Source organism: Bacillus sp. 22475 (genome assembly GCF_052044835.1).
GTDB classification, from domain to species: domain Bacteria; phylum Bacillota; class Bacilli; order Bacillales; family Bacillaceae_G; genus Bacillus_A; species Bacillus_A cereus.
Genome location: NZ_JBQENW010000011.1, coordinates 1 through 115,343, shown reverse-complemented (window position 1 = coordinate 115,343; position 115,343 = coordinate 1). Strand labels below are relative to the sequence as shown.

The following is a 115,343-nucleotide window of genomic DNA, read 5'->3' as shown; positions in this document are numbered from 1 at the left end:
TAAGGTGTATTTTTGCGACAATATTTTTAAGTGTATGCTGGTTGCTTACAGGGCAATATAAACAAGATAAATGGGAACGAAAAGAAGTTATTCAAGTTTTAATATGTGGCTTTTTCTTAGTATTTAATTGGGTTTTCTTATTTAAAGCCTTTGAAAATATGTCAGTTACAATTGCTATCTCAGTTTATCATCTTGCACCAGTAATTGTACTGTTAATTGGAAGTATCGTCTTTAAAGAAAAATTAACATTAATATCTATCATTTCAATAGTTGTGTGTTTTGTGGGAGCTTTATTAATTGCTGGTATCGATGGAAGCTTCTCTTTCGGTTCATTAATGTCTTCAGGTATGATATGGGGATTTCTTGCAGCTCTCTTTTATGCATTTACAACTTTATTTGGTAAAGGGATTAACAAAATGAGTGCGTATGCAATGACATTTTTACAAACATTCTTGGGGATATTTCTTTTAATACCATTTATAGATTTAGATGCTTTTAGTGGCCTCACTCAAAGTAATTGGACATATATTATAGCTACTGGTTTTATTCACACAGGGATAGTATATTATCTGTTTTTTGATAGTTTACGCCATTTATCCACAAAAACAATCTCAATATTAGTTTTTTTAGATCCGGCAGTGGCAATATTATTAGATACTGTACTTACTGGATTCCGTCCAACTTTAATGCAAATAACAGGAATTCTTTTTATTTTTATTGGCATGACTTTAACATTAAAAAAATCTAAAGATAAAAAACTGAGCCAAAAAGAAAAGCGAATTGAAAGCGATGCTAGTATATCTCAACAATGATGAAATATATTGTGTATAAAACGATAAACCTTGCATGAATCATGTAAGGTTTATTTTAGTTCAATATAATTCATATTTATAATATATAATTTTCAAAACTGGGTATGTTTTTCTTTAATATGCTTTTGATTCAACTATTTTTATTTGACTATAAATTTACAAAAATGTATATAAAACCTTATTTTTTGATAATATATAAGTAATAAATTCATAGAATTGGAGTGATGAGATGCAGCCGTTAGAAAGGGAGATTCATTCTAATATGCTGAAAGTGTGGAGGATGCACGCTTTAATTGGGGCGGCAGTTATACTAACAGTCGTAATTGCATATTTCTTTTTCATGATTAACTTTAATTGGTGGGGGTGGTTGTTTGGACTATTAGTAACAGGAGCCATTACATTTATTCCACTTGATTATTTTGTGTTTCCAAATTTACGTCAGCGCTATTATAGTTACAGATTAAATGAAGAAGAGATTGAGATTCAAAAGGGAATGTTCGTTGTAGAACGCGTACTTATTCCGATGATCCGTGTGCAGCACGTAACGATTGAGCAAGGGCCGATTATGAGAAAGTATAATTTAGCAGAATTACACATTTCAACAGCCGCAACTTCTCATAGTATCCCAGGTTTAACGAAAGAAGAAGCAGAACAGCTGAAAAGACAAATTGGAGAACTTGCGAAAGTGAGTGATGAGGATGTATAGGAGGCAACATCCGATCACGATATTGTTAGGTATTAGGGTTGCGAGTTTGTTGCCACTTATTATTCTTGTTTTATTTAAACCTGATGAACAAGTGGAACCTTGGTATTTATTTTATCTTTTCCTTCTGGTTGTTTTATTCATCATGGCTATTTTTTCAGCAATTAAATGGTATTTTAAAGTGTACTGGATTGAGAATAATATTTTACATATAAAGCACGGTGTTTTTGTAAAGAAGGAAAGCTATTTAAATAAAGAGCGTGTACAAAATATTAGTACATCTTCTAACGTCATTTATCAAATGCTCGGACTTATGAAGCTAAATATAGAAGTAGCAGGCGGTGGTAGTGAGCCAGAAGTGATGTTGGCTGGTATTAAAGAAGACGAGGCAAAACATTTAATCTCTTTATTACATAAGAAAGAAACTACTGTAAAAGAAGAAGAAGAAGTAGAAGAGGAAGAAAGCAAGACGGTTTATCAGTTAACAACGAAAGAGGTTTTAGCCGCAGCGATTACATCTGGTCGGTTCGGACTAGTGTTCTCTGGACTAGTACTTCTTTACACAAAGTTTGATTTTGTTCTTCCTGAAGGATTCACAAGTAAAGTAGAAGCGTATGTGATGGGAAACGGTGTTTATAAACTAATTGTAATTGCATTAATTTTAATGGTAATTTCATGGATTATTTCCACGGCTGGATATATGTTGAAATATGCAAACTTTAAAATTGAGCGAAAAGGGGAAGAGATTCGTATCGTTCAAGGATTATTTGAAAAGAAAGAGTTTGTCTTAAAATTGCACCGCATTCAAGCGATTACTGTAAAAGAAGGTATGCTTCGCCAGCCGTTTGGTTATTGTGCTGTTGAAGTGGAAGCAATTCAAAGTATTGGAGCAGCAAGTAACGAAGTAATGTTGCATCCATTTATGAAGAAAAAAGATGTACAGCACCTGCTCACATATTTAGAGTTACCTTATGAAATCGAAGCGGAGATCGTTCACTTACCAAAAACAGCGTTGCATCGTTATTTCATTATGGGCTGGTCAATAAGTATCATACTCACAGTTCTAATTGCCAGCGTGAGTATATATTTTAAACAACATATTGCGTTGTTTGTTATTTTACCGTTATTTATCGTGTTTTCGTTACTTGCGTATGCTAGATATAAAAGTGGCGGTTATGAATTAAGAGAAAATCAACTAACGGTTGTATATCGTAATTTTTCGAAATATACAGGAATAATGCGAAGAAGACATGTTCAAGCAGTAGGTTATAATCAATCGTATTTTCAAAGAAAAGATGAATTATGTACAACTCTTGTAGCGGTAGCTGGGCGCGGTTATGAAGTGAAGCATATGAGAAAAAAAGATTCGCTTCGTATATATAATTGGTACAAAGAAAAAGGAAACACCGTTGCGTAATGGTGTTTCCTTTTTTGTTTCGTGGTCGTTGAACCGAAAATTTAAACTAATACATCAAAAGTAGTCACAAAAGAAGGACGAGAGAAAATACTCTTTTGCTGTTCTGCATGTGGATGCGCTTGAGCTTGTCCCTCTGCTTGTGCAGGGCGTTTCTTATGAGCGTTTTCGAATGAACGTGATTCTGTCCAGTCTTTAAAGTTTTGCTCTGTTTCCCACATTGTTAAGATGACATATGTATCGTTACTTAATGGGCGTAGAACACGAATCGCTTGGAATCCTGGTTCGTTTTCGATAAGGCCAGCGCGGTTTTTAAAGCGGTTTTCGAATACTGGGCGACCTTCGTCTGTGACAGAAATGTTGTTACAAACGATATAGCCAGGTTGTCCTTTAAATTCACCGACAGCATCTAGTACGTCATACTGAAGTGAGTCTTCTACAGATTCTTCTGTATTTTCTTTATAAAACATATTTTTTTCATCATTTTTTGCAGTGAAATGTGCTTGTTCTAGAGGTGTTTCGTATGAAATAATAGCCTTCACTTTAATGCCCCCTTAATAGTTTGTTTCTATTATATCAACTCTCTTAAAAAACTTCGAAGATTATATACATAAAGATACTTCTTTTTCAAATAATAAATGTACCATCATTTGGAAAGAAGGACGATGTATGAAGAAAGTAAAGTGGACTTTATTAGGCGGCGTCGCAACGTTTGTAGTAGCAATTGTACTCTATAAACTTATCGTGTTAGCTGGTGGCTATATGATGGATGAAAAGCAGCTCGTTTTCCACTCTTCATCACGTATTGTTGACCAGAAAGGAAAAGAAATTACGAAATTATACGTAGAAAATAGGGAACTCGTACCAGTCGAGCAAATTCCGAAGTATGTGCAGCAAGCGTTTGTTGCGGTGGAAGATTCTCGTTTTTATGAGCATCAAGGAATTGATTATCCGTCTATATTCCGGGCTCTTTATAAAGATACGTTAGCTGGAGAAAAGGTAGAGGGCGGTAGTACCATTACGCAGCAACTCGCTAAAAATGTCTTTTTAACTCGTGAAAAAACATTTACGCGCAAATTGAAGGAAGTCGCAATTTCTCTTCAATTAGAGCAAAAATATACGAAACAACAAATTCTTGAAATGTATATGAATCATATTTATTTTGGTCATGGGGCTTACGGTATTCAAGCGGCAGCAAAGTTGTATTTTAATAAAAATGTTGAGGATTTAACGGTAGAGGAAGGGGCAATGCTTGCAGGCCTTCCGAAGTCACCAAACGGATATTCACCGTACTACTCTGCAGAGAAGAGTAAGGAACGCCGCGATCTCGTGTTGTCACTTATGCATAAACAAGGCTATTTGACTGCCGAAGAAAGCGTTCGCTATCAAGGAAAGACAATTGCTCTTTATAAAAACTTAGATGAGAATGAACTCGCATATATGCCGTATATTGATATGGTCATAGATGAAGCCGCTCGTTTATACGGGTTGTCTCATCAAGAAGTACTTCGCGGAGGATATACGTTTGTCGTACCAATGGATGAAAAAATTCAAAAGGTAGCGTATAACCAGTTTCAAGATGCAAGGAATTTTCCTGGGAAAGAAGAGGGGGCTCAAGGTGCATTTTTATTAATGGATAATCGTACGGGAGGGATTAAAGCGGCGATTGGGGGAAGAAAGTACGTCCCGAGAGGATTTAATCGTGTTTTTGCCAAAAGGCAGCCCGGATCTGTTTTAAAACCACTTATCGTTTATGCACCAGCACTAGAAACGAAAAAGTATAATCCGTATTCTTTATTAACAAATGAAAGAAATTCTTTTGAAGGGTATGAACCTCGAAATTATAATCATGAGTATTCAAAAGAAATGACGATGTATGATGCGATTTTAGAGTCGGCAAACGTACCAGCAGTTTCTTTATTAAATGAGTTAGGGGTAGAAGAAGGAAAGCAGTATTTAGAAAAAGGAAATGTCCATATTGCAGATGCTGGTTTAAGTACAGCGCTTGGCGGATTGAAAAATGGCGTTTCAACATTTGATCTTGTAAAAATGTATCGTTCATTTTTAGCAAATGGAAATATTATCGAGCCACACGTTATTAATAAAGTATTAAATAGACACGGTGCAGTCATTGGGGAATCTCCAAAAGTAGAGACGAAAATCTTCTCGAAGCAGACAGCATGGTATATGACGAAAATGTTAGAAGGAGTTGTGAAGGAAGGAACAGCGAGAGTTGGTGTATATAACGGTGCGTTAGCTGGGAAAACAGGTACAACTTCATTGCCAAATGACGATAAGGGAGCAAGAGATATGTGGTTCGTCGGCTATACACCGAACTTAGTAGGCGCTGTTTGGATTGGTTATGACCGCACGGATAAGGAGCATCAGTTGCAAGGAGAAAGTGCATCTGCGACAAAATTATTTAAGAAAATTTTAACGAAGGCTAATGTAGAGCATAAAGAGAAGTTTATGAAGCCTGAAGGTGTGGAAACAATCGGTGCTCCGATTCGGCTGCGAAGAATTGAAGATGTAAAAATGAAACTATCATTTAGTCCTTTCGGTTTATTTAAAGCAAAATTAAGCTGGACGCCACTTCCAGATAACAGAATTATGTACCGAATCTATAGAGTGGAGAATGGAATTCATACGCATGTTAGCACTGTAAATGGTGCTGGGGAATATGAGGAAAAGTTCGTTAACATATTTTCAAAACCGAGCTTTTACGTTGTACCATATAATACACAAACGAATCGCGAAGGAGAAAAGTCAAAAGTAGCTAAACCATAGTTTTTCTCTGTGTTATAATAAGAATGTTGTGAAAATGGTAAGCGTTTTTAAGAATGTTTGTGTCAATTTAATGAACAACGTACATAATATTATGCATTTTGTTTTTACAAGCTGTATAGTAAAAAAAGATAAATATCGAACGTATTCGAAGCATTGGTAAGGAAGGGAGCAAGGGTCTTGGTAAGAACTATAAATGAGACATTTTTAAAAGCATGTAGGGGGGAACGTACCGATTATGTACCAGCATGGTATATGCGTCAAGCAGGTCGTTCACAGCCGGAATATAGAAAGATTAAAGAAAAGTATTCTTTATTTGAAATTACACACAATCCAGAGTTATGTGCTTACGTTACAAAATTGCCGGTTGATCAGTATAACGTAGACGCAGCAATTCTTTATAAAGATATTATGTCACCACTACCTGCAATTGGTGTGGATGTAGAAATTAAATCAGGTATTGGCCCAGTTATCGATAACCCAATCCGTTCTTTACAAGACGTAGAAAAACTAGGGGAAATCAATCCAGAAGATGACGTACCGTACATACTAGATACAATTCGTTTATTAACGACAGAAATGTTAGACGTACCGTTAATCGGTTTTTCAGGAGCTCCATTTACATTAGCGAGCTATATGATTGAAGGCGGTCCATCTCGTAACTACCATAATACGAAAGCGTTCATGTATGCAGAGCCGAAAGCTTGGTTTGCTTTAATGGATAAACTAGCAGATATGGTTATTACATATTTAAAAGCGCAAATTAACGCAGGAGCAAAAGCAGTTCAAATTTTCGATTCTTGGGTTGGAACAGTAAATGTAGCAGATTATCGCGTATTTATTAAACCAGCAATGGAGCGTATTTTTGCAGAAGTTCGTAAGATGGGTGTACCGATGATTATGCACGGCGTAGGAGCTGCACACTTAGTGAATGAGTGGCACGACTTACCGCTTGATGTAGTCGGATTAGACTGGCGCTTACCGATTGAAGAAGCACGTGCACGTGGCGTTCATAAGGCGGTACAAGGTAATATGGACCCTTCATTCTTACTTGCACCATGGTCTGTTATTGAAGAACATGTAAAAGGTATTTTAGATCAAGGGATGAAACAGCCGGGTTATATCTTTAACCTAGGTCACGGTGTATTCCCAGAAGTAAATCCGGATACATTAAAACGTTTAACTACATTTATTCATGAATACTCTAAAGGGCAGTTAGCGAAGTAAAGGAGAATTGCTGTATGAAAAAGAAAATTGGTTTGCTTGTAATGGCATACGGAACGCCATATAAAGAAGAAGATATTGAACGTTACTATACACATATTCGTAGAGGAAGAAAGCCAAGTCCTGAAATGCTGGAAGATTTAACAGAGCGTTACCGTGCAATTGGTGGTATTTCTCCTTTAGCTACTATTACATTAGAGCAAGCTAAGAAGTTAGAGAAGCGTTTAAATGAAGTACAAGATGAAGTAGAGTACCATATGTATCTTGGCTTAAAACATATTGAACCGTTTATTGAAGATGCGGTGAAAGATATGCATAACGACGGAATACAAGATGCAATCGCACTTGTTCTTGCACCTCACTATTCTACGTTTAGCGTGAAATCATACGTTGGACGAGCACAAGAAGAAGCTGAGAAACTTGGAAACTTAACAATTCATGGCATTGATAGCTGGTATAAAGAGCCGAAATTCATCCAGTACTGGGTCGATGCAGTGAAGGGTATATATAACGGTATGTCAGATGCAGAGCGTGAAAAAGCAGTATTAATCGTATCTGCACATAGCTTACCAGAGAAAATTATTGCAATGGGCGATCCATATCCAGATCAATTAAATGAAACAGCGGACTATATCGCGCGCGGAGCTGAAGTAGCAAACTATGCAGTAGGCTGGCAAAGTGCAGGAAACACACCAGATCCTTGGATTGGTCCAGATGTACAAGATTTAACGAGAGAACTAAATGAAAAGCACGGTTATACTTCATTCGTATATGCACCAGTTGGATTTGTTGCGGAACATTTAGAAGTTTTATATGACAACGACTTTGAGTGTAAAGTTGTAACGGATGAAATTGGTGCGAAATATTATCGTCCAGAAATGCCAAATGCATCGGACGCATTTATTGATTGTTTAACAGATGTTGTATTAAAGAAAAAAGAATCTGTACTGTAAGAAGAAAGGGGGAGCCTGCTTGAGGAAAAAAGTTGTGATCGTCGGCGGAGGCATCACTGGATTAACAGCAGTGTATAACTTACAAAAAAATATTCATGAAAAAAACTTGCCGATTGATACATTACTTATAGAAGCATCGGGTAAACTTGGCGGAAAAATTCAAACCGTTCGAAAAGATGGATTTACAATTGAGCGCGGACCGGATTCTTTCTTAGCACGAAAAGAAAGTGCAGCTAGATTAGTGAAAGAATTAGGTCTCGGCGATGAACTTGTAAATAATCAAGCCGGTCAATCATTTATCCTTGTAAACAATCGGTTACATAAAATGCCGAATGGATCAATGATGGGAATTCCAACGCAAATTACGCCGTTTCTATTTTCCGGGCTGTTCTCCCCAATTGGTAAACTAAGAGCTGGCTTTGATCTATTAATGCCGAGGTCAAAGCCAGTATCTGACCAATCACTCGGACAATTTTTCAGACATCGTCTTGGAAACGAAGTGGTTGAAAACTTAATAGAACCGTTACTATCGGGTATTTATGCAGGGGATATTGATGAAATGAGCTTAATGTCAACATTCCCGCAAATGTATCAAATTGAGCAGAAACATCGCAGTATTTCACTCGGTATGCGTACGCTCGCTCCGAAAGAAGAGAAAGCTGAACCGAAAAAGGGAATGTTCCAAACAGTGAAAACAGGTTTAGAATCTATCGTAAAATCTCTCGAAGCAAAGATGCATGAAGGTACGATAATAAAGGGAACTCGCATTGAAAAAATTGCAAAACAGGGTGATGGTTATACGATTACTCTTAGTAACGGAAAAGAAATAGAAGCGGACGCCATCGTAGTGGCAACTTCGCATAAAGTATTGCCGTCCATGTTTGCTCAGTACAAGCAGTTTCGTTTCTTCCGTAATATTCCATCCACATCCGTTGCCAATGTCGCACTTGCTTTCCAAAAGTCCGCAATCCAGCGCGATATTAATGGTACAGGATTTGTCGTATCACGAAATAGCGATTACACGATTACAGCATGTACGTGGACGCATAAAAAATGGCCACATACAACGCCAGAAGGAAAAACACTCCTTCGCTGTTACGTTGGACGTGCTGGTGATGAAGCGGTTGTAGAACAAACTGAAGAAGAGCTCGTTCAGCTCGTACTAGAAGATTTAAGAAAGACGATGGATATTACAGAGGATCCAGAGTTTACAATCGTAAGCCGCTGGAAAGAAGCGATGCCTCAATATACAGTAGGCCATAACGAGCGAATGAAAAAGCTCACAACATTTATGGAGAAAGAGTTGCCTGGTATATACTTGGCAGGTAGCTCCTATGCTGGTGCTGGACTTCCAGATTGTATTAATCAAGGTGAGGAAGCTGCAAAGCGTGTATTATCTCATTTGGAGAAAGTAATAGATGCTGAATTAATCGCACAATAAATTATAAGAAACGCCTTCAATCATATTGAAGGCGTTTCGTTTATTATATAAAATACTTATTCGCCAATAAACATATATAAGTTATTTGGCTTTATAACAGCATCTCCTGCATAAATAACCCACTCTGTTAAGTTATCAAAATCTAAATGATAACTATTTCCTTCACTCATATCTTCTATAAAATATGGTTCATTAATGAGTATTCCTTGAATGAAATCTTCCGTAATGTTTTGCATTTCAAACCACATATGTTCACTTTTTCCTTCTTCGTAGGAGACACCAAACTTAGCAAGGAAACGAAAATCTTCATTTGATTGTTCAATGTGAAAAATGTTGCTGAAATACCCGAAAGTATTTTTCGCATTGTAAGCCATACGATCGGTTTCACTATTTGTTTTATAGAACATGAGCCCTGTAGCTTCTTCGTGTTCTTTGAAAAAACTTTCAATATATTCTTCTGAAGTATTAAATTTGAATAAGAGAACGGACGGAGATTGATGGTATTCATCTCGGGCATCCATTCCGCCTAAGAATGTATTTTGTGCATCTATTGGTTGTAGTTTCACTTCTTCATCCTCGATTGAAGATAATTGGTCCATACTCGTTTTATGCCCTATATAAGATAATCCTTTTTCCCACGGAACAGCGACTGTATGTATAGAACCTTGCTGACTATGCGCGATAACGATAGGCTCATTCATAGGGACTTGTCCATTCTCAACGGAATTATTAGCAAATGTTTGAAAGAGATCGCCAATGCCGTAGTAGGAAGAAATGCGATTTGGAATAATTAACTCTATTTCAGTTAAGCCTGCTCTTAAAAGACCATGTGTATGAAACCAATATTGCGTAGGCTCACCGTCTTTATCGTCTTCATAAACAGAATGAATAACGTACAAGTCAGGAATGTCAGGTAATAATTCATTTTCAACGTGATATTCAATATAGCTTCTAGATATCACTTTCATTGCTGCACTTGAATCGATTACAAATAACAAATCTGGGGCGAGATTCCATAAAAACTGTAACTGCTGGAAAAAGCAGTCCAGTACATCGCCTACAAATAGCGTACGAGTGAAAATTTCAGTGCCGAAAGCCGCATCTTCAAAATTACGATCTACAATTGTAGAATCTTGTCTATTGTACATTTTATATTCTTCTGGGTCGTTCGCCTCATCAATATGCAGTTCATACGGTATGACTGTTTCGCCCATATGTAATTCAACAATAAGGCTTGTCTCATCACTATAAACAATTTTTAACTCATCAACTTTAGTAGCCATAGTTTCTAGTCGTTGTTTTAACTGCTCAATTGTAATTCTAGTTGGTATAACAGCAATCATATCTGAAAAATGACGTTCTAATGTTCCATTCATAGCTGCGCGGTATGTTTCTGTTTGCACTTCCATTCAATCACTCCTATTCAAATGAATCCATTTTACATCCCAATCAAATGTCAATATTTTCTGTTTTCTTTCTCTAACATTATAGAGTGCATTTGTAGAAGGTGTAAAATTATTATTTTGTATTATAGTTTGAAAGCTTGTAAATTAAATAAATCTTTTGTAAAATTTGTCGAAAAATAGTTCTATATAACGAATCATTTGTTATGATAGAAATGCTGAGAAAATATGAAATAGAGAGAGGAAAATGGCTGTGAAGAAATTGTTAAGTGTCTTTTTATCATTCTTGCTATTGCTTTCATTTACTGGAACTTTAGCGCAAGCAGAAGAAACTGCTTCTATGTCAGTAGAAAAAGCAATTCAAGTATTTAAGCAGCAAGGGAAAACGAAGGGGATTGTGGAAGGATATATTGTTGGATATACGCAAAGTTCTTCTAAATATACGAAGGATCCAGCTAAGTTTGATGATACAAACATAGCAATTGCAGATTCGCCAAACGAAACGAATCCAGACAAAATCATGCCCGTTCAGTTGCCAAAAGGTGATGTGAGAACGGCAGTGAATGTAAAAGATCACCCTGAAAATATCGGGAAGAAAGTTAGTTTGACTGGGACTCTTGAATTATATTTTAGTAACCCAGGTCTAAAATCAGTAACAGCTTATAAGTTTCAAGGTGAAGGACAAAACCGTGTTAGCGATGTAGTAGCTTCACCGAACGGCGGAGAAGTTGCTAAAGGAACAGCGGTAACATTAACGACGAATACAGAAGGGGCAACAATCTACTATACGTTAGATGGCTCTAATCCTACTAATAAAAGTGTTCGTTATAATGGACAAATTGTAATGAATGAAAATAGTGTAGTGAAAGCAATCGCGGAAAAAGAAGGGCTTAATTCTTCAGAAATTTCGACATTTTCATTTATTATCGTAAATAATGAACAGGTTCGTATTCATGACATTCAAGGAAAATCACATATTTCTCCTTACAACGGGAAGAAAGTAAACAATGTGGAAGGCGTTGTCACAGCGCTTGATAAAAACGGCTTTTATATAGAAGATAATCAGCCGGATAATGATCCAGCTACTTCAGAAGGTATTTACGTATATAAAAAAGATGCGAATGTAGCAGTAGGAGATCTTATTCAAGTTGATGGAGTAGTAGAAGAATATGTTGGACCAGGATATGCAGAGCGATTTGAAACAGACTTAACGACGACAGAAATTAAGGCGAGTCGCGTTGCTGTAATCGCAAAAAATCAAACTTTACCAGCACCGATTGTACTTGGAGAAAACGGTGTGAAAATCCCGGACCAGATTATTGATAATGATGCATTTGGTTTATTTGATCCAAATGAAGATGCAATCGACTTCTATGAAAGTATAGAAGGTATGCGTGTTACGATGCCAACACCAAAAATTATTACACCTCAGAAAAACGGGAATTTATATGTAACAGTAAAAAATGGTGGAGATAAAATAGTAACACAATATGGGACACCTCTATTAGATGAAAATCAATTAAACCCAGAGCGTCTTTCTGTAAAAGTACCTCGCGATTATGTAGCAAAAGTAGGAGATACTTTCACTGGAGATATAACAGGGGTAGTAGGATATGATTACGGTTCTTTCCGTATTTCGCCAATAACAGAACTGCCAGCTGTAGTGGATGGTGGATTTAAGCAAGTAGGCGCAAATATTCAGCCACGTCTTGATAAGTTAACGGTTGCTACATATAACATTGAAAACTTCTCAGCGAATAAAAAAGAAACAACAGATGAAAAGGTAAAAGCGTTAGCGTATTCTATTAAATACAACTTAAAAATGCCAGATATTATCGGTGTAGAGGAAATGCAAGATAATAACGGATCAATTAATGACGGTACAACAGATGCGTCATTAAGCGCAAAACGTATCATTGATGCAGTCCTAGAAATTCGTGGACCGAAGTACGAGTATGTAGAAATCGCTCCAAACAATAATCAAGACGGAGGAGCACCAGGAGCGAATATTCGCGTCGGCTTCTTCTATAATCCATCACGCGTGAAATTAGCGACGGTACCAAAGTTACTTGATAAAAATGTTGTTCGTATTGGAGACGAAAATCCATTATTTGAAAGTACCCGTAAACCGTTAGCGGCAGAATTTACGTTCCAAGGACAAAACATTGTTGTCGTTGCAAATCACTTAAACTCAAAACTAGGAGATGCAACGCCATTTGGAAAAGTGCAGCCGCTCGTATTAAAAAGTGAAGACAAACGAATTCAGTTAGCACAAGAAGTAAATCATTTCGTGCAAGGAATTCAGAAAAAGAATACGAATGCACCAGTTGTCGTGTTAGGTGATATGAACGATTTCGAGTTCTCTAAACCACTAAAAGCACTAGAGGGAACAATCTTAAAAGATATGTTAAACACAGTGCCGAAAGAGAATCGTTACACTTACATTCATGAAGGAAATGCACAAGTGTTAGATCATATTTTAGTAACAAACAACATCGCACCGCACACAATTGTAGATCCAGTGCACTTAAACTCAAACATAATGAAAGAGCACGGACGTGTAAGCGACCATGACCCAGTACTTGCTCAAATTGATTTGAAGAAAGCTTCTTAAAGAAAGGAACGCTTAGGTGACTAAGCGTTCTTTTTTTTCATTGTTATAGAATAGTATAAAGAGATGATTCTTTTTTTTGTAATCTAATGATAAAATTAATTGAATATTTAGTTTTTTTAAAGGAGGACAACAATGCAGTTACGAATAAATGGAAAGTTAATGAATCAGCTTGCAATTTTTTTTAGTACGATCGTCATGCTTCAGTTTGTAGCTGATATAACAGGACTTACAAGCAATCTAGATATTACGTATAACTTAATTAATACAGCAGCTTCTTATATAACATTTAGTTTGGCGGTTATTTTCACTTTAATAGGTGCAAGAAGAGAATTAAGTAAATATGCAATTGTTTCATTATGTTTAGTAGTAGCGATTAAAGCGATTTATTTTGTAGCGGTTGTTATTTTATGGGGATTGGCTGGTACACCGTAAAAGAGAGGATAATCATATGAATATTGAAAATATACGATTGATAAATGCAAACGGTACTAATCTTTATGTAAAAATGTTAGGAGAAGGTGAACCCATTATATTTCTTCATGGAGGCCCTGGAAGTGAACATCGATTTTTTCTTCCCTATATGGCGCCACTAGCAGAAAAATTCCAACTAGTTTTTTATGATCAAACAGGTTGTGGAGAATCGGAAGAAGCAAAGAATAATCAATATTCTATGAGGGGTGAGGTTGAAAACTTAGAAGCACTGCGTGTGCAATTAGGGTTTGAAAAAATAAATGTATTAGGTGAATCATGGGGATCAATGCTTGCATTATTGTATGCAACTACATATCCCGAACGAGTGAATAAGTTACTTTTAACAGCTGCGATAGGAGTTAATGTAAAAGGGTTAGAAAGATTTGGTGAAGAACTGCAGAAGAGGTTAACAGAAGAAGATAAAGTAATTATTTCTGAAGTAAGCGAGAAGATTAAAATAGGAGAGGCTTCTATATACGAGATGTTACAAGTGTTAGATCCATATTATGTGTTTGCTATGGAAACTTTAACTTATAAACAGAAAACAACTTTTAGTAATGAAGTTAACACAATACTGGGTGCAGATATGGTGAAAAATTATGATGTGACTAAACAAATAGAAAAGCTCTCGGAAATTCCAATATTAATTGCGCAAGGAAGTCATGATATTTTAACCCTTGCCACTATAAAAGAACATTTTATAGAATACATACCTCATATAGAATTTTTAGAGATTGAAAATTGTGGACATTGGACAGTAGTGGAGCAGCCAAAACAAATGTGCAATATCGCGTATAGTTTTTTTGAGAACTAACAATAAGAGCGTAATTCCCAATCTAACTTAGGGAATTACGCTCTTATTCGTTCAATGATTTAGTCTGAAATTACTTGAAACGCCTTTCTACACCGCTCTCTTTTTTGCAACCTTCTTCTATATTTTTTTCTATCACGTTTTACTCCTTGTATATACATGATTAAGCTAACGAGGAGGAAGAAAGTGCATTGCATCGTTAAAATATACGGAGACATGCCATGCAACGGTTGTTTTGGGTCATATAAATGAAAAGGCGCTCCGCCTATTGTAGGGAATATTGTATTTAGCAGGACGTATGGAATGGAGGCAACTGCAAATGGGAAGAGAATCGCCATATAGTCCTTTTGTGACCACGCAGATGCAGCAAGTCCTAAAAGGGCCATTAAACCTGCAAATAAAAAATTAATTCCGATATATACAGTAATGTAAGTGAGGGGAGATTCGTAATATAAGTTTGCAAACATCCCATTATCATTTATAATGCCTGAACCAGCCGTCGGTTCTCCATCTGGAATGGTTAATTTGCAAAATAATAACGATAAGATGAATGGAAATGTATAAAGAAGTCCACCGCAAAAGAATGTAACGATATATTTCGTTACTGAATAAGGGAACAAAGAAATCCCTTTACTTACAAACGGTTTAAAACCATCTGATTTATCCGAATTGTAACTTGTGCTAAAGGGGAAACTAGCAATAACGGGCATTAATAATAAATAAACATCCATTTCATTGTCGCGAAATCCAATCCATTTAAAAGCTGTTGTTACAAACGCATCCGTTCCATCCCCAATGTAACGAATTACATAATAATAATGGTAAATAAAAATAAGAGCTAGTCCACTAAACATAATAATTAAAGAAATACGACTACAAAAAGCTTGCTTTATATTTAAACGAAGTGCACGCATCATGACTGAAAAAGCCTCCACTGTTTTGATAAACTTGTCTATTTTCTATATTACTATTAATTGTAAAGATTTTCTTGTTTTTTTATTTGATTATTTGAAAAAGAGGAATTTTGTTGTTGTGAAGTAAGGTTTAGCTGAAATTAATTTTTCTAAAATATGGTTGACAATTAAGTATTACATTTGTAATCTTAATTGTAGATTACAAATGTAATACTTAGGAGTGAAACATACGATGACAAATCAATTACCTAAAATATCTGAAGCGGAATTAGAAATTATGAAAGTACTTTGGTCGAATTCTCCACAAACAGCGAATGAAATTATAGAAGAACTGGAAGATGCAATGGACTGGAAACCGAAAACAATCCGCACATTAATTAATCGATTAGTACAAAAGGAAGCCGTTTCTTACCATCAAGATAAAGGGCGAATGTATGCTTATTATCCGTTAGTATCACAAGATAATTATTTGCAAGTGGAAACGAAATCTTTACTAAAGCGTTTTTGCGGTGCAGCGTTTAAGCCGTTACTTGTTAATTTTTTAAAAGAGGAAAAATTGTCTTCAGAAGATATTAATGAATTAAAACGCATTTTAGATGAGAAGACAGAGGAGAATAAGAGGAAGGATCGATAAAAATGATAGACACGCTTATAAATGTATATCTTCCTCATTTTTTTGATTGGCTTATAGAAACGTCACTTATGGCCAGCATATTAGTTGGATTTATTTTATGTATAAAAGTTCTATTTAGAAATAAATTAACACCCCGGTGGCAATATATGTTGTGGATCGTATTAATGATAAGACTCCTTTTACCATGGTCGCCAGATAGCTCTTATAGCATTTACTCATTACTTTCTTATAGTTCTAGCGTATCGGAAGTTATTCCAAAAAATATGCCGTCTACTGAGAATATAGTGAACATAGAAAGAGACCGAAAAGTGGAATTGGAATCAAATTCTAAAATGGTGACAAAAACTAGCGAACCGGAAGTAAAAATCAGTTCGGAAAAACAGACTACATTGTCTTTATACAAAATTGCTTTGTATGTTTGGCTAGCTGGGGTAATCGTATTAGCAGTCATAACGTTTCTTACAAATAGACGGTTATATTCGTACATAAAGAAACAACCGGATATTACGGATGAACAGGCCATTACAGTGTTTAATCGCTGTAAGCAATCTATGAAAATAAAGAAGGCAGTTTTGTTACGTCTGGCGGGAAAGATTGCGAGCCCAACTGTGTTTAGTTTCTTTCGTCCGAAAGTATTACTATCAAAAAAACATATGAAAGTATTAAATAAACAACAATTACAATATGTCTTTTACCATGAGTTAGCTCATATTAAGAGAAACGATGTAGCTGTAAATTGGATTATGTACAGTTTAATCCTATTAAATTGGTTCAATCCGATTCTTTGGTATGCCTATTTTTGTATGCGAGAAGATCAAGAATTAGCCTGTGATGCATATGCACTTACTTTTATAGATAAAGAGGAGCAAATTGCATACGGTCATACAATTATTACCCTTCTAGAACACTATTCCTATCAAGTACCAAGCCTAGCAAATTTAAGTAGAAATAAACGAACACTAAAAAGGAGAATCGTTATGATTAAAAAGTTTCAAAAGAAATCGTATCGCCTTTCTTTACTTGGAGTTATTGTTATAGTTGCTATAGCATCCCTTTCTTTATTCAACGCACGTGCAACGGAAGGAAAAGAAAAGCAAGAGGATAAAGTAGAGCAGTCAAAGGATGCTTATCAAAATGCTGTAGATATGCTGTTTGGTACAGAAGAAAATGCGAAAAAAGAATATCATTATTCAGCAAGAATATATGAACAAAAGACAGATTATTTATATTTAGCTGAAAAATCTTTAACAAAAGATGAGTTCCAGCAGTACATAAAATTATCTAAAGAAATTATTAATATACAGAAAAAAGGTGCTCCGAGAGATCCTGACTACGAGTCAGTATTCTTTAGAGAAGAGCGTTTGACAAAAGCCGATCGTGACAAATTATATGCGCTTTATGATCAAGCAAAACCATTTGATGACAAAGTGCATGAATCTTTAAATTATACGGTTAAGGAAGCGCAGGAACATGTTGATTTTCAAATTAAGAAGCCGACGTACACAATTGAAGGATACAATCTGAAGAATGAAAATGTAAGTTATTTTATTAAGAGAAGACCTGAATTAATTATTAATTTAGAATATACAAACGGAAAAGGAAACTATACAACTTATCAATCACAAGTATTTGGAGAAAGTAAAGATCCGTTCCATGCTTTATTTGTTGTAGAAGAAAATATTGAACAGTACGAATTAGAAGGTAATCAAATATTCTATGCGACTGATAACTCGGATAGGAATTTACAAGGTATGAAGATGATTGTTCCTGCAAAAGGGAAAGATAGTGCATATCAAATTGTCATTATTAATCATAGTTTAGAGCGTCCAGGAGAAGCAGTATTTGATAAAAATGTCAATAAAGAAGAGTTAGAGAAGGTTATGCTTTCTATGTTGAAATAATAAAAAGGTGTTCTTAAGATGTATATCTCAAGAACACCTTTTCCTTTTCTCTTTTCTTCTGATAAACTATGGACAGTATGATATACACTGACTGGAATTTTTTTATACTGGAAATAATAAAAAGAGAACTTGTATAGAATGTAAGCGTGTGGTAATATCAAAGATGTACTGATTGACTATATTATCCAATTGGTCATTTTTGGAGGTGATGATGTGGCAATAGATCGAAAACGTTCTATTATTGAGGCTGCAACAAAGTCTTTTTCAGCGTTCGGTTATAAAGCAACAACGATGGATCAGGTAGCGAAGTTAGCGAATGTAGGAAAAGGAACGATTTATACTTTTTTCAAAAATAAAGAAGAGCTATTTGGTGAAATTATTTCTAATTTAATTACAGAAATGAAGCAAGTTGCAGAAAGTGCAATTCGTTCAGATGTTTCATTTTTTGAAAATGTACATAGAGCATTATATAGCATCTTGGAATTTAGAAAAGAACATCAGCTCATGATTAAATTAATTCAAGAAGAGCGCGATATGGGAACGAAAGAAGTACAAGAAGTTATGCAACAAGTTGATGTGGAAATCGTTTCTGTTATTCAATCGTATTTAAAGATTGCGATTGAAAAAGGTGAAATTAGCAAATGTGATCCAGAAATTACAGCATTTATTATGCTTCGTCTATATGTATCGCTTATTTTTGATTGGGAAAAAAATCATGAACCGCTAGAAAAAGAAAAAATTGCAGAGTTATTTGAACTTTATTTACTAAAAGGATTGTCAAACTAAGATAATCCTTTTAATTTTATAAAAAAAATGACCGAATGAACAATGTGGTCATATATTTAAGTTAAGGGGGGATATAGAAAAATTATAATCATAATGAGAAAAATTTGCATAGTAATAAATTCGGGGATAAGGCATATGTATGAACAAGTATAGCCTTTTTGTTTGGGTAAAAATGACTATATGAACATTTTGGTCATTTTATAAAAGGGGGAGGAATTATGAAAGGGAATCAGTTACTTCGGAAAGAGTTCACGGAAATTATAAAAAGTAAAAAAATATTAATTCCAATTATTGCGGTCTTATTCGTACCGATTTTATATGCAGGGATGTTTTTGTGGGCCTTTTGGGATCCGTATAAACAGTTAGATGACTTACCAGTTGCAGTAGTCAATTTAGATAAAGGCGCAGTATTTGATGGGAAACCAATTGAGGTCGGAAAAGGGCTCGTTGATAATTTAAAAGATAATAAAAGTTTTAAATGGGAGTTCGTAAGTGAAAAAGAAGCAAAGAAAGGAATGGAAGGTAGAAAGTATTACATGTTAGTGCGCATTCCAGATGACTTCTCAAGTAACGCTACAACGTTACTAAAAGACAATCCAAAGCCATTAAACTTAGAGTACATTCCAAACGAAAGTTTAAACTTCTTATCTTCACAAATTGGAGGAACAGCCATTGAAAAAATTAAAGGTGAAGTAGCAAGTACGTTAACGAAAACATATGCAGAGAAAATGTTTGATTCCATTCAAGACGTCTCAAAAGGATTAGCAGATGGGGCGGAAGGAGCAAATAAACTACACGACGGATCAAGTGAGCTGCATGATGGTTCAAGTAAAGTGACGGATGGCCTTCATACACTTCAAGGGAAATCTGGGGAGATGAAGGATGGAGTTCAGAAATTAGCAGATGGATCTAATAAATTAGTAGATGGATCAGGCAAAGTAACAAATGGTTTAAATACGTTAAATAGCAAAACAGGTGAAATGCAGACGGGTATAGGGAAATTGCAAGATGGATCTCAGAAAGTAACAGCGGGTTTGAATACGTTAGTAAATAAATCAGGTGAATTAAAAACAGGAACGAATGAATTAGCAGCTGGTATGGAACAGCTTGTTGGAGGACAAAGTCAATTAGAGGGGGTTTCTCAAAAAATTGAAAAGGGTTTGCAAGAATTAGATAGTAAAGTGAAAAGTTCCGCTGCAGGTTTAGAAGAAATGCAGGCGAAAGTTCCTACAATATTAAATAAAGTAAATGAGAAAATAGACGGAGCTGAAAAAAACGTAAATCAGTTAAATGGATTTACTCAATCAACAGCAGGAGATGCTAAAACTGCAGCGCAAGATGTAGCTAATTTACAAAAGCAAATTGAGAGTTTACCAAAAGAATATCAAGAGCAGTTACAACCGTATATAACAAATGCGGCAAAAAGTACAGCGACAGTTCAACAAAAAGTTGCTGTAGTATCGGGTGGAACAAAGCAACTAAACGAAGAAGTAAATCAACTAAAAGGTGAAATAAATCAAAAGGCAAGTGAAATGCAAAATAAACTACCGAATTCAGGTGGGATTAATACTTTAACGGATGGTATTACGAAATTAATGAATGCGCAAAACCAATTTGTAAGTAAGTTTCACGGATTTGGTGAAGGATTAAATAATGCCAAAGTAGGTGCAAATAAATTAAATAAGGGGTCAGATCAATTAATTGATGGAGTAACTCAATTAGCGGACGGCTCAAGCAAAGTAACAGGTGGTTTAGGTACATTATCCGCAGGAGCAAATCAAATGTCAGGAGGAATAACGCAATTAGTAGACGGTTCAAGCCAAGTAACAACTGGCTTAGGTACTCTAAATGGTGGTCTAAACCAAATGTCAACTGGCTCAACCCAGCTAATCGACGGCGTAAATAAACTAGCAGACGGATCAGGAAAAGTAACTGATGGACTAGTGAAAGTAAACGATGGTTCAGGTGAACTTGCTGAGAAACTTGGTGAAGGGGCAGAGAAAACTGGGGAAGTAAAAGGGACAGATAAAACGTATGATATGTTTGCAAGTCCTGTAAAAGTGAAGACAGAGAAAATGGCGGAAGTTCCTAACTACGGAACTGGATTTACGCCGTATTTCTTATCACTCGGTTTATTCGTTGGGGCATTACTATTATCAATTGTATATCCATTACGTGATACAGTTGGCGTTCCGAAATCAGGATTTAGTTGGTTTATTAGTAAGTTCGGCGTGTTACTATCAGTCGGTATTATTCAAGCGATAGTAGCAGATGTCATATTACTATTCGGATTAGGTGTAGAAGTACAAAGCATTCCATACTTCATACTCTTTAGCATCATTACAAGTTTAGCATTTATCGCATTAATTCAATGTTTAGTAACAGCATTCGGTGATGCAGGGCGTTTCATCGCCATTATCACATTAATTATTCAGCTTACAACAAGTGCCGGAACATTCCCACTAGAATTGATTCCGAAGTTTTTACAACCATTTCATGCTTGGTTACCGATGACATACTCTGTATCAGGATTAAAAGCAGTCGTATCAAGTGGAGACTTTGACTTCATGTGGCAAAACATAGGAATGCTCATGATCTTTATCGTTGTATTATCACTTGGAACAATCGCCTCCTTAACTTTGATGCACAAACGACAATTTAAAAATGTTGCTGAAAATCAATCGGTTGAAGCGTAAAAAAAGCACCTTTTTGGTGCTTTTTTATTTTAATAGAGGGCATCTTTTTCTTAGTTCATCTATAAATCTTTCTAAAAGCTATAGAAACGAAAGAAAAGGAATTACAACAATTTACAGAGAAACATAGGGTAGAGGAGCTGATATGATGAGAGGAAATCTTACTTATTATTTTATCGTAAATCCGCTAATAATCTTTCTAGTTTACGCCCTTTCACCTATCTTGTTTCATAAAGAAAAATATACAAGTATGAAAGATGCAATAGGGATACTTGTATTTTACTATGTGTTAATTAGTGGATCTTACTTTATTGATATTTTAAGTGAAAGAATAAAGAAAAACGGTAAAGAAAAACAATAAAGTTGTATTACATAAAAGCTGATGGAGGATAACAAAATGACCGAAAGCGAAATGAAATTTAGGGATACGACCATTCGTAACTTTTTTGATAAAGAGAATCGTTTAAAATCGATTCCAGGTCAAAAGAAGAAAAAACTAGTATTGTTAGAGCATTTAGTTAGCAAGTTAAATGCTGAAAATCAATATACAGAAAAAGAAATTAATACATTCATAAAGCAATATCATGATGATTTTTGTACGATTAGACGCGAATTTATTGTGCATGGATTTATGGACAGAGATGATAATATGTACCGTATAAACGTGAGAGAAGTGTGGACGAAGTGGGAGGAGCTAAAATAATGAATCAGTGAGGGGGGGATCCCCACTGATTATAAGTCTGTGCTAGTCTTGCTGTTTCTTTGTAGTAAGTCTATGAACGCTTCAACATTCGAACTTGTAATGTATCCAAGCGTTATATATTCATCTTCATAGTAAAATATTATTTTTTTGTCAAAGATTCTTCTCTTCGTTTCTATGGATAAAATTTTTTCATAATCAAATTCGGCAATGAATGTGTTTTTATATTGGTTAAAAAAGAGAAGTCTTTGATTAGTAGCAAGTAACATGCCAGGATACGGGACTTTATGCGTAATCATATAGCCAGTAAGTGAACATTTTAAAGTAGATAAAATCTTTTCTTCTTTATGTAATAGTTGTTTTGCAGCTGTTAAGATTGGATTCATTTTATACATTCCTTTTATTCATATGTAAGAATATTGTATCAAAATTGAAAAGGTTCTTAATATGTAATATTGCATATTGAGAGGTTTGGTTTGATGGCTCCAGTATTATTTTTTAGGGAAAGATACGAGGTGATTCAGTGATACGATTAGCAAAAGAAACTGATGCGGAAGCAATTATGAATATTAGAAAAGAAATTATATTATCGGAAACTACTACAAAATTTTTTATAGTATCTCCAAAGAAATTACCAAATGATATTAATGCAGAAAGAGAAAAGATACGAAAAAGTAATGAGAAAGGTAATCTTTACATCGTGTATGAAATAGATAGTAAGGTAGTCGGCTTTTTACTCTTTAATCGATATGAACTAGAAAGGTTACGACATGCAGGCACAATGGGAATGGGGATTAAAGAGGCGTATTGTAATCAAGGCATCGGTACGAAGTTAATTGAATTTCTTATTAGTTGGGCTAAAGAGCAGAAAGATTTAGAGAAAATTTGCTTAGGCGTAGTTTCTGTTAATGATAGGGCGATTAAGGTGTACAAACGTATGGGATTTGTAGAAGAAGGAAGACAAAGAAAGCAAATTAAATATGAAGATGGGTCATATGGAGATGATGTATTGATGGGGTTTTATATTGAATAAAAAAAGAGGAGTATTCTATTGATATAAAGTGGGAATTTATGAGTAATTGTATAGGCGGTGCATATTTTAATGAAGAGACTGCCAATATGGGCAGTCTCTTTTTAGTGGAAATGTTAACACTTAGCAAATCTTAAGTTCCAGGCGATCTTTCTGACGAAGATGATGAGCAAAATGCATAGAAATAAGCTGGAACCATTCTGCAGCATTTAAGTAACCGAACCCGGGATGTTCGGTTTTACAATCACTTGAACTAGAAGTAAGTGTTGGCTCTGTACTTTTTACAATTGTCATTAATTCTAGAAATTGTTTCTGTACTTCTTCTTTGGTGGCCGGGTTTTCAGGCGTATATCCCGGATGACCTGGTACTTTGATTTGTATGTCGGGGAAAGCTCCCATTGTATATACCTTTTCACCCATATCCGTTTTTATGTTAGTTACAGAAGGTACTTCAGTTTTACATCTCGCAATTGCATCTAACTGCATATATGTAGAGGCAATTAAATGGTTATACATTTGACCAAGAGACCATTCTTCGCTAGACGGTTGCGTTCTAAATTGTTCTATAGAGTACTTTTCTAATTCCTCTATGTAATACGTTGCTAATTCCTCGAATTTCTTCATATTACTAACTCCTTTTTATGAAAATGTATTTGTTAATACCTACTATAAAGGAGGGATACTGACAACATTATGTCAGTAGTGAAATTAAAGTTTTAACATTTTTTTTGCTTCTTCACGAATTTTCTCAGAAAGGGCTTTTGGCTCAAGTACTTGCACTTGGCTTCCAAAGCTTAATACCCATTGAAATACTTCGTCTATGTTTCTTGATTTCAAATAGACATGAAAACCATTATCTTGATGCTCGTATGAATCTATAAAAAAGTATCGTGATTCAATAACTTTATGTGCAATATGAGATGGAAACAATAAATGAATCATAACAGTACGATTGCTTTCGGGTTTGTAGTTTTGTAAAGAAAAGTCTTTCGGTTTTGTGAAGAATTCTTGCTCTTGCTGTAATGTATCCATACGATCTAAACGAAAATTACGTATTTGTTTTCGAAGTAAACAATGAGCAACGATGTACCAAATCCCTGAAATGTTGACTAAACCGTAAGGATGAACAGTCCGTTTTATTTTTGTAGTTTCTCTCGGTTTACGATAAGAAAAAGAGATAGCTTGTTCTTTTTGAATAGATTCTTGCAACAGGAGAAGTTGGTTTTCTAGTTTTTCTTGTTCAGGTTGTTTGTGTGAAAATTTGGGAGAAAGGAAACGGAAGGTTCCTCTTAGTTCCCGGGCTTTCTGTTTTTGATCAGCAGGTAGGACAATTTCAAGTTTCTCTTTTGCCGATTGCGCATGTACAGAAAAAGAAGAAGTGAAAGTTTTCTCTATATAATCACCGCCTAGTAAAAGAGTAACAGCTTCTTCAGGTGTAAGTTGAATGGGAGGCAAAAAATAACCATCCATTAATGAATAACCGTGGCCGGGCATTGCGAAAAGTGGGACGCCAGATTCACTAAGTGCATCCATATCTCGATAAATGGTTCTTATACTTGTCTCAAATTTTTCAGCTAAGCTTTGTGCTGTAACAGTTTGTCTTCTTTGTAATTCAATTAATATAGCCAATAAACGATCTGTCCGATTCATGAAATATCTCCTTCAATTTTTATAAATATGCTTTCTATAAACTTCTAAAAGTATTATATATTCCCTTCCCATTAAACAGACTTTTACCTATGTATAATATCAATATAGTAAAATCATAAGAACCTGTATTGCAGTTTCCAATAATATACTATATAATCAATTTAAGAAAACGTTTTCATGCAAAGGGGGAGAATTTCGTGTCGACTATAGAGGACGTGGCGAAATTAGCGGGGTTATCAAGGACAACGGTTTCTAGGGTGATTAATAATCATCCATATGTTTCAGATGAGAAGAAAAAAAGGGTTCAATTAGCAATGAAGCATTTAGGCTTTGTTCCTAATTCTGCGGCGAGAAGGCTTCGTAAACAAAAAACGGAAACAATTGCGGTGCTAGTTCCAAGGATTACAAATCCTTTTTTCAGTAGATTTATTGAAGCAATCGAGATTGCTGCTTCTGAACATAAATATAAACTGATTATTTGTCAAACAAGATATTTACCTGAAAAAGAGATGGAGTATTTACAATTATTATCTACGAAACAAGTAGATGGGATTATTCTATGTTCACTAGAAAATCCGTGGGAAGATGTAGAGCCATACTTACAGCACGGTCCAATCGTGTTATGTAATGAATATATTGAGGAAGCAAATATTCCAACAGTGAAGTTTGATCATGCGCAAGGAGCATACATAGCTGCGAAGCATGTGTTAGATCAAGGGTATCGTAATCTTATTTTTTGCCGTGGTAACGAAACCAAATTAGTTAGTCAGCAGCGAAAAATGGGCTTTTTACGTGCAATAACTGAGAAGAGCCGCCAAGTAGAAGCGATTGATTTTCTTGAAAACGCTTTCTCTTGGGGGGATGGAAAACGAATATTCCATGAAGTATTAAAGGACAAAAAAAATCCTACCGCGATTTTGGCAGGAGGCGATGAGGTAGCAGCTGGAATTATCTCAGAGGCGAAGCACCATAACTTGAGCATTCCAGATGATCTCGCTGTTATCGGTTTTGATAATCAAATATTATCGCAGATTACAGAACCAGGTATTACGACAATTGAACAGCCAATTGATGAAATGGCCCGAAAAGTTGTCGACCTGATGATGGATAAAATCCATACGAAAAATTATCGAAAAAAAGAATTGTATGAGTTTGAACTGGAGCTCTTGGTGAAAGGTTCAACGATGAAGGATAAGATGTTATTAGCCTAGTAGACTATGTCTGCTAGGTTTTTTTACGTTCAAAAACTACTATTCTTCGTGAACGCAATCATCACATTTGTTATGGTATGCTTCGTGTTGCTCATCAATTTCTTTCCCGCAGTGCGCACAAGTTTTCGTCGGTAAATTTCTGAAAAACTCCATTGGTTGATCGATCATGTCAATCCCTCCATTTCCATTTCTTACTATCATTGTATTAGTACAAAAAATAAAAGTCAATAACTGTTTTATAACAAAATTGAAAATTAATGAAAAAGTTTAGGAAATGGATTATAGTTAACAATGTAGGATGTAAGTAAAAAACTTTCTCAAGTACGGAGAAAAACTGCATTCCTACTCGGTTTTAGAAAGGATGGATACATATGAAAATGACTGTTGTCGGCTTTTGGGGCGGCTTTCCAGAAGCGGGAGAAGCAACGTCGGGGTATTTGTTTGAACACGATGGTTTTCGTTTACTTGTAGACTGTGGTAGTGGTGTACTAGCACAGCTTCAAAAATATATAACACCATCTGATATAGATGCAGTTGTACTGTCACACTATCATCACGATCATGTTGCGGACATTGGGGTATTGCAATATGCGAGATTAATTACGAGTGCGACAACAAGGCAACTACCGGAATTACCAATATACGGTCATACGTTTGACGAGAATGGATTTCATTCTTTAACACATGAACCACATACGAAAGGAATCGCGTACAATCCAGAAGAAACACTTCAAGTTGGACCGTTCTCGATTTCGTTCTTAAAAACTGTTCATCCTGTTACATGCTTTGCGATGCGTATTACAGCTGGAGATGATGCTGTAGTATACAGCGCTGATTCAAGTTATATTCCTGAATTCATTCCATTCACAAAAGATGCTAATCTTTTCATTTGTGAGTGTAATATGTATGCACATCAAGAGGCTGCAAAAGCAGGGCATATGAATAGTACAGAAGTAGCAAGTATTGCGAAAGATGCAAATGTAAAAGAACTTTTATTAACGCACTTACCGCATACAGGCAACCCATCTGATTTAGTAACAGAAGCAAAACAAATTTTCAGTGGCCATATTACGTTAGCGCATAGTGGTTACGTATGGAACTCATGAGGTGATACGATGTTATTTATTGATAATAAAGGAATTACAGATCCTAGAATAAACTTAGCAATTGAAGAATATTGTGTGAAGAATTTAGATATTAACGAAACATATTTACTGTTTTACATTAATGAGCCTTCGATAATCATTGGTAAAAACCAAAACACAGTAGAAGAAATTAATGCAGATTACGTAAAAGAAAAAGGTATTCATGTCGTTCGTCGTCTATCAGGCGGAGGCGCAGTATATCATGATTTAGGAAACTTAAACTTCAGTTTTATTACAAAAGATGATGGAGACAGTTTCAGCAACTTCAAAAAATTTACTGAGCCTGTAACGAAAGCGCTTGGTAAATTAGGTGTAAATGCAGAACTAAGTGGTCGTAACGACATTTTAGCTGAAGGCAGAAAAATTTCAGGTAACGCGCAGTTCTCAACGAAAGGTCGTATGTTCAGCCACGGTACGTTACTATTTGACTCTGAAATCGATCACGTCGTATCAGCGTTAAAAGTAAAAATGGATAAGATCCAATCAAAAGGAATTAAATCAATTCGTAGCCGCGTTGCGAACATTACAGAGTTCCTAAACGAAGAAATGACGACAGAAGAGTTTAGACAACTTCTTCTAGAAACAATTTTCGAAGGGGAAACAGACATTCCAACGTACGAATTAACAGAAGAGGATTGGAAAGAAATTCATAAACTTTCTGAAGAACGTTACCAAAATTGGGACTGGAACTACGGAAAATCTCCGAAGTTCAACTTACAACACTCACACCGTTTCCCAGTTGGACAAGTTGACGTTCGTCTTGAAGTGAAAAAAGGAACAGTAACAGAATGTAAAATTTACGGCGACTTCTTCGGTTCACTAGATGTTCATGATATCGAAGAGCGTCTAACAGGCGTTCAGTTCGATAAAGATGCATTCACTGCAGCTTTAGAAGGCGTAGATATCGCACGCTACTTCGGTAACATTACAACTGAAGATTTCTTACATTTATTCTTCTAAAAATGAGGGAGGCTGCCATAACGGGCAGCCTCTTTCTTTTTGCGTAGATTGTCAGGTTTTGTCGGTAAGTCGATATAACTAAAAAATCGCTGATATAAATTGAGTTGCGCTGATATAATTGGAAAATCGCCGATATAAACCGAGTTGCGCTGATATAATTGGAAAATCGCCGATATAAATCGAGCTGCGCTGATATAACTGAAAAATCGCTCATATAATTTCATTTACCATAAAACATAAAATCACAGGACATTTGCCCCTCATAAAGGAATATATATACAAAAGGAGGCGGATCGAAATGAAAAGGGTAATGTACGTTGTATTATTACTCAGCTTCGTCATCGGAATGACAGCGTGTAGCAGTGGATCGCCCTCAAGTCGTACAATTTTGTCTATCGGAAAACCAGCGGAGGATAATGTTATATATTTTACGCATACAGATAACAAACGAAAGATACATGATATACAAGACATGTTTCAAAATAAGAAGTGGAAAAGAAATGAAACATTCAGCACTGTTAATAAAACACCAGATGTCGTCTTATCAATAGATGAAGACAACAAAGGGTTACCGACGTTATATGTTACCGTGTATTTTCATGAAAATGGAGCGGACGTTTTGAATTTGTATGGGGAGTATACGAGCTTAAATAAAGAGGAACTTGAAAAGCTTAGAAAAAAGATGAGTGCATATTATCCTAAAATGATTTTTGGTCTAGTTTCATAAATTACTTGTAAACAAAATCCCCTTATTTTTCCAAAGTAAACTAAGAGAAGGTGATCTGTCTATATGCAGTTAATAGAATATCACTTGCCACTTTAATTTTCTTTTAATATAATTAATTTAGAATTTTTAAATATTCTAAATTTTATAAAGGTGGGGTTTTTGTGAATCTCGTTCAATCTTTGGCTGAAACGGCAAAAAAGAAGGGGGAAAAACCGGCTTATATATTTATGGATCAGTCGGTCTCATATGACCAATTAAACAAAATGGTCACAAGGTTTTCTAGCAATTTAGCAGAAATGGGCATTGGAAAAGGGGACAATGTCGCATTAGTTGTTGGGAACTCACCACATTTTTTGGTCGGTTTATACGGAACAATGAAAGCCGGAGCAACTGTTATTCCAGTTAATCCAATTTATACAGCAGACGAAATGCATTATATTTTACAAAATGGAGATGTAAAAACAATCATCGTACTCGACGTCCTTCTACCTGTTATACAATCTCTTACAACAAGACTTCCTTCATTAGAAAACATCATCATATGCGAAACCTCATCAGATTTTAACCATACAGAAACCGAAAAAATGAAAACGTTTACTAGTTTTGTGGGGACTGGAGATACAACTTACGAAGGTCCTGAACTTGATGAAGAAGATGTAGCGGTTATTCTATACACATCGGGCACAACTGGAAAACCGAAAGGCGCTATGTTAACACATAAAAATTTATATAGTAATGCGAACGATGTGGCGTCGTATTTACAATATACGGCTGATGACCGCGTCGTTGCGGCACTGCCTATGTTCCATGTATTCTGTTTAACAGTTGCGGTAAATGCACCGATTGTGAACGGGGCAACGATTTTAATGTTACCGAAATTTAGTCCGAAAGAAGTATTCCGTATTTGTCGTACGTACGAACCAACGATCTTTGCTGGCGTACCGACGATGTACAATTATTTATATTTATTTGAAGAAGCAAGCGCAGAAGATGTGAAGACGCTTCGTCTTTGTATTTCCGGTGGCGCATCGATGCCTGTTGCTCTTCTACAAAACTTTGAAAAACGTTTTAACGTTATTGTTTCAGAAGGATACGGTTTATCAGAAGCATCACCAGTTACTTGTTTCAATCCGCTAGATCGTCCTCGTAAACCAGGATCGATTGGCACAAATATTTGGCATGTAGAAAATAAAATTGTAAATGAACTTGGAGAAGAAGTACCTGTCGGCGCAGTCGGTGAATTAATCGTTCGCGGACCTAACGTTATGAAAGGATACTATAATGCACCAGAAGATACAGCTGCGACATTGAAAGACGGCTGGCTATATACAGGTGACTTGGCGAAAATGGATGAAGAAGGTTACTTCTATATCGTTGATCGCAAAAAAGATATCGTCTTAGTTGGCGGTTATAACGTATACCCTCGTGAAGTAGAAGAAGTATTATATACGCACGAATCAGTAGCGGAAGTTGTCGTAATCGGTGTTCCAGATGAAAACTTAGGAGAAGCTGTGCGAGCGTACGTCGTTTTGAAGCAAGCAAACGTAACAGAAGAAGAGCTAATGCATTACTGCACGTTACATTTAGCGAAATATAAAGTGCCGAAAAGTATTGAGTTTTTAATAGAATTACCGAAGAATACGACTGGTAAGTTGTTAAGAAGAGCATTGAGAGAGAAAGCGATGCAAGTGTAATGGAGAAAGATATCCCCTTTGGGATATCTTTTGTTTTTTAGAATTGACTAAGCTATAAAACCATATATTTAAACCGTAATATAACTAATACGGGGGGGGATATATGTATGGAACAAAAGGAATTGCGCTTACGGAACGTACAATATTTGATTTGTGACATTATGGATGCAATGAATGTGGAGAGAGAAAAGAAGAATCTAGAAACATTGCAGAAAGTAATTGACCACCTTTCAGGGGCGATCGGGGATTTGGTAGATCCAGCCAGTACGTATTCAATCGATTATGTAGAGAGAAAAGTTCATACAGCACATTATTTATTGTTTAAAAATGATCGGAAAGCGTATGTATGTAGAAAATAAAAAAGAGATGTTTTATTATTTTCTTACATATTGATAATGATTATCATGTAGAGGGAGTTTGTATGAAAATCCGAAGAAATAAAAATAAATTCCAAGTTGACACATGTGAATTACAGAATTAAAATGAAAAGAAATCGAATAGAATACATTAGAAGCTAATCAGATAAACTGAAGGCGCACAATGTTCACGTTTGTGAATATATTGTGTGCCTTTTTCTATTGTATAAACTAAGGGGGCTTAACGATGAAAAAGTGGGGTAAGACAGCGTTTATGAAAAGTACAGGTGTTTTATTATCAGCAGTTGTACTTTTATCAGGGTGTGGTTCGGCAACATCCACTAGTAATTCTGAAGGAAGTGGAGATAAAAAAACAGTTGAGCTTTTAAATGTTTCCTATGATCCAACGAGGGAGTTATATCAAGATTTCAATAAAGATTTTGCGAAGTATTGGAAAGAGAAGCATGGGCAAACAGTAAATGTAAAACAATCACACGGGGGATCTGGAAGCCAGGCGCGTTCTGTAATTGATGGCTTAGAAGCAGACGTTGTTACACTAGCGCTTGCTTATGACATTGATGCGATTAGCAAGAAGAAACAACTAGCAGAAGACTGGCAGAAGCGGCTTGCGGATAATTCCACTCCATACACATCAACAATTGTATTTCTTGTTCGAAAAGGAAACCCGAAAGGAATTAAAGACTGGGATGATTTAACGAAAAAAGGTGTGTCTGTCATTACACCAAACCCAAAAACATCAGGCGGAGCACGTTGGAACTATTTAGCGGCGTGGGGATACGCACTGAAAAAATATAATAATAGTGAAGATAAGGCGAAAGAGTTTGTTAGCCAAATTTATAAAAACGTAGAAGTATTAGATTCAGGAGCGCGCGGAGCAACGACAACATTTGTTGAAAAAGGAATTGGTGACGTATTAATCGCATGGGAAAATGAAGCGTTATTATCTCAAAAAGAGCTTGGAAAAGATAAATTTGAAATTGTAACCCCTTCTATTAGTGTACTTGCAGAACCACCAGTAGCGGTTGTAGATAAAGTCGTTGATAAAAAAGGAACGAAAAAAGTAGCAGAAGGGTATCTTGAATATTTGTACTCAGAAAAAGGACAGGAAATTGCGGCGAAAAACTTTTATCGTCCGCGTAATGAAAAAGTAGCAGAAAAATATGCATCCCAATTTCCGAAAGTTCAATTATTTACAGTGGATGAACTATTTGGTGGCTGGAAAAAAGCACAGGAGAAACACTTTAATGACGGCGGCGTATTCGATAAAATTTATCAAAAATAATGAGCGCTGCTAAAGGGGGATGAGGTGAAAGAGGATGAGAAAGAAACGTGTTTTACCAGGGTTTGGATTATCGCTTGGATTTACAATGCTGTACATGAGTTTATTCGTACTTATACCACTTTCTATCGTATTTATTCAAACTTCACAGTTAGGTTGGAAGAAGTTTGCTGGGGTTATAACGAACGAGCGTGTGTTGCATTCCTATCAAGTTAGTTTTACAACTTCATTGGTAGCGGCTATTGTAAATGCCATTTTCGGTTTATTAATAGCTTGGGTGCTCGTACGCTACAAATTTCCAGGGAAACGACTATTAGACGGACTCATTGATTTGCCGTTTGCACTTCCGACAGCTGTAGCTGGTATTACACTTACAACGCTTTATGCGGAAAATGGATGGATTGGGAAAATATTAAGCGTATTTCATATAAAAGTAGCATTCACATCACTCGGAATTATCGTTGCGCTTACTTTTATCGGTTTACCATTTGTCGTTCGAATGGTGCAACCAGTGCTGCAAAATATTGATAAAGAAGTAGAAGAGGCGGCTTCGAGTTTAGGTGCATCCCGCTTGCAAATATTTGTGAAAATCATTTTACCAGAGATCTTTCCCGCTCTTCTTGCCGGTTTTTCACTTGCATTTGCAAGAGCATTAGGAGAATACGGATCTGTCGTTTTCATCGCAGGTAATATGCCGATGAAAACAGAAATTGCACCACTGATGATTATGACGAAACTAGAACAATATGATTATGCGGGGGCAACAGCTGTAGCGACCGTGATGCTTATTATTTCTCTCCTTTTCCTTCTTCTTATTAATATGATTCAAAGCTGGAGTAGAAGGCATGAACTAAAAAGTGAATAGGAGGAGAGAAAATGGAACCAACATTATTAGAAAAGAAAATAGTAAAAAGCGTATCAGCTAAAAAAGAATCTAAGCTTGTACCAGGCATATTAATTACGATTACAGTTTTATTTTTATCTCTCTTTCTATTACTGCCACTCATAACTATTTTTCTAAAAGCCTTTGAAAGAGGGATGGATGTATACATTGCCGCTATTACAGATCAAGAAGCATTTTCAGCAATTAGATTAACGCTTCTCGTTGCGTTAATCGTTGTGCCGCTTAATACGATATTTGGGGTAGCGGCCGCATGGCTTATTACAAAGTTTCAGTTTAAAGGAAAACAAGTATTACTCTCTCTTATTGAACTGCCGTTTGCTGTGTCACCAGTTATCGCAGGATTAGTATTCGTTTTACTTTTCACACCGAGGGGTGCTCTTGGCGAATGGTTACTTGAACATGGAGTGAAAATCATTTTCTCTGTACCAGGCATTATTATCGCAACAATCTTTGTAACCTTCCCGTTCGTTGCACGTGAATTAATTCCGGTTATGCAGGCGCAAGGGAAAAGTGAAGAAGAGGCAGCTTTATCACTTGGCGCAAGTGGCTGGAAAATGTTTTGGCGCGTTACGCTTCCAAATATAAAATGGGGTCTTTTATACGGCATGATTCTATGTAATGCCCGTGCTATCGGTGAGTTTGGAGCCGTTTCTGTCGTATCAGGTCACGTGCGTGGCATTACGAACACGATGCCGCTCCATATTGAAATTTTGTACAATGAATATCAATTTTCAGCAGCATTTGCAGTAGCGACGTTAATGTCATTAATTGCAGTGTTTACACTCGTTATAAAAAACTGGATTGAATGGCGAATGGAAAAACGACAATAAGGGGGATTACGGTGAGTATTCAAATTCAAGGTGTATCAAAGCAATATGGTACATTTCAAGCACTAACAGACATTCATTTGGATATTCCAAAAGGTGAACTTGTTGCCTTATTAGGCCCGTCAGGTTCTGGGAAAACGACGTTATTACGCATTATTGCAGGATTAGAAGAAGCGGATGGAGGCTCTGTTTCATTTGATGGAGAAGATTTAACAGACATTCACGTGAAAAACAGGCAAGTCGGTTTCGTCTTTCAGCACTATGCGCTCTTTAAGCATATGAATGTATTTGAGAATGTCGCTTTCGGTTTAAAAGTAAGAAAGAAAAGCTTAAGACCGTCAGCAGAAGCGATAGAAGAAAAGGTAACAGAATTATTAAAGCTCGTAAAAATGGATGGCTTTGCTAAACGTTATCCAGCGCAATTATCTGGTGGACAACGTCAACGTATTGCACTAGCCCGGGCACTTGCAGTCGAACCGAAAATTTTATTACTTGATGAACCGTTCGGTGCACTCGATGCAAAGGTGAGAAAAGAATTACGAAGATGGCTCCGAAAATTACATGACGAATTTCAAATTACGAGCGTATTCGTAACGCATGATCAAGAAGAAGCGTTAGACGTTGCAGACCGCATCGTTGTAATGAATGAAGGCTGTATTGAACAAATGGGAACACCGGAAGAAGTATATGAAAACCCAGCAAGTCCGTTTGTATATGACTTTTTAGGAAATGTAAATTTATTTCACGGCCGCGTTCATAAAGGAAAGCTAAATGTAGGATCGGTCGAACTAGAAGCACCAGAGCATAAGCACGTTTCCAACGTAGACGGAATAGCCTACGTAAGGCCGCATGACTTATCAATCTCTCGTACGAAACAAAGCATAGATGCAATCCCGGCAAAAGTATCTTATTCTCACGCAGTCGGACCTGTCGTATATGTAGAATTAAAACGAGACGAAACAGATGAATATTTAGAAGCAGAAATTACGAAAGAACAGTTCAAGCAGCTGAACATTCAATCGGGTGATTTCGTATACGTACAGCCGAAAGAAGTGAAAGTGTTTATTCCGGAGGATTTTGTAATTTAAGAGTGTTTACTCTTAAATTACAAAATCTATTAATAAGAAAAGGTCTCCTAAAAGATATTTTAGGAGACCTTTTCTTTGTTTATCGTAATAACTTTTTCTCATATGAAATGTAGTCGGAAGTTTGTATATATAATAGCGGAGCGTGTTCAAACAACTATTTGATACGAGTAGTAATGAAGATATTCTTCCTACTTTCTTACATAAAATTTTTAATTTTGGATATTTATATCATATGTTTCTGCAACAAACACAAAGTCTACATGCTCTTTATCAATAAAAATACTTGTTTTAGATGGAAGACCTGTTATGGTAGAAACAATATCAACCTCAACAAGGTCAAATCCTACACGATAAGCATCTGCAATTTCAATTCCACCAGTTAGAAAATGCAATCCATCCCCAAATGACTTAAATACAAATACATTTTCTTTCAAACTTTTATTATCCATTTCAATCCATTCTTCGTTAATATAAATCTTAAATGTCGTGCACTTTGGAACACACTCGATGTGATGTATCCCTTTATAACTATTAAGCGAAAACATATAGGTATGAGTTTCTTTAAAGTTAATATCTATCCCGTATTTAAAAGCAAAGGTTTTATATACCATTTCATAAAACAATGGCATTACAATATCATCCCATGCGTCATAGGCAAAAGCATGAATTGGTATTAGATGAGGATATAAACTTACAATCGCTTTTTGAAAATTAAGTAAGATGGTTGTATCTGTAATTTCTTTTAAAGAATCATCTATTTCATGGTCATAATCTTTCGAAATTCTGTTATCAATCATATGACAAACTCCTTACATAGTCTTCTATATACTACGTTTTCCGCATCATCAGTTTGTGCCTTCTTCAACTAAATTGCAAGTTTAACCGATGATTCCAAAAAAGCCCTGGTCTTATTTTATCAATCGTTAAATGGGGTGGGGATACTACAAGCATTAATGAGATAAGAAATCGTTTTTTCTTTTTTATGATAGATGTATTTATTTTTAAACTGTATTTACTTTACTCTTTGTTTTATTTAGATTTGGATATGTAACATTATTGTGTTGAAAAATATTTCAGCGAGGTGAGTTTATGAAAGAAAAGAAATGGTATAGGCAATTAGTCGTGATGGTGTAGGAGTATCATCTAAGGTGATTTTAAATGCTGTTAAAACTGGCGAAAAAGTTATACAAAGTGGCGGTAGAACTAAATCTACTAGTAAACAGGCTGTAGTAGTTTTAAATAAAAAAGGTAAAGTAATTACAACTTTTGCTAAAGGTTCAAAATACATAAGGAAAGGAAAAAATAAGGTTGTTTAAATTAAATAAAGAGATGCAGATTTTATTGAAACAGACATTAGAATCACAAAATAAACATTTACTATGGTTAAATGTTTATGAAGACCTAAGTATGATAGAAACTGAAAAAATAAATAAATTGAGAGATATTATAGCAGATGAATTAATGGAGAAAGGTTTTGATGAACGAGACAATATAAACCATTTGGGAAGAGCATTAGAAGAGCTAATTGATATCTTAGGAAATTTAATACCTTAGAAAATGTTAAGCTGTATGGCATTGTTTTTAGCAGATGGAAAGTTCCGTTAGTTACAGAATGAAAGATTATATAACTTTTAACAATGCGCTTAATACGAGTGTAGCTATGATTAGAGAGTTTTGTATGTGTAAAATAACTTCAAAAATATAAGGATATATTTTGAGGGTGTATGATTATATAGTATATTTATTGATTCGAATCTTTAAAAGGAGGGGAAACATGGGGAAAATAATAGGGATTATTCTGATTATAGGTGGTATGATTCCATTAATTTATGCAATGATGCAAATCTATCGTCAATGGAAAGAAAAAGGGCCTTCTTTTGCTCTTAAATCAATAATTTTCCTAGTCGTAAGCATTTTGCTAGATACTGCAACAACTATTATATTGTGTATAGTAACAGTATTCATTGGTATTTGTTTAATTATCTACACATAATAAGTTCAAGAAGGCTAACTTATCGATTGTTACTAATTGGAGGGATTGGATGAACTTCATTTTACATGGATCTAAATATACAGTTTTAGCTTCCGTTTTTGACTCATTTCAAGGTAGGGAAAAAGAGTTTAATTGGCTTATAACAGACATGGAGATTGTCGCACATCAGGAAGAGAAACTTATCCGAGATTATCCTAAAATGTCGCATCCAATAGTTTGGATAGCAGGTGAAGATCTTTCAAATCTCGTAAAGAAATATAATCCTCAATTTATTTGGGGTGTACTATCTGCGTTTGATAAGTCTATAAACATTGATATTAATAATTTGCTTGTAGAACCCTATGCAAATGGAAATGAAGGGCTCTGGGTACCAAGTCCGAATATTCAGCACCCTCAAGCAAAACTTGAAATTGTTTGTTGGGATTCGTATGTAACGCTTTTTTTTAGTAAAGATGAGGACATCGATGATAAATTTCAAGACTATTTCAAGTCCGCTAAAAAATTGGATTTTTAAATAGGTCGTCCTTGAGTAATAAAATGAATGTATGAATAATAATCTCTTTGATGATTATTGGAATATTAGCTAGTATTTTTGAAAAAGTAACTTGTAAAACTTCGGAGTGAATTGTTAACTTTTGATGCGATAGGAAATCGTAAATAAATTTATGAAGGAGAATTTAGAGTTGATAGAGTTTTTGGGATTTATTATGATTTTGGTTTTGAATATTTTAGTAGCATCTATTATTCTTTTGCAAGATTACTATGTGGGTAGTATAAAACTATTTTATTATCAGAAAATCGGTGCTATGTTTGTAATTATACGTTCGTTGTTGAGTATATGGATTACCTATTCTATGATAGCCACACTATTGGGGACATTAAAAATTTTAGCAGTTCAATCAGTTATATTACTTTGCCTTTGGGGGCTTATGCAGTATGTAAAGAAGTACGGAGGAAAGTGGTATATTACAATGATTGCACTTATTATTTATGGTCTTAGCTGTTATTTTCATATTATGTATGCGAAAACTGTATAGATAATGAGAGGGTATTTGTAGACCTAGTTACATGATAGTAAGAATCTTTAATGAAAATTAAAAATGATGTCAAAAGGGAGACTAAAAGTGCTTATAGAATTTTTAGAATTCATTTCTATCTTGGCTTTAGTAGTTGTATTAACATTAACTGTTATGTTGCAAGATATATTTTTTATAAATATAAATAAACAATATACTGAAACACGTATTGGGGCGATTATTTTTTGTATTCGGATGTTGTTCGGGACATGGGTAGTATTTGTTACGGAAACTACTATATTTGCTGTCTCAAAAGTGACTGCAATTCAATTAATTATTTTACTTCTTATTTGGGCATGCTCGAAGTATGTACAAAAAAATAGTGAAAATTGGCTAATTACTATAGTTGCTTTTGTTATTTATGGTGTTGGTACTTACATGTATATTCAGTTTGCTTTTAGAGGCTATTAATATATCACCAGAAAAATTAGTGGTTAGAAAGATTCATTTGTTAAATGTGTGTATGAAGGAAGAGCGAATATACGCTCTTTTTTCTTTATATATAGGATAGGACATGTATCTAATCCTCGTGGGACAAATCAAAATAGAGAGCGGAAGGAATTATATGAACAAAAAAGAATTAAAATTAAAGCTACTGCAAGGTCTAATTGAAGATTTTTCTGCTATTTAATATTTAGAGGTCCTAAATATTTTTAGTTGTGGGGATGTACCTACAATAAGTTTTATAGAAACATTGTGTAGATTAAAGTAGTTCTCTTTTACAGAAAGTAATGTTGTAGATGATAATTTTAGTGTCTGTAAAGGGATAGAATTTGGTAGCTTTATGGATAAGAGGCATTATTCGCATAAAAATAAGAGTTTTAATGGTAAATAGGAGGTTATTATAATGAAATTCCCAAAAGATGAAGATGGACAAGTATTAAATATATTATATAAACAAGGTATAGATTTTAATAAAAAACATATAGTAGATTTCTTTATTGCAATTCCTGATCAAGGTAATGGAGAAAAAATAATTGGCAGACTACAAGAGCTGGGCTTAAATTGTGAATTAGATTATAATGAAGAATTTGAAGATTGGACATGTACTTGTTTTAAAGAAATGTTCTTAATTTATGAGGATATCGTAGAGATGCAAAAGGAATTGAATAAACTGGGTGAAGAGTTTGGTGGATATACAGATGGTTGGGGTGCATTTGTATAATAGTGAATTTAATTATCGTGATAAAATAAATTAGATGGAGTAAAGAAACTATTTATGGAAAGAAGGGCTTATATAAGTTCTTCTTTCTTTGTATATATTAAGATATCTTAGTGGTAGAAACGTATATGATATGTGGGCGGGGGGCTACCGGTAAAAGCCCGATTGGTAAGGACTAATTAAAGTTTCACTTTATATAGGTTTTGAGAGAGTAAGATATAAGATATATTGTTTGTAGTGAGATCTTGAATGAAGGGAGCGTGTGATAATTGGCAATGACGGATGAACAATTCGAGAATTATTTTGTTATGTGTTATGACAAATTAGAAAGTAAACAGCAAAAATTCATTTCGGATTATAATATCTATAACTTTGATGAGTATTGGTATGATCAAGATCAATGTATATTACAGTTTAAAAAAAATGGTCAAGTATTACTTGAATTTAGTGTTGTTTTTATAGGTTCTTGGTCTGAAAAGAGTAACAGTTGGATGTGGTCTTGGGCTAATGAGAATGTGGCTGATTATACAAGAAGTAAGTCTAACTGTTTGAAAGATTTACAAAAGATTACAGGAAGTGAGGTTTTTATAAATCCACTTTTTGAATGCGATCAAGAAATGGCGTATGAGCTAGCAGCCTTTTCCATTGAATATTTAGATGCAGAAGGAATGTATATGGCACCAGGTGAGAGAAGTGATGTATTTATGGCTGTTATGTCGCCGCGTGCGTTGTGAGTAAGCATATTAAAAATATAGATAAGGTAGAATGAAAAAGGAGTACAGTTTAATAAATTAATAAAAGGTATCATAGGTCCCTGATGCCATGGTGATAAATTTAAAGGAGTGAATTATATTGCTTGAAGTAAAGTTTTACGATTGGAAAAAAAAACGTCCTAAAAAACATTATTTGCTTGTACATGAAATTAGGATTTTTGAGTTGGTTTTCGCAAAGAAAGTTAGCGAGTTTGAGATGGGATTAAAAGAAATTGAGAAAGTTACTGTTTATTGTTTAGCTAAGGAGCACACTGATGTTTCATATAAAGTGAATAGGGCATCGGGTGAAATTAGTATACTGGTTCCTTATGATTTTATGAATTTCTTAACACTGGAATCAGTTGAAGAGAAATACAAAGAGTTTTGCAAATTAGTACGCCAATATGTTGTCCCTGGACTTGAAGAAAACTCTACTCTTTCATCATCTATTGTTAAAGGGTATATAGAGGAATCTTTAGATGAAATTGTGAAGCAAAACTATGAAGGAATATTTTTAGTTGGGAAGACACCTAAGAAAAGCCCAAGCCGTAAGAAGATAGCGATATTAAAAGGAATTCATCGTGTTAAAGGTTTCCAGCTACGATGTGAAGTGTATGATGAAAAGGGATTAAAGATTCGAGATCAATTATTGGTGGAAGAGGTAGGGAATGAAATGGTATATTCTAGATTCTTAGGGACATTAAAATGGGAAAGTGAAAATCTAATAGTAGTTCAATCTAAATCCAGTAGTTGGAAAGAAGAAATCTATCTTTAATAACAAGATAGTATAGTAGAAAGAGGGTTGTAGAGCATAAATGAATTTTTTTCGAAAAAATAAATTAAGTGACATTTAGAAAAAATACTATGAACATTTTGGAGAGCCTAGTCAGATTCTTGAATATACCTGGGGTGAAAGAGGAGCTAAAAGAGTAGAATTAGATAATACCGCTCTAAAAAAAGGAATGCTATACGTTTTAGAATTCCCGAAAAATGAAGATAGGCCAGTATGGACATATGTGACATTAGGGATGTCAGCTGAATATATGACCAATGGTGCTAAAGGAGAATTAATTTGGTTAAATGCAAATCAAAATGATGAAATGATTGATTTGCTTGCTGGATTGGCACACTATCCATTTATAGATGAAACCTCGTTTGATTACGGAGATACAATTTCTAATGCGGATGCTGAATCTAATTTTTCAATGAATGTGCTTTTAGTAAGCCCGGCAGTTATTGAGGCAGGAGAGTCTCCAGAGCTAATGGAGTTTTTTGAAGAAAAGGAGCTTGATTTATTTTGGTTATTACCTATTCATCAAGCAGAAAAAGAGTATATGATGGAACAAGGAGATGGAGATATTAGTGCGCTCTTTGACCTTTGGCTGGAAAAAGAGATTGATACAGAAACTTTCTGTGATCCACATCGTTTATCTACGGTTTGATAAAAATATTTTAAATAATAATTGTGAGTAAGCATCAAACTTATTAATATTAAGGAAGTTTGATGCTTATTTTTTATGTTTAGAATAAACGAGAGGTTTTTGATATATATGAAAGATATTGTATGTAAAGAATTAATAAGTCTTAAGTCTATTGTTGAAGCCTATCAATTTAAAAAAATGAGTTTGGATTATAAACAAAATGTAATTTTGCTAGTAAAAGACAATCAGAATCGACCTTTTATTATTGATTTAGATAAAAATAATGTGAATATAAATATTTTTAATTTAAATGTAGATATTGATGTCGAATCAGTGTTATGTATGCAACGAATCGGCGAGAAATGGTTACTGATATTTCACTATGAAGATGATAATGCGGTTATTTATAATGCGGATGGGAGTGAATATGTTAAGTTTTATATTGGAGAAGGGGTTCAAGATTGTCAGGTTGATGTGAACGAAGATATATGGGTTAGTTATTGTGATGAAGGAATTTTTGGAGAGTCTCCAATTGGAGCAAATGGTATAGTTGCTTTTGATTCTACAGGTCAATTGATTTTTGATAGCTATGATCAATATGTAGAACAATATAATATACCGTATATAGATGATTGTTATGCAATGAATGTTATAGATGGAGATGTTTGGCTCTATTATTATTCAGAATTTCCTTTAGTTCAAATGAAAGATAAAAAAATTCATATGTCGTGGAATGAAATACATGTAACTAGGAAAATATGGTCGAAAAGTTTTGCGGTTGCTCAAGGTAAAGTAGTATTCATTACTCAAGATAAAAAATTGGTTGTTTATGATTTAAACAATAATCAAGTGTACGATAGTAATCTTTGTAATGAACTAGGGGAGCAGGTTCAATTTGTTAATTATTATAGCCGCGGATCGATTATGTATTTTCAAACGGATGATACGCTTTATTATGTTAATTTACTGAATGTATGAGGTGATAAATGTGAATGAACGTCTAAAGAAAATTGCAATGTTAAGAGAAAAGGTAGAGGAAAAGGCTACTAGAGAAAAGTTTTTAATGTTATGTCCGTCTATAAAAGAATTTGAGATTATTAGCGGGAAGAAAATTGCTTCATTAGTAAACTTTTTAATTGATGAAACACCGAATCCTATCAAAGTTATGAGTGAATTAAATGCTGAACAAGTTATCAATGAAATAAAAGAATTTGAACGTGAATTAACTAGTTTATTGTCTAAGAAGATTATTGTATGGTATGCACATGAAAATTGGGACTTTGGTGTGCAATTAGAATTAGAAGATTTCATGTTATATACAAAAGAAGTATTACATTTCATTGGATATGACGATGCTCAAAGAGGATTAATTTATTCTAGCCTTATTGTAGTAGATGAAGCAATGAGAAGTGCTTTTTCTTTTCTAAAGAATGAGTACAATGTCGAGATAGTACTATGGAAAGAAAGCTGAGTGTATTAGAGTGTTTTAAAACAAATTGGATGAATGGTTGAATTTATTATTAGAAGAAGTGGTGCGTGGTTTAGTGTGATAGAAAGAAAAAGAGAGTCTTCAAGGGATATGTATAAGAGAGTAAAGGAGAGAAAATATGTCTTTTTATAAAGAGGAAATAGAAGGGGATAAATTGATTATAAGTGATGAAAGCATTGATATTTTAATGGATGCTTTTCAAAATAAAGGTGAAGAGATGCCTAAAAATATATCATGGAATTTCATAGCGACGGTATTACTCGCGGGATCTTATTATGAATAAGTAAAAAAACGAAGAGTCTAAATAGTCCCTTCGTTTTTTTACTTATTTTTTCTCTACTAACTTTTTATTCTTCCAATCTAGTGTAAATGATTTATTAAATGTTTTTTGATCAACGTCTTTTACGTTGTTTCCAACCCAGTTTGCAGTTCCGAATGTGTAGCCTGGACGAAGTTGGTAATCGTCGGCGTGTTTTGTATAAGCGACTTGTAAGTTAGATTGATCTGTATTTTTTTCAGAGATAACAACAGCAATCATACCAGGAGAGAAACCGCTATTTGTTAATGCTGGAAGTTGATCCATCGGTATTAAATTACCTTTTGCATCAGATTCATATAGGTATGTGCGAGAGTACATGAAAAGTTGGTTTCCATATAAAGAATGATAGGAGTCACGTGTGTAAATACCCCAGTTTTGATTGTTATATCCGTTAAAGAATACGTTCCACTTTACGTTTTTGTTTGTTTGGTCAATTAAATTTGTTTTATAACTAGTTTGTTTATAGCTTACAGAGTCAGACCAAGTGACTTGACCAGTTGCACCAGCTTCACCGCTAGGGCCATTAGGCGTTACAGAAGCTTTAACAGAGCCACCAAGTTGATAAGATACGCTAGATGTTACAGTCGTTTCTTCTACAGCATTTGTAGGCGCTACGTTAAAGAAACGAGCGCTGTTATCTTGAAGGTTAAATGCAACATCATATTGTGAAGGATAACGTAATGTTGCACTAGCGCCAGGGATTGGGTAGTTATCAATAGGTGCATCACTTATAGTAGGATTTGCTTTTAGAAAACTACCAGTTGTATTAATAACGGCAATCTGTTTATCAGCGCTTGGATCATCGATAAAAGTTACCTTTAAAGACATTGTCATATTATCAGCTTGATCATTATTAAATGTATTATAGCTCGTATGTGTTTTTGCATTTTGCCCGATATCTGTTACAACTTGTGACGTCGTTTGAGCGTAAGTAGCAGGTGTTGAAAGAGTTACAGCACTACTAGCAAAAACAGCGGATAATGCTAAACATTTTAAGTAGGTTTTAGAACGTTTCATACAATCACTTCCTTTTATCTTTGTCGATATATGTCGTATTACATTTATATCGTAACATGGAAATAAAACGGAATGGATGGTTATGCATAATTGCATAGATGAGTTTTGAAGGATAAAGATAATAGAATTTCATCCAACACTTAAGACTCAAAAATGTCCATTACAGCCGTTCTTAAAAATTTTAAGACAATATGTTTATCAATGTTCTTATTCTGAAGATTGAAGCGCTTAATATTTACGTTATAAGTGCATAACAAGTTATAATAAAAGAAATCAATAAGGAGGCTGGCTGTGAAGAATCTTCGTTATCTCAATATATTTACCATATTAATTATATACACACTACTTATGTTTTACATCGGCTGGAACGGATGGGTTTGGCTTCATGCGGTATTTGGCTGGGAATCTTGGGGATATTATGCTTTCATAGTCGCATTTATTTCATATGCGTACATTCTCGTGCAAGTGTTTAAGTTTTTGCCATTTCTGCGAACGATAGGTTCGATTTGGTTTGCGGTCATACAATATGCGCTTATGTTGTTGCCATTAGCTGATATTATGGTCTTTCTTTTACAGTTTTCAGTAGAGAAAGAAGCGGCAATTATTTGGACAGGGGCGGCTGTGATAGTTGCATTTATCTTTATCTTTGCGTATGGAGTATTTAATGCGTATAGTCCGGTAGTAAGAAAGTACGAGGTGCACATACCGAAAAAGGTAGAGGGGCGTAAAAGTTTACGCATTGCGATGGCTTCTGATATGCATTTCGGTAAACTGTCTGGCGTTTCGCATTTAAAAAGACTTGTTCGTCATGTAAATGAGATGGAACCTGATATTATTTTACTGCCAGGTGATATTATCGACGATCATCCAGGTGTGTTCATTCAAAAGAATATGGGACCAATCATGAAACAAATGAAAGCACCATTAGGCGTATATGGCGTATTAGGAAACCATGAATATTACGGCAGAGCAGTTCCAGAGTTTTTACAAGAGATGGATAAGATTGATATTCGTATTCTTTTAGATGAAGTAATTACAATTGAAGATGACTTTTATCTCGTTGGAAGAAGAGATAAAACAGAGCGAGATCGCCGAAGCTTTGAACAATTAATGAGTACGGTAGATAAATCGATGCCTGTTATCGCAATGGATCACCAGCCATTTGAGTTGAAACAAGCAGCAGCGTCAGGTGTAGATTTATTATTATCCGGTCATACGCACCGCGGACAAATGGCGCCCAATCATATTGTAACGAGAAGAATGTACGAGCTAGACTGGGGATACGCACAAAAAGGCGCGTTCCACGCAATTGTTTCTTCTGGATTTGGATTTTGGGGACCCCCGCTTAGACTTGGTAGTAGGTCGGAGATTGTGCAGGTAGAAGTTACATTTGAATAGGGGTTATGAAATAGAGAGCTGATGGCTCTCTATTTTTTCAATAAAAACAAATAACAATAAATGTTTATGTTGGTGCTAATTTCATAAAAGAGATACGATTATAAGACTCGATTAAAATAAAGGGGGATTGTAAGTGATCATATCAGATGTACTATACGGAGAATTTGAAGTGGATCAAGTAGTAGAAGAATTAATTTCAAGTAAGTCTATGCAAAGACTAAAGGGAATTCATCAAGCAGGCGCAAGTTACTTAGTGAACGAGAAATGGAATGTAACGCGCTTTGATCATTCAGTTGGTGTTATGTTATTAGTTAAAAAACTAGGTGGTTCAGTAGAAGAACAGATCGCTAGTTTACTGCATGACGTATCACATACTGCTTTTTCCCACGTGATTGATTACGTTTTTGATAATGAAGATGAAAGTTACCATGAAGAGATATTTAGTTCTGTTGTGAAAAACTCAGAAATTCCAGCGATCCTTGTGAAGCATGGTTATAACTATGAAGATATTTTATTAGATGATTCGAAGTGGACGTTACTGGAAAGGTCAGCGCCCGAATTATGTGCAGATCGAGTGGATTATACGTTACGAGATATGTATACATACGGATATATTTCTTTAGAAGAAGTTCACAGTTTTTTAGAGGGTGTCATCGCAGTAGAGGGGAAAATGGTTCTTCAAAATATCGAAATAGCGGAATGGTTTACAGAAACGTATTACAAAGAAGTAATCGATTTCTTTATGAAACCAATGAATATTTACGGAAATGATATGTTAGCGAAAACGTTAAAGGTAGCTCTTCATAAAAGGATTATTCATGCAGATGATTTTCTTCTTGAAGATGAGGAGCTTATTTCGAAATTGCAGCAATGTAATGACCTCGAAGTAGAAGCTTTATTAAGCAAAGTTCATTCAAATATAAAAGTAAAAGAAGATAGAAACGATTATGATCTACATCAGAAAAATAAAGTACGTCTTATTGATCCGCCGTTACTTCGTGAAGGTGAAGTTATTCCAGCATCTGTTGTGTCAGAAAACATAAGACAGATGAGTGATATTGCTTATGAAAAAGCGGTGAGAGGGATGTATGTGAAAGTGATTTCGAATTAAAAAAGAAGTAGCGCATCGTTTTTAGAGCGCTACTTCTTTTTTATTAATGATCAAACCAATTCCAAATCTCAATATCTCCAAGAGTCGCATAACGTACGTGCGGGGAGTTTTGTAATTTTAATAACTCTTTCGACGGGCCAGTAATAACAATGCCGTATACTTTTACACCGTTATCCTTTACATATTGATAACGTTTATCTAAGTTTAGTTCTTTCTCAGAAAGCGCTGCTATTTTGCTTACCGTTTTTTTATGGATAGAAAGGACGCTCATCATTTCGGTTACTTTGTCTTCTTGCGTTTTCTGCCCGTCAGTTTCATTATCGAGGAATCTTACATGTTCTGGAAACCCTATAGCTTCTCCGCCATGTAGGATATAGTCATCTACATTTTTTCTTTCTTGTCCTGTATCTAAAGCGTACCATACAGGAGTTGGAGGGAGTTCTTGTGCTTCAAATATGCTATATAAAAGCGGTTCTAATTCTTTTAAAGTGTAAGCTTTATCAAAAGAAATTGCTACTTCTGCAACGGTTCCATCATGTACTTTTGCAAGTGTATCCCATACTTTTTTTGATGAATCCTTTAAATAATCACCCTGCTCTGTTTTTGGATGAACAAAGAAGAGTTTTGGTTGATAGAACGGATTCATCCAAGTTTGCTTCGTGATATCTACAGATGATAAGAAGCTTTTTGTTTCTATTGTACCGAGGGGCATTTCTTTTTTACCCACGGTTCGTACTAAATCAAATTGGCTATTCGTACGGAAAAAAGCTTCTACACTTGTTCCGCCGCCCATAACACGGCTATTTGGGATCGTTGCTTCAAGTGCAAGCGAAGGAACCTCTCTAATTTCTTCTAGCCTTTTATCATTATTAGCTTGAAAATAAAAGGCTGATAATACCCCGCCGATTATATAGATAACGATGCAAATTGATAATATAAAACCAAACGTTTGTAAACGATGTTTCCACTTAATTCTCCAAAAAGGAATTTTAAGATCTTTTGGAGGTAACTTTTTCTTAATTGGTTCTGTTTTTGTTAACAGCTCATCTAAGTAAGCTTCACACGCTTCACATGACTCAATATGACTTTCTAACAGTTCTTGTTCATCATGCGTGAGCGTTCCATTTTCATACTTCTTCCATAGTTTTTTAAATTCTGTACAACCCATCCGTATCACTCCTTTATGCTTTGTATTTCTTTTCGTCCCCTGTGTAATTCAATTTTTACTTTCGCTAATGAGAGACCAGTCATTTCTGCTATTTCCTTATAGGAGAATCCATAGTAATCTCGTAGTAGTAGGACATTTCGTCTTTCGAGCGGAAGAGAAGATAAACTGTCTAACCAACTAGCAATCTCATGTTTTACGAAATATTCATGTTCTGTACTTGGCACGTTTGGTAAATGGAATTCTTCCACTGTAGCTGTGTTATACTTTTTTTCTTTTCGATACCAATCGATAAAGGCGTTGTAGGCTATTGTAAATAACCACGGCCTAATTTCTTCGCCTTTATAATAATCAATATGGACGAGCATTCGGTAAAATGTTTCTTGCATGAGATCTTCCGCATAGTGGGAATCTCCGGTTAGGGAGAGAAGATAGCGAAATAAATCATGCATATGCTCTGAGTAAATTTCTTCTAATGATTGTTTGCGTTTCACTACATTTCCCTCCCTCCCTTCATACATAACAACGAAATACATATAAAAAAGTTACAATTTTTTATGGAATTATAGTAAAAAACGTCAAGAATTGGATTGTGTTCTCTTTTATCATAATACATATAAGGCGGGTGAACAGAGATGGAAAGCTATGAAACACAAATTCAAAGGTCAATTGATTATATTGAGGAAGATGTAATGGAAAAACAGACGCTGCGTAATTTAGCACGTATTGCAGGTTTTTCTGAGTCGCATTTTCATCGTGTATTTCAGGCATTAGTAGGTGATACAGTAATGGAGTATGTTCGAAAGCGGAGGTTAGCCCGGGCAGCTTATCAACTTTCTCATACGGATGAAAAAGTTATTGATATCGCATTTGAGCATGGCTTTCAATCTCACGAAACGTTCACGAGAGCCTTTAAGAAATTATTTCAAATGACACCGAGTGAATATCGAAAACAAGAAATTGAAACACCGATGTATTACAGCGTGAATGTAAAGCAAAGAAAATTAAATCCGTATTTAGGAGGCATACAAATGGAATATCGTATTGTAAATAAACCAGAATTTTTAATGGCAGGTTATGAACTGAAGACGACAAGTAAAGAAGGGAAAAACCATCAAGACATCCCAGCATTTTGGCAAGAATATTTACAAAAAGATCTTGGAACAACGATTCCGAATCGTAAAGATACGAGCCAATGGGTAGAGCTTGGATTATGTACTGATTTTAATTTAGAAACAGGGGACTTCACTTATATTATCGGAATGGAAGTTACAGACTTTGAAAATGTACCAAATGAAATTGCAAAGCGTACTTTCCCGGCAGCAACATATGCAGTATTTACAACGCCGAAAGTTCCTCATAAAGAAATGGTATCGTCTATTCACCAAACTTGGAATGCAGTATTCTCAGAATGGTTCCCGCATTCAGGATATGAACATTGCGGAGTTACAGAGTTTGAACTGTACGATGAGCGTTGCCACGAAGATAAGAGTGAGTTTGCACAAGTAGAGCTTTGGATACCGGTGAAGAAAAAATAATAAGGTAAGAGCGAATCGTTGGGAGATGGTTCACTTTTTCATAAAAGGGGAAATAGGAAAATGTTCAAAAAACTAGAATGTGTATCTATACATACGAAAGATATAGAAAGATCAATTTCTTTCTATAAAGAAATGGGAATGAAGCAAAACTGGATGATAGAAAGAGAACTAGAAGAAGGAGCTATTTGGACGTTAATAGGATTGAAGTTTCCAGATGAAAAAAGTTCGGAGTTAGTAATAAGCAATCATCCGGATATTAATTTTATGGAAGTCGAAGTATTAGTAGAAGATGTACAACAAACGTATGAGAGTTTAAAAGATAATAAAGATGTAAAGTGGATTCGCGAACCATTTCCAACAGAATCAGGACATGTTGCCGTAATGGAAGCACCTGATGAGAATGTGTTTGTGTTAGTAGGGAAATAGCTGAAATATGGAGTGACCTTTCATAGTGAGTTATGAAAGGTTATTTTTATCCCGCTATTTGTCGGGCAGCCCGATTGGTGAGGGCTAATAATCAGTGCGGGATGAACAAAATCTCCACTGATTAAAGTTTCACTTTATAAGTGGATTGTTAAATTTGTATTGTTTTATCTGTAATACATATGAAAATGGTAAAATAAAACAGCAATTAAATATTGCGGGTGGAAGGTTATGCCCTTTCTTCATTTGGTGAAGAAAGGAGGTGTAATCGTATGGAATTTCTTTTGCAAATTTTGTTGGAAATCACAAAAACTATAGCTAGAGAAGGTATAGTTTTGGGATTTAAGAAATTAACGGCAAAAAAGCGCAAAAAGAAGACCACCCGTCTGCCTGCGAAGCGTGGGAAGTCTTCTAAGCGCAAATAAGCTTTAGTTGCAACCTTCCACCTTACGGTAATTAGTTGCAGTGACGGGGTGTTGGAAGCACCTCGTCTACTTCATTTTATGCAAAACTTAGTTAGTTTATACTTCTATTTATAGTATAACAGTTTAGAAATGTATTTGTTAATAGTTTTATTTTTACTTTGTATAGTAGGGAGGTAGGTTAGTATTGTCGGTTTTTGTCGGTAAGTCGATATATCTAGAAAATCGCTGATATATTTTGAATTGCGCCGATATATTTCGAAAATCGCTGATATAATTCGAGTTGCGCCGATATATTCAAAAAATCAGCGATATAATTTCATATACCGCTAAAACACCCCAAAAAAATGATCTGCATAATTTCAATTACCGCGAAATTCTCCCAGAAAAGAAAAAAAGACGCCACATAGCGTCTTTCCTACGAACGAAACGGAAAGACAAGAATAATCGTCGTTCCTTTTCCGAGTGCACTATCAACGGAAATTGTTCCGTTATGAGCATGAACGAGCTGTTTTGTAATGGCTAGGCCAAGTCCAGTTCCGATGTTGCTTTCTTCTGTGTTTGTTCCGCGGTAATATCGTTCAAATAGAAGTTCTTTCGTTTTTTCATCCATTCCTTTTCCGTCATCTGAAATGGAGAGTGTAAAGGAATTAGCGTTTTGTGATAATTTTACGATGACAGTAGTTGTTTCGTTATTATGTTTTACAGCATTTACTAGTAAGTTTTCGATAATACGCTGGAACCATTTTTCTTCAATGAAATATTGAATTTTATTTGAGCTCGGTACGAATTCAATATTTTGATTTTGGAGTGTTGGATTGTTAATAAATTGCAATAATACTTTTTGGACGAACTGATTGATTTCAACGTTTACGTGTTGGGCAGGAAGGCTGTTATTTTTTAATTGATACGTTAAGCTTAAATCATCAATTAATGTCGTCATATATTGAGATTTCTCTTTCATAACACTACCAAATTGCTGAATATCACGATCAGTCCAGTTATATTGATCCGATTCGAGTAATAATGCGTATCCATATATAGAGCTAAGTGGTGTTTTTAAGTCGTGTGTTAGACCGGTAATCCATTCTTCTCGTGTTTGCTGAAGTACTTGCCTCATCGCATCATTTTTTTTGAGTGTAATAGAAAGGTGTTCTAGTGAACTTGTTACATCTCTAAACAAACGGAATGACCATTTTTCTTTACCAGATCGCCGGAACCTGACAGGTTTTCCTTTTTTACTAATAGGTTCTTCATACTTTCCACCAGCAATATTTTTAAGCCAGCGCATCGCATGTAATAACGGTTTCCCGAATTTATTACCGTACCAAATAGAAAGAATGACTAAATAAACAAATACGATAAGAAGGATTAATCCGCATCCGATGAGAAACTTCTTAGTAAATACATCTTCAATTTCGTCATCTGGATAGTAGTGCTCATTTTTTGCAGTTACAACGAGAAGGTTGCCACTATTTGCATCGTAAAAGCTAGACGTGTTTTCTTTATGATTCCACGGTTCTTTTTCATTAAGGGCAATTTGTATTGCTGAAAATGTTTTTTTCTTTCCAATTGGATAGGAAAAAACCTCTTTGCCATTTTGATTAAATATTTGAATTGTTGCTTTTTCTTTAGACAGTAACTGTTTTTCTTGATCTGTTAATGTGAACGAATCCGTCGTTAAAGAGGAGTGCTCCTTTTGAATTGCTGTCAGTAACGCATTGCTTTTTAACATACCACCATAAATAACAAGTACTTTCTTTTCTTCTAATTCAATTTCCCAATATGTAAATTTATAATTACTTTCGATATGATGTTGTATATATGCGACTAAAGATGTCTTTGTATAAGTATTCGGAACATCATTTGGTGTATTAAAGTGGTAGAGGATTTTTCCGTTTTCATCTACAACTTGGAGCCAATCATTTTTCTCCTTAATTAAATCTTGCACTTCAGATTGTAACGAAATATGCCCATCTTCTGAAGAGATGTATCTTGAAATTGTAAAACTATCAGAATCTGGAATGTTAGGTTCGTATAAAGTACTAGTAAGAAGAAAAATTAAATAAGTAAAAGCAGCAACTACAGCGATAAGTAATGTAACTAAAACAAAAACGTGTTGCATGATAAATTGAATAATAAGTCGTTTATTAAAATTCATATCGTCACCCTACTTTGTAACGAACTTATAACCAAGCCCGCGAACGGTTTTTATATATTCTGGTTTACTTGGATCGTGTTCAATTTTTTCACGTAGTTTTCGAATGTGGACCATAACGGTGTTGTCATCGCCATTATAGGCAGGTGCTCCCCAAACTTTTTCGTATATTTCCTCTTTCGAAAATACGTAGTTCGGATTCTCGCAAAAGAAGAGTAGTAGTTGAAAGAGTTGAGCGGAACATTCGACAATGTGTCCATCTACTGTTAGTTCTGCAGAGTACTGATCAACTTCAAATCTTCCAAATGAAAGCGAGTGTGATTTTTGTTCGTGCGGTAAGGTTTGTTTCATATGTCTCCGAAGCTGTGCTTTCATACGTGCTACTACTTCTAATGGATTAAAGGGCTTCGTAATATAATCATCTGCACCGTATGAAAATCCGGATATTTTATCTAAATCAGATGCTTTTGCTGATAGGAAGAAAATTGGACAATCTGTTTGTTGGCGAATGATTGGACAAATATCAAAACCAGATTGTCCAGGAAGCATTACATCTAAAATAATTAAATCGTAATTGTTTTGCTTAGTTAGAGATAAAGCCATTTCAGCTGATGTTGCAGTTGTAATATGAGAAAAGCCTTCTTTTTTAAGAATGGTAGTTAGTAATTGTAAAATTGCTGTTTCATCATCAACGAGTAAAATATTTGCTTGGTACATAAACATCCCTCCTAATTTCCTCGAATATCATATCATCATTTTGTAACTTATGGAATTTTTAAGGAAATTTTAAGGTTTTCTTTCGCAAAAAATTAAGAATCAAATGATATGATAAAAGTAACATAGGGGAGGAGATGAGTGTGAATCCGTTTCAAGTGATGCGAGCTAGATATTTTTTAATTGTATTTGCACTATTAATTTTAATAGCGAGAAGTAGTGGCGAGTTACTAACAAGTACATTTCATATACAAAATTCTTCTTTTATAAATATTCTTATATTCTATATCCTTCCGATGCTATGGATTTTTTATGAGTATAGAAAGCATCACATTTCATTTTCATTGTTTGTTAATAAAAATGAAACATTTAACTTGGTGCAAGTTTTATACATTACGATTATGTTATGCATGTTTAGTTACGGGTATCTTATTTTGTATATGTATAGTTTTGCATGGATTACACCGGACTTTATTATGAACGCCCTGCATGAACCGATTGTAGATAGTACTGGGGGATATGTATATCAAGTCATTATGGTTGTATTCATCGCACCAATTATCGGGGAGTTTGTTTTTCGCGGATTTTTACTTCAACGCTTTGCAACAAAATGGGGAACGAGCATAGCAATCATCGTTGTAGCAATATTGTTTGCGTTGTTACATGTTGATTTCCTCGGTGCAGCCATATTCAGCATCGTATTATCAATCGTATATATTCGTACGAAAAGTTTACTCATGCCAATTGCAATACATATGTTAAACAATGCATTTGTAATGGGTGCGTCTTTTTTAATAAGTAGAGAAAAAATTATGAGTTTTGCCGATTTCTCAAATTACACGACATTCTTTCCTGGACTTATTATTTTTATAACAGGATTAAACTTAGTACTTATCTTTTTATTTGTTAATCGTAAATATTGGAGTAAAGAAGTGCCAGTTATATATGCAGAGCAGGAAAAGAGCTTTTCAGATGTAGTGGGGAGTAAATGAGATGAAGAAGACGGTTGAAAAAATATTAAAAGACATTATAGATTCTACGTCTATTACAGATATGTGTGATAAAAGCGTTTGTCATTGGCTTCAACCGGTAGTAGATACGATTGTGTTTCCAGAGTATTACTTATTTTCTAGTACTCATTTAAAAGGAAATATTATTTCTCTTCTTATTGTGTTCGGGGTTTTACTAATACTTGGTCTAATTGTAGAAGAAATGATGAAGCGCATCTTCAGAAAGAATGAAGAGAAGTATATGTGGATTCATAAAGTATTCGAGAAAGTAATGGTGGCTTTCCTTTTGTTTTATGGTATAAAAACAATCATTTACTTTATAGCTTTGAAACATCATTAATTCGAAATTTGAAAGGGATGTATAAAATTATATGAATGAAACGATATCATCAAATAAGTTTTTTTATTTGATTTTACTTAGTCTAGTGTTAATAACGACAGTGAATGTTATTTTGCGCTGGGAGGAAGCTTATTTTTTCATGTATTTAGCGCTCCATTTGTTGGGGATTTTATGTATAAGTGGTGGAGTCGTTACTGAAAAAAAGAATGAAGAAAGCGTTAACTATATGTGTGTGATCGGTCTTGTTTTACTTTTAGCTGTACAAGGTATTATGAAATATAGTTCTTTCTCTTTACAAGATTTTAGTTTATTAATAGATGTACTTCCTTAAAGAGGTTTTTTATGTTATCTAAAAAGCAAGTAGGGTACGTGTGTTGGTTTGTACGTGCGATCTTTATTCCGGATTATGAACTAAAGAAAGTGTTTAAAGATAGGGAAAACTCTTCTTATGTAGAAGAGTTTTTTTATGTAAATAAAAGGATCTCGAGCAATTCGCATAATAAGCTTGTTCTAATTTAGCGTGTACGAACTTACAATAATAATAGACAGGCAGCATAGAGGAGGGAATAGCGTGAGGAAGGTTATTGGTTGGTCGTTTTTTTTGTACGTTGGATTTGCGTTACTTATATATTGGTATTTATTTGGATGGAATCATGAACTTATTCCGGACATGTATAAAGGAACAAGTGCAGATCCAGAAACGTTTATGAGTGCGAGAGAGCTTACGCTAAGCCAAGATTATTCGCGCGTGAAAAATTTACTATACTTTTTAGCGACGCCTCTTGAATGGATTATTTTATTATTTGTACTTGTGCTAGGTATTTCAAGAAAGTTTGAGAAATGGTCGAAGGAAACGACTAAAATAAGTGTTTTGCAAGTTGCGATTTATTTCTTTTATTTATCATTACTGACAACAGTGCTTGCCTTACCGATGCAATGGATTGGCCGGAAAGTGTCCGTTGATTACGGCATTTCAACGCAAAGCACACAAAGCTGGATAAAAGATCATGTTATCGGTTTTTGGGAAAGTTATGCGACTATGTTAATCGTAGTTACCGTTCTATTATGGCTTATCCGTAAATTTCCGAAGAGATGGTGGCTAGCAGGGTGGGCGCTCTCTGTTCCATTTACAATCTTTTTAACATTCATACAGCCTGTCGTTATTGATCCACTGTATAACGACTTCTCGACGCTGAAAAATAAAGAATTAGAAACGAAAATTTTAGCGATAGCAGACAAAGCGGACATTCCTGCTAAACACGTATATGAAGTAAATATGTCAGAAAAAACGAATGCATTAAATGCTTACGTAACAGGAATTGGCCCTAACGCCCGTATTGTAATGTGGGATACAACGCTTAAGCAGTTAAAAGATAAAGAGATTTTATTTATCATGGCCCATGAAATGGGGCATTATGTTATGAAGCATATATATTTTGGCGTTGCAAGTTATGTATTGCTATCGTTTATAGGTATGTTTTTAATTAGTCGTATTATAAATATGTGTATTCGCAAATGGGGAGATACATTGCAAATTTCAAAAGTAGCATGTTTCTCCATTTTACCTTTATTTTTCTTAATTTCTTCTGTACTCTCTTTTGCAGCACAACCAGCAACAAACTACGTTTCACGTATAGAAGAAAGAGCGGCAGATCAATATGCTTTAAATATGACGAAGGATGGGAAATCTGGTGTGAAAACTTTTCAATATTTATCAAAAACAAGTTTAAGCCAAGTAAATCCGCCTGCGTTAGTGAAATTTTTCTTATACACGCACCCGCCAATTTTTGAAAGAATTCATGCGTTTGAACAATATGAGAAACAAAGAAAAAAGGAGTAGCTATTATGCTACTTTTTTTTATAGAGATATAAGTTTCATATTGGGAATATTTATCATTGCTTTTTATTGCGATTTTGTAAATAATAAGCTATAAAATTCTAAAAATCTATATATAAAGGAATAAAGGTGAAAAAATGTATTTTTTACAAAATTTAAAAGTGAAATATAAATTATTAGCGCTTATTTCATTAGCAGTTTTAGGTATGATAATTATGAGCAGTGTAGCAATTAATTCTATTAATAAGATTAAGCACGATACAGAGGTTGTAGTAGATGATTATCAAAATTCTGCAATTTTATTAGAAGGAATGCTTCGCACACAAAATTCACTAGAATATAATTTATTAGAATTAATTATGGCGTCACAAAATGAAGTAGTAAATAAAGAGGGGATAATTGATAATATTGAAAAGGATCTTAAAAAATATGATTCTTTATTAAAAGAATATGATGATGGCGTTAATTTAAGTAAGCAAGAGGATGAACTGTTTCAGAAGATGAAGAAATCTTTGCCAAGTTATAAAGATACATATAAAAAATTATTTGAAAAGGCGAAGGCAACAAACGAGCCACAAATGGTAAATGAATTTCAGAAGGAATTAAAACCGAAGGGAATAGAGTTAGCTGGTTATGCAGTGGATCTAGAATCGTATGTTTCAAATTTAGCTGACCAAGTATTTAAAGATTCTCAAAAAATGATTGATCGTTCCGTTATTACCTTTATCATTCTTGTAGTAGTTACTACAATCGTTATATGTATAGTAAGTTATATTATTAGCAAGCTTATAGTTGCTCCTTTACAAACGGTTAGTCGTATGATGGAAAGAGCGAAAGAAGGAGATTTAACTGTACATGGTGATTATACTGCTAAGGATGAATTAGGTGTATTAGTAAGTAATTTTAACGAGATGATTGCAGGGCTAAGAACAAATATGCAAGAAGTAGAGAATAATATTCAGCTTTTATTCCAACATGCAGACGGAGTAGTATCTGCATCAGAAGTATCTAGTAGTGCAGCGAAGAAAATCACTATGGATATTGAAGAAGTTGCAAATGGTGCAGAGAGTCAAATGCAAGCAATGGAACAAACTGCGGGTGCGATGGAAGAGTTGACACAAGGAATGCAGAGTATAGTCAATACATCATCCTCTGTAAATGAATTATCTGCTCAATCAGCATTAGATGCAGAGAATGGTAACAAATTAATGAAACAAATGATTCAACAGATGGATACAATCCAAAATTCGGTACATAGCGGTGTGAAACAAGTAGAGACTATGAAAGAACAATCAGAAGAAATTGTTAAAATCATTGATGTAATGCAAGGTATTACCTCCCAGATTAACTTATTAGCATTAAACGCCGCAATTGAGGCTGCACGTGCTGGTGAAAGTGGTAGAGGATTTGCAATTGTGGCAGATGAAGTGCGGAAATTAGCAGAACAATCTAGTGATTCTGCAAAACAAATTGAGAATCTTATTACTCAAGTTATGGGAACAACGAACCATACGGTACATATGATGGGGAAAGTAGATAATGAGGTACAGGCAGGTACACAAGTAGTAATGCACACAGAAAAAGTATTTGGAACAATTACAGAAAAAGTACAACAAGTATCTGAGCAAATTCAAACGGTATCTATGTCTACAGATGAAATTGCAGCGAGTAGTGAGGAAATCTCGGCTTCTGCAGAAGACATGGCTCAAATTTCCCAAAGATCTTCTGACCGAACTGATAGGGTAAAAGAGTCTATTCAACAGCAAGAAAAATCTGTTCAAGAGATTTCGGTTTCAATTGAACATATGCATAACGCAGCAGGAAAATTAAAACAAATAGTTGCCCAATTTACTCTTCAAAAGTAGTAGCATATTTGAGTGTTAATAAATATAAAAAAATCATCCTCTTTTAAGAAAAAAGGATGATTTTTTTATCTCGTTATTTGCTGGGCAGTAAGACCCCCACCTCAAAATTCAGCGAAAAATGCTACCTCTGAAATATAAACCATGAATATAGTAACCTCCACTAGGCATCTCCTTTAGGTGCCAATAAAGGGAAGTTATAAAGTGAAAAGGAGTTTATAAAGAGATTGTAGAATGTTTTAGTATATAACACCTTAGATGTGACAACTTCCTTTTTGAAAAAGAAAGAAGGGGGTATAAAGCAGAAAGGTAGTGGAAATATTTCTTCTAGAAGATTTGCATTTTATCTTACATTCACAAAAAAATAGTACTCCTGAAACAATGAAGTTCATTTTATTTGAATGAAATAGGGAGAGAGGATAATGAAGAAAAAAATATTGGGTGTAATGATGATTGCGACAATGGCAGGAGGTATATTTGCAGGGACGAATGTGACGCCTGTAAAAGCGGAAGAGTATCCACAAATGATTGTGTTTGAAGATGTTCCATACGGATTTTGGGCATATGATGCTATTATGGATTTAGCGTATCATAAAATTATATTAGGGTATGGAAACGGGAAGTATGGTGTTGGCGATCTTATAACACGTGAACAAGTAGCTGGGACTATTTACAGAACACTTGAGATAAAAGAAGAAGGGCCAGTAGCGAATCCATATAAAGATGTTTCTGATAGTACAACCACTTTTAAAAAGGAAATTTTAGCGTTAACAAAACGTGGTGTTTTTACAGGGGATGGCCAAGGGGATTTTAGGCCGAAAGCACCAATCTCTAGAGCGGAAATGGCTGTCATTTTAAAACGAGCATTTAATTTTGAAACGAAACAAAAACATACATTTAAAGATATTCCAAAAGGTCACTGGGCAGAAGATGCAATTAGTGCGTTGCAATCTAATAATGTTGTGAGAGGAACTGGGAATGGCATGTATGAATTAAATCGCCCTGTACCTAGAGAACAATATGCTCAGTTTATTAATAATGCGATTATTAATTATCATTTGAAAGAGGATTGGAAGTAGAGTGAAATATGAAAGCACAAATAGAAAAATTTGTGCTTTTTTGTTTGTTTAAAAAAGAATTATTATTCGTATTTATGTATTTTTATGGTTATAAACAAGCTTTATAATCAACCCGATGAAAAAGACATGATGTGTAATATGATTCACAAAACCGTCACGAAATGTGTCGGAAAATATATTGTCACTATACCATTTATTCTGTATATTTTTAAAAAAACATATACATATTGGGGAGATAATTTGATGAGCAAAAAATTATTAAAAACAGCTACAGCATTAACAATTATGGGTGGGGTGTTATTCTCAGCAGAGAGTAATAGTGTAAAAGCGGAAAGTGCACCGTTGCAAAAAGCAAATACAATTGTATTTAAAGATGTACCAAAAGGACATTGGGCATATGAGGCAATTCATGAATTAGCGGAACAAGAAATAATTTTGGGATATGGCGATGGAATATTCGGTTTTGGGGATAATGTAACACGTGAGCAAGTTGCAGCTTTAATTTACCGTGTGTTTGATATGGAAGAACAAGATGAATATGAAAACCCATATGGAGATATCGATGAAAATTCAACAAGCTTTATCGAGGAGATATTGGCTCTAACGGAAATCGGAATTTTCCAGGGAGACGAGAATGGAAACTTTAGACCGAAGGCGACGTTAACGCGTGCGGAAATGGCACAAGTTCTTACGAATGCTTTTGACCTACAGGCAAAGGGATCTCATAACTTTAATGATGTTTCAGCAAATTCATGGGCAACGAATGCAATTAGTGCAGTACAAACAAATGGTATTACAATGGGAATCGGAGAAGGTAAATTCGGTCCGTCTATGAAGGTAACGAGAGAACAATACGCACAGTTTTTACATAGAGCAATATTGCATGATATGGAACAAGGGCAGTAATAAAGTTTAACTAGTCAAAGTGAAATTCAAAAATAATACAAAAAGGTCGTTGTTGTATAACAGCGGCCTTTTTTGTATGAAATAAAGCGCGAAAGAATGGCGTTTTGAAAAAAAACGAAATGAATTTTCAAAAAAAACTTCCTTTTCTGAAGATTTGTTATATAATATAAAACATGAAATCAAATCTGTTATAAAACAGTTTAAGAAGGGGATGCTAATATGTCGACGCAAACTTCACGGGTTACACTCGTTGGAGAAATGTTACCAGCGTACAGCGAAATATTGACACCTGAGGTGCTTAGTTTTTTGAAGGAACTACATGAGAATTTTAATGAGCGCCGCATAGAACTTTTACAAAAACGTGTAGAAAAACAAAAGAGAATTGATGCAGGGGAGTTTCCGAAGTTTCTAGAAGAAACAAAACACATACGTGAAGCGGATTGGACAATTGCCAAGCTGCCAAAAGACTTAGAGGATCGCCGTGTAGAGATTACTGGACCGGTAGATAGAAAGATGGTCATTAACGCTTTAAATTCAGGAGCGCATCTTTTTATGGCGGATTTTGAAGATTCGAATTCACCAACTTGGGAAAATGCAGTGGAAGGCCAAATCAATTTACGAGATGCAGTAAAGGGAACGATTTCACATGAAAATGATAAAGGGAAAGAATATAGATTAAATGAGAAAACAGCTGTACTCATTGTACGTCCAAGAGGATGGCATTTAGAGGAAAAGCATATGCAAGTTGATGGGAAAAATATGTCGGGTAGCTTAGTAGACTTCGGCTTGTACTTTTTCCATAATGCGAAAGCTCTTTTAGCAAAAGGGAGCGGCCCATACTTTTACTTACCGAAAATGGAAAGTTATTTAGAAGCGAGATTATGGAATGATGTATTCGTATTTGCTCAAAAATATATCGGCATTCCAAATGGAACGATTAAAGCAACTGTGTTACTGGAAACGATTCACGCTTCGTTTGAAATGGATGAAATTTTGTATGAGCTAAAAGATCATTCTGCTGGCTTAAACTGCGGAAGATGGGATTATATTTTTAGCTTTTTAAAGAGTTTCCGTAATCATAATAAATTCTTACTACCAGATAGAGCACAAGTCACGATGACGGCGCCATTTATGCGTTCGTATTCTTTGAAAGTAATTCAAACATGTCACCGCCGTAATGCACCAGCAATTGGAGGAATGGCGGCACAAATTCCGATTAAAAATAATCCAGAAGCAAATGAAGCAGCTTTTGAAAAAGTGCGTGCTGATAAGGAACGCGAAGCTTTAGACGGTCATGACGGGACTTGGGTTGCCCACCCTGGACTTGTACCGGTTGCAATGGAAGTGTTTAATCACATTATGAAAACACCAAATCAAATTTTTAGAAGACGTGAAGAAATATGTGTAACAGAAAACGATTTACTAGAGGTACCGGTGGGAACGATTACAGAAGAGGGCCTTCGCATGAATATTAGCGTAGGTATTCAATATATTGCATCTTGGTTAAGCGGACGGGGAGCAGCACCCATTTATAACTTAATGGAAGATGCGGCAACAGCTGAAATTTCAAGAGCACAAGTATGGCAATGGATTCGTCATGAAGGTGGAAAACTAAATGATGGTCGTAATATTACGCTTGAATTAATGGAAGAATTAAAAGAAGAAGAATTAGCAAAAATAGAAAGAGAGATTGGTAAGGAAGCCTTTAAGAAAGGGAGATTCCAAGAGGCGACAACGTTGTTTACAAATCTCGTTCGAAATGATGAATTCGTACCATTTTTAACATTACCGGGTTATGAAATTTTATAAAAAATGAAAAGGGGATGGAACAAATGAAAAACGAAAGAATCGAGAAGTTACAAGAAAGCTGGGAATTAGATGAGCGTTGGAAAGGGATCACACGTCCATATTCGGCAGAAGATGTAATTCGCCTGCGCGGGTCAATTGATATTGAACATACGTTAGCGCGCCGCGGTGCTGAGAAGCTTTGGACATCGCTTCATACAGAAGACTATATTAACGCACTTGGCGCATTAACAGGAAACCAAGCGATGCAACAAGTAAAAGCTGGGTTAAAAGCGATTTACTTAAGTGGTTGGCAAGTAGCAGCTGATGCAAACCTTTCTGGGCATATGTATCCAGACCAAAGTTTATATCCAGCGAACAGCGTACCTGCTGTAGTAAAACGAATTAATCAAACGCTTCAACGTGCGGATCAAATTCAGCATATGGAAGGAAGCGATGATACAGACTATTTCGTACCGATTGTAGCAGATGCAGAAGCTGGATTTGGTGGGCAATTAAATGTATTCGAACTGATGAAAGGTATGATTGAAGCAGGTGCATCAGGTGTGCATTTTGAAGATCAATTATCTTCAGAGAAAAAATGTGGCCATTTAGGCGGAAAAGTACTACTACCAACGCAAACAGCAGTACGCAATTTAATTTCTGCACGCCTTGCAGCAGATGTAATGGGAGTGCCGACAATTATCGTTGCAAGAACAGATGCGGATGCGGCTGATTTAATTACGAGCGATATTGATCCTGTTGATAAAGCATTTATTACAGGAGAAAGAACACCAGAAGGATTTTACCGTACGAATGCAGGTCTTGATCAAGCAATTGCGCGCGGTTTAGCGTATGCACCGTACGCAGACCTCGTTTGGTGTGAAACGTCAGAACCAAATTTAGAAGATGCAAAACGATTTGCGGACGCAATTCATAAGGAGCATCCAGGGAAGCTACTTGCATATAACTGCTCACCTTCATTCAACTGGAAACAAAAACTAGATGAAAAAACAATTGCAAGCTTCCAAAAGGAAATCGCATCTTACGGTTACAAGTTCCAATTCGTAACACTTGCTGGATTCCATTCATTAAATTACGGTATGTTTGAACTAGCACGTGGCTATAAAGAGCGCGGCATGGCAGCATACTCTGAACTACAACAAGCAGAATTCGCAGTTGAAAAACACGGCTACTCTGCAACACGTCATCAACGCGAAGTGGGAACAGGTTACTTTGATGAAGTGGCACAAGTGATTACAGGCGGAACTTCATCAACGACAGCGTTAAAAGGATCTACAGAAGAAGCACAGTTTACGAAATAAAAGGAAGGGGCACCTTTTTGAAAGGTGCCCCTTGTTATTTTCTAAAAGATTCGAAAAGAAATATCGATTTATCGGCAAAAAACGATACTAACTTTTCTTTATTACTAAATCAACTCCACTCAGCTCCATAATCGCGAATAAACTTCATATCTTTCTCGTAATGCTCTAGATGTCCTTCATCAATCATTCTTTGGAAATTCAAGTCGCCTTCTTGTGCTTTTCGTTTCATATATGTACATAACCCTTCTAATCGAAGCAACACCATTCCTAAGTAATCTTCATCCATATTTTTATCATAGGACTGAACGAACAAATTCATTCTCTCTTTAATACAATCTGCATGTTGCGATGAGTCATAATAAACGGCTTCACCGGATTCTGTATAATACACTCTACTTAAAGGCACACAAGTATAGAGTGTATAAGCGATATCCCATAGTCTTGGACCAGGAGCAGCAACATCGAAATCAATAATCCCTACTGGCTTCTCATTATTAAAAATAATGTTATATATGGCAAAATCATTGTGACATAAAACCTCAATGTTATTTGGAGTATGATCCATCGGTTTCCAATCATCTAATAACGGAAAATCACTTACAGCATCATGGTAAAGGCGGAGCATCTTTGCGATTTCTTTTAATACATCATTAGATCGCATATATTCTTTTAAAGGATAATTGCCAGCTTCTCCTTCAATAAAGGATAAAATCTCTCTATCCTTTTCATCTACACCTAAAAACTTTGGAGCATAATGAAATCCTTTGTTTTCTAAATGTTGTAATAGCTTATGAATCTTTTCACTGCCTGGCTTTAACTCTCGCCGAACAGTATTTTCAGAACGATATACGCTTGAGACGTTTCCCCCTGTTAGCCTTTCTTCTTTAGCGTAGTTTGACATGTGAAAATTCCCCCTATAATTAAAAAATCCAATTCCAAATAGTGAATAGACCAACAATGGCAGAAAAGAGAAGGGAAGCAAGCAATGCTAGACAGCCAAAAGGGACTAGCTTATCTTGCCATGTTTCTTTATACTCATAAATTAACTCCTCTGCTACTTTCTTCTGCACTGAAGATAAAGGTTGCTCTTTATACAAACTTTTTATATGGTTAGAATCGCCTTTAAACTTTAAAGCACGTGCAATATGATGAGGACTATTTCCCATTGATTTTTCAAATAATAAACATGATTCATGCATAATGTCTGTTTTATGCTCCTCTAGATACCAGTAACGTCCAGCCATTTCTGGATATTGTAATGTATAATAAATATCTCCGAGTTGTTTTCGAAGGTGTAATTCATTTGGGTATGTAAAGATGAGGCCGTGCAATCTGTCTCTTGCTTTTCCAAGATTATTATTTTTAATATCCTCTTCGATTCTTGCTAATGTTTTTCTAGGAATTTTGTTGTTCATAAATTCCTCCTTATTTGGAATAGAGATAATTATATTTTATAAGAAATACTAAAAATTAGAAATTCCATTTTAGAAAAAGATTGTACATTTTATTTTAATGTGCTATGATGATGTCAGTTGAATAGTTAAATTAAGCAATCCATATGTTATCAAGTGCTGAAAACGAACGAGAAAAAATATGTGAGAACTAGTTTATGTTTCGTATTTGATAATGTGTGGATTCTTTTTTTAGATAGGAAGACTAAAAAATTTAAAATTTGTATTTTCTTAGGAGGAAATAATTATGGCAGTAACAGGACAAGTAAAATGGTTTAACAACGAAAAAGGCTTCGGTTTCATCGAAGTTCCAGGTGGAAACGACGTATTCGTACATTTCTCTGCAATCGAAACTGACGGTTTCAAATCTCTAGAAGAAGGTCAAAAAGTTAGCTTCGAAATCGAAGACGGTAACCGTGGACCTCAAGCTAAAAACGTAATCAAACTATAATTTTATAGTTGATGATGAAAAAAAGGATGGCTAATGCCATCCTTTTTTTAGGTTGTGGAGAAAATTTTTCCAGAGCCTGTTTTTATATGTAAATCTCTTTTTTTATGTTAAAACTGGTAAAAAATTATCGGGAATGCGTATTAGTTTCTGTAGAAGAGTTAGTTCAGCAAGAGCATTTGCTGCGTATGATAGTAAATAACTATAAATTTGTATTCTCTATTGAAGTAGGGAAATCTTTTCCAGATAGACCTTTAGTAACATCTTTTTTGTTAGCATTGTTGTTGGAAGTTTGTACGTTTTGAGATGATGTTTCTAACAGTTGTTCTTGTTCCTTACTAGGGGTATTCAGAGCATCTGAGGGGATGCTATTAACCTGCTGGCTTAATAGGTTTTCTTTATCCATAGTATACAGCTCCTTTTTGGAATTCGATAAAAAGCAATGTAATTATAAAATGACCACTTATATATATTGTGTTTTTGAATGAAATTATATACAAAACTTATATTATAAAGTTAACTAATTAACGAATTGTTAGTGATGGATAAAGATGTACAAATTTGAAGTGTTTAATAAAAATTAAAAGCGAGTAACAAGTACAAATACTATTTCTCATGTTTTATATAAGGATCATATACAAATCAAAAAAGATGTAGAGAACCTTGGAAGAAAATATAGTTGTTTTTTAGGGTGAAGAAGAATAAATAAAATGATACTACAAATGTAAAAAGGCATTCCATAAAGGAAGGCCTTTTATTGTTCTTGCCCTAATTTTTTCTTCTCACGTTTTTTACATTCTGGACATTTTGATTTACGAAATGGTTTGGAAAAGAATAGAAGAATGAAAAATAAGCCGAATATAATACTAGCTGAGTTTTTCACGATAATGACGCTGCTATTTTTCATTTGAATCGATGGTTGGATTTCTTTTTCTTCCATAGTGGCCCTCCATATATTGGATTTACATTTTAATTATAGCAAAGTTAATTGTTGTAATGATGTGAAAAGAGGAATGGATAATAAATATTTATAGGTAGTATAAATGCTGTTTTTATAGTTGTAACATTAAATAATTTCTATATTTCGATTTTACTATTTGACAAATGTTTGATAAATGATAAAAAATTGTAAAAAAGCGGAACTTGTAAGCTATTTCCTTTTCATAGGTGCTAAAATTATATATGCAGCTGCTAATATAAATGGAAAAAGGAGATAATAGAGCATGGAAAGTAAAGTGGAACGCTATGTCGAAAATTATGTTGTAACGAAAAATACGATGGCCTTACTTCCTGTTATTCTAAGTGAAAAGAAAATTGTTACTCGAGTCGTTGAAATGAATGATTCTTTTTTCGTATTTCAAAAACCTCTAGATATTATAGAAAGAAGTTGCCGCAAGCATGGCTCTAGTTTCTTAGGCAGAAAAGAAGGAACGAAAGAGTTAACTCATATTACACATAAAGCACCGATTGCGATTAGTCCAGCAGATCAACTTTATTTTTTCCCTACCTATTCTTACTCTAGAAAAGAGTGCGCGTGGTTGTCTCATTTTTATATTGAAAGTAATAAAGAATTAAAAGATGGAAATCTTATTATTAGATTTATAAATGGCTTTGCTGTGAAATTAGAAATATCAAAAACTAGTTTTGAAAATCAACAAAATCGTACAGCGAAATTGCGTACTGAATATGAAGATCGTAGGAAAAAGCAAGGGAGTCCTTGTTTTAAAGAGATTGATAAAAAAGAGGAATCAACATTAAGACCCGCTTATGAGAGAGTGTATTTTGTGAAGGAAGGCGAAGTGTGAAAGGATGGGGGAATCCCCATTCTTTTTTTATTTATCAGTCTTTGTCGATAAGGCGATATATTAGAAAAACCGAGTTGTAATTGATATATTTAGAAAGTCACCAGTGTAATTTCATTTGCCGATAAAAATATCGGAAAACCATCTAAATAACAAAACGAACGACACGTCCTGTCGAATATTGATAGATTATCATAGCTAAATAATGAAGGAATTCTTATGAAAGATATGGAAACTTTAATAAATACATCTCCATATGTCGTATCTACCATTTCCTCTTTCATATAAGCGATGATACAGTAGGGATAGTATTTAGAGTAAAGGGGTAAAGTGTAGAATGGATTTTCAGACAATCAAAGAGTATTTTTCACCAGAAAATATGGATCATATTGTTGAGAGTTATAAAGCGTTCGGACCACTTCTTGGTATTGGTTTACCGATGATAGAGGCGTTGATTCCAGCATTACCGCTTATCGTATTTGTACTGGCGAATGCTGTTGCATTTGGCTTTTGGCTCGGTTTTCTTTATTCATGGCTTGGATCAGTAATGGGTGCATTACTTGTCTTTTTCATCATCCGCTATTTTGGTCGCAGTCGTTTCTTTTCGTTTGTAAATAAGCATGAGAGAGTACGGAAAGCAATGGGGTGGATTGAAAGGAAAGGATTCGCACCGATTTTTGTTATATTTTGTTTTCCGTTTACACCGTCAGCGCTCATAAATGTTGTCGCTGGTTTATCCCGAATTAGTGTAAAACAGTTTGGTCTAGCGTTAGCATTCGGAAAGCTTGTGATGATTTTTATTTTAACGTATATCGGTCATGATTTAATGTCATTTATTCATAATCCGGTGAAATCAGTCGTTGTAGCGATTGGTATTTTTATTTTATGGTATGTCGGTAAGAAAATTGAAGTAAAGTTAGAACTACATTAAGAATAGTCTTCTTTGTAAAGGAAAGCTTCAGTATTAAAGGATAAGGGGAGAAGTAGATGAAGAAAACTTTGAAAAAAGAAGGCATAGAGTGGATACGAACAATTTTAATTGGTGTATTATTAGCTGTATTTTTTCGAACGTTTTTCTTTTCAACGTATGTTGTAGAGGGGAAGTCAATGATGCCGACATTGCAAGATGGCAATATGCTCGTTGTAAATAAGGTGAGTTATCAAGTTGGGGACTTGAACAGATTTGACGTTGTGGTGTTTCATGCGAATAAAAAAGAGGACTATGTAAAGCGAATTATCGGTTTACCTGGAGATCATATTGAATATAAGCATGATAAGTTATATATAAATGGACAATTTATTGATGAGCCGTATCTAGAGAAGTATAAGAAAGAGATAAATGGAAGGCAACTAACAGGCGACTTTAAATTAGAAGAGTTAACGAAAGAAAAGCTGGTGCCACCCGGGTTTATTTTTGTAGTAGGTGATAACCGGCTCGGGAGCTGGGATAGTAGACACTTTGGTTTTGTAAAAGCTGATACAGTTGTCGGTAAAGTTGATTTACGATATTGGCCAATTAAAGAGGTACAAACGAATTTTTCAAAAGGTTGATATAATGAAGTAGAAGTATAGAAAAGACAAACAACTCAGTTTGTCTTTTTTCGTGTACTATAATACAATTATAGTAGCAAACTAACGTTCGTTATGTAAGTGAAAGGTGGGGTTACATGTCACTTCGATTTGTGATTGGTAGAGCGGGAAGTGGAAAAAGTACACTTTGTTTACGCGAAGTGCAAGAAGAGTTAAAACAGCGCCCGAGAGGGAAAACAATATTATATCTTGTGCCAGAACAGATGACATTCCAGACGCAGCAGGTGTTAATTGGAAGTGAGGATGTAAGAGGTTCTATTCGGGCACAAGTTTTTAGTTTTTCACGATTAGCGTGGAAGGTACTGCAAGAAGTTGGCGGAGCGAGTCGTCTTCATATTGATGAAGCTGGTATACATATGTTACTCCGTAAAATTGTAGAGTCTCGTAAAGATGGATTATCGGTGTTCCAAAAAGCAGCGGAGCAAAACGGTTTCTTTGAACATCTTGGCAGTATGATCGCGGAGTTTAAACGTTACAATGTAACGCCATCTAACGTATATGAAATGTGGCAACAATTAGATGCGCATAGTAGCAGTGCCGAACAAAAGTTACTAGCGAATAAAGTGTATGATTTACAGTTACTATACGATGATTTTGAACGTGCTTTAATTGGAAAATACTTAGATTCAGAAGACTACCTGCAATTGCTAGTGGAAAAGCTTCCGCAATCTGAATATGTAAATGGTGCGGAAATTTATATAGATGGATTTCATTCATTTTCCCCGCAAGAGTTAGAGATTGTAAGACAGCTTATGATTTGCGGAGCGAGAGTTACGATCACGTTAACGATAGATGAAAAAACGTTAGCACAGCCAGTAAATGAACTCGATTTATTTTATGAAACGACGTTAACGTATGAAAAAATAAAACAAGTAGCGCGTGAAGAGAAAATAGAAATTGAAAAAACAATTCCACTTATGGAACAGCCGCGTTTTCATTCTCCGGCATTAGCGCATTTAGAAGCTCATTATGAAGCGCGTCCGAATGAAAAATTTAACGGTGAAGCGAGTGTAACGATTAGTACAGCTGCGAATTTACGAGCGGAGGTAGAAGGTGTTGCTCGTGAAATTCGTAAACTTGTTGCGGATGAAAAATATCGTTACCGAGATATTGCAGTGCTTCTTCGTAATGGGGAAAGTTATTACGATGTGATGCGAACGTTATTTACAGATTATAATATCCCGCACTTCATCGATGAAAAGCGCCCGATGTCACACCACCCATTAGTAGAATGTATTCGTTCTGCACTCGAGATTATTAGTGGGAATTGGCGTTATGATGCGGTGTTCCGTTGCGTGAAAACAGAGCTTTTATATCCATTAGACGTAAGAAAAGAAGCGATGCGTGAAGAAATGGATGAATTTGAAAATTACTGTTTAGCGTACGGTGTACAAGGAAAGAGATGGACTTCAGAGGATCCATGGATGTATCGTCGTTATCGTTCTCTTGATGATACGAACGGGATGATTACAGACAGTGAACGTGAAATGGAAGAGAAAATAAATAGGCTACGTGACGTTGTAAGAACACCTGTTATTCGCATGCAAAAAAGGTTAAAGCGTGCAGGAACAGTTATGCAAATGTGTGAAGCAGTTTACTTATTTTTAGAAGAGCTGGATGTTCCGAAAAAACTGGAAGAATTACGTATACGTGCAGAAGAAAGTGGAGATTTCTTATTTGCGACAGATCATGAACAAGTATGGGAAGAAGTAATGAGCCTTCTTGATACGTTTGTAGAGATGCTTGGTGAAGAGAAAATGTCTCTTTCTATGTTTACGGACGTTATGTCGACAGGTCTTGAGGCACTTCAATTTGCTAACATTCCGCCGTCATTAGACCAAGTGTTAATTGCTAATATTGATCACTCCAGGTTATCTGACGTGAAAGCAACGTTTATTATAGGTGTAAATGAGGGTGTCATTCCAGCAGCACCTATGGATGAAGGGATGCTTTCTGATGAGGAAAGAGAAGTTCTTGGTGCGGCAGGGATTGAATTAGCGCCAACGACGAGACAAACTTTGTTAGAAGAACAGTTCGTTATGTATCAAATGGTAACGAGAGCATCTGAGAAGTTATACATTTCATGCCCGCTTGCGGATGAAGAAGGAAAGACGTTACTTGCGTCTAGCTTTATTAAGAAAATAAAAAGAATGTTCCCTAATGTGAAAGATTCATTTATTACGAATGACGTAAATGATTTATCACGTTCAGAACAAATTTCATACGTAGCAACGCCAGAAGTAACGTTATCTTACGTTATGCAGCAACTACAAACGTGGAAGCGATACGGATTTGAAGGGAATTTAGACTTTTGGTGGGACGTATATAATTTCTACGTAACTTCAGATGAATGGAAACAAAAAAGTAGCCGCGTCTTATCAAGTTTATTCTATCGAAATCGTGCGAAGAAACTAAGTACAGCAGTAAGTAGAGATTTATACGGAGATATAATTAAAGGAAGCGTCTCTCGTATGGAACTATTTAATCGTTGTGCATACGCTCATTTTGCGCAGCACGGTTTATCGCTTAGAGAGCGTGATATTTTCAAGCTTGATGCGCCAGACATCGGCGAATTATTCCATGCGGCATTAAAGAAAATTGCGGACAAGTTATTGCGTGAAAACCGCACTTGGGCGGATTTATCCATAAAAGAGTGTGAGCATCTTTCTGTTTTAGTAATAGAAGAAATTGCGCCGTTATTACAACGACAAATTTTATTAAGTTCAAACCGTCATTTCTATTTAAAACAAAAACTACAACAAATCATTTTCCGTACGTCAATCATTCTTCGTGAACATGCGAAGTCAAGCGGATTCGTACCAGTTGATTTAGAGGTGCCGTTCGGTATGGGAGGTACAGGATCACTTCCGCCGATGGAATTCTCATTACCAAATGGTGTGAAGATGGAAGTAGTCGGCCGTATTGACCGTGTTGATAAGGCAGAAGATGAAAACGGGACGTTCTTACGTATTATTGATTATAAATCAAGTTCAAAAGCGTTAGATTTAACGGAAGTGTATTACGGATTAGCACTTCAAATGTTAACGTATTTAGATGTTGTTACTTCGAATGCACAGACGTGGATGAAAAAAGGCCACGCAGCATCACCAGCTGGTGTATTGTATTTCCATATTCATAACCCAATCGTTGAGATGAAAGGTGACGCATCTGAAGCTGAAATTGAAAAAGAAATTTTAAAGAAATTTAAAATGAAAGGACTCGTATTAGGAAATGCTGACGTTGTTCGTTTAATGGATAACAAACTTTCAACAGGAAGCTCAGATATTATTTCTGCTGGCCTGAAAAAAGACGGTAGCTTTAGTGCGCGTTCAAGTATTGCAAGTGAGCAAGAGTTTAACGTACTGCAAAAATATGTACACCATACGTTTGAAAATATCGGAAAAGATATTACAGAAGGTGTTATCGATATTGCTCCTTATAAAATGGGAAATAAAGCAGCATGTACGTTCTGTAACTTCAAATCTGTTTGTCAATTTGATGAGTCACTTGAAGATAATCAGTTCCGATCGTTAAAAGATATGAAAGATAGCGAAGCGATGGAGAAAATAAGAGAGGAGGTTGGCGGAGAATGATAGAAAATTGGCCTAAAAAACCAGAAGGTAGTCAATGGACAGATGACCAGTGGAAAGCTGTTGTAGCGAACGGACGTGATATTTTAGTTGCGGCTGCAGCTGGATCAGGTAAAACAGCAGTATTAGTTGAACGTATTATTAAAAAGATTATTAATGAAGAGAATCCAGTCGATGTCGACCGCCTGCTCGTTGTAACATTTACGAATGCAGCAGCGCAAGAGATGAAAAACCGAATCGGGGAAGCGTTAGAAAAAGTATTAATTGATGAACCAGGCTCTCAACACGTAAGAAAGCAGCTGAGCCTATTAAATAAAGCTTCCATTTCAACAATTCACTCATTCTGTTTACAAGTTATTAGAGGATATTACTACATGCTTGATGTTGATCCTCGTTTCCGTATTGCGAATCAAACAGAAAATGAATTGTTAAAAGAAGAAGTGCTAGATGACATATTAGAAGAAGAGTATGGCATCGAAGATAATACGATATTCTTTGAACTCGTTGATCGTTATACGAGTGACCGTAGTGATGATGACTTACAACGTATGATTTTAGCGCTTCATACAGAATCAAGAGCGCATCCAAATCCGGAGAAATGGCTTGATAAATTAGTAGAAGCATACGACGTCGAAGGAAAGACAATTGAAGATTTAGTATATGCTTCTTATTTATTAGAAGATGTGAAATTCCAGCTTGAAACAGCGGAACAGCATATTCGTAAGGCAACTGAACTCGCAATGCTTCCTGACGGTCCAGCGCCTCGCGTTGAAACCCTGCAAGCAGACGTAGCTTTACTTGGAACGTTATCATCCGCAGCTCGTGAATCGTGGACAAGATTGTATGAAGCGATGCAAAACGTATCGTGGCAAACGTTAAAGCGTATTAAGAAAAGTGATTACAATGAAGATGTTGTAAAACAAGTAGACTCTCTTCGTAATAAAGCGAAAGATGAAGTGAAGAAATTACAAGAAGAGTTATTTAGCCGCAAACCTGAAAGTTTCTTACGAGATTTTCAAGATATGCACCCAGTATTAGAAAAGCTTGTTCAACTTGTAAAAGTATTTACAGAGCGTTTCCAAGCGATGAAGCGAGATAAAGGAATGGTCGATTTCACAGATTTAGAGCATTTTTGTTTACAAATTTTAAGTGAAAAAAGTGAAAATGGTGAAATGAATCCTTCAGCAGTAGCGCTTCAATATCGTAATAAATTTGCTGAAGTGTTAGTCGATGAATATCAAGATACGAACTTTGTACAGGAATCCATTATTAAATTCGTAACGAAAGATTCTGAGAGTGAAGGAAACTTGTTCATGGTTGGCGACGTGAAGCAGTCAATTTATCGTTTCCGACTAGCAGAACCAGGCTTATTCCTAGGAAAGTATAAACGCTTTACGCAAGAAGGATTGGGCGGCGGAATGAAGATTGACTTAGCGAAAAATTTCCGTAGTCGTCATGAAGTGCTAGCAGGTACGAACTTTATCTTCAAACAAATTATGGGTGAAGAAGTCGGAGAAATCGACTACGATGCAGACGCTGAATTAAAGTTAGGTGCTAGCTATCCGGAAGGTGAAGATGTAGCAGCAGAACTACTGTGCATTCAGCAAACGGAAGAAGAAGTAATAGACGGAGAAGAAGGTGCAGAAGTCGAAAAAGCACAGCTTGAAGCTCGTCTTATGGCGCAGCGCATTAAAGCGATGGTTGATTCAGGTTATGAAGTGTATGACCGTAAAAATGATAGTATGCGCCCAGTACAATACCGCGACTTCGTTATTTTACTTCGCTCCATGCCGTGGGCCCCGCAAATTATGGAAGAGTTAAAATTACAAGGAATTCCAGTGTACGCTGACCTTGCGACTGGTTACTTTGAAGCGACGGAAGTAAATATTATGATGAACGTATTCCGCGTTATTGATAATCCGATGCAAGATATTCCGCTTGCAGCTGTACTTCGTTCTCCAATCGTTGGATTGAGCGATGAAGAACTTGCAACGCTTCGTGCTCATGGAAAGAAAGGCTCGTTTTATGAAGTAATGAGCTCATTCTTAAAAGGGGCACCACTTGAAGAGGAGCAAGAACTTCATGATAAATTAGAGTGGTTTTATAACTTACTGCAAGGATGGCGTGAATTTGCACGTCAACAATCACTTTCTGATTTAATTTGGAAAGTGTACGGTGAGACAGGTTATTACGACTTCGTTGGCGGTTTACCAGCTGGAAAGCAAAGGCAGGCAAACTTACGCGTACTATATGACCGCGCAAGACAATACGAAGCAACATCATTTAGAGGATTATTCCGCTTCTTACGTTTTATTGAACGTATTTTAGAACGCGGTGATGACATGGGTACGGCGAGGGCCCTCGGTGAACAAGAAGACGTTGTTCGCATTATGACGATTCATAAAAGTAAAGGGTTAGAGTTCCCGGTTGTATTTGTAGCTGGACTCGGTCGTCGTTTTAATACACAAGACTTAATGAAACGTTTCTTATTGCATAAAGATTTCGGTTTCGGTTCGCAATTTATCGATCCGCGTAAACGAATTAAATATACAACATTATCACAGCTTGCGATTAAGCGTAAAATGAAAATGGAATTAATTGCGGAAGAAATGCGCGTGCTATACGTAGCGTTGACGCGCGCGAAAGAGAAGTTAATTTTAATCGGAACAGTTAAGGATGCAAATAAGGAAATGGAAAAATGGCTTGATGCGAGGGAACATAGTGAATGGTTATTACCAGATCACATACGTGCCGGGGCGTCTTGTTATTTAGACTGGATTGCACCTTCATTATATAGACACCGTGATAGTGAAATGCTTCTTGAATTAGGACAAGGAAGTATTCCAGATGAAATTTACGGGTATGACACTAGCTGGAAAGTAGAAGTTGTGGACGGTAATACGCTACTTGCACCAGAGCCAGTTCAAGAAGAGAAACAAGAATTGTTAGAAGCGCTTCGTGAGAAAAAGGCTGTGCCGTTAGAAAGTGAACGAAAAGATGAAGTGTACGACAGATTAATGTGGAAGTACGGATATGAGGAAGCAACATCTCACCGTGCGAAGCAATCTGTTACAGAAATAAAGAGAAATTATCAATCAGAAGATGGTAGTGATAACGCCTTTATTAAAAAACTACGTGCACCAATTAAAACACGTCCGCGCTTTATGGAGAAAAAAGGGTTAACGTACGCAGAGCGCGGAACAGCAGTCCATGTCGTTATGCAGCATGTTGATTTGAAGAAGCCGATTACGGTTGAAGTTCTTCAAGAGCAAATTGCTGGAATGGTAAATAAGGAATTATTAACATTCGAGCAGGCGGAAGAAATAGCGATTGAAAAAGTAATTTCATTCTTTGACAGTGACTTAGGTAAAAGGGTATTAGCGGCGAAAAGTGTTGAGCGTGAAGTTCCATTTACGATGATGCTTGCAGCAGAAGAAGCATATCAAGATTGGCAAGGGAATAGCGGGGAATCGATTCTTGTCCAAGGGGTTATCGACTGCATGATTGAAGAGGAAGATGGCATTACGTTAATCGACTTCAAAACAGATATGATTGAAGGGAAATTTCCAGGCGGATTCGAACAAGCGAAACCAATTTTAGAAGATCGATATAAAGTGCAGCTTTCGTTATATGCAAAAGCACTGGAGAAAAGCTTACAACATCCTGTAAAAGAGAAATGTTTATACTTCTTTGATGGGAATCACGTTGTAAATATTGAAGAATAGAGGGGCTTGAAAATGGTAACGGAAAAAACGTTAAGAACTTGTGAACAGGGACACGAGTACTATAAAAGTAGCGATTGTCCAACTTGCCCAGTCTGTGAGAAAGAGAGAAAACCAAAAGAAGGTTTTCTCTCTCTTCTTTCAGCGCCAGCAAGAAGGGCATTAGAACACCATGGAATTCAAACTGTAGAAGAACTCTCAAAATATAGTGAAAAAGAAATATTAAAACTGCATGGTATGGGACCTGCGTCTTTGCCGAAGCTTAGGAGGGCTTTGGAGGAGAGCGGGTTATCATTTAAATAAAATGAAATAGTGCCTCTTCACTACTTACTTGTTTATACCACTATTTGTGGACAGTAAAGCTCTTGCTTATTAAAATTTTATTTTAATAATTTTGAATTAGATAAAAGAAAAAAGTAGGAGAATATCTCCTACTTTTTTTACGCTGTTCCAATCTGATCTTGATCTGCCACATCAGAATCAAATGTATTCGTTGCACTAACACCGTTAAACGTATTCACGACAAACCCAACATTGGAAGCTCCAGATCCGTTATAGGCTTTCGTGTTTTCTTTCGGAGATACGTTATAAAAATCTCCTAAGTTGAAAGAGCCGTTACTGTTTTGCACGACGAGATTTCCTACAACCGAAGGCATACCATCCACCTACTTTACTAAGCTTTTTAATTACTATATGAATTATTGTGCGGAAGGTTCATCCGTAATATATTGGCGGATTTGTATAATACGAGAGTTATTAAAACCATAATCAACATTTCCAATTTGAAAGCAACCAGAATTTAAAAGTGTGCGTAATTCAACGTTATTAACTTCAATAAAAGGGCATTCATTTACAATGTTTAATTTTACATCTGTCGTTCGTTTTGGAATTGTAATGTGTTCATCTGTAAAGATTTCAAAAGCATCAAAGCGACCTTCTCCCCGTATATAAAAAGGAATTTCACGGTGGACGGCAATAGCTCTACTTTTTAATTCCATTTGGTTTGCATCTCCAACTTGAAATACAGCAGCAATCCCTAAAGAAATAATAGAAACATTTTGGACAATAGACACATGATGCAACATAATTTCTCAGTCTCCTTAACCTGGAGTAGGAGGGACATCTGTTACTAATGGTACAAATGGACCCTCTGTAACTGTTTCAAATGGTGTATCGAGAATAGAAGATAGAATGAGGAGATTTGCATCTCCAATTAAAAAGAGTGCGGACGACGATACACCGTTCATTTTAATCTGTCCGACTTTTAACTCACGGTTTACAACGTTAAGGTTCATACATACTTACTCCTTTCGGAAATTTCCCGGTATGTGCTGAATAAAGGAGAGAAATGCTTTGTCAATATCTTGTTTCATTGCCTGAATAATGATATCTCGTAAATAATCTGGATCTGTTGAAATACCTTCATATGATTGCGCTTGTGATAAATAATAAGGGAGTCGATGCTCCATCTGTTTTTTTATGTCATCCACCATCATTTGTCGATACATTTCATCAAGCGGTGTTCGCTCTTCTTGTTCAAAATGGAGAATACGATTATATGCTTCTTCATCTAAGTATCGATGCATTTCTTGGAGGATACCTTGATAAAAGTCTGGGTTTGTTTCAGTTTCAGGGTTTACCTTCAATGTTTCTGTATCCACTTGAAAATCTTCAATTTGTTGTCCTTTTGCTGAAAATGGGTTTAAACCAATATTTAAAGTACCATTTAAATTTTCGACTTTTAATTGATCGAATTTGTATTCCACTTTTCCTACAGAAGAGGAGGGGCGATTTTTTAATTCGTTAAGCTCTTCTTGGAGTTGGCGCACTTGATCTTCTAAATTCAGGATGGCTGCTTGTTGTGTTTGAAGAGCTTGTTGAAGTTGGTGTAAGTAAGTATATATATCTTGATTCATTTGTGAAACCTCCTTTTCAATAGGGAGGGTAAAAATATTCCTGCTATATATTTATGACAAGGATGTCTTAAGAAGAACTAGTTGATGGTTTGATAGAAATAATTTGTCCTTTCGCCTGTAATGGGCGAAGCGGCTCCGTAAATCCGCCCGTATTTGAAAATTTAGATAGTGCTTTAATACTTCCGGCAGTACCGATTTGGAATACAGAAGAGGTTGTAATGCTATCAATTTTAATACTGTTGATGATGATACTTTGGTTTACATAAAAATTCAATGCAATTGCCTCCTTTAAGTTGAGCCAATTATCGCTTGATCGATTACATCTGAATCGTTGACAGTCGTTGCACTTTGATAATTGTAGACAGAAACATTGTCTCCAACGTTGAAAGAGCCGGCCCCGGCGAAAGCACGTGAGTAACTAATAGGCCTAATCGCAAATACATCTCCAATATGAAAAATACCACTTGATCCAATATTGACGATACGAATATGTCCGACCATAGCTGGCATATAAAACACCCTTCGTTTTTAAAATTTTCTTTTCTACTATTGTATGGGCGTTTCCAATAAAATGTGTGTTTTTTTGAAATAAAAGACACACACACGCTATTGCGTGTGTGTGTCGAGTGTTTGATTTGGGTGAAAATCCGTATGTACATGCCAAATTACATTTAAGAGCCTGTCCAGTTCTTGGCTACAATCCACTGTTTTTTGAGAAGTCATTCCATAGCGTTCAGCAAAATAAATCATTTTTTCACGTTTTTTTTCAATCGCTTGCTCAAACATTGAAATCGGCTCCATCTCTAAATGAAATTTTTAGTATATATGTAGTACATATTATACAAAAACTCCATAAAAAAGAAATACCTTCGCTAAAAAAAGTAAAATTTCTACATTTTATGCCAAATATAAAGGCGTAACGAATAGGGTATGAGAAGAATATTGTAAAAATTAGCGTGTATGAGAAGGTTTTTTTCTTACGGATGCGAATACAATTAAAGGGCATGAGTTTTAGGATGGAGAGTGGAAATATTGCGTTTTGTAACGGCGAAGAAAGAAGAAAAGGTATTTGTAGGTATTGTGGATGAAGAAGAAAAAAAGGTATTACACTTAAGAGAAGCGCAAAGACAAAAAGGGGAAAAGGTTACAATCCCTATTACAATGTTAGAGTGTATTGAAAGAGGAACTGAATGCTTTGAGAAAGTATGTGAAATTGTAAATTGGGCAAAAGAGAACGGGGAAGCGGCGTATTATCCGTTAACAGAGGTGAAAATATTAGCACCGATTCCAAGGCCAAGAAAGAATATTTTGTGCGTTGGAAAAAACTATCGTGAGCATGCCATAGAAATGGGCGGAATAGAGTCTATTCCAGAAAATATAATGATTTTTACGAAAGCACCAACAACAGTTATTGGCATAAATGAGCAAATTAATGGTCACCCTCATGCAACGGATGAACTAGATTATGAAGGAGAATTAGCTATCATTATTGGTAAGCGAGGGAAGCAAATAAAAAAAGAAAAAGCGCTTGAGCATGTTTTTGGTTATACGATTATCAATGATGTAACAGCTCGAGACATTCAAAGAAAACATAAACAGTTTTTCCTTGGGAAAAGCTTCGATACATTTTGTCCGATGGGACCGTATTTAATTCATAAATCGGTGGTTAATGCGCCGAATGCATTACACATTGAAACGGTAGTAAATGGAGAAGTAAGGCAAACTTCCAACACAAATAAAATGATTTTTTCAATAGAAGAAATTATTTCAACGATAAGTAAAGGAATGACTTTAGAACCAGGCGATATTATCGCAACAGGAACCCCGGCTGGTGTCGGAAAAGGTTTCACACCACCGAAGTTTTTACATGCTGGTGATGAAGTGGTTATTACAGTAGAAGGAATTGGTACTTTGCGAAATGTAGTGAAGTGAAGAAAAGAGCTATCTTGTTAAAAGATAGCTCTTTTTTATGGCCTTGGGTTATAGAGGTAATCAATAACGGAAAAAGTGTAAAGACCAATGAATGCAAGTGTACAAATGCCAAATAGTATAACCGTAAGTGCGCTTTTTTCTCGTCCAAAACCAATGATAGTAAGAATAACAGCAGTCCAAAATGATGCTTTCAGTAGTGTGAATGTAGTAGGAGTTGAGTAGTGAGTAAGCCATGTTGTGGAAAGTAGGAAGCCAAAGAATGTAACTAAAATAAAAGATGTAGCTAAATAGTTAATATGTTTACCATATCTTAATAGCATATCGCACCTCCTTTACGATTTTAAAATACAGAAAATTACAAAAATATCTTAATGTAAATGAATATAAAAAGAAAGAGGTTGTCCCAACATGTCGGACAACCTCTCTATCATTACGATAATACAGCTTTAATTTTTTGGAATGCCCACTCTAAATCTTCTTCAGAGATTACTAGAGGTGGTGCGATACGAATTACGTTTTCATGTGTTTCTTTACATAGTAGACCAGCTGCTTTTAGTTGTTCACAGTAAGGACGAGCTGGTTCGTTTAATTCGATACCGATGAATAAACCTTTACCGCGAACTTCAGTGATCATTGGGTTATCAATCTCTTTTAATTGCCCAACTAATTTTTCACCTAATTGAAGAGAACGCTCTGTTAATTTTTCTTCTTCTAACACTTCAAGAGCTGCGATAGAAACAGCACATGCAAGTGGGTTACCACCGAATGTAGAACCGTGAGAACCTGGCTCGAATACGCCTAAAATGTCGCGGTTTGCTGCTACGCAAGAGATTGGGAATACGCCGCCGCCAAGTGCTTTACCAAGTATGTACATGTCAGGAGTTACATTGTCCCAGTCACAAGCAAATACTTTACCAGTACGGCCTAAGCCAGTTTGGATTTCATCTGCTACAAATAAAACGTTTTCTTTTTTACATACTTCAAAAGCTTCTTTTAAGTAACCAGCTGGTGGGATGTTAATTCCTGCTTCACCTTGAATTGGCTCTAAAATGAATGCTGCTGTGTTTGGTGTAATTGCGGCTTTTAATGCTTCTAAATCACCGTAAGGAATTACAACGATGCCAGGAAGCATTGGACCGAATCCACGCTTGTACTCTTCGTTTGAAGACATAGAAACAGAACCCATTGTACGTCCGTGGAAGTTATCTTCACAAACGATGATTTCAGCGCGGTTTGCTTCTACTTTCTTCACATCGTAAGCCCAGCGACGAACTGTTTTAATTGCAGTTTCAACAGCTTCAGCACCTGTATTCATTGGAAGTACCATTTCTTTATTAGTTAGTTTCGCAACTTTTTCGTACCAAGGACCTAATTGATCGCTATGGAAAGCACGAGAAGTTAACGTAACACGATTAGCTTGGTCAATTAAAGCGTTAATAATTTTCGGGTGACGATGACCTTGGTTTACTGCAGAATATGCACTTAATAAGTCCATATAGCGGTTTCCTTCAGGATCTTCTACCCAAACACCTTCTGCTTTAGAAATAACGATTGGAAGTGGGTGATAGTTATTTGCTCCGTATGTGTCTGTAAGTTCGATAATATCCTTAGTTTGAATCATGATTGTTCCCCCTTTTGTTATTACAAGAAGTTTGTAAATACTCTAAATATTATAGCATTTAAATGTAAAAAAGCGAAACATTTCCTGAAAATAAATGAACATGTTATCATATAGAGTGAAAAAGTGTGAAAAGAGGAGGTAAGGGATACGATGGTACATATGCATATTACAGCATGGGCGTTAGGTTTAATTTTATTCTTCGTTGCGTATTCACTTTATTCAGCAGGAAGAAAAGGTAAGGGTGTACATATGGGGCTTCGCCTAATGTATATCATCATTATTGTGACAGGCTTCATGTTGTACATGAGTATTGTGAAGACAGCAACAGGTAGCATGCACATGTGGTATGGCTTAAAAATGTTAGCTGGTATTTTAGTTATCGGCGGAATGGAAATGATTCTTGTGAAAATGAGCAAAAACAAACCAACAGGGGCGGTTTGGGGCTTATTTATTGTTGCGCTAGTAGCAGTATTATACTTAGGACTGAAATTGCCACTTGGCTGGTACGTATTCAAATAAAAATAAAACCACCTTATAATCTCAAAGACTTGGGAGATAAGGTGGTTTTTTATTTTATGTCGCATCGATATGCAACTCTTCTCCATTTACTTTCGTAAAACGGAACATATTTTTATTTGACGTAGTGTGACGGACGAAATAGTGCTGCAGTGTACAGATCATTTCGTCGTTATCAAACAAAAGAATATTTACTCCTTCGCGTGACTCCTCTTTCGGTAAGAAAGATAAATAATTATGACAATACATGCAATCATATAAAGAGTAGTGAAGTGATTGCAATGATTCGGTTAATAATGTGAAGACAGAGTCAGGTAATTCCTCGAGCCATTCATTATAGCTAAGAAGTAACTTTTTTCGAATACGTACCATTTCACCATTTTGCAAATGGTGTTGCTCGTTGGCGATTTGTAATACATCTTGTTCATAGAAACGGGCTGGTAACCAATTGTTGTTATACAAAATTTCAAACCCATCTTCGGCAATATCTTCTAATAGAAACGCTTCATCATTTTCATCATCAAAGAATACCCATTCATTGTTTATATATTCTACATTACCGACTGTATGAGCACGGGGCTGGTTATATAAAATATGTTTACGTTGTATCATATACGATTTCTCCTTTATGAAAAGTAGTTATTCCTGTTATAGACAGTTCGTGCGTTCTTTATAACTAGACACATCTAGACATAGGTGGGCATACAATAAAACACGTTTTACTGAGTGAGAATGCTATTCCATATGTGGATAGTAGGTTATCGTCAAGTTTTTCATTTTTTGATCCGCACTCTTAGGGTGGGGATTACTGCACGTTCAAGAAAAGAAATAAGATGGAAGGATGATTTATATGTGCGGGATTACAGGATGGGTGGATTATAAACGCTCATTAGAAGGAGAAAGAGATGTCGTTACGAAGATGGCTGAGACGTTAGCCAAACGTGGGCCGGATGATAATAAAGTTTGGATTAAAGGAAATGTCGCATTTGGGCATAAACGGTTAATTGTTGTTGATCCTGAGGGGGGGAAACAACCGATGACTTGTTTAAAAGATGAAACGAATTATGCCATTTGCTATAACGGTGAACTTTATAACACAGAAGACATTCGAAAGGAATTATTAAGAAGAGGGTATACGTTCAAAGGTCATTCTGATACAGAAGTATTATTAGCTTCTTATATTGAATGGAAAGAAGAATGTGTCGATCATTTAAACGGTATATATGCGTTTGCAGTATGGGACGAACAGAAAGAACAAGTATTTATTGCGAGAGATCGATTAGGTGTAAAGCCACTTTTTTATAAATATGATAGCGGACGCTTATTATTTGGTTCGGAGTTAAAAGCGATATTGTCGCATCCAGATGTGAAGGCGGAAGTAACATTAGAAGGGTTATCAGAAATATTCGGACTCGGACCGTCAAGAACGCCTGGCCACGGTATTTATGCTGGTATAAAAGAATTACGTCCAGGTCATGCGATGACATTTTCAAAGAACGGTTTATGTATATGGAGATATTGGAATGTAGAAAGTAAAAAACATGAAGACTCTTTTGAAGAAACAGTAGAGAAAACGCGCTTTTTATTACAAGATGCTATTACAAGACAGCTTGTTTCTGATGTACCACTATGTACTTTTTTATCAGGTGGTGTAGATTCGAGCGCTATTACAGCTATTGCAGCGAAAGAATATGAGAGATCGGGAAAAGGGCAATTACACACGTATTCTATTGATTACGAAGATAATGACAAATACTTTAAAGCAAATGCATTCCAGCCAAATTCAGATGCTCCGTTTATTAATTTAATGACTGAGACATTTCAAACAACCCATCATCGCTGCGTCATTTCGAATGAAAAATTAGCAGAGTATTTAACTGAAGCAGTACTTGTTCGTGATTTGCCTGGTATGGCAGATATCGATTCGTCATTATTATGGTTTTGCCGAGAAATTAAACAAGATTTTGTCGTTGGCTTATCTGGAGAATGTGCAGATGAAATATTTGGTGGATATCCGTGGTTTTATAGAGAAGATGATTTACAATCGAGTGCATTTCCATGGATGCGTTCTACAGAGGCACGTGAACAACTTCTAAAAAAAGAATGGAGAAATAAATTAAATTTACAACAATATGTACAAAGGCGTTATGAAGAGTCGATTCAAGAAGTTCCTATTTTAGAGGGGGAAAGTCCGCTAGAAGCAAAAAGACGCCAATTATTTTATTTAAATATGGTATGGTTTATGACAACATTATTAGACAGAAAAGACCGCATGAGTATGGGGGCAAGTTTAGAAGTACGTGTTCCATTTGCAGATCATCGTCTTGTCGAATATGCGTGGAATATTCCTTGGGAAATGAAAATGTATAAAAACCGCGAAAAAGGTCTATTACGTAAAGCGTTAGAAGATGTACTTCCGCATGACATCTTATATAGAAAGAAGAGTCCGTATCCGAAAACGCACAATCCACACTATACAAACGCAGTAACAGTATGGCTTAAAAATCTATTAACGGATAAAGGTTCAATTTTACACGAACTGTTTGATAAAGAGCAGTTGAGCGGATTGATTCAGTCTGGCGGCAGTGCATTTCAAACACCATGGTTTGGTCAATTGATGACTGGGCCACAGCTTTTAGCTCATTTAGCACAAATTCATGTTTGGTTTAAAGAATATGGGGTAAATATTAAGGAATAAGGGAAAAGCGGCTTACAATTATGTAAGTCGCTTTTTATTAAAGAAATTGTCATATAAAATTCAAAATCACCTTATAAATAATACTTAATTAGAATTATTATTTTGACGTACTTATTATTACTTGTTATAATTGGAAACAAACGTTCTGAAAAAGATTCTCATTTATAAAATTGAGGTGTTATATAGATGACAAAGAAAAGAATAGGTTTACTCGTAATGGCGTATGGAACACCAGAATCATTAGACGATGTAGAGGCATATTATACACATATCCGTCACGGGCGTACGCCATCAGAAGAAGCGCTTGAAGATTTAATTGGGCGCTATAAAGCGATTGGTGGAATTTCACCGCTTGCAAAAATTACGAAAGAACAGGCGCATAAATTAACAGATTCAATGAATAACATATTTACAGAGTATGAATTTACTTGTTACTTAGGTTTAAAACATATTGCACCATTTATAGAAGATGCTGTAGAAGAAATGAAGCGTGATGGGATCGAGCAAGCGATTAGTATCGTATTAGCGCCGCATTACTCTACATTTAGCATTAAAGCGTATAATGACCGTGCTATTCGTCTTTCAAAAGAAATCGGTGGTCCTGTTATTGAACCAATTGAACAATGGTATGATGAACCGAAATTTATTTCGTATTGGGCAGACCAAATAAAAGAGACGTTTACAGAAATTGATAATAAAGAGAAAGCAGTCGTAATTTTTTCAGCGCATAGTTTGCCGGAAAAGATTATTGCAGCAGGAGACCCATATGTAGAACAACTAAAGCATACGGCAGATTTAATTGCAGAAGCTGCAAATATTCAAAACTATACAATCGGTTGGCAAAGTGCTGGGAATACTCCAGATCCGTGGATTGGTCCAGATGTGCAAGATTTAACGAAAGATTTATATGAAGAGCATGGGTACGAATCTTTCGTATATTGCCCAGTTGGTTTTGTAGCGGAGCATTTAGAAGTTTTATATGACAACGATTATGAATGTAAAGTTGTAACTGATGAATTAAATGCCAAATATTTCAGACCAAATATGCCGAATGCACAATCTGCATTTATCGACTGTTTGGCTGAAATTGTTTCTAAAAAAGTGAAGGAAATAGTTGACAAAGATTTAGTTTTGAATAATAATTAATTTATAATAATTTTAAATAAATAATGATTACTACGAAAGAAAGAGGAGGATCCCCCTAGATGAATCCAAATAATCGCTTAACAACAAACCAAGGTGCTCCAGTTGGAGACAACCAAAATTCTCGTACAGCTGGTCGTCGTGGACCAGTATTATTAGAAGACTATCATTTAGTAGAAAAACTTGCGCACTTTGATCGTGAACGTATTCCGGAGCGTGTTGTGCATGCACGTGGTGCAGGTGCTCACGGTGTATTCGTAACGAAAAATAGTATGAAGCAATATACGAAAGCAGCATTTTTACAAAATGAAGGAACTGAAACGCCTGTATTTGTTCGTTTTTCAACGGTTATTCATGGTCAAGGTTCTCCTGAAACAGCACGTGACCCACGTGGGTTTGCTGTTAAATTTTATACAGAAGAAGGAAACTACGATATCGTAGGTAATCATTTACCAGTTTTCTTCATTCGTGATGCAATTAAATTCCCTGATATGGTACATTCCTTAAAACCAGCACCTGATACGAATATTCAAACGCCAGATCGTTATTGGGATTTCATGACGTTAAGTCCAGAATCTACACATATGATGACATGGGTATTTTCTGATTACGGTACACCAGCAAGCTATCGTGAAATGGAGGGTTTCGGCGTCCATTCATTTAAATGGATTAATGAAGAAGGTAAAATTGTTTATATTAAATACCACTGGAAACCACAGCAAGGTGTACGTAACTTAAATGCGAAAGAAGTGCAAGAAGTACAAGGGAAAGACTTCAATCATGCAACTCGTGACTTGTTCGATGCAATCGAAAAAGGAAATCACCCAAAATGGGATTTACACGTACAAGTTATGCAATTAGATGAAATGGACTCTTTAGACTTTGATCCACTAGATCCAACGAAAGTATGGCCAGAAGATCGCTTCCCATTAATGGAAGTAGGGACAATGACGTTAAATCGTAATCCGAAAAACTTCTTTGCAGAAGTAGAACAAGTAGCGTTCTCTCCAAGTGCAACTGTAAATGGTATTGAGCCATCGGAAGATAAATTATTACAAGGTCGTTTATTCTCTTACCCAGATACACAGCGTTATCGTCTTGGTGCAAATTACTTACAAATTCCTGTAAACTGCCCATACGCAGCTGTTCATAATCAACAACGTGATGGTGCGATGCAAGTGAATCAAAACCCATCTACAATCAACTATGAACCTAGTCGTCATGCTGAAAATCCAGTTGAAGACAAAGCTTACCGCGATTCAACTATGAAAGTAGAAGGCTATGTATCTCGTGAAAAAATTGAGAAACCAAATGACTTTAAACAAGCAGGTGAGCGTTACCGTTCATTCTCTAAAGAAGAGCAAGATAACTTAATTGCAAACTTAACAAATGATCTAAAAGACGTAAATGAACGCACAAAATTATTAGCTGTTTGTAACTTCTTCCGTGCAGATCAAGAATACGGTATGCGTTTAGCGCAGGCATTAAATGTTGATATTACGCAATATGTAGGAAATGCTCCGAAATAAATAGGAAAAGACGACCGGGTTTCGGTCGTCTTTTTTGTATAAAGTTATGTCGGTATTTTGCATGTAAAACATGTCGGAATTTGTTGGTAAATCGATATGTTGTGTCGAACCGTTGATATATTGAAAGAAACAATCGATATATTTGAAAAATCGTTGATATATTTACATTTATACTAGGTGGGGTATGTTACCTCGTGCGCAAAAAAAGGGATGCAATCTATTAGTAATAGATTGCATCCCTTTTTAGTTTGCTCGCTCTGCATGTTCATAAGCCTTCTCGCCATGCATCGAAATATCAAGTCCCATGTGTTCCTCGTGCTCATCTACTCGAACAGGGAGGAAGAAGTTAATAACTTTAATAATGGCATACGTCATGATGATCGTGAATGCATATGTTGCACCGATCGCTATAAGTTGTTTAAACAGTAAAGCTGCATTTCCGTAAAATAATCCGTTTGCACCATCTCCGTTTATGGTAGTAGTTGCAAATAGTCCTGTTGCGATGCCGCCCCAAGTTCCTCCGATGCCGTGGCATCCAAAGGCATCAAGTGTATCGTCATACCCGAATTTTGTTTTTAAGAAGAAAACGGCGCCAAAGCATAATATACCACCAATTGCTCCGATAAGAAGAGCGGAGAAAGGTGTAACGAACCCGCAAGCTGGTGTAATAGCGACTAGACCAGAAACAACTCCACAAGCAGCTCCCATCGCAGTCGGTTTTGATTGGAAGAACCATTCAGAAAGCATCCAAGTTAGAGCGGAGGCAGCAGCGGCTATATTTGTATTAATAAATGCAGTTAAAGCTACGTCGTTTAAGGATAATGCGCTGCCGACGTTAAAACCGAACCAGCCAAACCATAATAAGCCTGCGCCTAACATTGTAAATGGCAAATGATGAGGAGAAGAACCATTTATGTTTTTTCGTTTTCCGAGGAAAATAGCTAAAACAAGACCAGCAACTCCGGAAGTGATGTGAACGACGTTTCCGCCAGCGAAGTCTAGTGCACCAAGTTCCCTTAGCCAACCGCCGACGCCCCATACCCAATGAGCGACAGGATTGTAAACGATCGTTGTCCATAGAAGGATAAAAATAAGAAAGGCAGAAAATCGCATTCTTTCAGCAAATGCACCTGAAATTAAAGCTGGAGTTAAAATGGCGAACATGAGTTGAAACATCATGAATAAATTGTGAGGAATAGTAGATGAGTAGTCTGGATTTGGTGCGTAGGTAACTCCGTTTAGACCGAACCAATCAAGTGTACCGATAAGCCCGTGCCAATCTGGTCCGAATGATAAAGAATAGCCGATAACAATCCATTGAATCGAAACGATAGCCATTGCACTATAACTATGCATCGTTGTACTGAGTACATTTTTGCTGCGAACCATACCTCCATAAAAAAGTGCCAATCCTGGTGTCATCAACATGACCATTACTGTCGTTACAAACATAAAAACCGTATCTCCCATATTCATGATTTTCCCTCCTGTAATGTTAGAAAAAATAACATCATTTTGTTATGTTTCATATCATATTCGAAATTAAACTAAAAATCAACTAAAAATTCAGAAAAATATATACATGATGTTAGGAAACCTAACGTGTATTATTTTGTGAGGGTTGAAATCGACATATGCGTTTCATTCGGAAAATTGGTATAATATTCTTACAATTAAAAAACTTGGGGGATGCGTGTGGGAAAAATACGGACTAGGAAACTATTCATTTGTTTTTGCTTAGCTGTTGTTTTGTTTGTACCAATACATACTTTTGCAGACGAAAAAAGAGAGTGGCGAGATGAAGTTATATACTTCATTATGATTGATCGCTTCAATAATGGAGAACCGAAAAATGACAAACAATTAGAAGTTGGTAATTTAGAAGGGTATCAAGGCGGGGATATAAGAGGAATTATAAAAAGGTTGGATTACATAAAAGAAATGGGTTTTACTACCGTTATGCTTTCGCCACTTTTTGAAAGTGGAAAGTACGATGGATTAGACGTGCGAAATTTTAAAAAGGTAAATGAACATTTCGGGACAGAAAATGATGTGAAAGAACTTGTAAAAGAAGCTCAGGCAAAAGGAATGAAAGTTGTATTTCAATTTCCGCTTGGAGAAAACGAACAACAGGTAATTGACGCAATGAAATGGTGGATAAAAGAAGTTGATTTAGACGGAAGTTATGTTATACATAGTGAAAAAAAGCCGCGTTCCTTTTGGGATAACGCGCAAAAAGATATGCAAGTGATAAAGAAAGATTTTCGTATTATGACAAAGGAGGATAGCGAATACAACGAAAAAATAGTAGAATCGTTTTCCAAAGCGGATGTATCGGTGAAATCGTTATACGATGTGAGTAAAAAAGAAGGGGAATTTGTTACGTTTTTAGATGATCAAGAAACAAAAAGATATGCGCGTATTGCAAAAGAAAATATGTATTATCCGCCATCACGTTTAAAACTGGCGCTTACATATCTGTTAACATCACCTGGAATTCCGAATTTTTATTACGGAACTGAAATTGCATTAGATGGAGGAAGTGTACCCGATAATAGACGATTAATGGATTTTAAGTCAGACGAAAAATTTATGCAGCACATAACAAAACTAGGTGAACTTAGACAGGCGAGACCGTCTTTACGACGCGGTACGTTTGAGCTATTGTATGATAAGAGCGGGATGAGCATACTAAAACGAAAATATAAAAATGAAGTAACTTTAGTAGCAATTAATAATACGAAAGAAACACAAAAAGTCTCCTTACCTGCAAGTACGATTGGTGAAAAACAAGAGTTAAGAGGATTGTTAGAGGATGAAATTATAAGAGAGGAAAATGGGGAATTTTATCTCGTTTTAAAGCGTGAAGAATCAAACGTGTATAAAGTTAACGGAGAAACAGGTGTGAATTGGTTATTTATCTCCTTAATCGTTGGTGTGAATGTATTATTTATTGCGTTTTTAATTGCAGTTAAAAGGAAACGTAGATGAGATGAGAAGTTACTCGCTCTATGTTCATGTCTTCTTACTTGTATTTGTAAGTTTGTTCGGTGGGGCCAGGTTAGGGAGAAAGTCTTCTTCCTAGCCTGTTTTTGTATCAATACGGATAGAGAAAGACCTTTGAAACAAACAATAATTGCAACTATATTAATTTTACATTACATTAAAAGTTAGAGAATACTCTTATACTAAGATAGTGCTAAATAGTAGGTGGGAAAATGGAATTTTACGATTTGGGTATTACCATTAAAGAGCTTAGAATTAAAAAAATATATCACAATCCGAATTATGTCATGGAATATGTTCGCAAAGTCAAATTAGCAAAATAGAAAAAGGTATGATTTATCCATCTAGTATATTGTTATATCAATTATCAGAAAGACTTGGTATTGACCCAAATAATATATTTGCATTAACTCAAAACAAAAAATTAAAATATGTAGAAAATGTAAAATGCGTAATAAAAGATTGCTTAAAGCAAAAACAATATAAAGAACTTTATGAAGTCGTGAAAAAAGAGAAAGATGAAAAAAATTTTCAGGCAAAAGAAGATAAACAATTTCTCCTATGGCATGAAGCAATTGCTGTATTTGAGGTGAACAGATCCATAAAAACTGCTTTAAAGCTTTTAAATAATGCATTAAAACTAACTTTAACCAATGTTGATTTTTTATCAGAAAGAGAAATAGATATTATGCAGACAATGTCTATATTTTATGCGGAAAATAAAGAATATGATAAAAGTATTACTATATTAGGAAGATGTTTAACTAATTTTAATAAGTTAGATTTTCCGAGAGATAAAGCGATTAAATTAAAAATCATTTTTAATTTAGCGAAATGTTTAGGTATGACCTATCAATATGAAGAAGCGGTAAAATACATTGATAAGGGCATCAAATTAGCTATTAATCTAAATACTTTATACTTATTAGGCGAACTTTACTATTTAAAAGGATGGAATTTATTAAGATTTAAACAACAGAATGAAGAAGATATTGCAAATAACATGAAAAAAGCATTATTTATATTTGAACTAACAGAAAAAGAAAATCTGATAAAAATGGTTAAAGAAAAATATTTTGAAAACCAAACTGAAAAAAGCCACTCATAATTCATTTGGAAATCACTTGAAATATAATAAAACCTACAGGGGAAATCCCTGTAGGTTTTACACTTATAAACTTGCTTCTAAAATATTAGTGTTTAATATAAATTTTTGAATAAGAGTTTACTTAGTGTACTTTTTATTTTGAAGTCTGCATCTTTATTAACAATGTATGCTTCTTTTTAATTCCATCTAAATATTATTAAAATTAAGATGGTTCAAGTCGGAGGAAGGCACTTTGAGGTGTCTTTTTTTATGACCTTTATCATTAACTATTTAATGTTTTTTAAATGATTACATGACATAGTTTTTTTGTACCAAGCTTTGTTGATACAGTTAGACTTATCCGTTAGTGTATTCGTATTATTAGAACATCCTACAGTATTTAGGGAGAATGTGGCCAATAAAAACCATAATATTAATTTCTTCAAATAACCACTTCTAACTCTTTTTTAATTAACATTTTTTAAAATACTTATTAATTTTACATTACATTAAAGGTTGGAAAATATTCTTATACTCATAAATTGTTACGTTTTGGCGAGGAGAGGAATTATGAGTTATAGCAATTTTTAAGATGACTTTGGCCTAGGATGTAATTACTAAGAAAAGTAATTCAAATCGAAGGGAAAACGTCTTAAGGTGTCTTTTCCTTATTTTCAATTTACTTAGCGATTTTTACCACACATACCCTTTTTCTATGGTTTGTTCTTGTAATATTGTCTCTGCAAGGCTAAAAAGAAAACTCCTCTAATTAAGAGGAGTTTTCTTTTTAGCGGTAGTTAATGAACTGTACGTCGATTGGTAAATCAGCGCTACGAACAGCTGCGATTACGGCTTGTAAGTCATCACGGCTTTTCGCTGTAACACGTACTTGATCGTCTTGTACTTGTGTTTTTACTTTTAATTTCATTTCTTTAATGATGTTGTTAATTTTTTTAGCGTTATCTTTATCGATACCTTGTTGAAGTGTTGCGCGTTGGCGAACAGTGTTGCCAGTTGCAGCTTCAACTTTTCCGTAATCTAAGTTCTTAATTGGAACGTTACGTTTTACAAGTTTAGAAATTAAAACGTCTTTTACTTGGTCTAATTTGAACTCGTCGTCAGAAGTTAAAACTAGTACTTCTTTTTCTAATTTAATATCACTTTTACTTCCTTTAAAGTCATATCGGTTTTGAATTTCTTTTAAGGCGATATTAATTGCGTTTGTTACTTCAGGTAATTCTACTTTCGAAACGATGTCAAAAGAACTATCTTTTGCCATAGTTAGCACCTCCAAATAAATTTCTAATCTTGTTATGTACTGTACATACTAAAGTATAGCTGAAAACGAGTCTAGACTTAAGTGTTTTCGTACTTATATTCATGGAACCTCATTTTATTATAGTGAATTTTGGGCAGTTGGACAAATACAGGAAAAATCATGTTATAATTAACTTTTGTTTGGAATGATAAAAAAGATAATTTTATATATATAGAAGGGAATTAAAAAATATGTATTTGCAAATAGGATCGATTGAACAGGTAACTGTTTTACGCGAAACGGAAATCGGATATATGGTTGGGAATGAAGAAGAAGAAATTTTCCTACATAAAAACGAAGTAGCTGGAGAAATTGAAGAAGGCGATACGATTGATGTATTCTTATACCTTGATCACCAAAATCGTATTTCAGCAACAATGAAGGAACCGATTATTACAACTTATGATTGGAACTGGGTAAAGGTTGTAGAAGTTATTCCTAGTTTAGGTGTGTTTGTTGATATTGGTGTGTCAAAAGATATACTAATTCCAGCTGATGAGTTCCCGATTTATATGCCAGTATGGCCAGAAGTAGGCGACGAATTATATTGTACGTTAAAATTAACGAATCGTGATCGTTTAATTGCTCTTCCGGCAAGAGACAGTGATATGCAAGAAATTATCGTAGATGCAACGCCATCTATGCGTAATAAAAACGTAAATGGACGTGTATATCGTTCGCTTCAAGTTGGTTCATTCATACTAACTGATGAGCATTTCCGTGCTTTCTTACACCATACAGAAAGAAAAGAACAAGTTCGCATCGGTGAGCGTGTAACGGGCCGTATTATTGACGTGAAAGATGATGGTACAATTAACATTTCACTTCTTCCTCGTAAAGAAGAAGGAATGGAAGACGATGCTGCAGTAATTTATGCATATATGGAAGAACGAGGCGGAGCAATGCCGTTTTGGGATAAGAGCCATCCAGAAGATATTAAAGAACGCTTTAACATGAGTAAAGCTGCATTTAAGCGTGCACTTGGTAAGTTGATGAAAGAAGAAAAGGTTTACCAAGAAGAAGGTTGGACTTACTTTAAGAAATAAGATAGAAGATTAAAAAACACAACCTTATTTAAAAAGATAAGGTTGTGCTTTTTTAATTTCCTTGCGGAGAAACAAGAGTAAATGTATCTTTCAAATCACTATCGTTTATTTTAATATTCGCCTTTTTTAATTCCTCTTGTAATAATTTTTGGCTGAATGCAGGATCAGCAGTACGTTCTTCCTCTAAGTTTTTGCGAATAGAGTTTTTTACCTCATCGTAAGGTTTTAGATCTTTTTTATCAGTTAATTTAATAACGTGATAACCGTTTGATGATTTTACGGGATTGCTAATTTGTCCAACATTTAGTTTGTAGGCAGCGGTTTCGAATTCAGGAGCCATTGTACCTGAATTGAAGTATCCAAGGTCTCCACCTTTATCTTTTGATAGTAGATCTTGTGATTCTTGTTTTGCTAATTCTTCAAATGAAGCACCAGCATCTAGTTTACTCTTTATTTCTTTCGCTTCATTTTCGTCACTTACTAAAATGTGACTCGCTTTAATTTCTGGCTTATAGTGATCTTTTACGTCTTTTTCTGTAATGCTTTTCTTAATCGCTTCATTCATAGCAAGTTTGAACTTAATTTGATTTTTGAAATCCTCTTCATCTTTTAAACGATTGTTTTCTAATACTTTTTTGAATTGATCTCCATATTGTTTTTTTACTTTTTCTACTTCTTTATTTACCTCTTCATCAGGTACTTTATATTTTTTTGTGATGACGTCTTGTGCCATCATTTCGTATAGCATGTCTTTTCCGTAACGATCTTTCAATTGTTTTTCGAAGTCGTCCTTCGTAACAGTCGAGTCTGTTGCTGTGGCGACTGTAGCTGAGCCGTTTTTTTGTCCGCAAGCAGATAGCATCAATATACTTATTAGTGCAGTAATAATGAAAATATGTTTCCCTCTCATGCCAACACCTCATCCGAATATGTTATCGCTATTGTAGAATATAGAAGTGAACATGAAGTGAATTTTTAATGTTTTTTCCTTTAAAATGTAAAAAAGTACATCAACATAATTGTTGATGTACGATGGAATCAAAGGTGATCGGTCTTTTTAGAGTATGCACGTTTACCTTGCTGAATATTTTTTTGCTCTTGCTCATTTTTTTGTGTGCGTTTTGCATTATTATCGCGTGCTTTTTTGTCGTTATCACTCGTATGTGGCATATGTATCAACTCCATTTCTAAACGTTGTACGTTTATCATTTCCTTTTTCGTAAAGACTATGTATAGCGGTGCATTTATGAAGGGTAAAGGTGGATTCGAAATGGATTTGAAGTTGAATTATACTGAACTTATAAAGAAGTTAATCGTTGTAATCATCGCAGGTTTATTAAACGCGATTGGGATGAATTTATTTTTAACGCCAGCGAAAGTGTATGCGAGCGGCTTTGCTGGATTGTCTCAATTATTATCACAAATATTAGGTGATTTTTTATCGATTCACATATCTACGGGAGTATTGTTTAGCTTATTTAATATTCCTGTCGTTATTTTAGCGTGGAAAAAGGTTGGAAAGGCCTTCACCTTTTTTAGTTTTCTTTGTGTTATATTTATGACTTTGTTTCTAGAAATCATCCCTGTTAGAGCGGTTTCGAATGATATCATATTAAATGCGATTTTTGGCGGGATTATTTCGGCAATTGGAGTAGGGATTGCTTTAAAGTGGGGTGCTTCTACAGGTGGATTAGATATTATCGCCATGATTTTATCAAAAATAAAAGATAAGCCTGTCGGTACATACTTTTTCTTTTTTAATGCAATTATCATTATCGCTGCTGGCTATGTATATGGATGGGAAAAAGCGTTATATACGTTAGTGACTTTATATGTATCAACGAGAATTATTGATGCAATTCATACTCGTCATGTAAAGATTACAGCATTAATTGTTACGAAGAATGGGGCGGACGTAAGAAAGGCGATTCACTCGCGATTAGTAAGAGGAATTACAACGATACCAGCAACAGGTGCTTATACGAATGAAAATAAAGAAATGTTAATGATGGTTATTACCCGTTACGAGTTATACGAATTGGAGAGGATTATTAAACAAGTGGACCCAGGTGCATTTACAAATATACTGCAAACAGTTGGGGTGTTCGGATTGTTTCGGAAAGATTAAAGAGGACCGAAGTTGGTCCTCTTTTTTAATGTACATTCGTAATGTTTTGCAATTGCTCTTGCATTTCACGGAGCTGAACTTTTTCAGCAGTTGAAGAGTTTGCGTAAGCGGATTGCAAAGCATTTTTTGCTCTATATACGAGATCTTGTTGCTCAGTACCGCTTGAACAAGATACGGCATTTTCAACAGCATCTCTAGCTTGTTGGAATAGTAAGTTCCCCATTTAAACCCCTCCAAAAGAAGAGTTACTTCTTGCCTTTTCTGCCTCAGCTAATGTACCTCTGTACGGGAATCTTGCATCATGCTTCATAACAGCATCGGCTCCTTGTTGGATAAAACGCTTTGATTTGTTCTTTTTACCCATTCGAAAAACCCCCTTTATTTAGCTGAAAACAATCGACGCGATGTCTCTTGCGTCTACTTATAGTATGGACATTTGGCAGGAAACTATAAGTAGGGAATTTTTAGATTACAACCCAAGAACCTCTTCTAAATATAAAGCAATACCATCTTCTTCGTTCGTTAACGTCGTATGGTTTGCGAGTGATTTTAATTCAGGGATGGCATTCCCCATTGCGATGCCGTGACCAGCAAATTCAATCATTTCAAAATCATTATCTTCGTCACCGAAAGCGATAATTCGCTCTTGTGGAATGTTGTAATGACTAGAAATTTTTTGTAATCCAACCGCTTTATTTAATCCGCTTTTCACAATCTCAATAATCGGCCAAGGTGCGCCCCATTTTCTATGATCGATTACTTCCGCGTGCATATCCGTTAAATGTTGACGAATTGCAGTGGAATGCTCGTCATGTGCATCAATTAATAAGCAAGTTGGATGATCGTTTAAAATATTTAATAAGTCTCCCGTAAAAATCTTAGGAGAGCCGAATTCGAAAATATGTTTTTTATCTTCATCAATTTCACGAACATACACATCGTCCATTACTTCCGCGTATATATTTTTTACGCCGAAATCAAAGCAAGCTCGTACAATTTCTTGCGCTGTTGCTAGCTCAAGAGGAGAGTGGTGTGTTCCCCAATTTGAATCAAGAGGATGATGTACGTAAGCACCGTTAAAGTTTACGATAGGTGTGTTAAGAGCAAGTTCTTTATAGTAATCATAACTAGCACGGAATGGACGTCCTGTTGAAATAACAACAATATGTCCCTGTTCCTTTGCTTTTGCAATTGTATGTTTCGTTCGAGTGGAAATTATTTTGTTGTCTGTTAATAAAGTACCGTCTAAGTCTAATGCGATTAAATGTTGTTTGTTCATAATTTCACCTCTTATAATAATTTTTTTGTATCTATCTGTATTTCCGTTTTTAATATGCAGAAATAAGAGGTTAGACTCGGTGAAATCACCATAGATGGAAATTTCACTATATATCCATCTTACGTCTCAAAGTGCTACGGTGTCTACTATTTATCGTTGGAAATTAAGAAAAGTCAACATCTTTTTAGAAAGTTCAAACAATGTTTCTTTCATTATGTACAAATTGTGAAAAGGGTTACATTGCTCGTGTGATGAGACTTATAATGAACATGTAATCTTCTCGTATATGTTTGACTCTCCTTTGAAACTAGCCTAGAGTAGGTTGGTTTCTTTTTTTTTCTACAAGTAGGAAAGAAATCCCTGCTTACGCTTGTATCATTCATATATATGTACAAGGACGAGATGTAGTACTGTTTCCTAAACATGACAGAAAACCTTTCTTTTAAAATGGATATACTAATGAGGCAAAGACGTCATGGAAGGAGAATGAAAATGGGACAAAATCGCAGGTTTCGTTCTGGACAAAAAGCGCCGAATGATGGTATTTATGTAGAAATTGGTGAAACGGGAAGTATGGTGAAAAATCCGCAAATGGTACAATTAACTGCCGGTGAAAAGTTTCCGGATAACACGAATCATAACCGTCAGTGGACATATAAAAGAAAACCGTAACAGAAGCCGCAATCGTTATTGCGGCTTTTTTGTCGTTACACATTATAATTTCATTTACCGTATTTTTAAAACAGTATAATGAATGCTTCCTTTTTCTTTTTCCAATAATAAGTTTGAAAATACATAGGCAAAATTATTGTATAAAAAAGTCAGTTGGCGTATAATCAAATCAAAGGTCAAAGAAAGTCAAACTTTTGGAGGGCTGTAAAGATGGACTTAAATCAGATGACAACAAAAACACAAGAGGCGATTATGAGTGCCCAATCTTTAGCGGTATCTCATCATCACCAAGAGGTGGATACTGTTCATCTATTACTTGCATTATTAGAAGAGCAAGATGGATTAGCAGTACGTATATTTCAAAAAATGAATGTTGATATAGAAGCATTAAAGCAAAGCGCTGAAAGCTTAATTAAAAAGAAACCTTCTGTAACAGGGAGCGGTGCAGAGGTTGGAAAATTATATGTAACGAGCGCTCTGCAACAATTGCTTGTAAGAGCAGGGAAAGAAGCAGAAAAACTGCAGGATGATTACATTTCAGTCGAACATGTATTGCTTGCTTTTTCCGAAGAAAAAGGCGATATAAATCAATTATTTGCAAGATTGCATATTACGAAAGATAACTTATTACAGTCTTTAATGACAGTTCGGGGGAATCAAAGAGTGACTAGTCAAAATCCAGAAGCAACTTATGAAGCGTTAGAAAAATATGGCCGTGATTTAGTGGCAGAAGTGAGAGCTGGGAAAATTGATCCTGTTATCGGCCGAGATAGTGAAATTCGACGCGTTATCCGCATTCTTTCACGTAAAACGAAAAACAATCCTGTTTTAATTGGTGAGCCAGGTGTTGGTAAAACAGCAATCGTTGAAGGATTAGCACAGCGTATTGTGAAAAAGGATGTACCTGAAGGATTGAAAGATAGAACGATTTTTGCGTTAGATATGAGTGCGCTCGTAGCAGGTGCGAAATTCCGTGGTGAGTTCGAAGAGCGTCTGCAAGCTGTATTAAATGAAATTAAAAAGAGTGAAGGACGCATTTTATTATTCATTGATGAACTTCATACAATCGTTGGAGCTGGTAAAACAGAAGGTGCGATGGATGCAGGAAATATGTTAAAACCGATGCTTGCTCGTGGTGAACTGCATTGTATCGGGGCGACAACATTAGATGAATATCGTAAATATATTGAAAAAGATCCAGCACTAGAAAGACGTTTCCAACAAGTATTAGCAGAAGAACCAACTGTTGAAGATACGATTTCCATATTACGTGGATTAAAAGAACGCTTTGAAATTTATCACGGTGTAAATATTCATGACCGTGCGATTGTAGCAGCGTCAGTTTTATCAGATCGATATATTTCAGATCGCTTCTTACCGGATAAAGCGATTGACCTTGTTGATGAAGCGTGCGCAACAATTCGTACAGAAATCGATTCTATGCCGACAGAATTAGATGAAGTAACGCGTCGTATTATGCAGCTGGAAATTGAAGAAGCGGCTCTTGGAAAAGAAACGGATCGTGGTAGCCAAGAGCGTCTAAAAACATTGCAACGTGAATTATCGGATTTAAAAGAAGTTGCAAGTGGTATGAGAGCGAAATGGGAGAAAGAAAAAGAAGACATTCACAAAGTTCGTGACTTACGTGAACATTTAGAACGTCTGCGCCGTGAATTAGAAGAAGCAGAAGGTAATTACGATTTAAATAAAGCAGCCGAACTTCGTCACGGGAAAATTCCTGCAATCGAAAAAGAATTAAAAGAAGCGGAAGAAATGGGCGCGCATAATAAACAAGAAAATCGTTTATTGCGTGAGGAAGTAAGTGAAGAAGAAATTGCAGATATTGTTTCACGCTGGACTGGTATTCCTGTTGCTAAACTTGTTGAAGGTGAACGTGAGAAATTACTACGCTTAGAGCAAATCTTATCAGAGCGTGTCATCGGACAAGAGGAAGCAGTAAGCTTAGTATCAGACGCGGTTCTCCGTGCGCGCGCTGGTATTAAAGACCCGAATCGTCCAATTGGTTCCTTCATTTTCTTAGGCCCTACGGGTGTTGGTAAAACAGAACTTGCAAAAACGTTAGCGCAGTCTTTATTCGATAGTGAAGAGCAAATGATTCGTATTGACATGTCTGAGTATATGGAGAAACACGCTGTGTCACGCTTAATTGGTGCGCCTCCTGGATATGTAGGATATGAAGAGGGCGGTCAATTAACAGAAGCGGTAAGACGTAAACCGTATTCAGTTATTTTGTTAGACGAAATCGAAAAAGCACATCCAGAAGTATTCAACATTTTATTACAAATGTTAGATGATGGACGCATTACAGATTCACAAGGAAGAACAGTAGACTTTAAAAACACAGTTATTATTATGACTTCAAATATTGGATCTGCTCATTTACTAGATGGATTAGAAGAAGATGGTTCGATTAAAGAGGAATCAAGAGACCTTGTAATGGGGCAATTAAGAGGACATTTCCGCCCTGAATTTTTAAACCGTGTTGATGAAATTATTTTATTCAAACCTCTTACAACGAATGAAATTAAAGGCATTGTTGATAAAATTGTAAAAGAACTACAAGGCCGTCTAGCTGACCGTCACATTACAGTAGAATTAACAGATGCAGCAAAAGAATTTGTTGTAGAAGCTGGTTTCGACCCAATGTACGGAGCTCGTCCATTAAAACGATATGTACAACGTCAAGTGGAAACGAAATTAGCAAGAGAATTAATTGCAGGAACAATTACAGACAATAGTCACGTAGTTGTTGATGTAGAAAATAAAGAATTAGTCGTTCATGTGAAATGAAAATAAAAAAGAGTTCGGATAAAATCCGGACTCTTTTTTTAGTGTTGTTCTACTGGCTCGTTTGGAATTGCAGCTGAAATTGCGAGTACTAATACAGCAAGAACAACTGAGAAAATAGACGCTTGGTTAAAGTCGTATGTACCGCCAGTCATAGAGCCAATTACGTAGCTCATCATATGTACAAGTAAGAACGACCAAATTAATGCCCAAATGAAACGCATATTTTACACCTCTATTCGTTCAATCTGTCCTTATTGTAACACAATTGAAAAAAGAATATAGAAAAATATTTGTAGATTTTTCAACGCAAATTTGCATTCCGTTCATACATTATAAAAGAGTGGTTTTATATGTTTAGAAAATAAGGCGGGGGAAAAATGAGTATTACGGAACGTTTTTTTTATTTGGAAAAAGAACCATGTGTTATTTATTTACCGGAGAAGCCAAATGGATTTTCTGTTATGCTCCTCGGTGATTATAACTACTTTATTGAGAATGGTACAAGTTTATGGACACAACATGCGGGTAAATCTTATTTCTTACATGGTCTTATTGAGCAAGGCTACACGGTCTTTTCCTCTAATTTATACGGAAGACATTGGGGAAACGATCAATCTGTTCGTCTGGCAAAACGTTTATATGATGTTGTTTTGAGAAAAGAGACGTTAAATGCGAAAATGCACATTATGGCAGATGGTATGGGAGCGCTTGTGGCACTTGAAATGATGAACAAATATCCTGAATGTATTCGTTCTGTTGTTATGTTAAATCCGTGTTTGGATTTACCTGAATATGTAAGTTTTGAGAAAGAGCATAAGTTTTTTTACAAGAGACTCGTGAAGGAATTAAGTTTGGCGTATGATTCCAAAGAAGAAGAATTAGAATTAAAAATAAATAAGAAATCATTTACGCTTCTTCCATCTTGTGTACCTGTTAAAATTTTCGTATCAACACAAGAAAAAAGAGGAAGAAAACAGCAGTTGCGTAGATATGAGAAAATGAGGCAACTAAATCAATGTGATACTTCTGTCTTGTTCCATCTGCAAGATGTGAAATATAAAATGGTTAGGCAAACGACCGATTTCTTTAAAAAATATGAAGAAGAATTATGAAGCTCCCATATACATAAATGAGGAGCTATTTGTTTCAGAGGGAAAGGGTTGGTGGTATGAAACGCGTGCTGATAATAGGTGCACTTACGTTTGTAGGTTATCACCTTGTAAATAAAATGATTGCAGAAGAAGTGGAAGTGTATGGTCTTGATTTTGATGAATTCGATAGTATGACCAAAATTAATGAAGAGAAGTTATTATTAATTGGGCGAAATGCGTTATTTACGTATTATTCGATAAGAGATGAAGATGGATGGAGATTGGTTGAGGAAGAGAGATTCGATACTGTTTACTTTTGCTTATATGAGCCAAATCAGCAAAGTGGATTTCGGAATGAAAGAGTCATATTACAATATTTAAAGCGAATTATAAGAATGTGTGAAGAACAAAAAGTGAAGTTAAATTTAATTTCTTCTATTGAAGTAGGCAGTACAGATGAATCCGAAAATAAGCGACTATTTTTGAAAGTAGAAGAAGGATTGAAAAAAGGGAATTTACAATATAGTGTATTTCGAGTTCCAACATTATATGGACCGTGGCAACCGTCCTTTATGATGTTTCATCAGCTTATTTTATCAGAATTAGGTGAAAAAGAGTGCCGTTGTACGATTGAGGAAAAGGGGAATGATTTACTTTACGTTGAAGATGTATGTGAATACTTATGGGAAAATGGAACGAACGGGGCGCATCTTGGTATATACAATTTACTTAGTGGTAAACAGTCATTATGGGAAAAAGGTATGAATCTTTTACGCGCGGATGATAAAGTAAATAAAAATAATAACGAAGTAAGAGATGAGGCTATCGAGGTAATTTCAATAAAAAGAAATACTCCGTTAGAATACGGTTTAAATAAGCAACTGGCACACATGAAAAAATATAAAGAGTTATACGAAGGGTAGTACGCGTGTTACACTATTGTATGTGAAAGTTTTAATGGAGAGGAAGAGCATAATATGAACGAAAAAAGCATGCAGTTTTTACAAATCGCAATGAAGCATTTACCGGAAGCAAAGGCAATTTTAGATGATAATGGAATTGCACTTGATATGGAGAAGGCACAACCGGTGTTAGAGTTGTTAATGAAAGTTATGAACGAAGCTTATGAGCTTGGGAAAGCAGATAAAGAATAAAATCTTTCTTTTTTGATGGAGGAGAGGCTCGAATCGTGAGTAGAAGCGGTTCGGGCCTTTTTATTTGGAATGAAACACGAAAAGGTATGATTCTGTTTCTTTTAATGAAAAATAAAGTGGATAATGCGTTAGCTTTCTGTTTTATGCGAAATATATTCTAGACAAAAATACATTTATGTTTTAAAATTAGTACCAAGTCATAATAATTGATATAAAACGGAGGGCTGCGATGTGAACGTGGGCATTTTAGGGATCGGAAGATATGTGCCAGAAAAAGTAGTCACAAATCACGATTTAGAGAAAATAATGGAAACGTCCGATGAATGGATTCGTACGAGAACGGGAATTGCAGAAAGACGCATTGCCGATGATACAATAGATACTTCATATATGGCCGTAGAGGCTGCAAAAAAAGCACTTGAAGATGCAGGGGTTAGCGGAGAAGATATCGATCTTATTTTAGTGGCGACAGTAACACCAGATCGTGCGTTTCCAGCAGTAGCTTGTGTCATTCAAGAAGCGATTGGAGCGAAACATGCAGCTGCAATGGATGTAGGTGCAGCATGCGCTGGTTTTATGTACGGAATGATTACAGCGCAGCAATTTATTCAAACGGGGACTTATAAAAACGTATTAGTAGTTGGTAGTGATAAGCTATCTAAAATTGTAGACTGGAATGATCGAAATACAGCGGTATTATTTGGAGACGGAGCCGGTGCTATCGTAATGGGAGCAGTTTCAGAAGGAAGAGGCGTTCTATCTTTCGAATTAGGAGCAGACGGAAGCGGCGGTAAGCATCTATATCAAGACGAGTATGTTATGATGAATGGCAGAGAAGTTTTTAAATTTGCCGTTCGTCAACTTGGTGAATCTTGTCTTCGCGTGCTGGATAAGGCTGGTCTTACAAAAGAGGATGTGGATTTCTTAGTACCGCATCAAGCGAATATTCGTATTATGGAATCTGCAAGAGAGAGATTAAATTTACCACAAGAAAAAATGAGTATGACAATTGAAAAGTTTGGTAATACATCAGCTTCTTCAATTCCAATTGCAATGGTAGAGGAATTGCAAAATGGACGTATTCAAGATGGTGATTTAATTATACTTGTTGGTTTTGGTGGCGGATTAACATGGGGAGCAGTCGCTCTTCGTTGGGGTAAATAAGGACTGAGAGAAAAAAAGGAGTGTATTTTGTATGGAAAAAAAGAGGGTCGTAATTACAGGACTAGGAGCTGTTACACCGGTCGGAACAGATGTTGAAACAGCATGGGAAAACATTAAAAAGGGTGTATCTGGAATCGGGCGACTTACAAGAATCGATCCAGAACTATTTCCAGCAAAAGTAGCGGCGGAAATTAACGACTTTGAAGTCGAGAAATATATTGATAAAAAAGAAGCGCGCCGTATGGACCGCTTTACACAATATGCAGTAGCAGCAGCGAAAATGGCAGTTGCAGATGCAAAGCTTGAAATTACAGAAGAAAATGGACCTCGAATTGGTGTATGGATTGGATCTGGTATTGGCGGTATGGAAACATACGAAGAACAATTTAAGATTTTTACTGAGAAAGGCCCGCGCCGCGTGAGCCCATTCTTCGTGCCGATGATGATTCCAGATATGGCAGCAGGTCAAGTATCAATTGCAACAGGAGCAAAAGGAATTAACACTTGTTCTGTAACGGCTTGTGCATCTGGTGCAAACTCAATTGGTGATGCATTTAAAGCAATTCAGCGTGGTGATGCTGATGCAATGATTACAGGCGGAGCAGAAGCGCCGCTAACAAGTATGGCATTCGCAGGATTTAGCTCAGCGAAAGCATTAACATTTAATGAAGACCCAGCAACGGCTTGCCGTCCGTTTGATAAAAACCGTAGCGGTTTCGTAATGGGTGAAGGTTCAGGTATTTTAATTCTTGAAGAATTAGAACACGCATTAGCTCGTGGTGCTCACATTTACGCGGAAATCGCTGGTTACGGTGCAACTGGTGATGCATTCCATATTACAATGCCTGCTCCTGGTGGTGAAGGCGGAGTGCGTGCAATGCGTCAAGCTTTAGCTGATGCAGACCTACAGCCAGAAGATATTGATTACATTAATGCGCATGGTACAAGTACGGATGCGAATGAAAAATATGAAACGATGGCAATTAAAGAAACTTTCGGTGAGCACGCGTATAAAGTAGCAATTAGCTCAACGAAATCAATGACAGGTCACTTATTAGGAGCAGCTGGTGCTGTTGAAGCGATTTTCTCTATTAAATCAATTACAGACGGAGTAATTCCTCCAACAATTAACTATGAGACACCAGATCCAGAATGTGACTTAGATTACGTACCGAATCAAGCGAGACACCAAGAAGTAAACGCAGTATTAAGTAACTCATTAGGATTCGGTGGTCATAACGCAGTGTTAGTATTTAAATCGTATAAATAATAGATAAAATAAGGAGTTTTTCCGCATTATATTGCGAAAAAACTCCTTATTTATTTTTACGTCTTTTTCTCCTGTAGCATATATATAAGAAAAAGGAGGGATAAAGATGGGGATTGTTGAAACAGCTGAATGGCTACATTTATATTATGGACGGCCAGAAAAACTTTGTGAGAAATTTACGAAGTATATTCCGTTGCCAAAAGAAAGGTTGTATCGCTTTTTAATTTCAAAAGGGATGTATCGCCCGATCATGCGCGGGGAAAAGGAAATTAAAGAATTAGAGGAAAAGGAAATTTGGAAAGAGTTGAGCCTGGAGTATGATAAATTGAAAAATTGGTTGAAAGGTCCGGATGTCCCTGTCTTTATTTTATTATCAGATTCCTATAATCGAACTGTGCAAGAAGAGTATAACGGTAGGGCTGGATTATCTATGCGTCATGTTATTTTCTTATTCGTATGTGGACGGAATTCGGTAGAAGAATTAAAAGTGTTATTGGCGCATGAATACCATCACATATGCAGGTTACATCAAATTGAGACGAAAGAAACAGAATATACATTACTTGATACAATGATTATGGAAGGGCTAGCTGAGCAAGCAGTAACAGAAAGGTATACAGAAAAAAATAATGCACCGTGGACGGCGTATCTTTCAAAAGAAGAGGCTATTTATTATTGGAAAAATGTTGTACATGAAAGAATAAGTATAAAACGAGGAACAAGGGAACATGACATCTTATTAAATGGCTTTCACTCTTATCCGAAGATGCTTGGCTATGCGCTTGGATTTCATATTGTCAAAGATTGTGTAACTTTGGAAGGAGAAGATACACTTTCTTTATTATCTATAGATGCAAAAGAAATATTGAATAAAGCAAATACATTTCATATATAAAAAAACAGGGGCTCTATTTCCTGTTTTTTTTAGTATTAATAGAAGAAAAAATAATAATTAGAATATATTTCCTCAAGTGGAATAAAGTTAAGCAAAAATGAACATAATGATTGGTACAAACAGTAGTGAAGTGAGGGGTAGTGAATGTTATATCTACATGATGTATGGGTAAATTGGTTTGAAGGTGAAGAGAATGGGTATAACGTTTGTCATTTTTACGAATGGCGGAAAGATGATACGATTGAGCTATTAGATCAAGTGCCATTATTAAAAGTAGATGCCACATTATATCATTACATCGAGAACGAATTGTTAGAGCTTCCGCAAAAAATGCTGGAAGACGTACATCATAAGGCTTATATTCGTAAAAATCATGAACGTTTGCAGCAAGAGTATTGCTTTGTTGTTACAGATGGAAAAGGAATTATTGCGATTGACACAATTGGTTACAATGTACCAATTCGCAAAAGCAGACTTATACCACGCCAAGAGCAGATGGTATATGAGATGGTAGAAAACGTACAAGCAGAAAAGTATGAGTTCCAAGTAGAAGAAACAGAAAAAGAACACCACATTTTATCACCATCGCCTTTCATTATGAATGGCTTGACTCGTAAAGAAAGACAGCTGAAACAATTATTATTTATGGCGTTAGATCAATTACATACAACGAAAAATACAGCGGAGATTCGCTATTGGTACACAGAGTGGGATCCATCAGCATATGGAACGGTTCAACATATGGAGTTCGAGGATATTTGGGCTAGACTGTATGATGAAGCGAAAGCTGGCTGGTCTGAGAAACATGAACAATTATGCGAGCGTCTCGTAAAAGGACAGCCATTTTTTGAAAAGTTATGGGAAATGGAAAATGAGCAAAAGGTAAATTAAAAAACCGCCAATTGGCGGTTTTTTAATTTTGTAGTAATCTAGCTCCGGCAGCAAGCCCTCTGCTTTATATGAAATCCAGCTCCGGCTCCTAGCCCTTCGCTTTATATGTTACCTACGTTTTCTACTTAACCCCATTGCATTTTCTACTTTGCGTAGTTGTTTGAATGCAACGCGGTTTGCTTTTTCTGCACCTTTGTCTAGAATTTCGTCTAGTTCTGGTGAGTTGATTAGTTCGTTATATTTGTCTTGGATTGGACGAATTGCTTCTACGACTACTTGCGCTAGGTCGCCTTTGAAGTCGCCGTATCCTTTTCCTTCGTACATTGCTTCAATTTCTTCAACTGTTTTTCCAGAGAATGAAGAGTAGATTGTTAATAAGTTAGAGATACCAGGTTTGTTTTCTTTATCAAATTTCACAATACCTTCAGAGTCAGTAACAGCACTCTTAATTTTCTTTTCAATTGTTTTTGGCTCATCAAGCATACTGATCATTGATTTTGGATTCGGATCAGATTTGCTCATTTTTTTCGTAGGTTCTGTTAATGACATAACGCGAGCTCCTACTTTTGGAATACGAATTTCAGGCATTGTAAAGATTTCACGGTAACGTTTGTTGAAACGCTCTGCTAGGTCACGTGTTAATTCGATATGTTGCTTTTGATCATCACCAACCGGCACGATTTCAGTATTGTAAAGTAAAATATCAGCAGCCATTAATGGTGGATACGTAAGTAATCCAGCTGGAACTGAATCTCTACCAGAAGCTTTATCTTTATATTGCGTCATACGCTCTAATTCTCCAACGTAAGCAACAGATTGCATGATCCAACCTAGTTGAGCGTGTGCTGGTACTTCTGATTGTACAAATAAAGTAGCTTTTTCAGGGTCAATGCCACATGCCACATAAAGTGCAGCAAGACTGCGGATGTTTTTACGAAGTTGTACGGGATCTTGAGGTACTGTAATCGCATGTTGGTTTACAATACAGAAATAACAGTCGTGTTCATTTTGAAGCTCTGTAAACTGCTTCATTGCTCCTAAATAGTTTCCAAGTGTAATCGTTCCACTTGGCTGAATACCAGAAAAGATAACTGACATAAGTAATTCCTCCTAAAATTGAATGCGTGATGGGGGAAGAGAAGGCAAACAAAAAAGCCCATTCATCCCAAAAACTATAGGGACGAATGGACCGCGGTACCACCCTAATTATTTCACTACTGTGAAATCTCTCTAATCCATAATAACGTTTGGATATAACGCCAAAGCCTACTACTTTCGGTTCGGTTTGGTGCTCAAAAGCCCATTCCATACTGTACAATTACTTGTTCACACCGACCACAAGCTCTCTGAAATTGCCTCAATATGTACTCTTCTTTATCATCGCATACATATAAATTTATTTATTGTTACTTGAGCTCTTTTAATATGAAAGAACTAAAGTTTTATAACAAAATGTTTTGCTGATTATTATATCATATGGGATAGTGTTTGCAAACTACATCAAAATAGTAAAGCTAATAAGGGTCGAGAACAACCCAAGAACGATACCTGTAATACAAATTGGATATGTCCATTTGAATGAATATGTTTTATAAATACGTTCTTTCTTATCTGTAGGTTCCTCGACTTCTTCAATTAAAGAGTCAATCTTTTTATTCGTACCAAATACTCTTTGAAATGCGTAAATGGTTACATTGAAAAAACCATTTTGAAATATGTATAAAAAACCGCCGATAAGAATAAAAAACAGTGCAATATAAAACAAGATGTTGACAAAATTCAACAAAAATTGCGATGAAATGAGGAATGCGCCAATACTAGAAGCGATTATCGCTATGAAAATTAGTATACAAGTATGAAAAAAAACTTTATTCAAAATGTTCCCCTCCGTCAAAATATTACTAGAATTATTATACTATAAAAGCTATAATATGTACTAGAATTAATTTTTTGAAAATTATACGCAATTAAAGGTCTGATTTCAAGATGATGGTAGCAATGTTAACGTATCCCTTTACAAAAAAATAAAAATATAAACATTTTATTAAAAATTTTAACAAAAAAACAAAAAACTATATTCACAATTGTTATATTATATGTATAATGAAAATTGTAGAAACTTGGAGATTATTCTTTCAATTCTACTTTTTAACAAGTGAGGGTACAGGAAGTGCAATTAGGGGAGGCAACACAACATGAAGAAAAAGATACCGTTATTAGTTGCATCGACGTTGACAGTCAGTATGCTAGGGGCTTGTAGTTACCAAAAAGAGGATAATAAAGCAGGCGCAAAAGAAAAATCCTCAAACAAACAAGTGTTAAATTTAACCGAAACAGCTGAAATTCCAACTATGGATACGACGTTATCAACGGATGCAACATCTTCTAACATCATGAATAATACAATGGAGGGATTATATCGTCTGGGGAAAGATGATAAACTTGTTCCAGGTGTCGCAAAATCTTATGAGAAATCAGAGGATGGCAAAAAGTATGTATTTAAATTACGTGAAGATGCGAAATGGTCTAATGGTGAACCTGTAACAGCGAAAGACTTCGTTTATTCTTGGAGAAGAGCTGTAGATTCAAATACGGGTGCCAAGTTTGCTTACATACTATTTGATGTTAAAAATGCGGAGAAAGTTAACAAAAAAGAATTACCAATTGAAGAACTTGGTGTAAAGGCAATTGATGATCATACACTTGAAGTGGAATTAGATAACCCTGTTCCTTATTTTGTAAGTTTAACAGTCTATCCAACATTGTATCCTTTGAATGAGAAGTTTGTAACAGAACAAGGAGCAAAATTTGGATTAGAATCCAATACGACACTTTATAATGGTCCATTCGTATTAAATGAATGGAAGCATGAACAAAGCTTCCAACTTAAGAAAAATCCAACGTATTGGGAAAATAAAGAAGTAAAACTTGAAGAAATAAACTTCAATATTGTTAAGGATCGTTCAACTGCTATAAATTTATATGAAACGAAAGCAATTGATCGTGTAGTGTTAACATCAGAGTTTGTAGATAAATACAAATCAGATGCTGATTTCAAAACGATTAAGAGGTCATCTACACAATTTATTCGCTTAAATGAAAAGAATAAATTTTTAGCAAATAAAAATATCCGAAAAGCAATTGCAATGTCCTTTGAACGTGAAAATATCGGAAAAGTTATCTTAAACGATGGTTCAGAGGGGATATATGGTTTTGTTCCGAAAGGCTTAGCAAAAGGTCCGAATGGAAAAGACTTCCGTGAAGAGAACGGAAAGCTTATAAAAGAGGATATTAAAGAAGCTCAAAAATATTGGGAAGCTGGTAAAAAAGAACTTGGTGTAGACAAAGTAGAGTTAGAGCTATTAAACTTTGATACTGATGATGCTAAAAAAATCGGAGAGTATTTAAAAGGCCAATTTGAAAAGAACTTACCAGGTCTAACAGTTCCGACAAAAATGCAGCCATTTGCACAAAAATTAAAACTTGAAGCAAGTGGAGATTATGCGATGTCGTATGCAGGATGGAGTCCAGATTATATGGATCCAATGTCATTCCTTGAAATGTATACAACAGGTAATGCGCAAAACAAAGTAAATTACGCAAATTCAGCGTATGATGATTTAATTAAAAAAGCAAAAACAGAAGTTGATGTACAAGCTCGCTGGGATGCACTATTAAAAGCGGAAAAACAACTGCTTGAAGATGCTGCGATTGCTCCAGTATATCAACCTGGAAAAGCATATTTACAACGTGGCTCAATTACTGGCCTATTAGAACATAAATATGGCGGAGAATTTAGCTATAAGTGGGTTGAACTCAAAAATTAAAAATGGTTTCCATCATGAATAAGGGTATATGCCTATGATGGGCATATGCTCTTATTTTAAAAAAATAAAAGTAAGAATATTTTAAACTATCTTATTGCTTTTGAGAAAAACGGGGAGGTGCTTGACTATGGGACGTTATGTATTAAAACGTTTCGTGTACATGGCTTTGACATTATTTTTAATTACTACGCTGACTTTCTTTTTGATGAAATTACTTCCGGGTTCTCCGCTTAAAAATCAGGAGAAGCTATCACCGGCACAAAAAGAAATCATTCTTGAAAAATATGGTTTAAATGATCCAGTACCAGTTCAATATGCACGTTATTTAGGTAACTTAGCAAAAGGTGATTTAGGGGTATCATTCCAATATGATAACCGTCCAGTAACAGATATGATTGTGGATCGTATTGGACCATCAGCACAGCTTGGTTTACAAGCGATTATATTAGGAACATTTATCGGTTTAATTTTAGGAATCGTTGCGGCACTTCGTAACAATACATGGGTCGATTATGGAGCGACAATTATTTCCGTACTCGGGATGTCGGTACCATCATTCGTATTCGCCGCTTTACTACAATATTTCGTAGGGGTAAAACTTGGTTGGTTCCCAGTAGCGTTCTGGAAAGGACCAGAGTTTACAGTAATGCCTACAATTGCTTTATCGATGGCAGTTATTGCAACAATCGCACGTTTCGCTCGTGCCGAGTTAATTGAAGTTATGCAAGCCGATTACATTTTAACAGCAAAAGCGAAAGGGATTAGCCAAGGCGTTATCATTATCAAACACGCACTTCGTAACGCGTTAATTCCAGTAGTAACAATTTTAGGACCAATGGTTGCAGGTTTAATCACAGGTACATTAGTTATTGAGCAAATTTATGCTGTACCAGGACTAGGGGAACAGTTCGTTAAATCTATTACAGTGAATGACTATACAGTTATTATGGGAACTACAATTTTCTATAGTGCAATCTTCATTTTAGTTATTTTCATTGTCGATATTTTATACGGAATTATTGATCCTCGAATTCGTTTAGCGGGAGGGAAAAAGTGATGAAAGATGTACAAAAATTATCTCCAGATTTATTTCAACAAGCCAATCAAAATAATGTGGATAATGAAGTCATTGCCCGTCCAAGCTTAACGTTTTGGCAAGATGTAAGAAGACGTTTGTTCCAACATAAAGGTGCGATGTTTGGTTTCGTATTATTAAGCCTTATTATATTACTAGCAATTTTTGGACCGATGGTAAGTAAACACTCGTATAAAGAGCAAGATTTAGGTCGTGCGAAAATGCCACCGAAAATTCCTGTTATTGAAAATGTTCATTGGTTACCATTTGACGGTACAGATCAATATGGTGTTGACCAATATGAAAAACGTGATATTAAAGAGTATTTCTGGTTTGGTACAGATGATCTTGGTCGTGATTTATGGACAAGAACATGGGAAGGTACACGCGTATCATTATATATCGCTCTTTTAGCAGCAGCAATTGACTTAGTAATTGGGGTTGCATACGGAGGTATTTCAGCGTTTTATGGCGGCAGAGTAGATAATATTATGCAACGTATTATGGAGATTATTAACGGTATTCCATACTTAATCATCGTTATCTTAATGGTAATCATTATGGGATCTGGTATATGGTCAATTACACTCGCAATGGCAATTACAGGTTGGATAGGGATGTCGCGTATCGTTCGTGGACAAATCCTGAAATTAAAAAACCAAGAATATGTGTTAGCATCTCGTACATTAGGTGCAACAAATACACAATTAATTGTAAAACACTTAATCCCGAACGTAATGGGACCAATTATCGTAATGACAATGTTTACAATTCCAACAGCGGTGTTTGGTGAGGCATTCTTAAGCTTCATCGGTTTAGGTATTCAGCCACCATTCGCGTCACTTGGTTCTCTTGTAAATGACGGTTATAAATCTATTCAAACGTATCCGCATATGATGTTCATTCCTGCGGTTGTCATCAGTATATTAATTTTAGCGTTTAACTTAATGGCAGACGGATTACGCGATGCGTTAGATCCAAAAATGCGTAAGTAAAAGAGGGGAGAGGCAAAGATGAAAACATTGTTAGAGGTAAAAGATTTACAAGTCTCCTTTGATACACATGCAGGTGAAGTGCAAGCTGTACGCGGCGTTACTTTTGATTTGAAAAAAGGAGAGACATTGGCGATTGTAGGAGAATCTGGTTCAGGGAAATCAGTTACTTCTAAAGCGTTAATGGGATTAATTCCGAATCCTCCTGGACGCATTAAAAATGGTGAGATCGTATTTGAAGGTCGTGACTTAACGAAATTAACAGAAAAAGAAATGCAGCAAGTACGTGGTAAAGATATCGCGATGATTTTCCAAGATCCAATGACATCATTAAACCCAACGATGACAATTGGAAATCAAATTATGGAAGGCCTTATTAAACACCAAGGGATGAGTAAAGCAGACGCACGTAAAGTTGCTTTAGAATTAATCGACCTTGTAGGTATTCCAAATCCAGAAGCTCGTTTAAAACAATATCCTCACCAATTCTCAGGTGGTATGAGACAGCGTGTAGTTATTGCGATGGCGTTAGCTTGTAACCCGAAATTATTAATTGCCGATGAGCCGACAACAGCGCTAGACGTTACGATTCAGGCACAAATTTTAGAACTTATGAAAGACATTCAGCAAAAAACAGAAGCGGCAATTATTTTCATTACGCATGACTTAGGTGTAGTAGCAAACGTTGCTGACCGAGTGGCAGTTATGTACGCTGGTAAAGTTGTTGAAATTGGAACTGTAGATGAAATTTTCTATAATCCGAAACATCCATATACTTGGGGCTTAATCGCATCTATGCCAAGTTTAGATGGCTCAGAGGAAGAGTTATATGCAATTCCTGGAACGCCTCCGGATTTATTAAAGCCGCCAAAGGGTGATGCTTTTGCACCACGTAACCCACAGGCACTAAAAATTGATTTTGAAATGGACCCACCTTTATTTAAAGTAAGTGATACACACTATGCGGCAACTTGGTTACTTCACGAGCAAGCTCCAGAAGTAAAACCGCCGGCAGTCGTTGAAAAACGTATTCTTCAAATGAAAGCAGGTGAACAACATGACTAAACAACGTGAGAAATTAATTGAAGTAAAAAATGTAAAGCAGCACTTCGACGTGAGTGGTGGTGTTGTCAAAGCGGTTAATGATATTTCATTTGATATTTACCGCGGAGAAACATTTGGTCTTGTAGGAGAATCAGGTTGTGGTAAATCAACAACTGGAAGAACGATTATTCGTTTATATGATGCAACTGCTGGTGAAGTATTGTTCGATGGTGAAAACGTACATGGTAAGAAATCACGCGCAGAATTGAAGAAATTCAACCGTAAAATGCAAATGATTTTCCAAGATCCATACGCATCATTAAATCCTCGTATGACAGTAGGGGATATTATCGCAGAAGGTATTGATATTCACGGATTAGCGAAAAGTAAAAAAGAGCGCATGGACCGTGTTCATGAACTATTAAACACAGTTGGTTTAAATAAAGAGCACGCAAACCGTTTCCCGCACGAATTCTCAGGTGGACAACGTCAGCGTATCGGTATCGCTCGAGCGCTTGCTGTAGAACCAGAATTTATCATTGCGGATGAGCCGATCTCAGCACTTGACGTATCGATTCAGGCGCAAGTTGTAAACTTACTGAAAAAGCTACAAAAAGAAAAAGGTCTAACATACTTATTTATTGCCCATGATTTATCAATGGTAAAATACATTAGTGACCGCATCGGTGTAATGTACCGTGGTCAAATCGTTGAGCTAACAACAAGTGAAGAGTTATATGCGAATCCAGTTCATCCATATACGAAATCACTATTATCAGCAATTCCGCTACCAGATCCAGATTATGAGCGCAATCGTAAACGTATCGTATACGATCCATCGCAGCATGATTACGGTAGCGAAGTGCCAACAATGCGTGAAATTCGCCCAGGACATTTCGTACTATGTTCTGAAGCAGAGTATAAGAAATATAAAGAGATTTATCAATAATAAAAAAAGCCATTCTTCCATTATGAAGTGACCCCCGAAAGTTAGACAGGTCGTTTCATTAGGCAGCCTCTAGGGTATGAGCCCGGTATTGTACTGGGCTCATACCCTTTAATTTTGCCTTAATTCTTTTATGGTTATAGTATTCTATATACTTTGCTAATTCTTGTTTGAAATGTGTTATACTTTCAAATTCTTTTCGATACAGAAATTCCGATTTCATGATACCGAAGAAAT

At 35.7% G+C, this 115,343-nt stretch carries 122 protein-coding genes, 3 pseudogenes and 1 other annotated feature (1 of these 126 running past the window's edge); of the genes and pseudogenes, 85 read left to right on the top strand and 40 right to left on the bottom strand.

All coding sequences use genetic code 11. From position 1 onward, the window contains the following. From ACTJJY_RS18850 to ACTJJY_RS18840, 3 genes are all read left to right on the top strand, one after another. Positions 1–812, top strand: partial view of a DMT family transporter gene (locus ACTJJY_RS18850; protein WP_000939632.1) — the 3' portion only. The gene continues 130 nt to the left of window position 1, outside the view; the window shows 812 of its 942 coding nt (coding positions 131–942); its start codon lies off the left edge, out of view; it ends in the stop codon at positions 810–812. Positions 813–1,041: 229 nt separating this feature from the next. Beyond that, positions 1,042–1,518: a PH domain-containing protein gene (locus tag ACTJJY_RS18845; protein ID WP_001182726.1), complete on the top strand. Its 477-nt coding sequence runs from the start codon at positions 1,042–1,044 to the stop codon at positions 1,516–1,518. Next, complete coding sequence (locus tag ACTJJY_RS18840; protein WP_440606276.1) at positions 1,511–2,932, top strand: PH domain-containing protein; 1,422 nt, start codon at positions 1,511–1,513, stop codon at positions 2,930–2,932. Before ACTJJY_RS18845 ends, ACTJJY_RS18840 begins: the two co-directional genes overlap by 8 nt. A gap of 41 nt (positions 2,933–2,973) precedes the next feature. On the opposite strand, the gene hmoB is transcribed toward ACTJJY_RS18840, so the two are convergent. Continuing rightward, positions 2,974–3,471: a heme-degrading monooxygenase HmoB gene (hmoB, locus tag ACTJJY_RS18835; RefSeq protein ID WP_440606264.1), complete on the bottom strand. Its 498-nt coding sequence runs from the start codon at positions 3,469–3,471 to the stop codon at positions 2,974–2,976. 127 nt (positions 3,472–3,598) lie between these two features. Here hmoB and ACTJJY_RS18830 point away from each other — a divergent pair, with 127 nt between their 5' ends. The 4 genes from ACTJJY_RS18830 (at position 3,599) to hemY (ending at position 9,331) form a co-directional block, all read left to right on the top strand. Then, positions 3,599–5,716 (top strand): transglycosylase domain-containing protein, encoded by a 2,118-nt coding sequence (locus tag ACTJJY_RS18830; RefSeq protein WP_440606263.1) that lies wholly within the window; start codon positions 3,599–3,601, stop codon positions 5,714–5,716. Between the two features lie 177 nt (positions 5,717–5,893). Then, a complete protein-coding gene (hemE, locus tag ACTJJY_RS18825; protein WP_000252605.1) occupies positions 5,894–6,940 on the top strand; it encodes a uroporphyrinogen decarboxylase in 1,047 nt (348 codons plus the stop codon). Positions 6,941–6,954: 14 nt separating this feature from the next. Further along, the gene (gene hemH, locus ACTJJY_RS18820) at positions 6,955–7,890 is read left to right on the top strand and encodes a ferrochelatase (RefSeq protein ID WP_000726775.1); all 936 of its coding nucleotides are present in this window, start codon (positions 6,955–6,957) and stop codon (positions 7,888–7,890) included. A gap of 19 nt (positions 7,891–7,909) precedes the next feature. Beyond that, positions 7,910–9,331: a protoporphyrinogen oxidase gene (gene hemY, locus ACTJJY_RS18815; RefSeq protein ID WP_440606262.1), complete on the top strand. Its 1,422-nt coding sequence runs from the start codon at positions 7,910–7,912 to the stop codon at positions 9,329–9,331. Between the two features lie 56 nt (positions 9,332–9,387). Here the strand turns inward: hemY and ACTJJY_RS18810 are convergent, their stop codons facing one another. Next, complete coding sequence (locus ACTJJY_RS18810) at positions 9,388–10,740, bottom strand: DUF4026 domain-containing protein (RefSeq protein WP_440606261.1); 1,353 nt, start codon at positions 10,738–10,740, stop codon at positions 9,388–9,390. A 241-nt stretch (positions 10,741–10,981) separates the two neighbouring features. Between ACTJJY_RS18810 and ACTJJY_RS18805 the strand changes: the two genes are divergently transcribed. The 3 genes from ACTJJY_RS18805 to ACTJJY_RS18795 all read left to right on the top strand — a co-directional run bounded on the left by ACTJJY_RS18805 (position 10,982) and on the right by ACTJJY_RS18795 (position 14,633). After that, on the top strand, positions 10,982–13,348 hold the full coding sequence (locus ACTJJY_RS18805; RefSeq protein ID WP_440606260.1) for a DUF6359 domain-containing protein: 2,367 nt from the start codon (positions 10,982–10,984) through the stop codon (positions 13,346–13,348). A 132-nt stretch (positions 13,349–13,480) separates the two neighbouring features. Then, positions 13,481–13,780: a hypothetical protein gene (locus ACTJJY_RS18800; protein ID WP_153593107.1), complete on the top strand. Its 300-nt coding sequence runs from the start codon at positions 13,481–13,483 to the stop codon at positions 13,778–13,780. A 16-nt stretch (positions 13,781–13,796) separates the two neighbouring features. Further along, positions 13,797–14,633, top strand: a complete 837-nt coding sequence (locus ACTJJY_RS18795; protein ID WP_048656896.1) for an alpha/beta fold hydrolase — start codon at positions 13,797–13,799, stop codon at positions 14,631–14,633. Positions 14,634–14,692: 59 nt separating this feature from the next. Here the strand turns inward: ACTJJY_RS18795 and ACTJJY_RS18790 are convergent, their stop codons facing one another. After that, positions 14,693–15,547, bottom strand: coding sequence for a hypothetical protein (locus ACTJJY_RS18790; RefSeq protein WP_440606259.1), 855 nt, complete (start codon positions 15,545–15,547; stop codon positions 14,693–14,695). A 229-nt stretch (positions 15,548–15,776) separates the two neighbouring features. On the opposite strand from ACTJJY_RS18790, the gene ACTJJY_RS18785 reads away from it, so the two are divergent. The 6 genes from ACTJJY_RS18785 (at position 15,777) to ACTJJY_RS18760 (ending at position 22,261) form a co-directional block, all read left to right on the top strand. Then, positions 15,777–16,178, top strand: coding sequence for a BlaI/MecI/CopY family transcriptional regulator (locus tag ACTJJY_RS18785; RefSeq protein WP_000184503.1), 402 nt, complete (start codon positions 15,777–15,779; stop codon positions 16,176–16,178). A 2-nt stretch (positions 16,179–16,180) separates the two neighbouring features. Then, a complete protein-coding gene (locus ACTJJY_RS18780; RefSeq protein ID WP_440606258.1) occupies positions 16,181–18,079 on the top strand; it encodes a M56 family metallopeptidase in 1,899 nt (632 codons plus the stop codon). 213 nt (positions 18,080–18,292) lie between these two features. Next, positions 18,293–18,865: a TetR/AcrR family transcriptional regulator gene (locus tag ACTJJY_RS18775; RefSeq protein ID WP_000963381.1), complete on the top strand. Its 573-nt coding sequence runs from the start codon at positions 18,293–18,295 to the stop codon at positions 18,863–18,865. Between the two features lie 218 nt (positions 18,866–19,083). Continuing rightward, positions 19,084–21,561 (top strand): YhgE/Pip family protein, encoded by a 2,478-nt coding sequence (locus tag ACTJJY_RS18770; protein ID WP_440606257.1) that lies wholly within the window; start codon positions 19,084–19,086, stop codon positions 21,559–21,561. A gap of 142 nt (positions 21,562–21,703) precedes the next feature. Continuing rightward, a complete protein-coding gene (locus ACTJJY_RS18765) occupies positions 21,704–21,919 on the top strand; it encodes a hypothetical protein (protein ID WP_440606256.1) in 216 nt (71 codons plus the stop codon). 36 nt (positions 21,920–21,955) lie between these two features. Further along, positions 21,956–22,261 (top strand): DUF2087 domain-containing protein, encoded by a 306-nt coding sequence (locus tag ACTJJY_RS18760; protein WP_141539076.1) that lies wholly within the window; start codon positions 21,956–21,958, stop codon positions 22,259–22,261. A gap of 29 nt (positions 22,262–22,290) precedes the next feature. Here the strand turns inward: ACTJJY_RS18760 and ACTJJY_RS18755 are convergent, their stop codons facing one another. Then, complete coding sequence (locus tag ACTJJY_RS18755) at positions 22,291–22,644, bottom strand: PH domain-containing protein (RefSeq protein WP_440606255.1); 354 nt, start codon at positions 22,642–22,644, stop codon at positions 22,291–22,293. A gap of 137 nt (positions 22,645–22,781) precedes the next feature. On the opposite strand from ACTJJY_RS18755, the gene ACTJJY_RS18750 reads away from it, so the two are divergent. Then, entirely contained in the window at positions 22,782–23,291 is a 510-nt protein-coding gene (locus ACTJJY_RS18750; protein ID WP_377853846.1) for a GNAT family N-acetyltransferase, read from the top strand. Positions 23,292–23,411: 120 nt separating this feature from the next. Here ACTJJY_RS18750 and ACTJJY_RS18745 read toward each other — a convergent pair whose 3' ends face one another. Further along, positions 23,412–23,912, bottom strand: a complete 501-nt coding sequence (locus ACTJJY_RS18745; RefSeq protein ID WP_440606254.1) for a DinB family protein — start codon at positions 23,910–23,912, stop codon at positions 23,412–23,414. Positions 23,913–23,996: 84 nt separating this feature from the next. Further along, complete coding sequence (locus tag ACTJJY_RS18740) at positions 23,997–24,938, bottom strand: helix-turn-helix transcriptional regulator (RefSeq protein ID WP_440606253.1); 942 nt, start codon at positions 24,936–24,938, stop codon at positions 23,997–23,999. A 197-nt stretch (positions 24,939–25,135) separates the two neighbouring features. Here ACTJJY_RS18740 and ACTJJY_RS18735 point away from each other — a divergent pair, with 197 nt between their 5' ends. Beyond that, entirely contained in the window at positions 25,136–26,149 is a 1,014-nt protein-coding gene (locus ACTJJY_RS18735; protein ID WP_440606252.1) for a LacI family DNA-binding transcriptional regulator, read from the top strand. 39 nt (positions 26,150–26,188) lie between these two features. Here the strand turns inward: ACTJJY_RS18735 and yhfH are convergent, their stop codons facing one another. Further along, a complete protein-coding gene (gene yhfH / locus ACTJJY_RS18730) occupies positions 26,189–26,317 on the bottom strand; it encodes a protein YhfH (RefSeq protein WP_000567010.1) in 129 nt (42 codons plus the stop codon). Between the two features lie 203 nt (positions 26,318–26,520). Between yhfH and ACTJJY_RS18725 the strand changes: the two genes are divergently transcribed. Then, positions 26,521–27,255 (top strand): MBL fold metallo-hydrolase, encoded by a 735-nt coding sequence (locus tag ACTJJY_RS18725; RefSeq protein WP_078993498.1) that lies wholly within the window; start codon positions 26,521–26,523, stop codon positions 27,253–27,255. A 9-nt stretch (positions 27,256–27,264) separates the two neighbouring features. Further along, positions 27,265–28,254: a lipoate--protein ligase gene (locus ACTJJY_RS18720; RefSeq protein ID WP_440606251.1), complete on the top strand. Its 990-nt coding sequence runs from the start codon at positions 27,265–27,267 to the stop codon at positions 28,252–28,254. Here the strand turns inward: ACTJJY_RS18720 and ACTJJY_RS18715 are convergent. Next, positions 28,251–28,478, bottom strand: a complete 228-nt coding sequence (locus tag ACTJJY_RS18715; RefSeq protein WP_440606250.1) for a hypothetical protein — start codon at positions 28,476–28,478, stop codon at positions 28,251–28,253. The two genes, ACTJJY_RS18720 and ACTJJY_RS18715, sit on opposite strands and share 4 nt — an antisense overlap. Positions 28,479–28,552: 74 nt before the next feature. Between ACTJJY_RS18715 and ACTJJY_RS18710 the strand changes: the two genes are divergently transcribed. The 7 genes from ACTJJY_RS18710 to ACTJJY_RS18680 all read left to right on the top strand — a co-directional run bounded on the left by ACTJJY_RS18710 (position 28,553) and on the right by ACTJJY_RS18680 (position 35,150). Further along, positions 28,553–28,981, top strand: a complete 429-nt coding sequence (locus ACTJJY_RS18710) for a hypothetical protein (RefSeq protein WP_440606249.1) — start codon at positions 28,553–28,555, stop codon at positions 28,979–28,981. A 161-nt stretch (positions 28,982–29,142) separates the two neighbouring features. Beyond that, positions 29,143–30,675: a fatty acid--CoA ligase family protein gene (locus ACTJJY_RS18705; protein WP_001055200.1), complete on the top strand. Its 1,533-nt coding sequence runs from the start codon at positions 29,143–29,145 to the stop codon at positions 30,673–30,675. A gap of 107 nt (positions 30,676–30,782) precedes the next feature. Further along, on the top strand, positions 30,783–31,034 hold the full coding sequence (locus ACTJJY_RS18700) for a hypothetical protein (RefSeq protein WP_440606248.1): 252 nt from the start codon (positions 30,783–30,785) through the stop codon (positions 31,032–31,034). Positions 31,035–31,278: 244 nt separating this feature from the next. Next, complete coding sequence (locus ACTJJY_RS18695; RefSeq protein WP_440606247.1) at positions 31,279–32,334, top strand: sulfate ABC transporter substrate-binding protein; 1,056 nt, start codon at positions 31,279–31,281, stop codon at positions 32,332–32,334. A gap of 34 nt (positions 32,335–32,368) precedes the next feature. After that, entirely contained in the window at positions 32,369–33,196 is an 828-nt protein-coding gene (gene cysT / locus ACTJJY_RS18690; protein WP_440606246.1) for a sulfate ABC transporter permease subunit CysT, read from the top strand. An 11-nt stretch (positions 33,197–33,207) separates the two neighbouring features. Then, the gene (gene cysW / locus ACTJJY_RS18685; RefSeq protein WP_440606245.1) at positions 33,208–34,065 is read left to right on the top strand and encodes a sulfate ABC transporter permease subunit CysW; all 858 of its coding nucleotides are present in this window, start codon (positions 33,208–33,210) and stop codon (positions 34,063–34,065) included. Between the two features lie 11 nt (positions 34,066–34,076). Then, a complete protein-coding gene (locus ACTJJY_RS18680) occupies positions 34,077–35,150 on the top strand; it encodes a sulfate/molybdate ABC transporter ATP-binding protein (protein ID WP_440606244.1) in 1,074 nt (357 codons plus the stop codon). Between the two features lie 209 nt (positions 35,151–35,359). Here ACTJJY_RS18680 and ACTJJY_RS18675 read toward each other — a convergent pair whose 3' ends face one another. Then, on the bottom strand, positions 35,360–35,947 hold the full coding sequence (locus ACTJJY_RS18675; protein ID WP_440606243.1) for a hypothetical protein: 588 nt from the start codon (positions 35,945–35,947) through the stop codon (positions 35,360–35,362). 351 nt (positions 35,948–36,298) lie between these two features. On the opposite strand from ACTJJY_RS18675, the gene ACTJJY_RS18670 reads away from it, so the two are divergent. The 13 genes from ACTJJY_RS18670 to ACTJJY_RS18610 all read left to right on the top strand — a co-directional run bounded on the left by ACTJJY_RS18670 (position 36,299) and on the right by ACTJJY_RS18610 (position 43,326). Then, positions 36,299–36,466 (top strand): hypothetical protein, encoded by a 168-nt coding sequence (locus ACTJJY_RS18670; RefSeq protein WP_000602521.1) that lies wholly within the window; start codon positions 36,299–36,301, stop codon positions 36,464–36,466. Next, positions 36,459–36,704 carry a hypothetical protein gene (locus ACTJJY_RS18665; protein WP_440606242.1) on the top strand — a complete coding sequence of 82 codons (246 nt, stop codon included), beginning with the start codon at positions 36,459–36,461 and terminating at the stop codon, positions 36,702–36,704. The genes ACTJJY_RS18670 and ACTJJY_RS18665 overlap by 8 nt, the downstream gene beginning before the upstream one ends. Before the next feature lie 220 nt (positions 36,705–36,924). Further along, the gene (locus ACTJJY_RS18660; protein WP_000516160.1) at positions 36,925–37,143 is read left to right on the top strand and encodes a hypothetical protein; all 219 of its coding nucleotides are present in this window, start codon (positions 36,925–36,927) and stop codon (positions 37,141–37,143) included. 49 nt (positions 37,144–37,192) lie between these two features. After that, positions 37,193–37,657 (top strand): hypothetical protein, encoded by a 465-nt coding sequence (locus ACTJJY_RS18655; RefSeq protein ID WP_153587968.1) that lies wholly within the window; start codon positions 37,193–37,195, stop codon positions 37,655–37,657. Between the two features lie 169 nt (positions 37,658–37,826). After that, positions 37,827–38,180, top strand: a complete 354-nt coding sequence (locus ACTJJY_RS18650) for a hypothetical protein (protein ID WP_440606241.1) — start codon at positions 37,827–37,829, stop codon at positions 38,178–38,180. 87 nt (positions 38,181–38,267) lie between these two features. Next, entirely contained in the window at positions 38,268–38,630 is a 363-nt protein-coding gene (locus tag ACTJJY_RS18645; RefSeq protein WP_016082542.1) for a hypothetical protein, read from the top strand. Positions 38,631–39,066: 436 nt separating this feature from the next. Continuing rightward, positions 39,067–39,384 (top strand): ribonuclease E inhibitor RraB, encoded by a 318-nt coding sequence (locus tag ACTJJY_RS18640; RefSeq protein WP_440606240.1) that lies wholly within the window; start codon positions 39,067–39,069, stop codon positions 39,382–39,384. Positions 39,385–39,650: 266 nt separating this feature from the next. Then, complete coding sequence (locus ACTJJY_RS18635; RefSeq protein WP_440606239.1) at positions 39,651–40,115, top strand: DUF6882 domain-containing protein; 465 nt, start codon at positions 39,651–39,653, stop codon at positions 40,113–40,115. 118 nt (positions 40,116–40,233) lie between these two features. Then, positions 40,234–40,908: a hypothetical protein gene (locus ACTJJY_RS18630; RefSeq protein WP_440606238.1), complete on the top strand. Its 675-nt coding sequence runs from the start codon at positions 40,234–40,236 to the stop codon at positions 40,906–40,908. Positions 40,909–41,095: 187 nt separating this feature from the next. Then, the gene (locus ACTJJY_RS18625) at positions 41,096–41,575 is read left to right on the top strand and encodes a suppressor of fused domain protein (protein WP_236723018.1); all 480 of its coding nucleotides are present in this window, start codon (positions 41,096–41,098) and stop codon (positions 41,573–41,575) included. Between the two features lie 108 nt (positions 41,576–41,683). Then, the gene (locus ACTJJY_RS18620; protein ID WP_440606237.1) at positions 41,684–42,532 is read left to right on the top strand and encodes a hypothetical protein; all 849 of its coding nucleotides are present in this window, start codon (positions 41,684–41,686) and stop codon (positions 42,530–42,532) included. A gap of 10 nt (positions 42,533–42,542) precedes the next feature. After that, complete coding sequence (locus tag ACTJJY_RS18615) at positions 42,543–43,025, top strand: hypothetical protein (protein WP_001005736.1); 483 nt, start codon at positions 42,543–42,545, stop codon at positions 43,023–43,025. 136 nt (positions 43,026–43,161) lie between these two features. Then, the gene (locus tag ACTJJY_RS18610; RefSeq protein WP_170950093.1) at positions 43,162–43,326 is read left to right on the top strand and encodes a hypothetical protein; all 165 of its coding nucleotides are present in this window, start codon (positions 43,162–43,164) and stop codon (positions 43,324–43,326) included. Between the two features lie 42 nt (positions 43,327–43,368). Here ACTJJY_RS18610 and cytK2 read toward each other — a convergent pair whose 3' ends face one another. Then, positions 43,369–44,379, bottom strand: a complete 1,011-nt coding sequence (gene cytK2 / locus ACTJJY_RS18605) for a beta-channel forming cytolysin CytK2 (protein WP_149215021.1) — start codon at positions 44,377–44,379, stop codon at positions 43,369–43,371. A 143-nt stretch (positions 44,380–44,522) separates the two neighbouring features. After that, positions 44,523–44,636, bottom strand: a pseudogene (locus ACTJJY_RS18600) (TetR family transcriptional regulator); the annotation flags it as partial. A gap of 34 nt (positions 44,637–44,670) precedes the next feature. Here ACTJJY_RS18600 and ACTJJY_RS18595 point away from each other — a divergent pair. Together ACTJJY_RS18595 and ACTJJY_RS18590 are read left to right on the top strand one after the other, a co-directional pair. After that, on the top strand, positions 44,671–45,777 hold the full coding sequence (locus ACTJJY_RS18595; protein WP_000793730.1) for a metallophosphoesterase: 1,107 nt from the start codon (positions 44,671–44,673) through the stop codon (positions 45,775–45,777). Positions 45,778–45,910: 133 nt separating this feature from the next. Continuing rightward, a complete protein-coding gene (locus tag ACTJJY_RS18590) occupies positions 45,911–46,888 on the top strand; it encodes an HD domain-containing protein (protein WP_440606236.1) in 978 nt (325 codons plus the stop codon). Positions 46,889–46,931: 43 nt separating this feature from the next. On the opposite strand, the gene ACTJJY_RS18585 is transcribed toward ACTJJY_RS18590, so the two are convergent. Both ACTJJY_RS18585 and ACTJJY_RS18580 read right to left on the bottom strand, forming a co-directional pair. Next, positions 46,932–48,056: an anti-sigma factor gene (locus ACTJJY_RS18585; RefSeq protein ID WP_440606235.1), complete on the bottom strand. Its 1,125-nt coding sequence runs from the start codon at positions 48,054–48,056 to the stop codon at positions 46,932–46,934. Between the two features lie 5 nt (positions 48,057–48,061). Further along, positions 48,062–48,547, bottom strand: coding sequence for an RNA polymerase sigma factor (locus ACTJJY_RS18580; protein WP_440606234.1), 486 nt, complete (start codon positions 48,545–48,547; stop codon positions 48,062–48,064). Between the two features lie 141 nt (positions 48,548–48,688). On the opposite strand from ACTJJY_RS18580, the gene ACTJJY_RS18575 reads away from it, so the two are divergent. The 3 genes from ACTJJY_RS18575 to ACTJJY_RS18565 all read left to right on the top strand — a co-directional run bounded on the left by ACTJJY_RS18575 (position 48,689) and on the right by ACTJJY_RS18565 (position 50,439). After that, complete coding sequence (locus ACTJJY_RS18575; protein ID WP_000446844.1) at positions 48,689–49,591, top strand: AraC family transcriptional regulator; 903 nt, start codon at positions 48,689–48,691, stop codon at positions 49,589–49,591. A 60-nt stretch (positions 49,592–49,651) separates the two neighbouring features. Beyond that, positions 49,652–50,017 (top strand): VOC family protein, encoded by a 366-nt coding sequence (locus ACTJJY_RS18570; RefSeq protein ID WP_440606233.1) that lies wholly within the window; start codon positions 49,652–49,654, stop codon positions 50,015–50,017. 269 nt (positions 50,018–50,286) lie between these two features. Continuing rightward, positions 50,287–50,439, top strand: a complete 153-nt coding sequence (locus ACTJJY_RS18565; protein ID WP_000394945.1) for a hypothetical protein — start codon at positions 50,287–50,289, stop codon at positions 50,437–50,439. A 415-nt stretch (positions 50,440–50,854) separates the two neighbouring features. Here the strand turns inward: ACTJJY_RS18565 and ACTJJY_RS18560 are convergent, their stop codons facing one another. Together ACTJJY_RS18560 and ACTJJY_RS18555 are read right to left on the bottom strand one after the other, a co-directional pair. After that, a complete protein-coding gene (locus ACTJJY_RS18560) occupies positions 50,855–52,597 on the bottom strand; it encodes a sensor histidine kinase (protein ID WP_440606232.1) in 1,743 nt (580 codons plus the stop codon). Positions 52,598–52,606: 9 nt separating this feature from the next. Next, entirely contained in the window at positions 52,607–53,311 is a 705-nt protein-coding gene (locus ACTJJY_RS18555) for a response regulator transcription factor (RefSeq protein ID WP_440606231.1), read from the bottom strand. 140 nt (positions 53,312–53,451) lie between these two features. Here ACTJJY_RS18555 and ACTJJY_RS18550 point away from each other — a divergent pair, with 140 nt between their 5' ends. The 10 genes and pseudogenes from ACTJJY_RS18550 to aceA all read left to right on the top strand — a co-directional run bounded on the left by ACTJJY_RS18550 (position 53,452) and on the right by aceA (position 63,452). Next, positions 53,452–54,300, top strand: coding sequence for a lysostaphin resistance A-like protein (locus ACTJJY_RS18550; protein ID WP_440606230.1), 849 nt, complete (start codon positions 53,452–53,454; stop codon positions 54,298–54,300). Position 54,301: 1 nt separating this feature from the next. Next, positions 54,302–54,658 (top strand): hypothetical protein, encoded by a 357-nt coding sequence (locus ACTJJY_RS18545; protein ID WP_440606229.1) that lies wholly within the window; start codon positions 54,302–54,304, stop codon positions 54,656–54,658. A 31-nt stretch (positions 54,659–54,689) separates the two neighbouring features. After that, the gene (locus ACTJJY_RS18540; protein WP_001006050.1) at positions 54,690–54,989 is read left to right on the top strand and encodes a DUF2101 family protein; all 300 of its coding nucleotides are present in this window, start codon (positions 54,690–54,692) and stop codon (positions 54,987–54,989) included. A gap of 240 nt (positions 54,990–55,229) precedes the next feature. Further along, positions 55,230–56,498, top strand: coding sequence for a M48 family metallopeptidase (locus ACTJJY_RS18535; protein ID WP_440606228.1), 1,269 nt, complete (start codon positions 55,230–55,232; stop codon positions 56,496–56,498). Positions 56,499–56,632: 134 nt separating this feature from the next. Continuing rightward, a pseudogene (locus tag ACTJJY_RS18530) lies at positions 56,633–57,412 on the top strand (MCP four helix bundle domain-containing protein); the annotation flags it as partial. Continuing rightward, the gene (locus ACTJJY_RS18525) at positions 57,407–58,360 is read left to right on the top strand and encodes a methyl-accepting chemotaxis protein (protein WP_407842732.1); all 954 of its coding nucleotides are present in this window, start codon (positions 57,407–57,409) and stop codon (positions 58,358–58,360) included. The pseudogene ACTJJY_RS18530 and the gene ACTJJY_RS18525, both read left to right, overlap by 6 nt. A 419-nt stretch (positions 58,361–58,779) precedes the next feature. Further along, entirely contained in the window at positions 58,780–59,436 is a 657-nt protein-coding gene (locus tag ACTJJY_RS18520) for an S-layer homology domain-containing protein (protein WP_016082513.1), read from the top strand. Positions 59,437–59,574: 138 nt separating this feature from the next. Further along, positions 59,575–60,342, top strand: a complete 768-nt coding sequence (locus tag ACTJJY_RS18515) for an S-layer homology domain-containing protein (protein ID WP_114159535.1) — start codon at positions 59,575–59,577, stop codon at positions 60,340–60,342. Positions 60,343–60,561: 219 nt separating this feature from the next. Further along, complete coding sequence (gene aceB / locus ACTJJY_RS18510; RefSeq protein ID WP_000107349.1) at positions 60,562–62,151, top strand: malate synthase A; 1,590 nt, start codon at positions 60,562–60,564, stop codon at positions 62,149–62,151. A 23-nt stretch (positions 62,152–62,174) separates the two neighbouring features. Further along, positions 62,175–63,452, top strand: coding sequence for an isocitrate lyase (gene aceA, locus ACTJJY_RS18505; RefSeq protein ID WP_440606227.1), 1,278 nt, complete (start codon positions 62,175–62,177; stop codon positions 63,450–63,452). Positions 63,453–63,561: 109 nt separating this feature from the next. Here aceA and ACTJJY_RS18500 read toward each other — a convergent pair whose 3' ends face one another. Next, positions 63,562–64,353 (bottom strand): phosphotransferase, encoded by a 792-nt coding sequence (locus ACTJJY_RS18500; RefSeq protein WP_440606226.1) that lies wholly within the window; start codon positions 64,351–64,353, stop codon positions 63,562–63,564. Positions 64,354–64,372: 19 nt separating this feature from the next. Beyond that, positions 64,373–64,867, bottom strand: coding sequence for a DUF6584 family protein (locus ACTJJY_RS18495; RefSeq protein ID WP_440606225.1), 495 nt, complete (start codon positions 64,865–64,867; stop codon positions 64,373–64,375). A gap of 283 nt (positions 64,868–65,150) precedes the next feature. Here ACTJJY_RS18495 and cspA point away from each other — a divergent pair, with 283 nt between their 5' ends. After that, a complete protein-coding gene (gene cspA / locus ACTJJY_RS18490; RefSeq protein WP_000301523.1) occupies positions 65,151–65,354 on the top strand; it encodes an RNA chaperone/antiterminator CspA in 204 nt (67 codons plus the stop codon). Positions 65,355–65,553: 199 nt separating this feature from the next. On the opposite strand, the gene ACTJJY_RS18485 is transcribed toward cspA, so the two are convergent. Together ACTJJY_RS18485 and ACTJJY_RS18480 are read right to left on the bottom strand one after the other, a co-directional pair. Then, positions 65,554–65,757 carry a hypothetical protein gene (locus ACTJJY_RS18485; RefSeq protein WP_440606224.1) on the bottom strand — a complete coding sequence of 68 codons (204 nt, stop codon included), beginning with the start codon at positions 65,755–65,757 and terminating at the stop codon, positions 65,554–65,556. 348 nt (positions 65,758–66,105) lie between these two features. Further along, positions 66,106–66,291: a hypothetical protein gene (locus tag ACTJJY_RS18480; protein ID WP_440606223.1), complete on the bottom strand. Its 186-nt coding sequence runs from the start codon at positions 66,289–66,291 to the stop codon at positions 66,106–66,108. Between the two features lie 283 nt (positions 66,292–66,574). Here ACTJJY_RS18480 and ACTJJY_RS18475 point away from each other — a divergent pair, with 283 nt between their 5' ends. The 6 genes from ACTJJY_RS18475 to ACTJJY_RS18450 all read left to right on the top strand — a co-directional run bounded on the left by ACTJJY_RS18475 (position 66,575) and on the right by ACTJJY_RS18450 (position 76,358). After that, positions 66,575–67,156 (top strand): competence protein ComK, encoded by a 582-nt coding sequence (locus ACTJJY_RS18475; RefSeq protein WP_109737525.1) that lies wholly within the window; start codon positions 66,575–66,577, stop codon positions 67,154–67,156. Between the two features lie 334 nt (positions 67,157–67,490). After that, a complete protein-coding gene (locus ACTJJY_RS18470) occupies positions 67,491–68,084 on the top strand; it encodes a TVP38/TMEM64 family protein (RefSeq protein ID WP_440606222.1) in 594 nt (197 codons plus the stop codon). A 56-nt stretch (positions 68,085–68,140) separates the two neighbouring features. Then, a complete protein-coding gene (lepB, locus tag ACTJJY_RS18465) occupies positions 68,141–68,704 on the top strand; it encodes a signal peptidase I (protein WP_411996300.1) in 564 nt (187 codons plus the stop codon). A gap of 116 nt (positions 68,705–68,820) precedes the next feature. Next, on the top strand, positions 68,821–72,336 hold the full coding sequence (gene addB, locus ACTJJY_RS18460; RefSeq protein WP_440606221.1) for a helicase-exonuclease AddAB subunit AddB: 3,516 nt from the start codon (positions 68,821–68,823) through the stop codon (positions 72,334–72,336). Continuing rightward, positions 72,333–76,058 (top strand): helicase-exonuclease AddAB subunit AddA, encoded by a 3,726-nt coding sequence (gene addA / locus ACTJJY_RS18455; protein ID WP_440606220.1) that lies wholly within the window; start codon positions 72,333–72,335, stop codon positions 76,056–76,058. Before addB ends, addA begins: the two co-directional genes overlap by 4 nt. A 12-nt stretch (positions 76,059–76,070) precedes the next feature. Beyond that, positions 76,071–76,358 (top strand): RNA polymerase alpha subunit C-terminal domain-containing protein, encoded by a 288-nt coding sequence (locus tag ACTJJY_RS18450; protein ID WP_000255727.1) that lies wholly within the window; start codon positions 76,071–76,073, stop codon positions 76,356–76,358. A 137-nt stretch (positions 76,359–76,495) separates the two neighbouring features. Here ACTJJY_RS18450 and gerPF read toward each other — a convergent pair whose 3' ends face one another. The 7 genes from gerPF to ACTJJY_RS18415 form a co-directional block, all read right to left on the bottom strand. Continuing rightward, positions 76,496–76,711, bottom strand: a complete 216-nt coding sequence (gene gerPF / locus ACTJJY_RS18445) for a spore germination protein GerPF (RefSeq protein ID WP_001141566.1) — start codon at positions 76,709–76,711, stop codon at positions 76,496–76,498. Positions 76,712–76,753: 42 nt separating this feature from the next. After that, positions 76,754–77,140 carry a spore germination protein GerPE gene (locus ACTJJY_RS18440; RefSeq protein ID WP_000902319.1) on the bottom strand — a complete coding sequence of 129 codons (387 nt, stop codon included), beginning with the start codon at positions 77,138–77,140 and terminating at the stop codon, positions 76,754–76,756. Between the two features lie 15 nt (positions 77,141–77,155). Beyond that, positions 77,156–77,350: a spore germination protein GerPD gene (gene gerPD / locus ACTJJY_RS18435; protein WP_001052807.1), complete on the bottom strand. Its 195-nt coding sequence runs from the start codon at positions 77,348–77,350 to the stop codon at positions 77,156–77,158. 6 nt (positions 77,351–77,356) lie between these two features. Further along, a complete protein-coding gene (gene gerPC / locus ACTJJY_RS18430; RefSeq protein WP_001070760.1) occupies positions 77,357–77,971 on the bottom strand; it encodes a spore germination protein GerPC in 615 nt (204 codons plus the stop codon). Between the two features lie 67 nt (positions 77,972–78,038). Next, complete coding sequence (gene gerPB / locus ACTJJY_RS18425) at positions 78,039–78,245, bottom strand: spore germination protein GerPB (RefSeq protein ID WP_001012508.1); 207 nt, start codon at positions 78,243–78,245, stop codon at positions 78,039–78,041. Between the two features lie 14 nt (positions 78,246–78,259). Continuing rightward, positions 78,260–78,481, bottom strand: coding sequence for a spore germination protein GerPA (gerPA, locus tag ACTJJY_RS18420; RefSeq protein WP_001111187.1), 222 nt, complete (start codon positions 78,479–78,481; stop codon positions 78,260–78,262). Between the two features lie 96 nt (positions 78,482–78,577). After that, on the bottom strand, positions 78,578–78,757 hold the full coding sequence (locus tag ACTJJY_RS18415; RefSeq protein ID WP_000462845.1) for an aspartyl-phosphate phosphatase Spo0E family protein: 180 nt from the start codon (positions 78,755–78,757) through the stop codon (positions 78,578–78,580). Between the two features lie 246 nt (positions 78,758–79,003). On the opposite strand from ACTJJY_RS18415, the gene ACTJJY_RS18410 reads away from it, so the two are divergent. Then, positions 79,004–79,903 (top strand): fumarylacetoacetate hydrolase family protein, encoded by a 900-nt coding sequence (locus ACTJJY_RS18410; RefSeq protein ID WP_001213086.1) that lies wholly within the window; start codon positions 79,004–79,006, stop codon positions 79,901–79,903. A 35-nt stretch (positions 79,904–79,938) separates the two neighbouring features. Here ACTJJY_RS18410 and ACTJJY_RS18405 read toward each other — a convergent pair whose 3' ends face one another. Then, on the bottom strand, positions 79,939–80,223 hold the full coding sequence (locus ACTJJY_RS18405; protein WP_000926864.1) for a hypothetical protein: 285 nt from the start codon (positions 80,221–80,223) through the stop codon (positions 79,939–79,941). Between the two features lie 110 nt (positions 80,224–80,333). Beyond that, complete coding sequence (rocD, locus tag ACTJJY_RS18400) at positions 80,334–81,524, bottom strand: ornithine aminotransferase (protein ID WP_000616658.1); 1,191 nt, start codon at positions 81,522–81,524, stop codon at positions 80,334–80,336. Positions 81,525–81,674: 150 nt separating this feature from the next. On the opposite strand from rocD, the gene ACTJJY_RS18395 reads away from it, so the two are divergent. After that, a complete protein-coding gene (locus ACTJJY_RS18395; protein WP_440606219.1) occupies positions 81,675–82,043 on the top strand; it encodes a YisL family protein in 369 nt (122 codons plus the stop codon). A 54-nt stretch (positions 82,044–82,097) separates the two neighbouring features. Here the strand turns inward: ACTJJY_RS18395 and ACTJJY_RS18390 are convergent, their stop codons facing one another. Next, on the bottom strand, positions 82,098–82,652 hold the full coding sequence (locus ACTJJY_RS18390; RefSeq protein WP_440606218.1) for a DUF2777 domain-containing protein: 555 nt from the start codon (positions 82,650–82,652) through the stop codon (positions 82,098–82,100). Positions 82,653–82,890: 238 nt separating this feature from the next. On the opposite strand from ACTJJY_RS18390, the gene asnB reads away from it, so the two are divergent. The 3 genes from asnB (at position 82,891) to katB (ending at position 87,410) form a co-directional block, all read left to right on the top strand. Further along, positions 82,891–84,738, top strand: coding sequence for an asparagine synthase (glutamine-hydrolyzing) (asnB, locus tag ACTJJY_RS18385; protein WP_440606217.1), 1,848 nt, complete (start codon positions 82,891–82,893; stop codon positions 84,736–84,738). A gap of 186 nt (positions 84,739–84,924) precedes the next feature. Then, positions 84,925–85,884: a ferrochelatase gene (gene hemH, locus ACTJJY_RS18380; RefSeq protein ID WP_061655460.1), complete on the top strand. Its 960-nt coding sequence runs from the start codon at positions 84,925–84,927 to the stop codon at positions 85,882–85,884. A gap of 59 nt (positions 85,885–85,943) precedes the next feature. Beyond that, positions 85,944–87,410 carry a catalase KatB gene (gene katB, locus ACTJJY_RS18375; RefSeq protein ID WP_098022996.1) on the top strand — a complete coding sequence of 489 codons (1,467 nt, stop codon included), beginning with the start codon at positions 85,944–85,946 and terminating at the stop codon, positions 87,408–87,410. Positions 87,411–87,653: 243 nt separating this feature from the next. On the opposite strand, the gene ACTJJY_RS18370 is transcribed toward katB, so the two are convergent. Beyond that, positions 87,654–88,886 (bottom strand): ammonium transporter, encoded by a 1,233-nt coding sequence (locus ACTJJY_RS18370; RefSeq protein ID WP_440606216.1) that lies wholly within the window; start codon positions 88,884–88,886, stop codon positions 87,654–87,656. A 213-nt stretch (positions 88,887–89,099) separates the two neighbouring features. Between ACTJJY_RS18370 and ACTJJY_RS18365 the strand changes: the two genes are divergently transcribed. Both ACTJJY_RS18365 and ACTJJY_RS18360 read left to right on the top strand, forming a co-directional pair. After that, positions 89,100–90,401 (top strand): alpha-amylase family glycosyl hydrolase, encoded by a 1,302-nt coding sequence (locus ACTJJY_RS18365; protein WP_440606215.1) that lies wholly within the window; start codon positions 89,100–89,102, stop codon positions 90,399–90,401. Positions 90,402–90,628: 227 nt separating this feature from the next. Then, positions 90,629–91,524, top strand: a pseudogene (locus ACTJJY_RS18360) (helix-turn-helix domain-containing protein). Positions 91,525–92,290: 766 nt separating this feature from the next. On the opposite strand, the gene ACTJJY_RS18355 reads toward ACTJJY_RS18360, so the two are convergent. Further along, positions 92,291–92,782: a YajQ family cyclic di-GMP-binding protein gene (locus ACTJJY_RS18355; RefSeq protein ID WP_001040146.1), complete on the bottom strand. Its 492-nt coding sequence runs from the start codon at positions 92,780–92,782 to the stop codon at positions 92,291–92,293. A gap of 230 nt (positions 92,783–93,012) precedes the next feature. Here ACTJJY_RS18355 and ACTJJY_RS18350 point away from each other — a divergent pair, with 230 nt between their 5' ends. Next, positions 93,013–93,867 carry a CvfB family protein gene (locus ACTJJY_RS18350; RefSeq protein WP_000281259.1) on the top strand — a complete coding sequence of 285 codons (855 nt, stop codon included), beginning with the start codon at positions 93,013–93,015 and terminating at the stop codon, positions 93,865–93,867. Between the two features lie 52 nt (positions 93,868–93,919). Here the strand turns inward: ACTJJY_RS18350 and prsA are convergent, their stop codons facing one another. Both prsA and ACTJJY_RS18340 read right to left on the bottom strand, forming a co-directional pair. After that, positions 93,920–94,777: a peptidylprolyl isomerase PrsA gene (gene prsA, locus ACTJJY_RS18345; RefSeq protein ID WP_063546784.1), complete on the bottom strand. Its 858-nt coding sequence runs from the start codon at positions 94,775–94,777 to the stop codon at positions 93,920–93,922. A gap of 128 nt (positions 94,778–94,905) precedes the next feature. Beyond that, positions 94,906–95,037, bottom strand: a complete 132-nt coding sequence (locus ACTJJY_RS18340) for a DUF3941 domain-containing protein (RefSeq protein WP_001120851.1) — start codon at positions 95,035–95,037, stop codon at positions 94,906–94,908. Between the two features lie 100 nt (positions 95,038–95,137). Between ACTJJY_RS18340 and ACTJJY_RS18335 the strand changes: the two genes are divergently transcribed. Beyond that, positions 95,138–95,995, top strand: coding sequence for a YitT family protein (locus ACTJJY_RS18335; RefSeq protein ID WP_000364431.1), 858 nt, complete (start codon positions 95,138–95,140; stop codon positions 95,993–95,995). A gap of 25 nt (positions 95,996–96,020) precedes the next feature. On the opposite strand, the gene ACTJJY_RS18330 is transcribed toward ACTJJY_RS18335, so the two are convergent. From ACTJJY_RS18330 to ACTJJY_RS18320, 3 genes are all read right to left on the bottom strand, one after another. Then, the gene (locus ACTJJY_RS18330; RefSeq protein ID WP_000527408.1) at positions 96,021–96,218 is read right to left on the bottom strand and encodes a DUF3813 domain-containing protein; all 198 of its coding nucleotides are present in this window, start codon (positions 96,216–96,218) and stop codon (positions 96,021–96,023) included. Next, complete coding sequence (locus tag ACTJJY_RS18325) at positions 96,219–96,359, bottom strand: hypothetical protein (RefSeq protein ID WP_000516816.1); 141 nt, start codon at positions 96,357–96,359, stop codon at positions 96,219–96,221. A 105-nt stretch (positions 96,360–96,464) separates the two neighbouring features. Continuing rightward, on the bottom strand, positions 96,465–97,274 hold the full coding sequence (locus ACTJJY_RS18320; protein WP_440606214.1) for a Cof-type HAD-IIB family hydrolase: 810 nt from the start codon (positions 97,272–97,274) through the stop codon (positions 96,465–96,467). A gap of 492 nt (positions 97,275–97,766) precedes the next feature. Between ACTJJY_RS18320 and ACTJJY_RS18315 the strand changes: the two genes are divergently transcribed. Further along, positions 97,767–97,946 (top strand): YjzC family protein, encoded by a 180-nt coding sequence (locus ACTJJY_RS18315; RefSeq protein ID WP_000531422.1) that lies wholly within the window; start codon positions 97,767–97,769, stop codon positions 97,944–97,946. A gap of 210 nt (positions 97,947–98,156) precedes the next feature. Further along, positions 98,157–100,757, top strand: coding sequence for an ATP-dependent chaperone ClpB (gene clpB, locus ACTJJY_RS18310; RefSeq protein WP_440606213.1), 2,601 nt, complete (start codon positions 98,157–98,159; stop codon positions 100,755–100,757). 38 nt (positions 100,758–100,795) lie between these two features. Here clpB and ACTJJY_RS18305 read toward each other — a convergent pair whose 3' ends face one another. Continuing rightward, positions 100,796–100,978 carry a YjzD family protein gene (locus tag ACTJJY_RS18305; RefSeq protein ID WP_001211116.1) on the bottom strand — a complete coding sequence of 61 codons (183 nt, stop codon included), beginning with the start codon at positions 100,976–100,978 and terminating at the stop codon, positions 100,796–100,798. A gap of 156 nt (positions 100,979–101,134) precedes the next feature. On the opposite strand from ACTJJY_RS18305, the gene ACTJJY_RS18300 reads away from it, so the two are divergent. The 7 genes from ACTJJY_RS18300 (at position 101,135) to ACTJJY_RS18270 (ending at position 107,222) form a co-directional block, all read left to right on the top strand. Further along, positions 101,135–101,869 (top strand): alpha/beta hydrolase, encoded by a 735-nt coding sequence (locus tag ACTJJY_RS18300; protein WP_098327215.1) that lies wholly within the window; start codon positions 101,135–101,137, stop codon positions 101,867–101,869. Between the two features lie 29 nt (positions 101,870–101,898). Continuing rightward, positions 101,899–102,771, top strand: coding sequence for an NAD-dependent epimerase/dehydratase family protein (locus tag ACTJJY_RS18295; RefSeq protein WP_440606212.1), 873 nt, complete (start codon positions 101,899–101,901; stop codon positions 102,769–102,771). Positions 102,772–102,825: 54 nt separating this feature from the next. Then, entirely contained in the window at positions 102,826–103,002 is a 177-nt protein-coding gene (locus tag ACTJJY_RS18290; protein WP_001986215.1) for a ComZ family protein, read from the top strand. Between the two features lie 231 nt (positions 103,003–103,233). Beyond that, on the top strand, positions 103,234–104,166 hold the full coding sequence (fabH, locus tag ACTJJY_RS18285; RefSeq protein WP_440606211.1) for a beta-ketoacyl-ACP synthase III: 933 nt from the start codon (positions 103,234–103,236) through the stop codon (positions 104,164–104,166). A 31-nt stretch (positions 104,167–104,197) separates the two neighbouring features. Then, entirely contained in the window at positions 104,198–105,436 is a 1,239-nt protein-coding gene (gene fabF / locus ACTJJY_RS18280; RefSeq protein ID WP_440606210.1) for a beta-ketoacyl-ACP synthase II, read from the top strand. Between the two features lie 106 nt (positions 105,437–105,542). Then, on the top strand, positions 105,543–106,331 hold the full coding sequence (locus tag ACTJJY_RS18275) for a DUF2268 domain-containing protein (protein WP_071731607.1): 789 nt from the start codon (positions 105,543–105,545) through the stop codon (positions 106,329–106,331). Positions 106,332–106,475: 144 nt separating this feature from the next. After that, the gene (locus tag ACTJJY_RS18270) at positions 106,476–107,222 is read left to right on the top strand and encodes a YjbA family protein (protein ID WP_000966129.1); all 747 of its coding nucleotides are present in this window, start codon (positions 106,476–106,478) and stop codon (positions 107,220–107,222) included. Positions 107,223–107,330: 108 nt separating this feature from the next. Here the strand turns inward: ACTJJY_RS18270 and trpS are convergent, their stop codons facing one another. Both trpS and ACTJJY_RS18260 read right to left on the bottom strand, forming a co-directional pair. Further along, on the bottom strand, positions 107,331–108,320 hold the full coding sequence (trpS, locus tag ACTJJY_RS18265; protein WP_063546790.1) for a tryptophan--tRNA ligase: 990 nt from the start codon (positions 108,318–108,320) through the stop codon (positions 107,331–107,333). A 75-nt stretch (positions 108,321–108,395) separates the two neighbouring features. Beyond that, positions 108,396–108,612: a binding site (T-box leader), on the bottom strand. A 105-nt stretch (positions 108,613–108,717) separates the two neighbouring features. Next, the gene (locus ACTJJY_RS18260; protein WP_001044985.1) at positions 108,718–109,098 is read right to left on the bottom strand and encodes a DUF3899 domain-containing protein; all 381 of its coding nucleotides are present in this window, start codon (positions 109,096–109,098) and stop codon (positions 108,718–108,720) included. Positions 109,099–109,417: 319 nt separating this feature from the next. Between ACTJJY_RS18260 and ACTJJY_RS18255 the strand changes: the two genes are divergently transcribed. The 5 genes from ACTJJY_RS18255 (at position 109,418) to ACTJJY_RS18235 (ending at position 115,109) form a co-directional block, all read left to right on the top strand. Then, positions 109,418–111,049 (top strand): peptide ABC transporter substrate-binding protein, encoded by a 1,632-nt coding sequence (locus ACTJJY_RS18255; protein ID WP_440606209.1) that lies wholly within the window; start codon positions 109,418–109,420, stop codon positions 111,047–111,049. A gap of 127 nt (positions 111,050–111,176) precedes the next feature. After that, complete coding sequence (gene opp3b, locus ACTJJY_RS18250; protein ID WP_000534165.1) at positions 111,177–112,106, top strand: oligopeptide ABC transporter permease; 930 nt, start codon at positions 111,177–111,179, stop codon at positions 112,104–112,106. Then, positions 112,103–113,119, top strand: a complete 1,017-nt coding sequence (gene opp3C, locus ACTJJY_RS18245) for an oligopeptide ABC transporter permease (protein WP_000974098.1) — start codon at positions 112,103–112,105, stop codon at positions 113,117–113,119. The genes opp3b and opp3C overlap by 4 nt, the downstream gene beginning before the upstream one ends. Positions 113,120–113,137: 18 nt before the next feature. After that, positions 113,138–114,181 (top strand): ABC transporter ATP-binding protein, encoded by a 1,044-nt coding sequence (locus ACTJJY_RS18240; RefSeq protein ID WP_000854346.1) that lies wholly within the window; start codon positions 113,138–113,140, stop codon positions 114,179–114,181. Then, positions 114,174–115,109 carry an ABC transporter ATP-binding protein gene (locus ACTJJY_RS18235; RefSeq protein WP_016082471.1) on the top strand — a complete coding sequence of 312 codons (936 nt, stop codon included), beginning with the start codon at positions 114,174–114,176 and terminating at the stop codon, positions 115,107–115,109. Before ACTJJY_RS18240 ends, ACTJJY_RS18235 begins: the two co-directional genes overlap by 8 nt. A 58-nt stretch (positions 115,110–115,167) precedes the next feature. On the opposite strand, the gene ACTJJY_RS18230 is transcribed toward ACTJJY_RS18235, so the two are convergent. Beyond that, on the bottom strand, positions 115,168–115,343 hold a 176-nt coding region (locus ACTJJY_RS18230; protein WP_440605199.1), incomplete at its 5' end, for an IS3 family transposase.

Excerpts from the sequence above, each read along its gene's own strand:
- ACTJJY_RS18415 (WP_000462845.1), bottom strand. The coding sequence starts at position 78,757 with ATGTTTGAGCAAGCGATTGAAAAAAAACGTGAAAAAATGATTTATTTT.
- ACTJJY_RS18495 (WP_440606225.1), bottom strand. The coding sequence starts at position 64,867 with ATGAACAACAAAATTCCTAGAAAAACATTAGCAAGAATCGAAGAGGAT.
- ACTJJY_RS18255 (WP_440606209.1), top strand. The coding sequence starts at position 109,418 with ATGAAGAAAAAGATACCGTTATTAGTTGCATCGACGTTGACAGTCAGT.
- ACTJJY_RS18830 (WP_440606263.1), top strand. The coding sequence starts at position 3,599 with ATGAAGAAAGTAAAGTGGACTTTATTAGGCGGCGTCGCAACGTTTGTA.
- asnB (WP_440606217.1), top strand. The coding sequence starts at position 82,891 with ATGTGCGGGATTACAGGATGGGTGGATTATAAACGCTCATTAGAAGGA.
- ACTJJY_RS18585 (WP_440606235.1), bottom strand. The coding sequence starts at position 48,056 with ATGGGTTGTACAGAATTTAAAAAACTATGGAAGAAGTATGAAAATGGA.
- ACTJJY_RS18525 (WP_407842732.1), top strand. The coding sequence starts at position 57,407 with ATGATTGCAGGGCTAAGAACAAATATGCAAGAAGTAGAGAATAATATT.
- ACTJJY_RS18390 (WP_440606218.1), bottom strand. The coding sequence starts at position 82,652 with ATGATACAACGTAAACATATTTTATATAACCAGCCCCGTGCTCATACA.
- yhfH (WP_000567010.1), bottom strand. The coding sequence starts at position 26,317 with ATGATCGATCAACCAATGGAGTTTTTCAGAAATTTACCGACGAAAACT.
- aceA (WP_440606227.1), top strand. The coding sequence starts at position 62,175 with ATGAAAAACGAAAGAATCGAGAAGTTACAAGAAAGCTGGGAATTAGAT.
- ACTJJY_RS18315 (WP_000531422.1), top strand. The coding sequence starts at position 97,767 with ATGGGACAAAATCGCAGGTTTCGTTCTGGACAAAAAGCGCCGAATGAT.
- ACTJJY_RS18790 (WP_440606259.1), bottom strand. The coding sequence starts at position 15,547 with ATGATGCGTGCACTTCGTTTAAATATAAAGCAAGCTTTTTGTAGTCGT.
- ACTJJY_RS18270 (WP_000966129.1), top strand. The coding sequence starts at position 106,476 with ATGTTATATCTACATGATGTATGGGTAAATTGGTTTGAAGGTGAAGAG.
- opp3b (WP_000534165.1), top strand. The coding sequence starts at position 111,177 with ATGGGACGTTATGTATTAAAACGTTTCGTGTACATGGCTTTGACATTA.
- ACTJJY_RS18845 (WP_001182726.1), top strand. The coding sequence starts at position 1,042 with ATGCAGCCGTTAGAAAGGGAGATTCATTCTAATATGCTGAAAGTGTGG.
- ACTJJY_RS18305 (WP_001211116.1), bottom strand. The coding sequence starts at position 100,978 with ATGCGTTTCATTTGGGCATTAATTTGGTCGTTCTTACTTGTACATATG.
- ACTJJY_RS18700 (WP_440606248.1), top strand. The coding sequence starts at position 30,783 with ATGGAACAAAAGGAATTGCGCTTACGGAACGTACAATATTTGATTTGT.
- katB (WP_098022996.1), top strand. The coding sequence starts at position 85,944 with ATGAATCCAAATAATCGCTTAACAACAAACCAAGGTGCTCCAGTTGGA.
- clpB (WP_440606213.1), top strand. The coding sequence starts at position 98,157 with ATGGACTTAAATCAGATGACAACAAAAACACAAGAGGCGATTATGAGT.
- ACTJJY_RS18320 (WP_440606214.1), bottom strand. The coding sequence starts at position 97,274 with ATGAACAAACAACATTTAATCGCATTAGACTTAGACGGTACTTTATTA.
- ACTJJY_RS18545 (WP_440606229.1), top strand. The coding sequence starts at position 54,302 with ATGAAGAAGACGGTTGAAAAAATATTAAAAGACATTATAGATTCTACG.
- ACTJJY_RS18355 (WP_001040146.1), bottom strand. The coding sequence starts at position 92,782 with ATGGCAAAAGATAGTTCTTTTGACATCGTTTCGAAAGTAGAATTACCT.
- ACTJJY_RS18540 (WP_001006050.1), top strand. The coding sequence starts at position 54,690 with ATGAATGAAACGATATCATCAAATAAGTTTTTTTATTTGATTTTACTT.
- cysT (WP_440606246.1), top strand. The coding sequence starts at position 32,369 with ATGAGAAAGAAACGTGTTTTACCAGGGTTTGGATTATCGCTTGGATTT.
- ACTJJY_RS18655 (WP_153587968.1), top strand. The coding sequence starts at position 37,193 with ATGAACTTCATTTTACATGGATCTAAATATACAGTTTTAGCTTCCGTT.
- ACTJJY_RS18515 (WP_114159535.1), top strand. The coding sequence starts at position 59,575 with ATGATTCACAAAACCGTCACGAAATGTGTCGGAAAATATATTGTCACT.
- addB (WP_440606221.1), top strand. The coding sequence starts at position 68,821 with ATGTCACTTCGATTTGTGATTGGTAGAGCGGGAAGTGGAAAAAGTACA.
- ACTJJY_RS18330 (WP_000527408.1), bottom strand. The coding sequence starts at position 96,218 with ATGGGGAACTTACTATTCCAACAAGCTAGAGATGCTGTTGAAAATGCC.
- ACTJJY_RS18740 (WP_440606253.1), bottom strand. The coding sequence starts at position 24,938 with ATGAATCGGACAGATCGTTTATTGGCTATATTAATTGAATTACAAAGA.
- ACTJJY_RS18695 (WP_440606247.1), top strand. The coding sequence starts at position 31,279 with ATGAAAAAGTGGGGTAAGACAGCGTTTATGAAAAGTACAGGTGTTTTA.
- ACTJJY_RS18640 (WP_440606240.1), top strand. The coding sequence starts at position 39,067 with ATGAAATTCCCAAAAGATGAAGATGGACAAGTATTAAATATATTATAT.
- cytK2 (WP_149215021.1), bottom strand. The coding sequence starts at position 44,379 with ATGAAACGTTCTAAAACCTACTTAAAATGTTTAGCATTATCCGCTGTT.
- gerPD (WP_001052807.1), bottom strand. The coding sequence starts at position 77,350 with ATGAACCTTAACGTTGTAAACCGTGAGTTAAAAGTCGGACAGATTAAA.
- ACTJJY_RS18840 (WP_440606276.1), top strand. The coding sequence starts at position 1,511 with ATGTATAGGAGGCAACATCCGATCACGATATTGTTAGGTATTAGGGTT.
- gerPC (WP_001070760.1), bottom strand. The coding sequence starts at position 77,971 with ATGAATCAAGATATATATACTTACTTACACCAACTTCAACAAGCTCTT.
- ACTJJY_RS18480 (WP_440606223.1), bottom strand. The coding sequence starts at position 66,291 with ATGGAAGAAAAAGAAATCCAACCATCGATTCAAATGAAAAATAGCAGC.
- ACTJJY_RS18715 (WP_440606250.1), bottom strand. The coding sequence starts at position 28,478 with ATGAAATTATATGAGCGATTTTTCAGTTATATCAGCGCAGCTCGATTT.
- ACTJJY_RS18475 (WP_109737525.1), top strand. The coding sequence starts at position 66,575 with ATGGAAAGTAAAGTGGAACGCTATGTCGAAAATTATGTTGTAACGAAA.
- ACTJJY_RS18575 (WP_000446844.1), top strand. The coding sequence starts at position 48,689 with ATGGAAAGCTATGAAACACAAATTCAAAGGTCAATTGATTATATTGAG.
- ACTJJY_RS18450 (WP_000255727.1), top strand. The coding sequence starts at position 76,071 with ATGGTAACGGAAAAAACGTTAAGAACTTGTGAACAGGGACACGAGTAC.
- ACTJJY_RS18240 (WP_000854346.1), top strand. The coding sequence starts at position 113,138 with ATGAAAACATTGTTAGAGGTAAAAGATTTACAAGTCTCCTTTGATACA.
- ACTJJY_RS18300 (WP_098327215.1), top strand. The coding sequence starts at position 101,135 with ATGAGTATTACGGAACGTTTTTTTTATTTGGAAAAAGAACCATGTGTT.
- ACTJJY_RS18555 (WP_440606231.1), bottom strand. The coding sequence starts at position 53,311 with ATGTACCAAGCAAATATTTTACTCGTTGATGATGAAACAGCAATTTTA.
- ACTJJY_RS18770 (WP_440606257.1), top strand. The coding sequence starts at position 19,084 with ATGAAAGGGAATCAGTTACTTCGGAAAGAGTTCACGGAAATTATAAAA.
- ACTJJY_RS18520 (WP_016082513.1), top strand. The coding sequence starts at position 58,780 with ATGAAGAAAAAAATATTGGGTGTAATGATGATTGCGACAATGGCAGGA.
- gerPA (WP_001111187.1), bottom strand. The coding sequence starts at position 78,481 with ATGCCAGCTATGGTCGGACATATTCGTATCGTCAATATTGGATCAAGT.
- ACTJJY_RS18560 (WP_440606232.1), bottom strand. The coding sequence starts at position 52,597 with ATGAATTTTAATAAACGACTTATTATTCAATTTATCATGCAACACGTT.
- ACTJJY_RS18405 (WP_000926864.1), bottom strand. The coding sequence starts at position 80,223 with ATGCTATTAAGATATGGTAAACATATTAACTATTTAGCTACATCTTTT.
- ACTJJY_RS18395 (WP_440606219.1), top strand. The coding sequence starts at position 81,675 with ATGGTACATATGCATATTACAGCATGGGCGTTAGGTTTAATTTTATTC.
- ACTJJY_RS18765 (WP_440606256.1), top strand. The coding sequence starts at position 21,704 with ATGATGAGAGGAAATCTTACTTATTATTTTATCGTAAATCCGCTAATA.
- gerPF (WP_001141566.1), bottom strand. The coding sequence starts at position 76,711 with ATGCCTTCGGTTGTAGGAAATCTCGTCGTGCAAAACAGTAACGGCTCT.
- ACTJJY_RS18335 (WP_000364431.1), top strand. The coding sequence starts at position 95,138 with ATGGATTTGAAGTTGAATTATACTGAACTTATAAAGAAGTTAATCGTT.
- aceB (WP_000107349.1), top strand. The coding sequence starts at position 60,562 with ATGTCGACGCAAACTTCACGGGTTACACTCGTTGGAGAAATGTTACCA.
- ACTJJY_RS18795 (WP_048656896.1), top strand. The coding sequence starts at position 13,797 with ATGAATATTGAAAATATACGATTGATAAATGCAAACGGTACTAATCTT.
- ACTJJY_RS18370 (WP_440606216.1), bottom strand. The coding sequence starts at position 88,886 with ATGAATATGGGAGATACGGTTTTTATGTTTGTAACGACAGTAATGGTC.
- ACTJJY_RS18565 (WP_000394945.1), top strand. The coding sequence starts at position 50,287 with ATGGAATTTCTTTTGCAAATTTTGTTGGAAATCACAAAAACTATAGCT.
- ACTJJY_RS18660 (WP_000516160.1), top strand. The coding sequence starts at position 36,925 with ATGGGGAAAATAATAGGGATTATTCTGATTATAGGTGGTATGATTCCA.
- ACTJJY_RS18610 (WP_170950093.1), top strand. The coding sequence starts at position 43,162 with ATGTCTTTTTATAAAGAGGAAATAGAAGGGGATAAATTGATTATAAGT.
- trpS (WP_063546790.1), bottom strand. The coding sequence starts at position 108,320 with ATGTCAGTTATCTTTTCTGGTATTCAGCCAAGTGGAACGATTACACTT.
- ACTJJY_RS18325 (WP_000516816.1), bottom strand. The coding sequence starts at position 96,359 with ATGGGTAAAAAGAACAAATCAAAGCGTTTTATCCAACAAGGAGCCGAT.
- ACTJJY_RS18625 (WP_236723018.1), top strand. The coding sequence starts at position 41,096 with ATGCTATACGTTTTAGAATTCCCGAAAAATGAAGATAGGCCAGTATGG.
- ACTJJY_RS18290 (WP_001986215.1), top strand. The coding sequence starts at position 102,826 with ATGAACGAAAAAAGCATGCAGTTTTTACAAATCGCAATGAAGCATTTA.
- cysW (WP_440606245.1), top strand. The coding sequence starts at position 33,208 with ATGGAACCAACATTATTAGAAAAGAAAATAGTAAAAAGCGTATCAGCT.
- ACTJJY_RS18720 (WP_440606251.1), top strand. The coding sequence starts at position 27,265 with ATGTTATTTATTGATAATAAAGGAATTACAGATCCTAGAATAAACTTA.
- ACTJJY_RS18675 (WP_440606243.1), bottom strand. The coding sequence starts at position 35,947 with ATGATTGATAACAGAATTTCGAAAGATTATGACCATGAAATAGATGAT.
- prsA (WP_063546784.1), bottom strand. The coding sequence starts at position 94,777 with ATGAGAGGGAAACATATTTTCATTATTACTGCACTAATAAGTATATTG.
- cspA (WP_000301523.1), top strand. The coding sequence starts at position 65,151 with ATGGCAGTAACAGGACAAGTAAAATGGTTTAACAACGAAAAAGGCTTC.
- ACTJJY_RS18500 (WP_440606226.1), bottom strand. The coding sequence starts at position 64,353 with ATGTCAAACTACGCTAAAGAAGAAAGGCTAACAGGGGGAAACGTCTCA.
- ACTJJY_RS18485 (WP_440606224.1), bottom strand. The coding sequence starts at position 65,757 with ATGGATAAAGAAAACCTATTAAGCCAGCAGGTTAATAGCATCCCCTCA.
- hemH (WP_000726775.1), top strand. The coding sequence starts at position 6,955 with ATGAAAAAGAAAATTGGTTTGCTTGTAATGGCATACGGAACGCCATAT.
- fabF (WP_440606210.1), top strand. The coding sequence starts at position 104,198 with ATGGAAAAAAAGAGGGTCGTAATTACAGGACTAGGAGCTGTTACACCG.
- ACTJJY_RS18755 (WP_440606255.1), bottom strand. The coding sequence starts at position 22,644 with ATGAATCCAATCTTAACAGCTGCAAAACAACTATTACATAAAGAAGAA.
- ACTJJY_RS18760 (WP_141539076.1), top strand. The coding sequence starts at position 21,956 with ATGACCGAAAGCGAAATGAAATTTAGGGATACGACCATTCGTAACTTT.
- hemH (WP_061655460.1), top strand. The coding sequence starts at position 84,925 with ATGACAAAGAAAAGAATAGGTTTACTCGTAATGGCGTATGGAACACCA.
- ACTJJY_RS18440 (WP_000902319.1), bottom strand. The coding sequence starts at position 77,140 with ATGTTGCATCATGTGTCTATTGTCCAAAATGTTTCTATTATTTCTTTA.
- ACTJJY_RS18570 (WP_440606233.1), top strand. The coding sequence starts at position 49,652 with ATGTTCAAAAAACTAGAATGTGTATCTATACATACGAAAGATATAGAA.
- ACTJJY_RS18805 (WP_440606260.1), top strand. The coding sequence starts at position 10,982 with ATGGCTGTGAAGAAATTGTTAAGTGTCTTTTTATCATTCTTGCTATTG.
- ACTJJY_RS18620 (WP_440606237.1), top strand. The coding sequence starts at position 41,684 with ATGAAAGATATTGTATGTAAAGAATTAATAAGTCTTAAGTCTATTGTT.
- addA (WP_440606220.1), top strand. The coding sequence starts at position 72,333 with ATGATAGAAAATTGGCCTAAAAAACCAGAAGGTAGTCAATGGACAGAT.
- ACTJJY_RS18350 (WP_000281259.1), top strand. The coding sequence starts at position 93,013 with ATGTATTTGCAAATAGGATCGATTGAACAGGTAACTGTTTTACGCGAA.
- ACTJJY_RS18470 (WP_440606222.1), top strand. The coding sequence starts at position 67,491 with ATGGATTTTCAGACAATCAAAGAGTATTTTTCACCAGAAAATATGGAT.
- ACTJJY_RS18365 (WP_440606215.1), top strand. The coding sequence starts at position 89,100 with ATGCGTGTGGGAAAAATACGGACTAGGAAACTATTCATTTGTTTTTGC.
- ACTJJY_RS18785 (WP_000184503.1), top strand. The coding sequence starts at position 15,777 with ATGACAAATCAATTACCTAAAATATCTGAAGCGGAATTAGAAATTATG.
- ACTJJY_RS18810 (WP_440606261.1), bottom strand. The coding sequence starts at position 10,740 with ATGGAAGTGCAAACAGAAACATACCGCGCAGCTATGAATGGAACATTA.
- ACTJJY_RS18745 (WP_440606254.1), bottom strand. The coding sequence starts at position 23,912 with ATGAAGAAATTCGAGGAATTAGCAACGTATTACATAGAGGAATTAGAA.
- rocD (WP_000616658.1), bottom strand. The coding sequence starts at position 81,524 with ATGATTCAAACTAAGGATATTATCGAACTTACAGACACATACGGAGCA.
- ACTJJY_RS18235 (WP_016082471.1), top strand. The coding sequence starts at position 114,174 with ATGACTAAACAACGTGAGAAATTAATTGAAGTAAAAAATGTAAAGCAG.
- ACTJJY_RS18275 (WP_071731607.1), top strand. The coding sequence starts at position 105,543 with ATGGGGATTGTTGAAACAGCTGAATGGCTACATTTATATTATGGACGG.
- ACTJJY_RS18725 (WP_078993498.1), top strand. The coding sequence starts at position 26,521 with ATGAAAATGACTGTTGTCGGCTTTTGGGGCGGCTTTCCAGAAGCGGGA.
- ACTJJY_RS18710 (WP_440606249.1), top strand. The coding sequence starts at position 28,553 with ATGAAAAGGGTAATGTACGTTGTATTATTACTCAGCTTCGTCATCGGA.
- ACTJJY_RS18340 (WP_001120851.1), bottom strand. The coding sequence starts at position 95,037 with ATGCCACATACGAGTGATAACGACAAAAAAGCACGCGATAATAATGCA.
- lepB (WP_411996300.1), top strand. The coding sequence starts at position 68,141 with ATGAAGAAAACTTTGAAAAAAGAAGGCATAGAGTGGATACGAACAATT.
- ACTJJY_RS18780 (WP_440606258.1), top strand. The coding sequence starts at position 16,181 with ATGATAGACACGCTTATAAATGTATATCTTCCTCATTTTTTTGATTGG.
- ACTJJY_RS18800 (WP_153593107.1), top strand. The coding sequence starts at position 13,481 with ATGCAGTTACGAATAAATGGAAAGTTAATGAATCAGCTTGCAATTTTT.